Origin of the sequence: Mesorhizobium sp. KR1-2 (assembly GCF_040045035.1) — a bacterium.
Classification (GTDB): Bacteria; Pseudomonadota; Alphaproteobacteria; order Rhizobiales; family Rhizobiaceae; genus Pseudaminobacter.
Genome location: NZ_JBDZDS010000012.1, coordinates 1 through 111,015, shown reverse-complemented (window position 1 = coordinate 111,015; position 111,015 = coordinate 1). Strand labels below are relative to the sequence as shown.

Sequence of the window (111,015 nt, the reverse complement as noted above, 5' to 3'; positions counted from 1 at the left end):
CGTTGAAGGCGATGCGCTTGGTGAACTTCTTGGCCTCGACCGGATCGGCGACGAAGACGGCGCGGGTCTGGGTGAAGAGCTCGTCCATGCCTTCCTTGCCGGCACCCGAGACCGACTGGTAGGTGGAGACGACGACGCGCTTGATCCTGGCCTTGTCGTGCAGCGGCTTCAGCGCCACGACGAGCTGGGCAGTCGAGCAGTTCGGGTTGGCGATGATGTTCTTCTTGGAGAAGCCCGAAATCGCATCCGGGTTCACTTCCGGCACGATCAGCGGCACGTCCTGGTCGTAGCGCCAGGCCGAGGAGTTGTCGATGACGACGCAGCCCTGCTTGCCGATCTTGGGCGACCACTCCTTGGAGATGTTGCCGCCGGCAGACATCAGGCAGATGTCGGTGTCGGAGAAGTCGTAGGTGTCGAGCACCTTCACCTTCAGCGTCTTGTCGCCGTAGGACACTTCGGTGCCGAGCGAACGGCGCGAAGCCAGCGGCACCACCTCATCGGCCGGAAAGCCACGTTCCTCGAGGATATTGAGCATTTCCCGGCCCACATTGCCCGTGGCGCCAGCGATCGCTACCTTGAAACCCATCTCAGATTACTCCTGTCCCTCTCCGCTCGCTTCTTGGAGAAAGCCCGCCGGCCGTTGCGGGCTCTTCACCCCCGGGCCGGACCCGGGAGAGGGTGAGCAGGCCAAGGGAAGTCAGACCGTAGTGGTCGTTTTTTTGGCCGTAGTTTTGGTCGAAAGCAGGGACGCGGCTCTGCGCCCGGCAAGATGGTCATCATCATGGCCGGAGAAGTCGAATGCGAAATGAGCCGAAAAATGGCCGCGCATCGGAGGGTTCCCTGTTCGTCGCCGCTTTTACGCACTTTGCGTAAATAGTCAATCGGCGCTCGCAGCACCATCTGGCGTTGCGCCGGAGTTTCTGATTCACTCGCTGCGTTGGGCCGGGCTGAGGGAAAAATGCACGGAGAAGTACTCTATTACGACGAGACGCAAGGCTTCGGCGTGATCGCCGGGGCTGACGGCAACCGCTATGCCTTCGGCCGCGAGGACCTGCGCCGTGAGATGCCGCTGGCAAAGGGCGACCAGGTCGAGTTCCAGTCGGCCGGCGGCCAGGCGCGCAACATATTCACCGTGCGCCCACAGATTGGCGGCGCCGAGACAGCCAAGCTGCCTGAGCCGGCGCAACGCGCGGGCGCGACGACGGGCGAGGCGCCGCAATCGACCGGCCTGTGGTCCTATTTCTGGCACGGCCTCACCACCAACTACGCCAACTTCCGCGGCCGTGCCCGCCGCAAGGAATATTGGGGCTACTATCTGTTCTCCACGCTCATAGCGCTGGCCCTCGTGGGAATCGGGCTGGCCATCGACGTTGCGTCGGGAAATCTCGGAAACGACAAGGTGGCGCCATTCGCCAGCGTCGGCCTGGTCGTGCTGTATGCGGTGGCGACCTTCATCCCGGCGCTGGCAATGGCCATCCGCCGCCAGCACGACATCGGCATTTCGGGCTGGTTCTACCTGCTCGTCTTCGTGCCCTATATCGGCAGCATCATCCTGATCGTCTTCGGGCTCATTCCCACGCAGATGCACGAAAACAAATGGGGGCCGATACCCGCAGGCCTCACCTGACGGCGGTCCGCAAACGAACAGGCCCGGCTTTCACCCGAAAGCCGGGCCTTTGTCCGAAAATGGAAGCGCGTCCGGGCCACACGAAGGTGGCCCGGCGGCTTCAAGTCAAATCAAGCCGCGAGCGACAGGAATTTTGCGACGATGGCATCGCCCATGGCGGCGGTGCCGACCTCGGTCTTGCCTTCCGACATGATGTCCTTGGTGCGCAGGCCGTCGTCCAGCACGGCGGCGATCGCCGCCTCGAGGCGGTCTGCCTCAGCCACCATGTTGAAGGAATAGCGCAGGCACATGGCGAACGACGCGATCATGGCGATCGGGTTGGCGATGCCCTTGCCGGCGATGTCGGGCGCCGAGCCGTGCACCGGCTCATAGAGCGCCTTGCGCTTGCCGGTCGTGGCATCCGGCGCGCCGAGCGAGGCCGAGGGCAGCATGCCGAGCGAGCCGGTGAGCATGGCGGCCACGTCCGACAGCATGTCGCCGAACAGATTGTCGGTGAGGATGACGTCGAACTGCTTGGGCCAGCGCACCAGCTGCATGCCGCCGGCGTCGGCCAGCATGTGCTCGAGCTGGACGTCGGCATATTTGGCCTTGTGGGTCTGGGTGACCACTTCCTTCCACAGTACGCCCGACTTCATCACATTGTGCTTTTCCATCGAGGTGACCTTGTTGCCGCGCGTGCGCGCCAGCTCGAAGGCCACACCGGTGATGCGCTCGATCTCGTAGGTGTCGTAGACCTGCGTGTCGATGCCGCGCTTCTGGCCGTTGCCGAGATCGATGATCTCCTTGGGCTCGCCGAAATAGACGCCGCCGGTCAGCTCGCGCAGGATGAGGATGTCGAGACCCTCGACCACCTCGGGCTTGAGAGACGAGGACGAAGCGAGCGCCGGGTAGCAGATCGCCGGGCGCAGGTTGGCGAACAGCTGCATGTCCTTGCGCAGGCGCAGCAGGCCGGCCTCGGGGCGCACTTCGTAGGGCACGTCAGCCCACTTCGGGCCGCCGACGGCGCCGAACAGAACCGCATCGGCGGCCATCGCCTTTTCCATGTCGGCGTCGGAGATCGACTGGCCATGCGCGTCGTAGGCCGAGCCGCCGACGAGGCCTTCCTCGGTCTCGAAGCCGCTGCCGAACTTGTCGTTCATCACCGAGATCAGCTTGCGGACCTCGTTCATCGCCTCGGGACCAATGCCGTCGCCCGGCAGGAGAAGAAGCTTGCGCGTTGCCATCAGAGAAAACCTTTCGGAAAGCCGTGAACCGCGGCCTTGCTAAACGCCAACCGCCCGGCGCGCAAGACGGAAAGGCTTGGTGCAGGGAGGGAAGTGTTTTCGGGTGCTTGCCGGCACTGCAAGGAGGAGGTGCCGATGTTCAAGTCCATATTCGGCGGCTCGGTTTCGGGAGGGCTGGATTGGGTGGTCTCTGCGCATAGTCGGCAGAAAAAAGCCCGGCTATCGGGGCCGGGCTCTTGTTCAGCATTGATGGAATCAGTACCGCGTTGCGACGGAACACCAAGGTTCCTGTCATTTAATTTCCCACGTCGTGTTGTGGGGAATGTCCATCGCGGTATAGCCGCCCGGACCAGCCAGCGCAGGCATTGCTATGCAAGCAAAGGGCTCGGTTCCAGTGATGCCCGCGTACTTTCCGGTACCGCCCGTGATGATATGGGTGCCGCAACTCATTTCGGGCTGCGATTTGTCGACGTCACGAGTGTCGAAGGTAGAGAATATCTTGTCTCCATCCTTGTCGGCCAGCACACAAGCGCCATCGATGTACTTCTTTTCGCCCGAGGCGACGCTCACGGCCGTGCAGTGTGCCGCCATCTTATCGAGCATTGCCTCCCCCTTCATGTTTTGGGTGGTCCCGACCGCCTCCAATGCAGTGGCTGTGCCGAGCCCGGGGATGTCGATGCTCGTCAAAGGTCGGAAGATGAAATGCGTCACGTAGGGGGTAGTCCCCTTCTTTTCGATCGAGGCGGCAAGGGCGACCCCCGGCGCCAAGGACAGCAGTAGCGCGGAGAGAAGGGCCGCTTTGACAGGAGACATCGCTGCGACAGAAGTCGCGACTATGGGTTTCATCGGTTCCTCCATGGTAGCGGCGGAACAGGCCCATGGTCTACACCGCCGCAGATGGGAGACGACCTGCTTGCGTTTCAAACGTGTGTGGTTTTGCCGAGCGCCAGTTCCCCGATCAAGTTCAAGCGTGCGGTCGAAAACCAACCCGATGGACTTCGACAGTGCCTGGGGACGAGACCGCATCTTCGATGGCCGATGCCTGGACTCTTCCAAACTCATGCCGCAGCCGACGCATGAGCAACTGCCTCTGGAGCCAAGATACCAGAATTTTCCGTGGCGAGCCACGGAACGCGGTTCACTTTTCGACGGAGCCGGCTTCCCTCCGGATGCCAACTGTTCCGGTCGGGTGCAACGGGGTTGAGTTTGCCACCCTTATGCACGGATCGACATCACCCCCGCTTCAGCGCCGTCACCTCGATCTCGATCTTCATCTCCGGCTTGTTGAGCTGGCAGACGATCATGGTCGCGGCCGGGCGGATCTCGCCGAATGCTTCGCCGAGGATCGGGAACACAATGTCGGCAAAACTCTGGTCGGTGATGTAGTAATGCGCGCGCACCACGTCGGCGAGCGCGAAGCCGCCCTCCTCCAGCGCCTTGGCGATGGTGGCGAGACAGTTGCGGGTCTGGTCTTCCACGCTGTCGGGCATGGTCATGGTAGCGTAGTCATAGCCGGTGGTGCCCGAGACAAAGCACCAGTCGCCCTGCACCACCGCGCGCGAATAGCCGGCGGTCTTCTCGAAGGGCGATCCGGTCGAAATCAATTTGCGCATGAAAAGAGGCTCCCGGTCTATTCGCTGAAGGATTTTGTCATCGCCGCGCGGATCTCCGCCGGCCAGGCATCGAGCGGCGGCCAGGCGTCGGGGGTGGCGCCGCCGTTTTCCTGCGCGAAATAGACGGTCCTGGCCTTGGGGTCGACGGCCACGAAGCCGTTGCCCTCGCCGCAGGCATGCGGGATGCAGCCGCTTCCATAGAGGACCCCGGAAGCCGTGGTTTCCAGCCCCCCGGAAACCGAGAGCGCCAGAACCACGTCGAAAAACTTGTCGCCCAGCATCTTGCGGGCGGCGGCGTAGAAATCGCCATTGGCGAAGAGATCGAACGGGTGGGCGATCTTGGCCGGGTCGAGATCACCCCAGTGCGTGCCGGGCTGCGGCACATAGCTCATCTGCCCGGCCACGCGCAGGCCGTCCTCGGGCGACCAGCTCTGCACGTCGGCGGTGGCGCCGGGGCGCAGATAGGGCACGAAAAAGATGTTGTCGTCGGTGACGGCGGCCGGCGGCGCGCCGCACTCCTCGCCCACCGTCGTGGTCTTGAGCCCGCTGCCCTCCGGCTTCCAGACGATGACGGTGGCCGGGCCGCAGGCATTGCCGCCATCGCCCACCGCAAACAGCGCCACCTTGGTGCCCTGCAGGTCGATCGTGCGGTCGTAGAGCACGACGTAGTTGCGTGCGAGCTCCTTGCCGTTGAAGGCAAGAATCTTGTCGAGGTCCGGGGTTTCGGTGATGGTCAGCTTGCCGCCGGCGAAGGGGATCGAGGTCGGCGGATCTTCCTGCGCCAAGGCGGGCGCGTTCGCGGCGAGGGCAAGTCCGGCAGCGAGAAGCGGGGCGATCCAGTTCATGGCAACTCCGAATCAGGAGTTTCGAAGGGCCGGAAAATGAGCCTCCGGCGGCGAATCTGCCTCGACCATGCCACAGGGCCGCAGGCGCTGCCAGTTTTCATCTCGACCGGCATTTTTGTCCTGTGCCGATTGCCGGCTGGGCGCCGCCCGCATGCAAAAGGGCCGCACGAGGCGGCCCTTTGCGAATGTCCCGATCCGAAGCGGTGACGCCCCAGATGCCGCAGCTTACGCCCAGGGGCGGGTCTCGGCGTATTTCTTCTCAAAGCTGTCGATCGACGGGGCCTTTTCCATGGTCAGGCCGATGTCGTCGAGGCCGTTGAGCAGGCAGTGGCGCTTGAAGTCGTCGAGGTCGAACTTGACCACGCCACCATCGGGGCCGTGGATTTCCTTGCCCTCGAGGTCGATGGAGATGGTGGCATTGGCGCCGCGCGAGGCGTCGTCCATCAGCTTGTCGAGGTCTTCATGGCTGACCGTGATCGGCAGGATGCCGTTCTTGAAGCAGTTGTTGTAGAAGATGTCGGCAAACGAGGTCGAGATCACGCAGCGGATGCCGAAGTCGAGCAGCGCCCACGGTGCATGCTCGCGGCTGGAGCCGCAGCCGAAATTGTCGCCAGCGACCAGGATCTGCGCGTTGCGGTAGGCCGGCTTGTTGAGCACGAAATCGGCGTTTTCCGAGCCGTCCTCGTTGTAGCGCATCTCGGCGAAAAGCCCCGTACCGAGCCCGGTGCGCTTGATCGTCTTCAGGTAGTCCTTGGGGATGATCATGTCGGTGTCGACATTGACGATCGGCAAGGGAGCGGCGACGCCGGTGAGCTTGGTGAATTTTTCCATGGCTTTTTCTCGCCCGTTTCTGGTTCCGGGAAATTCGTTCGATCCCGCTTTACACAAAGGAGGCGGGGAATCAAAGAGGCCGCCTCGACGCGGCCTTCAAATCACGTTGAGCTCGCGGAACGGCCGGCCCTCGGCGATGCGGGCGTAGGAAAAGGCCGAGCAGTCGATGCTGCGATAGCCGCCATGGACCAGAAGCTCGGCCAGCGCCTTGCCCACCGCCGGCGCCTGCTGCAGGCCGTGGCCGGAAAAGCCGTTGGCGAAGATGAAGTTTTCGACCTCCGGATGCGGCCCGATGACCGCGTTCTGGTCGAGCGTGTTGTAGTCGTAGTGCCCGGCCCAGGCGCGGGTCGCCTTGATCGCCTCGAAGGCGGGCACGCGGGTGGCCAGAACCGGCCAGATTTTTTCCTCGAACAGCGACCAATCGGGATCGAAATCCTTTGCGTCGGCCGGGCCTTCGCCCTCCTCGCTCTCGGCCCCACCGGTGATGTAGACGCTGCCTTCCGGGCGCACATAGACGCCGCTGGGGTCGACCATCAGCGGCATGTCGGCGAACTTGTCATGCGCCTCGAAGACGAAGACGGTGCGCTTGCGCGGCTCGACCGGCAGCTTGAGCCCGGCCATGGCCGCGACCTTGCCGGCCGACGGACCTGCGGCGTCGAATATGGTGCCGGCTTCCAGTCGCTCGCCATTTTCGAGCGTGACGGCGGTGACACGATTGCCCGCGCGTTCGATGCCCGCGACGGCATGGGTGATGAAATCGACGTTCTTTTCGCGCAGCGCCTTGCGGAACAGCATCAGCATGGCATGCGCGTCGAACCAGCCCTCGCCGGAGCGGCCATAGGCGCCGGCAGTGATGCCCTCGGTGGAGATCCAGCTGAAGCGCTTCTGCAGCGCGGCCGCATCCTCCAGCACGATGTCGGCGCCCTCGGCCATCTGCGCGGCATGGTTCTGCTCGAGGATCGGCAGGCCGCCCTCGCCGGCCAGGATGAGATAACCGCCCTCGCGGAAGCCGATGTCGGCGCCGGCGCCGAACTCATGCTCCAGCCGGCGGAACAGCCCCAACGTGAACTGCGACAGACGGATGTTTTCCGGAATCGAGAACTGCTGGCGAATGGAGGCGCAGGACAGCGTGGTGGACGAGTAGGTGAATTGCGGGTCGCGCTCGATCAGCGCGATGGAGCCCAAAAATCCCTCCTCGCGCAGGTAATAGGCAATCGAGCTGCCGACGATCGCCCCGCCGATGATGATGACGTCGTAACGCGCCATATGCATTTTCCCCAATGCTTAGGTTGTTTGGTCGTGCCTTATCAGGGTTTTGCGCGCCAGTCTTGCAAGAGCCAGCATTGCCGGGCAAGAAAGGCCAATGATGCAAGCCCCCCGTCTGCGCCGCTCGGTGCTCTATGTGCCCGCCTCAAACGACAAGGCACTGGCAAAACTCGCCTCGCTGTCCTGCGATGCGGTGGTCATCGACCTTGAGGACGCTGTGGCCCCTAGCGAAAAGGCTGCAGCCCGCGAAAAATTGGCAAAAATCCTCGGCAACCGCCCGGCCGGCGTGCGAGAGATGGTGGTGCGCATCAACGCGCTGTCGAGCGAATGGGGCGCCGACGACATGGCCGCGGCGGTCGCCTGCCGGCCCGACGGCATATTGCTGCCCAAGGTGGAGACGCCGCGCGACGTACTGGAAGCCGGAGACCGGCTGGACAAGGCCGGCGCGCCCGAAACCCTGCGACTGTGGTCGATGGTCGAGACGCCGCGTGGGCTCATGAACCTCGGCGCGATCGCCGAGCTTGCCCGCGACGCCGCCTCGCGCCTGTCCTGCCTGGTGGCGGGTACCAACGACCTGGCGGCCATGACCGGCGTGCTGGCCACGCCCGAGCGACGCTATCTGAGGCCCTGGCTGATGCAGATGGTGCTGGCCGCGCGCGCCGGCGGGCTCGACATACTCGACGGCGTCAGCAACGATTTCCGTGACCTCGACGCCTTTGCGGCGGAATGCGGGGAGGGCGCCGCCATGGGCTTCGACGGCAAGACGCTGATCCACCCTGCCCAGATCGCGCCGGCGGAGGCCGCCTTCTCGCCTTCGCCAGCCGCGCTGGCCGAAGCGGAGCGGATCGTGGCCGCGTTCAAGCTGCCCGAAAACGCCGGCAAGGGCGCGATCGGCCTCGACGGCCGCATGGTCGAGCTACTGCATTGCGCGCAGGCCGAAACGCTGCTTGCCAAAGCGGCGATGATTGCCAAGTAAGCTGAAAAGGCGTGGAATGGGGCATCGTTCGGGAAACCGCTTCGAAGAACGATGCGAAAACAGGATATTATGGCCTCGGGCCGATTGCATGCCCGCTGCCGAAACGACGTTCAAGGCAACAACGCCATGACGGGGAATGACAGATGAAACTCTACCGTTTTCTCACCGGCCCGGACGACGCGAGCTTCTGCCACAAGGTGACAGCGGCCCTGAACAAGGGCTGGCACCTGTTCGGCTCGCCCACCTATGCCTATGACGCCGAAACCAAGGTCATGAAATGCGGCCAGGCGGTGGTGAAGGACGTCGAGGGCCAGGAATACGACCCCGGCATGAAGCTCGGCGATTTTTGAGGCGGCGCGGCCGCCGGCCCTCGTCTTGAGCGCCCCATGAGGCGGGCTCGCCTGCCTCATGTGCGGAATTCGTTTGGCAGCCGACGGCTCAATGCTGGTCGGCCGCCTCCTCGATGCGCTCCATGTCGTCGTCGCTGAGGCCGAAATGGTGGCCGATCTCATGGATCAGGACATGGGTGACGATGTCGCCCAGCGTCTCCTCGTTTTCGGCCCAGTAGTCGAGGATGGCGCGGCGATAGAGCGTGACGCGGTTCGGCCCCTCGCCCGTCTGCGGGTTCCAGCGCTCGGCAATGCCGCGGCCCTCGAACAGGCCGAGCAGATCGAAAGGCGTTTCGAGCGCCAGATCGTCCATGATTTCGTCGGTCGGGAATTCGGCGATCTGGATGATGACCTCGCCGGTCAGCCGGCGAAACTCCTCCGGCAGATGCGCATAGGCTTCCAGCGCCATGAACTCCATCTCCTCCATCGAGGGCGAAAGCTGGTCATGCCAGGCGCGATTCTTGTAAATACGGGCCATTCTGTTTCCTTTTGACCGCATATAGCCTTTTGACGGTCGGCTTTCGAGGCCTTTGCGCCGGGCGGGGAAAATTACCGCGGACAAGCGCTTTGCCAGGCATTCCGAAGGGGGAGGGATAAATCCCCAATACGAAATGCTTGACTCTCTCGGGGCGCTCTGGAATCAATAAGAACATAACGGGAACAAATATCGGAAAGCACACCGTCATGGCGACGTCCGCCGTGGCGCGGGCAACTGTTTCTGCCTTGCGCCGCAAAATCGCACAGATCGAAGGCACGCTGCCGGAACGCCTGGCGGCGCCCGCCGAGGCACGGCCGGAGGCGCTGGTGTTGCGGCGCCACGGCGTCGCGGCGGTGGAGCCGTGCTTCGCGACCGGCGCGCAGGCTTTCGATACAGCCCTCGGCGGCGGCCTGCCGCTGGCCGCCCTGACCGAAATCCATGGCGCAGAGACTCGCGACGCCGGAGCCGCGAGCGGTTTTGCCCTGGCGCTGGCCGGGCTTTTGCTGGCGCGGACGGCACGAAGGGCGCCGCTGCTCTGGATCGGCACCGCCGAAATCTTCCGCGAGGCCGGCATGCCCTATGCGCCGGGCCTGCGCGCCCGCTTCGGCATCGAACCGCAGGAACTGCTCGTGGCCGAGGCGCCCAGGCTGCCGGATGTTCTGTGGATTGCCGAAGAGGCCGCCAATCTGAAGGGGTTTTCGGCCGTCATCCTCGAAATCCGCGGCAACCCGCAAAAGCTCGACCTCACCGCCACGCGCCGCCTGCACCGGCGCGCGCTGGGCGCGGGGCGGCCGGTCTTTCTGCTGCGGCAGGCGGCCTTGCCCGAGCCGACCGCCGCCCCGGTGCGGCTCGTCGTCTCGCCAGCAACCGCCGCGCCGCGCCACACCCTTGCCGGGCCGCTGGCCGGCTCGATCGGCCCGCCGGGCTTTGCCGTCCGCATCGACAAAAGCCGCCTTGCCCTGCCCGGACAGTTCACCCTGGAGTGGAACGCCGATGAACGCTCATTCGCCGAAAGACAGCAGCCGGCCCTCGGGCCAGCGGATTCTGGCGCTGTGGTTTCCCTATCTCGGCACCGAGCGCATCCTGCGCCAGCGCCTGGGGCGGTCGTGGCGCTCGCAGCTGACGGCGGCGCGGCCGCCGCTGGTCATCAGCCACCGCGAAAAGAACACCCAGCGCATCGCCGCCCTCGACGAGCAGGCTGAGCGGCTGCGGCTGAAGCCGGGCATGGGCATTGCCGATGCGCGTGCCATGCATCCCGGCATCGAGATCGTCGAAGCCGACCCGGCCGCCGACCGCCGGCTGCTGGAAAGCCTGGCCGACTGGTGCGACCGCTACACCCCGCTGGTGGCGCTGGACGGGTCCGACGGCCTGTTCCTCGACATCACCGGCTGCGCCCATCTTTTCGGAGGCGAACGGGCGCTGCTCGACGACCTCCTGGCGCGGTTCTTCCATCAGGGGTTCGACGTACGGGCAGGGCTGGCCTCCACGCCGGGCGCCGCGTGGGCGGCGGCGCGCTTCCGCAGCCCCGATATCGTCGAGCCCGGGGACGAGGAAAAGATGCTCGAGCCCCTGCCGCTGGCAGCACTTCGGCTCGAGCCGGCAACGATCGCAGGGCTCGAAAGCGTGGGCCTGCGCAATGCCGGCGCCATATTGCGCAGCCCCCGCGCGCCACTGGCGCGCCGTTTCGGCGCGGCCCTCATGGCCCGCATCGACCAGGCGCTGGGGCGCATCGAGGAGGCGATCTCGCCGCGCCTGCCTGTCGCACCGCTGTCGGTGGAACGGCACCTGGCCGAACCGGTTGGGCTCATGGAAGACATCGAGCGGCTGGTGCTTCTGCTGGCCACGAGCCTGAAGGCGGATCTGGAGCGGCGCGGCGAGGGCGCGCGCGCCCTGCAGCTCCTGCTGTTTCGGGTCGACGGCATGGTCAGCCGCGTCAGTGTCGGCACCTCGCGGCCGCTGCGTGCGCCGGAGCTGGTCGCAAGGCTGTTCCATGAGCGGCTGACGGCGCTCGAGGACACGCTCGACGCCGGCTATGGCTTCGACCTCGTCCGGCTCTCGGTGCTGGCGGCCGCCCCCTTCGACATGGTGCAGGCCGACCTTGCCGGCGAGGTGGCCGGCAATGACGAGGACCTCGCCCTCTTCGCCGACCGCGTCGACGCCCGGCTCGGCTCCGGGACGGTGCAAAAATCCGTTCTTGTCGCAAGCCACATCCCGGAACAAGCGGTCGCCGCGCTGCCCTTCGCCGCCGCCGTCGGCGCCGCGATGCCGGCTAGGGCCGTACCGGCTCCCCAGCCGTCCGCAATGCCGGAGCGCCCGATCCGGCTGTTTTCCAATCCCGAGCCGGTCGAGGTCATGGCCGCCGAAATTCCGGAGGGCCCGCCCGCGCGCTTCCGCTGGCGGCGCGTTCTCTACGATGTGGTGCGCGCCGAAGGGCCCGAGCGCATCGCGCCGGAATGGTGGCGGGAAGGGGCGGACACGCCGACGCGCGACTATTTCCGCGTCCAGGATGCAGCCGGCCGCCGCTACTGGCTGTTCCGGCAGGGTTTTTATGGTGAAGACAAAGCCGGGCCGCGCTGGTTCATGCAGGGGCTGTTTGCATGAAAGAAGAACCATTCCCCTACGCGCCCATCGCTTCACCAGGCTATGTCGAGTTCGGCGTGCAGTCGAATTTTTCCTTCCTGCGCGGCGCATCGCGACCGGAGGAGCTGGTGGTGGCCGCCTGCCTTCTGGGCCATGCCGGCATGGGTCTTGCCGACCGCAACACGGTGGCCGGCGTGGTGCGTGCCTGGAGCCAGTCCAAATGCATCAGGTTGTCGAAAGATGCCGAGCCCGTGCGGCTTGCCTACCATCCCGGTTGCCGGCTGGTCTTCGGCGACGGCACGCCCGACGTTCTCGCCTATCCGCAAACCCGCGAGGGCTGGGGGCATCTGTGCCGCATGCTCACCGAAGCCAATCTGCGGCCCGAAACCGAAAAGGGCGCCACGCTTCTGAGGCGCGAAGACCTTTTCGAATGGGGCGATCTCATGTCGCTTGCCGTGCTGCCGGACTTTTCGGAGGCAGCGAGCGCGGACCAGCTTGCCCTTGTGCGCCAGCTGAAGGACCGGTTCGGTAGGAACCTCTGGCTCGCCGTCGCGCCCGCCTATCTCGGCAACGACCGCTTCCGCATCGCGCAGGCCGCCGCGATGGCCCATTCTGCGGGCGTGCCACTAATGGCAACCAACGACGTGCTCTACCATTCGGTCGACCGGCGCCCGCTGCAGGACGTGGTGACGGCGATCCGGCTGAACAGACCGGTCACCGAGGCGGGCTTCGAGCTAGCCGCCAATGCCGAACGCCACATGAAGCATCCTGTCGAAATGGCGCGGCTTTTCCGCGCCTATCCGCAGGCGCTGACCGAGACGCTTCGCTTTGCCGAAAGCCTCGAGTTTTCGCTAAACGAATTGAAGCACAACTATCCCGAGGAAACGACGGAAGAAGGCGTCAACCCTCAGGACGAATTGGAAAGGCTGACATGGGAGGGCGCCGCAAACCGATATCCGGAAGGCGTTCCGGAAAAGGTGAGGGGCCTCATCCGGCATGAGCTCGCAATCGTCGCCGGCAAAAAATACGCCCGCTATTTCCTCACCGTCCACGACATCGTCCGCTACGCCCGCTCGGAAGAGTGCAACGTGCTCTGCCAGGGGCGCGGCTCGGCGGCCAATTCGGTCATCTGCTATTGCCTGGGCATCACCGAGGTCGACCCCGACCGCGCGGAAGTCCTATTCGAGCGCTTCGTGTCCACAGAGCGTGACGAGCCGCCGGACATCGACGTGGATTTCGAGCACGAGCAACGCGACAAGATCATCGCCTACATCTATCGCAAATACAGCGAGAAACGCACCGCGCTCGCTGCCGCCGTTGTCAGCTACAGGGGGCGTTCGGCCCTCCGCGAAGTCGCCAAGGCGATGGGGCTTTCGGACGACGTGCGCGGCGCGCTGTCGGGCTCGATCTGGGGCTGGTCGTCCAGCACGTTGAGCGAGAAGGAAGCCCAGGCCGGCGGCCTCGACAAATCGGACCCTGCCGCGAAACATGTGATCGCCCGCTCCAACGAGATCCTCGGCTTTCCGCGCCACCTGTCACAGCATGTCGGCGGCTTCGTCATCACCCGGGACCGTCTCGACGAGATCGTGCCGATCATGAAAACGGCGATGGACGAGCGCAAGATGGTCGAGTGGGACAAGGACGATCTCGACGCCGTCGGCATCCTCAAGGTCGATATCCTCGCGCTCGGCATGTTGTCCTGCCTCAAACGCGCGCTTGATCTGCTGGAGGATCATTATCGCGTCCGCGACGATTATGGCCGGCGGCTGACGCTGGCGACGATTCCGGCGGAGGAAAAACCTGTCTACGACATGATCTGCCGAGCCGACACGCTCGGCGTTTTCCAGATCGAATCACGCGCCCAGATGTCGATGCTGCCGCGTCTGAGGCCGAGAAAATTCTACGACCTCGTCATCGAGGTGGCGATCGTGCGCCCCGGCCCGATCCAGGGCGACATGGTGCATCCCTATCTGCGCCGGCGCATGGGCAAGGAAAAGGTGGAATATCATCGCCCGGAGCTGGAAAAGATTCTCGGACGCACGCTCGGTGTGCCGCTGTTTCAGGAACAGGCGATGGCCATCGCCATCGAGGCCGGCGGCTTCTCGCCAGGCGAGGCCGACCAGCTGCGCCGGGCCATGGCCACGTTCCGGCGCAACGGTACGATCGGCAATTATCGCGACCGCATGATCCAAGGCATGGTCGAGAGGGGCTATCCGAAGGATTTCGCCGAACGTTGTTTCAAGCAGATCGAAGGTTTCGGCGAATACGGCTTTCCCGAAAGCCACGCCGCCTCCTTCGCGCTGCTGGTCTACGCCTCCTGCTGGTTCAAGACCTTCTATCCGGACGTCTTCTGCGCCGCGATCCTGAATTCGCAGCCCATGGGGTTTTACCGGCCCGCCCAGCTGGTGCGCGATGCGCAGGACCATGGCGTGGAAGTCAGGCCCATCGCCATCAACGCCTCGGACTGGGACTGCACGCTGGAGCAAGCCCCCTTCGATCCCAAGCGGATCATAGCCCGGCACGCCGAGATGCGCGGCGTGATCCAGACTGCGCGCGCGGTGCGGCTCGGCTTTCGCCAGATCAAGGGCTTGAGCGAAGACGATATGCGCGCCTTCGTCGCCGCGCGGGGGGAGGGCTACGATTCGGTGCGCGACGTGTGGCTGCGCTCGGGCCTGCGCGTCGATGCGCTGGAACGGCTGGCCGGGGCCGATGCCTTCCGCTCGCTGGGGCTCGACCGGCGCGAGGCGCTATGGGCGGTGCGTGCGCTGGGCAGCAGGGCGGTCGAGCGCCTGCCGCTGTTCGACCGTCCGGAAATCCGCTTGGCGGACATGGAGCCCAAGACCGAACTGCCGCAGATGCCGATGGGCGAGCACGTCGTTCACGACTATCGCTCGCTCGGCCTTTCGCTGAAGGCGCATCCCGTCTCCTTCCTGCGCGAAAGGCTGGACCGCGCCGGCATCACGCCGAACTGGCTGCTGCCCAAGGTTCCGGATGGACGGCGCGTTTCGGTCGCCGGTCTGGTGCTGGTGCGGCAGCGGCCCGGAAATGGCAAAGCCATCTTCCTTACCCTCGAGGATGAAAAGGCCATTGCGAATGTCATCATCTGGACAAGGGTGTTCGACCGGTTCCGTCCGGTCATCATGGGCTCGCGCTTCATCCGCGTCAGCGGCAAGCTGCAGTCGGAATCGGATGTCATCCACATCGTGGCCGACAGGATCGAGGACCTGTCGGCCTGGCTGGGCGAGCTTTCGGAAGAAGCCCGGGCAGGAGCAGACTCCGGCCATGCCGCAAACGCCGGGAACGACAGCCCGAAAACACGCGCCGCCGAGCGCTCGGGCACAAGAGCCCCGCCAGTCAGCTACGATCGCGAGAGCCTGGCCGGTAAAGTCCGCAGCGTCATGCCCAAGGGCCGGAATTTTCAGTAGCCTGTTTGCTGACGTGCTCGAAGCGGGCGCCGGTTTCCGGTCGGAGCCGGACCATTTCGCGATCAGAGTGGTAGCATTTCGAATGGTGCGGCTCGTCTACCTCCGCGGTGCGGAAGGTGTCCTGGCCTTGTCGTCAATGTCGATCGTCCGTGCCTCGGAAGGCAGCATCACCGGGATGCCGTCGCGGACGGGATAGGCGAGCTTGGCCACCCGCGACACCAGCTCCTGGCGCGACTCGTCCCAGACCAGCGGTCCCTTGGTCAGCGGGCAGGCGAGCAGTTCCAGAAGCTTTCTGTCGACCGGGGGGCTTTCCTGTGTCATCGCTGTCGCACCATGCTCCAAAACTACTGTAGGCCGGGCCCGAATTCATCGTTTTCACGGGCAATCACCATCTCGGTGATGGCAATCAGCGTGTCGGCCCGCGTCTTCAGGTCGGGGGCCTCCAGCAAGGCCTGCTTCTCCGCCGCGCCATAGGGCGCCATCATCGACAGCGCATTGACCAGGAGGGCGTTTTCGGCGCGGCTGACGCCGTCCCAATCGGCCTCCAGATCGTTGGCTTCGAGATAGGCGCGAAAGGCCCTGAGCAGGGCCAGCCGATTGACCTCGCTGCCGGTCGGGTCCTCCGACAGATCCGCCGCGAAGGGCATGATGCGGCATTGGCGGAACGGGGTCTTCACGCCAAGCTCCTGAACGACGCGGAAACGGCAGACGCCCTGCAGCGAAATGAGGTAGCGGCCATCGCCGGTCTCGGCGAAAGAGGTTATGCGCCCGATACAGCCGATCTCGCAGATTTCCGGCTCGCCGTCTTCGCGCAAGCCTCCGTCGAGCGCCGGCTGGACCATGCCGATCAGACGGGGTCCCCCGATGACTTCGTCGACCAGTTGCAGGTAGCGGGGCTCGAAGATGTTGAGCGGCATGCGCCCCCCCGGAAGAAGAAGCGCGGCGGCCAGCGGAAACACCGGAATCGTTACCGGAATATCCTTCGCGAACCGATAATGCGCGTTGCCCGCCTGCAATTTCTCCTCCGCTCCGTCCCCGCTATTCATCTGGTGCGCCGCGCGGCCGGCGCAAGGGATAACCTCCTCGCGTCTTCTCGGTTCTATCAGGAAAACAGCAGCGACGACAGCTTGCGCCGGCTGGCCAGCGTCACCTCGTCGGCCATGCCCCAAGCCTCGAAGAACTGCAGAAGCTGGGTGCGGGCGGCGCTGTCGTTCCAGGCGCGATCCGCCTTGATGATGGCGAGCAGATTGTCGGCGGCCTCGACGCGCATGCCGAGCGCGTTCTGGATCATGGCGAGATCGAAGCGCGCCCGATGATCGTTCGGGTTTGCAGCCAGTCGCGCTTCCAGCTCGGCCGGATTGCCGAGCGCGGCAGCCTGCGCGGCCAGCGCCAGCTTGGCGCGGACAGCGGCAAGCGCGGGCGCATCCGCCTTGTCGGCGGGGGCGCGTGCCAGGACCTCCTCGGCGGCAGCGGTATCGCCCGATTCGAAGAGCAACTCGGCAAGGCCTGCCAGCGCATCGATATTGTCGGGAGCCTGCTGCAGGACAGCGCCGAAGATGTCGGCCGCCGTCTGCAGGTCGCCGGCGGCGCGCGCTTCGGCCGCGGCGGCCAGCGCCTCCGATATCTGCGGTCCCGCGCCCTTGCCGGCGACGCGATCGATGAACTCGCGGATCTGGCTTTCGGGAACGGCTCCCATGATGCCGTCCACGGGCTGGCCGTTCTTGAAGGCGATGACCGCGGGGATCGACTGGATGCCGAGCTGGCCGGCCACGGCGGGGTGGTCGTCAATGTTCATCTTGACCAGCTTGACCTTGCCGCCAGCCGCCATGACCACTTTTTCCAGCACCGGGGCAAGCTGCTTGCAGGGGCCGCACCAGGGCGCCCAGAAGTCGACCAGCACCGGCTGCCGGCGCGATTCCTGGATCACGTCCGCCGCAAAGCTCGCGGTGGTCGCATCCTTCACCGTGAAGGGTTCGGCACCGGCCGCTGCCGCCGATTCGGCCGGCTTTCCGCCGCCATAGGTCACGTTGGTGGCGTAGTGGTTGCCACCGCCGAATGAGTTGTCGTGGTTGCTCATCTCTGCCCTTTCGCCCGCATCGCGGCGCTTTGCTTCACGCTAGTCGCCGAATGCATCGGCAAAGCGGAGTTTCGTCTTCCATGTGGCGATCACGCCGCGACTTTCAAGACAAGCGGATCATGCCCTGTCTCCTTCACAAACCTCAAGAGGTCGCTGCTGGAGATGGAGGTTGTGGCCTCGTTGCTCAGCGGATGCGCGTTGACGATGTCGTTTTCCATGAGGCCGCTGTCGAGCACCAGCTTCACCCGGCGCCCGGTGTCGTTGATCAGGCCGAACACGGTGACGGAGCCGGGCACCACGCCCAGCAGTTCCATCAGCGCCTCCGGCTTGCCGAAGGAAACGCGACTCGCCGCCCCGATCAGATGGTGAATCTGCTTGAGGTCGACCTCGGCCTCCTCGTCCACCGTGACGAGGAAGAAATTGTCCTTCTTGTCCTTCAAGAACAGGTTCTTGGTGTGGCCGCCGATGATTTCGCCGCGCAGCGCCTGCGAATCGGCAACCGTGAAGAGCGGGGGGTGCGATTTCGTGGTGACCGAAATCCCCAGTGAGTCGAGAAATGCGAAAAGCTCGTCGGGTGTCTTGGGCATCAAGGGCTGTTCCTGGCTGTCTCTGAACCGATTCTCGGATGGTTTATGGCCAAAGAATCCGTCGAAACAACCCCCATGCGCCCCACCAAAAAAGAATTTGGCGGCGCAAACGCCTGCGCAGAAAGGCTTTCCGGCCGCCGATGCACGGAAGATGCAAATGTCGCAATTTTCCCTGTTGCAATCGGTCAGCTCTTCGGCCATATAGGCGCGGCTTCCGGCACACAACGGGTCGGGCGAGCGGGTGTAGCTCAGGGGTAGAGCACAACCTTGCCAAGGTTGGGGTCGAGCGTTCGAATCGCTTCACCCGCTCCAGTTTCCTTCAGGAAACAAGCATTTAAATCGGCCGCCTTCGGGCGGCCGTTTTGCTTTTCAGTTCGTGTCGCCACCATGTCGCCACGCCGGGCAAATCCAGCCCGGGTCCGAAAGCATGTGTGCGAATTGCATCCAACTTTTAGAGATCGCACCTTCGGGGTGGCGGCAGGTGGAGTGTGGGACTAAGCTTGGGACATCATCTCCAAGCTTCCCCGTTGCGGACGGATATTCCGCGCCATGGCCCGGTCGAGGGAATTCCGTCGCTGGCTTAATGCGTTGCCATATCGATAATCGAGATATTGAACTAGTCTCGCTGACCGATCGTGGTCATCAGGATTTTTCCAGCCCGGCCCTTGCACGAGAGGGGGGCGGACGGCAAACGCAAGGAGCACGTCATGTCAGATTCCAAGATTTCCCGGCGCGGCGTTCTGGCCGGCTCGGCCTTCCTGCTCGCTTCCACCGCGCTGCCGAGCACTCTGTGGGCGCAGGCGCCGAAGCGGGGAGGGCGGTTGATCGTGGCGTCGGATTCGGAGCCGCGCAACCTTAACCCGGCGATCGTCGCTTCCAACGGCGTGTTCTTCATCGCCAGCAAGGTCATCGAGCCGCTGGCCGAGGCCTCCTTTGACGGCAAGGACGGGCTGGAGCCGCGCCTAGCGCTTAGCTGGGAGGGCTCGGAAGACGGACGCAGCGTGACCTTCAAGCTGCGCGAAAACGTGACCTGGCACGACGGCAAGCCGTTCACCTCTGCCGACGTCGCCTTCTCGGCGCTGCAGGTATGGAAGCCGCTGCAGAATCTCGGCCGCGTCGTGTTCAAGGATCTCGAGGCGGTCGACACGCCTGACGCGCACACCGCCGTGTTCCACTTCTCCAAGCCCACGCCCTTCCAGCTCATCCGCAATGCGCTGCCGGCGCTCACCAGCGTGGTCGCAAAGCACATCTATGAAGGCAGCGACATCGCCGAAAACCCGGCCAACACCGCACTCGTCGGCACCGGGCCGTTCAAGCTCGCCGAACACAAGGCCGGCGAGTATTACCGGCTGGAGCGCAACGACAAATATTGGGGCGAGGGCGAGCCGCATCTCGACGAGATCGTCTACCGCGTGCTGCCCGACCGCGCGGCGGCCGCCGGCGCGCTGGAGGCCGAGGAAATTCACCTTGCCGCCTTCTCGGCCGTGCCGCTGGCCGACCTTGCCCGCATCTCCAAGGTGCCGGGCATCGAGGTGGTGACCAAGGGCTATGAGGGCCTCACCTACCAGCTGGTGGTAGAGATCAACCACCGCCGCAAGGAACTGGCCGACCTCAAGGTGCGCCAGGCCATCGCGCACGCCATCGACAAGGATTTTGTCGTAAAAACCGTCTTCCTCGGCTATGCCGCGCCAGCGACCGGGCCGGTGCCGCAGAACGACAAGCAGTTCTATACCAAGGACGTGCCGGCCTATGAATTCGACCCGGCCAAGGCCAATGCGCTGCTCGACGAGGCCGGCTACAAGCGCGACGCAGACGGCACCCGATTCAAGCTGAAGCTTCTGCCCGCGCCCTATTTCAACGAGACAAAACAGTTCGGCGACTATCTGCGCCAGGCGCTGGCCGCCATCGGCATCGACGCCCAGATCGTCAACAACGACGCGGCCGCGCATCAGAAGGCGGTCTACACCGACCACGACTTCGACCTCGCGGTAGCGCCGCCGGTGTTCCGTGGCGACCCGGCCATCTCCACCACCATCCTCGTGCAGAGCGGCATTCCGGACGGCGTACCCTTCTCCAACCAGGGCGGCTACAAGAACGCCGAGATCGACGCGCTGATCGAAATGGCCTCCGAGACCATCGATGCGGAAGCCCGCACGGCGCTCTATCGCGAGTTCCAGAAGAAGGTGGTGGAAGACCTGCCGCTCATCAACGTGGCCGAGTGGAGCTTTATCACGGTCGCCCGCGACACGGTGAAGAACGTCTCCAACAATCCGCGTTGGGCGGTGTCGAACTGGGCGGACACCTATCTCGAAACATGACATCCTCGGGCAATTCGTTCCCCGAGGATATGTGACGAGACGTGAGACGCGCCTTGCTCCTCCTGCGCCGGCGGCTGATCGGCGCCATTCCGGTGCTGCTGATCGTCGTCGTCGGCACCTTCCTGCTGCTCGAGGCGGCGCCCGGCGACGCCGTAGACGCCTATGTCGGCATGACCGGCGGTGACGCCGGGCTGATTGCCGAACTGCGCCAGACATGGGGCCTAGATCAGCCGGCGCTGGCGCGGCTCGCGGCCTATCTCTGGTCGCTGGCGCATCTCGATCTCGGCTATTCGGTTACCTTCTCGCGGCCGATCCGCGACGTGATCCTGGAGCGACTGCCCAACACGCTGCTGCTGATGGGCAGCGCCACCGCGCTCTCTTTCGGCGCCGGCTCGCTGCTCGGCATCGTTGCCGGCGCGCGGCCGGGCAGTTTTCGCGACCGTTTCTTGTCCATCGGCTCGCTGGCTCTTTACGCCGTGCCGGGCTTCTGGCTCGGGCTGGTGCTAACAGTGCTGTTTTCGGTGCAACTTCGCTGGTTCCCTTCGAGCGGCATCGAAACCATTGCCTCTGGCAAGGCCGGAGTTTCGCGCGCGCTCGACATCGCTCAGCATCTGGTGCTGCCAGTGGCGGCACTCGGCATCATCTATCTGGCGCTCTATCTGCGCGTCATGCGCGCCGGCATGGCCGAGATCTGGCGCATGGATTTTGTACTGGCCGCCCGCGCCAAGGGCATTTCCCGCCGGCGCATCGTCTGGCGCCATGTGGCGCGCAATGCGCTTTTGCCGCTCGTCACCATGCTCGGCCTGCAATCGGCAGCCATGCTGGGCGGCAGCGTGGTCATCGAAAGCGTGTTTTCCATTCCCGGCCTCGGCCGGCTGGCGCAAGAGGCGGTCGGCTCACGCGACACGCCGCTGCTGCTCGGCATCATCCTGGTCAGCGCCGTGCTGGTCATCCTCATCAATCTCGTGGTCGACATGCTCTATGCCGTGCTCGATCCGCGCGTCGGCGCGAGCGAGGAGAGCGCATGAGCTTGTTGCGCCGCTTCCTGCGCACGCCCGAGGCAGTGGCTGGCGCGCTGATCCTTGCAGCACTTGTCGCCATGGCGCTGGCGGCCCCGCTGCTGTTTCCGCGCGATCCGCTGTCGATCGCCGGCCCGGCGCTTTTGCCGCCCTTTCAGGACTGGTCGCTGCCGCTGGGCACTGACCGGCTCGGCCGCGACGTGCTGGCCGAACTCTTTCACGGCGCGCGCACCTCGATTGCCGTCGGGCTGGCGGCGGCGGCGACCTCCATCGCAATCGGCGCCACCATCGGCACGCTGGCCGGCTTTGCCGGCGGCCTGACCGACGAGGTCCTGATGCGCATCACCGACGCCTTCCAGACCGTACCGGGCTTTCTGCTGGCGCTCGCCTTCGTCAGCGTCGTCGGGCCGTCGCTGGCCGTGGTGGTGATCGCCATCGCGCTCGGCGCTTGGACCGGCCCCGCACGCGTCGCCCGCGCCGAGGTGCTGTCGATCCGCGAACGCGACTATGTCGCCAGCGCCCGCGTGATCGGCATGCACCCGCTGGAGATCGCCTTCCGCGAGGTGCTGCCCAATGCGCTGCCGCCGGTGCTGGCGCTTTCTTCCATCATCGTCGCCGCCGCCATCCTCGTCGAAGCAGCACTCTCCTTCCTCGGCCTTGGCGACCCCAATCGCGTGACCTGGGGCGGCATGATCGCCGAGGGCCGCGCCGTACTGCGCTCGGCACCCTTCCTGTCAATCATCCCCGGCATCGCGCTGGTGCTCACCGTGCTCGGCGTCTATCTGGCTGGCGAGGGCTTTGTCGAAGCCTCCGCCGCAAGGAAGCGCCAGTCATGAGCGTTCGTCTCACAGTGGAAAAGCTAGGCGTGAGCTATCGCGGCGATGGTCGGGAAACCGAAGTGCTGAAGGATGTCTCCTTCGAGCTCCGCGCCGGCGAGCGGCTTGCCATCATCGGCGAAAGCGGCTCGGGCAAGAGCACGCTGGCGCTGGCCATTGCCGGCCTGCTGCCGGCCGGCTCGCGCGTCGACGGCAACGTCCGCTGGCCGGAACTCGGGCGTCAGCCAATCAATGGCCGCGACCTCGGCTTCGTCTTCCAGGACCCGTCCTCAAGCCTCAACCCGGTGCTGACCATAGGCGAACAGATCGCTGAAGTGGTGCGCGCGCATCTCGGCATGGCCTGGCGAGAGGCCTATGCACACGCCGAAATGCTGCTTGGCCGCGTGCGTCTGCCCGATCCGGCCTCGGCGCTGAGAGCATTCCCGCACCAGCTTTCCGGCGGCCAGCGCCAGCGCGTGGCGATTGCCGAGGCGATCGCGGCGCGGCCGAGCCTGCTGATCGCCGATGAGGCGACCAGCGCGCTCGACACCATCGTGCAGGCCGATATCGTGAAGCTGATCGAGGAACTGGTGGTCGAGGACGGCGTGTCGCTCATGTTCATCAGCCACGACATCGCACTCGCCAGCCAGATCGCTGACCGCATCGCCGTGTTCCGACATGGCCGGCTGGTCGAGATAGGGGAGGCGGAACAGATCGTCGATGCGCCGCGGGAGGCCTACACCAAGAGCCTGCTCGCCGCGCATATGGGGCTCGACACGCCGTCGCTGCTTTCGCCGGAGGCTGTCGCATGAGCGCACCGCTTCTTACAGCCACCGGCCTGCGCAAACGCTTCGACAGCCGCGGCCGCGCCGTTGACGCGCTGGACGATGTCAGCTTCGAGGTCGCGCCGGGCGAGACGCTGGCGCTTGTCGGCCCCTCGGGCAGCGGCAAGACAACCGCCGCACGCGCCTTGATGCGGCTAACCGAGCTCGACGGCGGCGAAGTCCGCTTCGACAGCGAGGACCTTCTGGCGCTCAAGGGCGCTCGGCTCCGCGCCGTCCGCGCCCGGCTGCAAATGGTGTTCCAAGACCCGCGCGCCGCCTTCAACCCGCGCGCGACCGTCGCGCGGGTGCTGGACGATCCGCTGCGCATCCATGGCATCGTGCCGCGCGCGAGGCGGCCTGAGGCGATCGCGCAGCTTCTGCGGCGGGTCGGCCTGTCGCCCGATCTCGCCACCCGCGCGATCCACGATATTTCCGGCGGCCAGCGCCAGCGCGTTGCGATCGCCCGCGCCATCGCCACGCACCCGCGGCTGATCGTGCTGGACGAGGCGGTGTCGGCGCTCGACGTTTCAGTGCGCGGGCAGATCCTCGAGCTGCTGCTCGACCTTCAACGCTCGCAAGACATCGCCTATCTGTTCATCTCGCACGATCTCGGCGTGGTGCGGGCCATCGCCCATCGCGTCGCCATCATGGACAAAGGCCGGATCGTGGAGACGGGCGGGGCCGCCGGGGTGATCGCCAACCCGCAGTCCTCTACCGGGCAGGCGCTCGTGGCGGCTGCGCCAAAGCTCAGGCATCGGGGCTGACGCGGGCTCTCTAACGTTTGCATTTTGTCAACACTCGCGGCCGTGCTAACCGAAGCCCATGGCACAGAAGAAAGCGCATGAAGTCGATACCTGGCTGTCGCGGCCCGATCCCAGGGCCGTTATCGTCCTGATCTACGGGCCGGACCGCGGGCTGGTGGCCGAACGCGGCCGCGGCTTCGCCGAAAAGACCGGGCTGCCGCTGGACGATCCCTTCACGGTGGTGCGCCTGGAAGGCTCGGAAGTCGAAAAAGAAAGCGGCCGCCTGCTCGACGAGGCACACACCGTGCCGATGTTTTCCACCCGCCGCCTGCTCTGGGTGCGCAACGCCGCCGGCCAGAAGGGACTGGCCGACGACGTAAAGGTCCTATCCAAGGAGGCGCCGCGCGACGCGATCGTGCTAATCGAAGCCGGCGACCTGAAGAAGGGCGCCGCCCTGCGCACGGTGGTGGAAGGCTGCGACTGGGGCATGGCGCTGCCCTGCTATGCCGACGAGGCGCGCAGCATCGACCAGGTGATCGACGAGGAGATGCAGAAGGGCGGCATGTCGCTGACGATGGAAGCACGGCAGGCCCTGAGAAAAAACCTCGGCGGCGACCGGCTTGCCTCGCGCGGCGAGATCCAGAAGCTGGTGCTTTATGCCATGGGCAAAAGCCAGGTCGACCTCGACGACGTGAAGGCGATGATCGGCGACGTGTCCGGCATTTCCTTCGACGATGCCATCGACGCCGTGCTTGAGGGCAAGATCGAGGCCTTCGACACCGTCTTCACCCGCCACACCCAGAGCGGCGCCCAGCCATTCCTGATGCTGGCAGCGGCGATGCGGCAATTCCAGGCGATCCAACTCATGCGCGCTGCGATGGACAACAGCGGCGCGCGTAACGCCGCCGCGATCGTCGGCGCGGCACGGCCGCCCGTCTTCTTCTCCCGCCGCAAGATCGTGGAGGGCGCGGTCGAGCGCTGGACCGGCCCTGCCTTGGCCAAAGCGCTGGCTCGGCTGCAGGATGCAGTTTTGCAAACCCGCCGCCGGCCCGATCTTGCTGCAGCAATCGCCCGGCAGGCCTTGCTCGGCATTGCGGTGGAAAGCGCCAGGCTGCGTCAGCGACGCTGACCAAACCGAGGGTTTCCGACAACGCATCTAGCGTCGGAAACCCGCCAACTCCCAATCCATACCGCCGGACTGGCCCCAAAACGACTTCAGGCGGACGATTGCACGCCCGCCTGAATGAATTACATAAGAATCAATAACTTAGATGGATAACAAAACCTGAATATCAGGCTTTGAGTCGCCGGCACAGCTCGTCGAGCTGCTCGAGCGTCTTGTAGCCGATGCGCAGCTCGCCGCCCTTGGCCTTATGTGCGATGGCAACGCGCATTCCGGTGACATCGGACAGCAGCTTTTCCAGCGCCAGCGTGTCGGCATCCTTTTCCACCGGGGCCGAAACCTTGGCTTCCTGCACCACTTCCGGAGGCAGCTGCGCCAACATTTCGGCCTGGCGCACGGAAAGACCTTCCTCGACGATGCGCTTGGCAAGCCCGACCGGATCGGCCGCGGTGACCAGCGCGCGCGCATGGCCCGCCGACAGCTGTCCATCGACCAGCATGTCGCGGATCACGTCCGGCAGTTTCAAAAGGCGCAGCGTATTGGCCACATGGCTGCGGCTCTTGCCGATCACCTGGCCAAGGTCGGCTTGTGTATAATTGTGGTCATCGATCAGTTGCTGGTAGCCGAGCGCTTCTTCCACCGGATTGAGGTCGGTGCGCTGGACGTTCTCGATGATTGCCAGCTCGAGCGCCGTGCGGTCGTTGACATCCCGGACGATGACCGGGATCTCCGCCAGGCCCGCGCGCTGGGCAGCACGCCAGCGGCGCTCGCCGGCGATGATCTCATAGCGGCCGGCCTCGCCAGGGGCGGGGCGCACAACCACCGGCTGGACGACGCCGTGCTCGCGGATGGACTGCGCGAGATCGGTGAGTTCCGCATCGCCGAAATGACGGCGCGGGTTGCGAGGGTTCGGCGCCACGAACTCGATCGGCACATGTCCGTCCGAGGACACGACGGGCTGCGCGGGAGCCGCCGGCTTGTCGATTTCGCCGATCAGTGCGGCGAGACCACGTCCAAGCCGCTTCTTCGAGATGTCTTCGTTCATGACCTATCCAGACTGTTTCGCAACCGAATCTATGCCGCCTTGAGCTTGCGTTCCTGCCGAATGACTTCGGAGGCAAGCTGTAGGTAGGCCTGGCTGCCAGAGCATTTGAGATCGTAGAGGATGGCGGGCTTGCCGTGCGACGGCGCTTCCGAAACGCGCACATTGCGCGGGATGATGGTCTCGTAGACCTTTTCGCCCATATGGGCGCGCACGTCTTCCACCACCTGATTGGCCAGATTATTGCGGCCGTCATACATGGTCATGACGATGCCCTGGATGACAAGGTCCGGATTGATCGAGCCGCGCACCTGCTCGACCGTCTCCAGAAGCTGGCTGAGACCTTCGAGCGCGAAGAATTCGCACTGCAGTGGCACCAGGACCGAATCCGCGGCCGCCATCGAATTCAGCGTCAACAGGTTGAGGGACGGGGGACAGTCGATCAGCACATAGGAATATTTGCCGACCCGCTCGGAGGACGCGCGTACGGCATTGCGCAGACGCAGGACGCGATCGGGAGCCCCGGCAATCTCCATCTCGACGCCAAGCAGATCGAGCGTCGACGGCACGATTGACAGACCGGGGACCGCCGTGGCCACCGCCGCGTCCTCCAATGTCATGTCGCCGGCCAGAACGTCATAGGACGATACCGACCGGTCACGCCGGTCAATGCCGAGCCCGGTGCTGGCGTTGCCCTGCGGGTCGAGATCGACGATGAGCACCTGCTCGCCGATGGCCGCAAGCGCGGTGGCAAGATTGATGGCTGTCGTGGTCTTGCCCACGCCGCCCTTCTGGTTTGCCACGGTGATGATACGGGGCCTGGTCATCATGATCATGCTTCTGTTGTAATCCTGTTCAACGGAACGCAATTTACACTCGACGCAGACTGGAAATTTCCAGAACAATGCTCTGCGGGTCGATCAAGCTCTTGTGTTCTACCAGCTCGAACGACCACAGTTTAGAGCTTTCTTCCACCTCGGCCCGGTAATCCCGTCCTTTGTGGAACAGGGCCTTCGCGCCAGAGGTCAGCCACGGTGCCGAGAGCTGCAAAAGCAGGGGCAGGGGTGCCAGAGCACGCGCCGTGACCACCTCGACATCGCGAATCACCTGGTAAGTGTCCTCGATTCGCTTGGCATGAATATGGGCAGGCAGCCGGAATTCGCCGCAAACCATCTGCAGGAAGGACGTTTTTTTCCGGTTGCTTTCGACCAGATCGATACTCGCGCCGTCGCGCTCCATAAGCAGGAAGCCGAGCACCAGCCCGGGAAAACCGCCACCGGAGCCGAGATCGACCCACCGTTTGGCATCGGGCGCGAGGCGTGCAAGCTGCGCGCTGTCGAGGATGTGCCGGCGCCAGGTCTCGTCGAGCGTCGACGGCGCGGACAGGTTTATCCGCGCGGCCCATTTGCGAAACAGCGTTTCGAAGGCCTGCAGCCGTTCAAAAGTTTCACGTGAAACAGGCCCGGCCAGGGCACAGAGTTCGTCAAAGGCTGCAGAAGTCACGCCGCACCCTTCCGCTGCTGCGCGCTTTCGCTGTGGCGAACATGCGCCACAATGATCGCCAGCGCCGCCGGCGTCATGCCGTCTATGCGCTGCGCGTCCGCCACCGACCGGGGCCGGCGCTCGCGCAGCTTCTGCTTCAATTCATTGGAAAGGCCCGGAACCGCTTCGAAGCTCAATTCCTGCGGGATCAACCGCTCTTCTTCGCGGCGGATCTGAACCGCGTCGGCGGTCTGGCGATCGAGGTAGACGGCATAGCTGGCCTCGATTTCGAGCGCCTCGGCGGAGCGCGCATCGAGTTCGGCGAACTGCGGCCAGACCTGCGCAAGCCGCTCAAGGGTGACATCGGGGTAGGAGAGGAGGTCGTAGGCCGAGCGTCGCACTCCGTCCATGTTGACCTGGAAGCCGCATCGGCGCGCCTCGTTGGGTGTCACTTCAATCGACTTCGCCATTTCCCGCGCCTGATCCAGCCGCTGGGCGACCTTGCGGAAGCGGGTCGTACGGGCTTCACCAACAATCCCTAGTTCCATCGCCTTCGGAGTCAGACGCTCGTCGGCATTGTCGGCGCGCAGCGAAAGGCGGAATTCGGCGCGCGAGGTGAACATGCGGTAGGGTTCGGTGATGCCACGGCTGGTCAGATCGTCGATCATCACGCCGATATAGGCTTCGGTGCGGCTGAAGATGACGCCGTCGCCGCCGGAGGCTTTTCGCGCAGCATTCAGACCGGCCAACAGCCCTTGTGCACCCGCTTCCTCATAGCCCGTCGTGCCATTGATCTGGCCGGCGAGGAACAGGCCACTGACGCGACGAGTTTCCAGCGTCAGCTCGAGCTCGCGCGGGTCGACGTGGTCGTATTCGATCGCGTAGCCCGGCTGCAGCATCTGCGCCTTCTCGAGACCCGGGATGGTCTTCAACAGATCGAGCTGCACGTCTTCGGGCAGCGAGGTTGATATACCATTGGGATAGACCGTGTCGTCATCCAGCCCTTCCGGCTCCAGAAATATCTGATGGCCCTCACGGTCGCCGAACTTGACGATCTTGTCTTCGATGGACGGACAGTAGCGCGGACCGATGCCTTCGATATTGCCGGAATACATCGCTGAGCGGCCAAGGTTCTGACGTATCAGATCATGGCTCGCCGGCGTGGTGCGGGTGATGCCGCAATCGATCTGCGGGTTGGCGATCGTGTCGGTCATCAGCGAGAAGGGGACCGGCTGTTCGTCCGCCGCCTGCCGATCCAGGGATGCCCAGTCAATGGTGCGGCCGTCGAGACGGGGCGGCGTGCCTGTCTTGAGGCGACCGAGCCTGAAGCCTGCGCGCATCATCGTGGCCGAGAGGCCGATGGAAGCTTGCTCGTTCATACGGCCAGCCGGGAACCGACGTTCGCCGATATGGATCAGACCACGCAGGAAGGTTCCCGTGGTGAGGACCACAGCACCGCAGCCGAGGCGGCGGCCATCGGCCAGGACTGTGGCGGCGACGCGCCCATCCTCGATCTCGAGGTCGAAGACCTCACCCTCGACGACATCCAGGTTGGCTTGCTCCGCAATCGCCGCCTGCATGGCAAGGCGATAGAGCTTGCGATCGGCCTGGGTGCGCGGACCGCGTACGGCCGGGCCCTTCTTGCGATTAAGCAGTCGAAACTGGATGCCGGCGGCATCGGCCACCCGGCCCATCAGGCCGTCCAGCGCATCGATTTCCCGAACGAGGTGTCCCTTGCCCAGACCGCCGATGGCGGGGTTGCAGGACATCACGCCAATGGTGTCGGCACGCAAGCTGACCAGTGCGGTACGGGCACCGGCGCGCGCGGCAGCGCTGGCCGCTTCACAGCCTGCATGACCGCCGCCGACAACGATGACATCGTAGGTGCCGTTCATATATCTCTCCGGAACACGACCTCTCAATGTTGGTGTTCGTTGCCGGAGTCAAGGCAACAATGCGCAATTTTGTTTCACGTGAAACACAGGCGAGGCGCGGGCTGTGTTTCACGTGAGTCATTTATGTGGATGACATGTTTCACGTGAGTCATCGCAGCCGCGCCACGGTGTTTCACGTGAGTCACTTGCCGATACAGAACTGCGAAAAGATCACGTCCAGCAGGTCTTCGGTGTCGACGGCGCCGGAGATCCGGCCCAACCGATCTGAGGCTAGGCGCAGGTTTTCCGAACGAAGCTCAAGCTGCTCCTCGGGAAGGGTGAGGGCGGCTTCCAGATATTCCGTCGTCCGGGATAAAAGATCGATGTGCCGCTGGCGCGACGGCAGTACGTCACCGACGTCGCCAACCGCCGTCACCGCCCGCGTTGTGATCAGGTCGAGCAGCGCATCGACGCCCGCTCCGGTGGTGCTCGACACGAGGCCGTCATATACGCCTGCGTCCGGATTGGAAATCGCCCCATCGGGAAGGTCGGCCTTGGTGCCAATGCGCAGCATGGGGGAGGGGCTATCGATCTCGGGAATGTGGTCCGACGCCGTGAGGTCTTCAAGGTAGAGGATGAGGTCCGCAGCGCGCGCCCGCTCCAGAGCCCGGCCGATGCCGATCGCTTCGACCTTGCCCGGCGCATCGCGAATGCCTGCAGTATCGGTCAGCCGCACTTTCACCCCGTCAAGGTCGAGCACCACTTCCACCAGGTCGCGCGTCGTTCCGGGCTCGTCGGTGACGATCGCCACTTCGCGTCGTGCGAGAGTGTTGAGCAGGCTGGACTTGCCGGCGTTGGGAGCGCCGAGGATGACGACGTCAAAGCCGTCCCTAATGATCTCGGCGCGGTGGAAGCCGCGCACGTGCCGGCGGATCTCCTCGATCATGGCGCGAACATCCGCCCACACCGTCGAGGATACCGAACCGGGAATGTCAGCCTCATCGGCAAAATCCATCTCGGCTTCGATCATGGCGCGGGCGTGGATCAGCCGACGGCGCCAGTCGAGATAGAGCCCACTCTGCCGACCCTCACCGTTCAGCACCGCAAAGCGCCGCTGGGCTTCGGTCTCGGCCGTGACGAGGTCGGCCAGGGATTCGGCTTCGACCAGATCGACCTTGCCATTGAGGAAGGCCCGGCGCGTGAACTCGCCGGGTTCAGCCAGCCGGAAGCCCTCCAGCGCAGTGATCGTTTCGGTAACGGCCTGGACGACTGCACGGCCGCCATGCACATGCAGCTCGGCCGAGTCCTCGCCAGTGAAACTCGCAGGTCCGGGCAAGAACAGGACAATGCCGCTGTCGAGCAGCGCACCATCCGGGGACCGCATCTGCTTGTAGAGCGCCCGACGCGGTGAGGGCACGTTACCGGTGATCGTTTCGAGAGCGAATCGAGTCTGCGGACCTGACATGCGGATGACGGCGATGCCTGATGGCAGGCGCCCGCTCGACAGAGCCACGATGGAATCCTGGAATATCATTTGCTCGCCTTCCCCATGCGCCCTAAGCTTTCGCCTGTCCTTTGTATGAGTGAGTTGCACATCTTGACGCTGCCGGCCGAAAATCTGCTTTCCGACGAGACCAGCCCCTATTTGCGCCAGCACAGCGGCAACCCTGTCCACTGGCGGGCCTGGTCGCGTGATTCCCTGGCCGAGGCCCAGCGGGAACAGAAGCCGATCCTGCTTTCGGTGGGCTACGCCGCCTGCCACTGGTGCCACGTGATGGCGCATGAAAGCTTCGAAAGCGAAGATGTCGCCGCCGTCATGAACCGTCTGTTCGTCAATATCAAGGTCGATCGCGAGGAGCGGCCGGACATCGACCAGATCTACATGGCCGCGTTGACGGCGATGGGAGAGCAGGGCGGTTGGCCGCTCACAATATTCCTGACTCCTGACGCCAAGCCGTTCTGGGGCGGCACGTATTTTCCGAAGGAGGCGCGCTACGGCCGGCCCGGTTTCATCCAGGTGCTCGAGGCAGTCAACAAGGCCTGGCAGGAGAAGAGGGAGAGCCTCTCGGCAAGCGGCGAACAGTTGAAGTCGCACATCGCGGCGCGACTGGCGGCCAGCCATGCGCCGGCGCAGCTCAGCGAGACGCAGCTGACCGCACTCGCCGACGGCGTTTACGGCATGATCGACCACGACGCCGGAGGCTTACGCGGCGCGCCGAAATTCCCAAATGCGCCTTTCATGCAGACGCTTTGGCTCAATTGGCTGAAGAACGGTTCGACCGCGCATCGCGACGCCGTTACCGGAAGTTTTGGACACATGCTGTGCGGCGGCATCTATGATCATGTGGGCGGCGGCCTCGCCCGCTACTCCACCGACGCCGAGTGGCTGGTGCCGCATTTCGAGAAGATGCTCTACGACAATGCGCAGCTTCTGAGGCAGGCCAACTGGGTCTTCGCCGCGACCGGAAACGAATTGTTCCGGATACGAATCGAGGAGACCATCGACTGGCTCCTGCGCGAAATGCGCGTAGAAGGCGGCGGCTTCGCCTCCAGCCTCGATGCCGACAGCGAAGGCGAGGAAGGCCTCTTCTACACCTGGGGCAGGGATGAGATCGAGGCGGCCCTTGGCGGCGACGCGAAGCCGTTCTTCGACAATTTCAGCCTGGCCGCCCCGGCCAATTGGGAAGGCAAGCCGATCATCCACCAGACTTCCGCGCAGGCGCGCCATGAGGTCGAGCATCTCGAAGAAGTCGCGCGGCTGAAGCAGCGCCTGCTCGCCGCGCGCGAACGCCGCATCCGGCCCGGCCGCGACGACAAGGTTCTGGCCGACTGGAACGGGCTGCTCATCACCGCCCTGGCCGAGACCGCCCGCTCGCTGGGTCGGCCCGATTGGATCGCCGCCGGGGAGGCGGCATTTGCCTTTATCGTTGCCCATGCGGACGCGGATGGTCGCCTGCCGCATTCCATTCTGGGCAGCCGCGCACTCTATCCCGCGCTTTCGTCCGACTATGCTGCGATGATCAATGCGGCGATAGCCCTATACGAAGCGACCGGCAAGCAGAGCTATGTCGAGCAAGCGGAGCGGTTCCTGGCCGAGCTCGACCGCTGGTATCTGGACGACAACGGCGTCGGCTATTTCCTGACCGCCTCCGACAGCGCCGACGTGCCGATACGCATCCGCGGCGACGTCGACGAGGCGATCCCCTCGGCAACCAGCCAGATCATAGAGGCAATGGCGAGGCTGGCGAGCGTCACCGGCTCGGTCGCGCTTCAAGAGAAGTCGTGGCGCGTTGCCGAACACGCCGCCGGCAGAGCCAGTCGACAGCAATACGGCCAGGCCGGCATCGTCAACGCCTGCGCTCTGGTGCTGGCGCCGATGAAGCTGGTCATCGTCGACGATCCAGACGCGCCGAGATTCGTTCCGGTGGCGAATCGATGCCCGGATCCCAGGCGAATCGACATTGCGATTCCGTTGGGTGCAACCACCGACCTGCCCAGCCTGCCGGGTGAAAGCTATCCGTCAACGAAACAGGCCGGCGCATATCTCTGCACCGGCCCGCTGTGTCTGCCTGTCATTTCCGATCCGGCGGAGCTGGAACGCGCGCTGCGGCGCTGAGCCTGCCCAAAAAGCCGTCGGCTTTCCGGAACGCACCGTCCCGGACCGCCGTCGAGGCCTGGCTCCGGGCCACCCCGGAGCCATTACCCTGCCGATCAGGTGTTCATCGAATCGAAGAAATCGGCGTTGGTCTTGGTCTGCTTGAGCTTGTCGATGAGGAACTCGATCGCGTCGGTGGTTCCCATCGGCGCCAGGATGCGGCGCAGGACGAAGATCTTCTGCAGATCCTGACGCTGCACCAGCAGGTCTTCCTTTCGGGTGCCGGACTTGAGGATGTCCATGGCCGGGAAGATGCGCTTGTCGGCCACCTTGCGGTCGAGCACGATTTCCGAGTTGCCGGTGCCCTTGAACTCTTCGAAGATCACCTCGTCCATGCGGCTGCCGGTGTCGATCAGCGCGGTGGCGATGATGGTAAGCGAGCCGCCTTCCTCGATGTTGCGCGCCGCGCCGAAGAAGCGCTTGGGGCGCTGCAGGGCGTTGGCGTCGACACCGCCGGTCAGCACCTTGCCGGAGGACGGCACGACGGTGTTGTAGGCGCGGCCGAGGCGCGTGATGGAGTCGAGCAGGATGACCACGTCGCGGCCATGCTCAACCAGGCGCTTGGCCTTCTCGATGACCATTTCGGCGACCTGCACGTGGCGGGCGGCCGGTTCGTCGAAGGTCGAGGACACGACCTCGCCCTTCACCGAGCGCTGCATGTCGGTGACTTCTTCCGGACGCTCGTCGATCAGAAGTACGATCAGATAGCATTCGGGATGGTTGGTGGTGATCGAGTGGGCGATGTTCTGCAAGAGCACCGTCTTACCGGTGCGAGGCGGCGCCACGATCAGGCCGCGCTGGCCCTTGCCGAGCGGTGCCACCAGGTCGATGACGCGCGGGGAGATGTCCTTGGTGGTCGGGTTGTCGACTTCCATCTTGATCCGCTCGTTGGGATAGAGCGGGGTCAGGTTGTCGAAGTGGATCTTGTGACGGATCTTCTCCGGATCGTCGAAATTGATGGTGTTGACCTTGAGAAGGGCGAAATAGCGCTCCCCTTCCTTCGGGCTGCGGATCGGGCCCTCGACCGTGTCGCCGGTCTTCAACGAGAAGCGACGGATCTGCGAGGGCGAGATGTAGATGTCATCTGGGCCGGGCAGGTAGTTGGCGTTGGCCGAGCGCAGGAAGCCGAAGCCGTCCTGGAGCACCTCGACGACGCCGTCGCCGATGATCTCCACGTCTTGGGCGGCCAGCTTCTTCAGGATCGCGAACATCAGTTCCTGCTTGCGCATGACGCTGGCGTTCTCGACCTCCAGCGATTCGGCAAACGCAACGAGATCGGTCGGCTTCTTGTTCTTGAACTCCTGGAGCTTCATTTCCTGCATAGACGGACTCTGAATAGGGGATCGGGGGAAAATATCGACGAATGCGATGGAGCGCCGAGCGCGACCGCTGTGTCAGCAAAGGGAGGCGCGGGCGGGAAGGAAGAACTGTCTTTTATCCGCCCCCGAGACAAAGGGCAAGGCACCTTTTGATACGGATTTAGGACTTCAGAACGGTTTTACAACCACCAGAATGACGATGACGATCATCAGAACGGTCGGGATCTCATTGACGATCCGCCAATGTCGCGCCGGTTTGGCGTTGCGGTCCTCGGCAAAACGGCGGACCGAAGCGGAAAGATAGCCGTGCACGCCCGACATCAGTACCACCAGCGCGATCTTGGCGTGCAGCCAGCCGCCGTGAAAGCCGAATCCCTTCCAGGCGAGCCACAGGCCGAACACCCAGGTGAGGATCATGGCCGGGTTGATGATGCCGCGCAGCAGGCGCCGCTCCATCACCTTGAAGGTTTCCGACTGCACCGAGCCCGGCTGGGCGTCGGCATGGTAGACGAACAGCCGCGGCAGATAGAGCATCCCTGCCATCCAGGAGATCACCGCGATCACATGGATCGCCTTGATCCAGAGATAGAGGTTTTCGGGCGCGAAGTAGAACAGCAGCGCCGTCAGGACGAGAAGGATGCCGATTGCCGCCGCCGCGCGCTGCATGGCCTTGGCGCCGCTCGTCTCAGGCGTGTTCGTCGCGCTCATCGTCCCGTGTAACTCCTCACCTGGCGGATCATCGCCTCGACATGCTCGATCGGCGCATCCGGCGTGATGCCGTGGCCGAGGTTGAATATCAGCGGCCCTGCGCCCAGCGCGTCAAGAATGGCGCCGACGCCTTCACTGAGTGCGCGGCCGCCGGCGACCAGCCGCAGCGGATCGAGATTGCCCTGCACGGCGCCGCCGGCCTGCAATTCGCGCGCCTGCGCCAGCGGAACCGTCCAGTCGAGGCCGAGGCCCGTCACACCCGTCTTGGCACGATAGGTGCTGTAACGGCTGCCAGCGGCGCGCGGAAAGGCGATGACGGGCACGCCGGGGTGAGTTGCATGAACCCGTCGCACGATCTCGGCCACCGGCTTCACGCACAGCGCCTCGAAAGTGGCCTCGTCGAGGATACCCGCCCAGGAATCGAAAATCTGGACGACGTCAGCCCCCGCCTCGATCTGGCGAATGAGATATTGAGCTGAATAGTCCACCAGCACTGCCAGCAGCCGTTCCATCGCCTCCGGGTGCCGGAAGGCGAACAGCCGTGCTGGCGCCTGGTCGGGGGTGCCGTGGCCGGCAATCATATAGGTCGCCAGCGTCCAGGGCGCGCCGCAGAAGCCGATCAGGGTCGTTTCCTGGGGCAGCTCCGCGCGCAGCCGTCTCACCGTCGCATAGACCGGCGCCAGATGCTGGTGGAAATTCGAGCCGTCGAGCCTGTCGATGTCGGCAGCGCTCATCGGTGTCATGAGTGGGCCACGGCCCTCCTCAAAGCGCAGGTCGCGGCCGAGCGCATGGGGGACGACCAGAATGTCGGAGAACAGGATCGACGCGTCGAAGCCGAAGCGCCGGATCGGCTGCAGCGTCACTTCAACGGCAAAATCGGGGTTGTAGCAAAGGTCGAGGAAACTTCCGGCCTTCTTGCGCGTTGCACGATACTCCGGAAGGTAGCGGCCTGCCTGGCGCATCATCCAGAGCGGCGGGGGAAAGACCGGTTCGCCCTTCAGGACATCCAGCATGGCGCGTCTTGCCGTCATGAAGCGTCATCCTCCGGTTCTATTTAAAAATATAATTTCTATGAAAAGAGTCTTCTGATTCTTAGACTCTGTTGGAATCGAGAATTGCCACTTATCCACGCGGCCGCTTCGGCTACCAGAAAGCATATTGTCGCGCTTTCGTCGGTGTGGATTGGACAAGTCTGGGGATTATCCGGATTCAGTACGGGATTACAAGGGCTTGCGGAGTCGCTAATGTGCGACCGATTGGTGACTGCGAAACGGCGGCCCGACTTATCCCCATTTCCATCCCCGGCGCGGATTCAGAACTGACAGCGGGGTGAATTGTGGACAAGTGGCTATCTGATACAGTCGGAACCAACAGGGGGCCGCGAAAGCCCCTCTTATCCACATTTGACCACAGACCCCGGGCGACCCCTGTGAACAAACCGCAAAGCTTCTTCCATCTCCACCTGATTTCGGACGCCACCGGCGAGACGCTGCTGGCCGCGGGGCGCGCGGCTTCCGCGCAATACAAGGACGCTCGGGCGATCGAGCACATCTATCCGCTGATCCGCACCGAGAAGCAGTTGATGAAGGTGTTCGAGGACATCGAGGACGAGCCGGGCATCGTGCTCTATACGGTGGTGGATCAGAACCTCGCCCGCATGATCGACAGCCGCTGCGCCGCCATGGGCCTGCCCTACGTCTCGGTGCTGGAGCCAGTACTTTCGGTGTTCCAGTCCTATCTCGGCACGCCGGCCGGCCGGCGCGTCGGCGCCCAGCACGTGCTCGACGCCGAATATTTTCGGCGCATCGATGCGCTCAACTTCACCATGGAGCATGACGACGGCCAGCTTCCCGGCGACATCGAGGACGCCGACATCGTGCTGATCGGCATATCTCGCACATCCAAGACGCCGACCAGCATCTATCTGGCCAATCGCGGCATCAAGACCGCCAACGTGCCGATCGTGCTCGGCGTGCCGCTGCCGGAGAGCCTGGCCGGCGCCCGCCGGCCGCTCATCGTGGGGCTGATCGCCACCGCCGAACGCATCTCCCAGGTGCGGCAGAACCGGCTTCTGGGCACCACCGCTGGCTTCGACGCGCAGAGTTATATCGACCGCGCGACGATCAACGAGGAACTGGCTTATGCCAGGCAGATTTGCACCCGCCACAACTGGCCGATGATCGACGTCAGCCGCCGTTCCATCGAGGAAACGGCTGCCGCGATCGTTGCCCTGCGCAGCCGGACACGTTAGAGCGAGGCGCCTCTCGCTTGAACCGGCATCATGCTCTAAATTCTTGTTTTGACGCATGATCTTGTCCGGCAAGCGGAACGCCTTCCGGGATCGTGCTCCGGGGCGGGGCAATCGGTCACCAAGAGGAGGATCGCATGGCGGAAAAGATCATACTGGCGTCGGGCAGCCCGTTTCGAAAGGCGCTTCTGGCGAATGCGGGCGTGGACTTCACGGCAGTGCCTGCCGACGTGGACGAGCGGGCGCTTGAGGCGCCGTTGGAAAACAGCGGTGTGACGCCGGAAGAGGTGGCCTTGATCCTGGCCGAAGCCAAGGCGATGCATGTCAGCGAAAAGCACCCCGGCGCGCTGGTGATCGGCTGCGACCAGACTTTGTCGCTGGACGACCGCATCTTCCACAAGCCGGCCGACAAGGAAGGCGCGCGGCGGCATCTGCTCGATCTGTCGGGCCGGACGCATCAGCTCAACAGCGCCGTGGTGCTGGTGCGCGACGGCAAGCTGCTGTGGAGCGCCGTGCCCGTTGCGCAGTTGACCATGCGCAAGCTCGACCCGGGCTTCATCGGCCGGCATCTCGCCAAGGTCGGCGACAAGGCACTGTCGAGCGTCGGCGCCTATCAGGTCGAGGGCGAAGGCATCCAGCTTTTCGAGAAGATCGAAGGCGACTATTTCACCATTGTCGGGCTGCCGTTGCTGCCGCTGCTCGAGGAACTGCGCAAGCTCGGAGCAATCGATGGCTGAGGCGTCAAAGAAGGCCTTCGTCTGCGGCCACCCCATCGCCCATTCGCGCTCGCCGAAGATCCATGGCTTCTGGCTGAAGCACTATGGCATCGAAGGCAGCTACACGGCCATCGACGTCGCGCCCGAAGATTTTTCCGCCTTCTTGAAAAGGCTCGAGGCCGAAGGATTTGCGGGCGGCAACGTCACCATCCCGCACAAGGAGGCCGCGTTTCGCCTCGTCGACCGCCGCGACGCGGCGGCCGAGGCCATCGGCGCGGTCAACACGCTGTGGTACGAGGACGGCCAGTTGTGGGGCGGCAACACCGACGCCTACGGCTTTGCAGCCAATCTCGACGAATATGCGCCGGGCTGGGACAAGACGGACACGGCGCTGGTGCTGGGCGCGGGCGGTGCGGCGCGGGCGATCGTGCACGCGCTGAAGCAACGCAGCATCCGCGACATCCGCATCGTAAACCGCACGGTTGCGCGCGCCGAGGAGCTGGCCGCCAGCTTCGGCGCCGGCGTTTCGGCGCATCCCTTGGCAGCGACCGGCGAGTTCCTGCCTGAGACCGGGCTTCTCATCAACACGACCTCGGTCGGCATGCATGGCAACGAGGAGCTTCCGGTCGATCCGTCGGCGTTGCCCGACCGCGCCGTGGTTACCGACATCGTCTATGTGCCGCTGGAAACGCCGCTGCTGGCGGCGGCCAGGGCGCGCGGGCTGAAGACCGTCGACGGCCTGGGCATGCTGCTGCACCAGGCGGTTCTGGGCTTCGAGCGCTGGTTCGGCGTCAAGCCAGAAGTCACGCGCGAACTGCGCGAAATGATCGTGGCCGACCTGGGTGCCGCCAGATGATCGTGCTCGGGCTGACCGGATCGATAGGCATGGGCAAGTCCACGGCGGCGAAGATGTTCGCCGAGGCCGGTGTGCCGGTGCACGATTCCGACGAGGCCGTGCATCGCCTCTATGCCGGCGCGGCGGCTTCCCTTGTAGAGGCGGCATTTCCGGGCACGGTGCACGATGGGGTGGTCGACCGCACGGCGCTTGCCGGCAAGGTGCTCGGCAACGCCGAAGCGATGAAGAGGCTGGAATCCATCATCCATCCGCTGGTGCGCGCCGACGCCGACGCCTTCCTGGCCCGCCATCGCGCCGCCGGCGCGCAACTGGCGGTGCTCGACATTCCGCTGCTGTTCGAAACTGGCGGCCGCGACCGTGTCGACAAGGTGGTGGTGGTGAGTGCCCCGGCCGATGAGCAGCGCAAACGGGTGCTGCGCCGGCCGGGTATGACCGAGGAAAAGCTCGCCAGCATCCTCGCGCGGCAGGTTCCCGACGCCGAGAAGCGCCGGCAAGCCGATTTCGTCATCAACACCGGACAGGAATTGGACCAAACGAGGCTCGCGGTGCGGCAGGTCGTGGCCGCCCTCGCCGGAGAAAAGGCGTAGGACCGGGTCAAGTCTCTCGATGCCCGTGTCTCGCAGGGTGTCGGGGCGAATATTTTGCTCGGCAGAGCGCGCCGTTCCGGATAACAAGGACTGGTTTCCAGGGGAAACGCCGCAAACCCCCAAAACACGGCGGCGATGTGCGTATGATCCGGCATGCGCCGCTGCAAGGAGTGATTCGTTGCGCGAGATCATTTTCGATACGGAAACGACAGGTCTCGATTCCCGCGAGGACCGCATCATCGAGATCGGCGCGGTCGAGTTGGTCAACCGCTTCACGACTGGCCAGACTTTCCATGTCTTCATCAACCCGCAGGGCAGGCAGGTTCATCCCGAAGCGCTGGCCGTGCATGGCATCAGCAACGAGCGCCTTGCCAACGAGCCGACATTTCCGGAAATCGCCGAAAAATTCCTAGCCTTTATCGAGGGCGCCAAGCTGATCGCCCATAATGCCAGCTTCGACATGGGCTTTATCAACGCCGAGCTGGCGCGTCTCGGCCAGCCGGCCGTCGACGACGAACTGGTAATCGACTCCCTCGTCCTGGCCCGGCGCAAGCACCCGATGGGCCCGAACTCGCTCGACGCGCTGTGCCGGCGCTATGGCATCAACAACAGCCACCGCACCTTCCACGGCGCGCTGCTCGACTCCCAGCTTCTGGCCGAGGTCTATATCGAGCTGATCGGCGGCAAGCAGGCCGCCCTCATCCTTGAGGCAAACACCGAACGTGGATCGGCCGAGACGGCTGCAGGCACGCAAGCCGAGTTTGCGGTTTCACCGCGGCCGGAGCCGCTGGCTTCGCGCCTGAGCGAGACAGAGCGCGCTGCCCATGCGCGGCTGGTGGAGGGTCTCGGCGAGAACGCGATCTGGCGCAAGCTCTACAATCCAGGCGAAAACCAGGAAGCAGCGCTCGGATAATCCGGTTGATCGGGACGATCCCGACCTAATTTTTGCAGGAACCGCAGCCTGACCCGGCTCGAACGAAAAAACCCGGCACGAGGCCGGGTTTCTTGCGAAAGCGATGGCGCCTTGTCTTAGCTGACCTGAACCTTGGCGGCAGCCTGGTCTTCGGCGATCTTCTGCTGGAACATCTGCGCGAAGTCGATCGGGTCGAGCATCAGCGGCGGGAAGCCGCCATTGCGCGTGGCGTCGGCGATGATCTGGCGTGCGAAGGGGAACAGCAGGCGCGGGCACTCGATGAAGAGCAGCGGCAGCATGTGCTCCTGCGGGAAGCCTTCGATCCTGAAGACGCCGCCATAGACCAGCTCGACGTTGAACAGCACGTCCTTGTCGAAAGCTGCCTTGGCCGAGAGCGTCAGGTTGACGTCGAATTCCGTGTCCGACAGCGGATTGGCGTTGACGTTGACATTGATGTTGATGCCAGGGGCCTTGTCGCGGCCGCGCAGCGAATTGGGGGCGCCGGGGCTTTCGAACGACAGGTCCTTCACATACTGCGCGAGCACGTTGAGCGTCGGATTCACGCCTGCGGCATTTCCGTTGCCCACCGGCTGGTTCTCGTTGTTGGCCATGAGCCATGTCCTCTTTAGGTTCAGCCGCCCGGCGGCCCGGATTGGAAACGAGCGTTGGCTAGCATGGCGTTTATGTCAAGACAAGGTTTCGCCTTCGCCTGCCTGCCGCTCCCTCATTCGTCACCGATCCGCCGCCAGGGCGAGTGCGGATTCGGCTCCTTGGAATAGTCGGCTTCGTCGAGATCGATGGTCTTGCCGCGGCCGCGCTGACGGCCGAAACCGCCCATGGAGCTGTAGTCGACCGTGAAGTCTACGCGCCGGCGCAGGAAATTCCAGCCCAGGTCGCGCACCGGGGGCAGGAACAGCAGGATGCCGATGATGTCGGTGAAGAAGCCGGGGATGACCAGCAACAGGCCGGCAAGCAGGATCATCACGCCATGCGCGAGTTCGCGGCTCGGATCGTGGCCGGCCGCCACCTCGTTGCGGATGCGGGCCATGACGCCGAAGCCCTGATGGCGCAGCAGCATTCCCCCGGCGATGCTGGTAGCGACCGTCAGCGCCAGCGTCGGGAAAACGCCGATCTGGCGGCCGACAATGACGAACCCGGCGATCTCGATCAGGGGAAGCAGGAGCAGGAAGAGGGGGATGAAGGAGACGCGCACGGACCCGTCCAGTTTTGGTTACGACAAAATGCCCAGAACCCATGCTGGCACATTATGCGTTAGATAGGTATGCATGCCTATGATTTGAATGAAGGCGGCATGCGTTCTATATGCATTGGATGACGTGCGGAATGCGGCACAACAGACCTTTGCGCTGTTCGATGTGGCCGAAGACACGGGATAGATGGCGAAAGATATGGAATTCTTTGACTTCGGCACATTGTTCTTCCTGATCGCGGCCGTCGTGATCTTTTTCCAGCTGCGCAATGTGCTCGGTCGCCGGACAGGCAATGAGCGTCCGCCCTACGACCCCTATACGGCCAGCCGTACCGGCGACAAGGACGCCGCGGCGAAGTCGGAAAATGTCGTTTCGCTGCCGCGCAAGCGCGTTTCGGCCGACAATGACGAGGTCTATGCGGCAATCGACGCTGTCGCCCAGCCGGACACCGAACTCAACAAGGGCCTGCGCGCGATCAGGGACGCCGATCCGTCCTTCGATCCCAAGGGTTTCGTCGACGGCGCCAAGATGGCCTACGAGATGATCGTCATGGCCTATGCCGACGGCGACCGCAAAACGCTGAAGAACCTGCTGTCGCGCGAGGTCTATGACGGCTTCGTCGCGGCGATCTCGGAACGCGAAGCACGGTCCGAGAAGATCCAGTCCTCCTTCGTCGGCATCGACAAGGCCGACATCACGTCGGCCGAGATGAAGGGCGGCGAGGCCCACGTCACGCTGCGTATCGTGAGCGAGTTGATCTCGGCCACGCGCGACAAGGCCGGCGAGGTGATCGACGGCGATCCCGAGACGGTGGCCGAGGTCAAGGACGTGTGGACCTTCGCCCGCGACACGCGGTCGCGCGATCCCAACTGGAAGCTCGTCGCGACCGAAGAAGAAGAATAATTTCCGGGCGGGGGCCGGGTTGGTGGCGCTGTCGCCTGTTTTTCAGATCGTCTCGTTCGAGGATGTACCCGGCTGGAGCCGGGACGATCATGGCGGCGCCTATGCGGCCTTCCGCCGCTCGGCCTTTCATGTCCTGACCAAGCCTTATCGCACCGGGGCGCTCGGCATCGAGTTTGCCGCCTTTTCCGATGCCTATGCCGATGCGCGGCCTTCCGAGAGCCAGGACGCCAGAGCGTTCTTCGAACGCCATTTCGTGCCGGCGCGCATAGTTCCCGACGACAGGCCCGCCGGTTTCGTCACCGGCTTCTACGAGCCGGAGGTCGAGGCTTCTCCTGTTCGGACCGACCGCTTTTCCGTGCCGCTGCTGGCGCGGCCCGCCGATCTGGTCGATGTTGACGACGCCAGCCGCCCGCCCGGCATGGATTCCTATCTCGCCTTTGCGCGGAGCACGCCCGAAGGCCTCGTCGAATGTTTCGACAGGCAGGCGATCGAGCAGGGGGCACTGGTGGGGCAGGGGCTGGAGATCGCCTGGCTGGCCGATCCGGTCGATGCCTTCTTCGTGCATGTGCAGGGCGCGGCCCGTCTCATCATGACCGACGGATCGCAGCGGCGCGTTACCTATGCGGCGAAATCGGGCCAGCGTTTCACAGGTCCGGGCGGGGTTCTCGCCGAACTGGGCGAAATACCACTGGAAAAGGTCACCATGCAGTCGATCCGCGCCTGGTTCAAAGCCAATCCGCAGCGCGTGAACGAGATCCTGTGGCGCAATCGCTCCTACATCTTCTTCCGCGAGGCGGCTGTCGAGGAGCCGGAACTGGGCCCCATCGCGGCCGCCAAGGTGCCGCTTACGCCCGGGCGTTCCATGGCGGTCGACCGGCTGCTGCACACTTTCGGCACGCCCTTCTTCATCGACGCGCCGACGCTGACCGCTTTCGACGGCGCGCCGTTCCGGCGGCTGATGATCGCGCAGGACACGGGCTCGGCGATCACCGGGCCGGCGCGCGGCGACCTGTTTGCCGGGTCCGGCTTCGCCGCGGGCGAGATCGCCGGAGTGGTCCGCAACCCGGCCGACTTCTTCGCCCTCGTTCCGCGTGCGCTTGCCATTGGAGCGGTGTCGTGAGCGGCTTGCCCGGCAAGCCGCTGAGCGACGAGGACCGCATCTTGTGGAACCTGGTCGCGCGCACGGCGAGGCCCTTGAAGGGCCGCAACGCCGTGGAGGTGCCGCCGGAGCCGGCGATGACCATGGAACAGGCCATGGCCACGGAGAAGCCTGCCGCCAAGCCGGCGCCCGCACCGGCCAAGCCCCGCCAGTCCGTCACCCACTCCTTCGACGCGCCCACGCATGAGAAGCTCGCCAAGGGCCGGCTCCCCATCGAGGGCCGCGTCGACCTGCACGGCCTGACGCAGGAGGAGGCCTATTCGCTGCTCCTGTCCTTCCTCAGCCGGGCCTATGCCGGAGGCGTGCGCTATGTGCTGGTGATCACCGGCAAGGGCTCGTCCTCGGGCGGCGAGGGGGTTCTGCGGCGCGCCGTGCCGGGCTGGTTGGCGACGCCGCCGTTCCGCATTCTGGTCAGCAGCCACGACCACGCCGCCCGCAACCATGGCGGCGCCGGCGCGCTCTATATCAGGCTGCGCCGCCACCCGGCGCCGCGACCGTGACCCCGCTCGGCCAGAAACTGCAGGCGCTGCGGCGCGAGCGGGGTGTCAGCCAGAAGGACATGGCTGCGGCCATCGGCGTCAGCGCGGCCTATCTGTCGGCGCTGGAGCACGGCAAGCGCGGCGCACCGACCTGGGCGTTGATCCAGAAGATCATCGGCTATTTCAACGTGATCTGGGACGATGCGGAGGAGCTGCTGCGACTCGCCCAAAGCTCGCATCCGCGCGTGGTGATCGACACTTCCGAGCTGTCGCCGACGGCGACCGAACTCGCCAACCTACTGGCCGAGAGCATCGGCCGGCTTGATGAGGACGACCTTCGCAGCCTCATAGCGCAGGTGGAAAAGGCACGCCGGCGCTGACCGGGCGGTTTTATCCGGTCCAACTCCCCATGGGAAATTCAAGGAATGGATCGCCGCACCGACCGGGTGTGTGGCGAGGCCAGTTTGCATTCCAGCCAGTCGCGCCGTACGCTTGTTGGGCGTCATACTCTAGGCTCAGGTAGGCACCGCAAGGAATGACCCGGCTCACGGTTGAGATTGACCAAATTCGCGCGCTCGAAGAGGCGCTGCACCGACCAGAGGTTCGGTGCTCGAGAGAGGCGGTCCAGGAGCTTCTTGCGGAAGGGTTTGTGGAGTTCGGAAGTTCAGGGGCGGTGTATCGGCGAGATGAAGTCATCGATCTGCTCGCCCAAGAGCAAGACTGCAGTGATGATAGCGAACTCAGCGCTTTCGACTATTCCTTGACCCCTATCTCAGTCGACGCGGTTCTGCTCACCTACCGCACCAGGCGGAAGGAACGTCAGGGGCGGGAGTGGCATGCTCTGCGGAGCTCCATTTGGAAGCGCACTGGAACTCGATGGCAGATGGTGTTTCATCAAGGCACCTTAACCAAGCCACCTGCTTGACTTAGTTACTCAACGCCCTTTTGCCTCTCCGACATGGGGCTGAACTCCACATCAGAGGAAGGATAGCGCTGTTTTAAAATAGCGCCTGTAGTTCGGCCAGCTTGTCGTTGACCAGCCAGCCGTAATAGTTCTCCTGCGGCAGCCTTTCCTCCAGGCCTTCGCCCTGCCGCTGCTGGTTCTCGGCCTTCAGCGCATGCGCGCGAGCTTCCGGATTGCCGACATTGTAGAGCGTGGCAGTCAGTCCGGGATTGTGGGAGATGTCGAAGCCGGCAATGTCGCGGTAGGCCTCGATGGACGCCCGGATGGTCGCGGCCACGTAAGGGATGGTCAGGTCCGGGTCCATGATCGTTTCATAGATCTGGTTGGGCCGGCCGGCATCGAGCTTGGGCAGGCCGGAGACGCGGTGGACGAGGTCACTCGCCTTGAGCGCGGTCAGCGGGTTGAGCTGGCCGATGCCGAAGGTCTGGCCGGCATAGAGCGGCTGGAAGTAGGTGGCGCTGAAGCGGTTGTCGGGGAAGCTGGTGCCGCCGACCGTCTTGCCCCGGAACTGCTGGTCCCACACCGTCTCACGGCAGGTCCACAGCTCGTTGCTGTCGGTCTTGTCCGCGCAGGCCGAAAACTCCGGCCGCTGCACGAAATCGGTGACGTCCTCGCCATTGTAGCGGAAGCTCAGGCCGCTCAGCAGATAGGAAGCGGCCTTCACGTAATAGGTCTGCAGCCGGTCATAGGCGTCGACATTGTAGGTGTGCTCGCCCACCAGGGCGCCGACGATATGGATGGGGTCGATCTCGTAGGCGGTGGCGGCCTCGCGGATCTTGGCCCGCAGGCCCTCGTCGCTCTTCAGGAGCGCGTAGATCTTGCGATATTTGGCGTCGAAGCTGGTTTTGCCGGCCTTGGTGCGCTTGGACGACGCGCCCGGCACCTCCGGCTGCTCGGCGTTGCGGTTCCCAGGCGGGACGACGGTCTGGGCGGATGCGGGGGGGACGCCGCATGCTAGAGCGAGCACCAAAGCCAGGAGGGAAGATTTTTTCATGCGCGCCGGGACGTTTCTGAAAGCCACAAGGCGCGCAAATTAGGAAAAGCGCCCGAGCGAGTCGAGCGCTTTTCTTGACGGTGCGGCGGTTCGCCCTTCGTACCGCCTGCGGCGGCGTGCTTGCTAGAGGATGAAGCGCGACAGGTCGGTATTGCGCGAAAGGTCGCCGACATGCTTCTCGACATAGGCCGCGTCGATCGTCACGGAGGTGCCGAAACGGTCGGGCGCGTCATAGGAGATTTCGTCGAGCACGCGTTCCATCACCGTCTGCAGCCGGCGCGCGCCGATGTTCTCGACGCTGGCGTTCAGCTCCACCGCGATGCCGGCCAGGGCGTCGATCGCGTCGTCGGAGAATTCCAGCTTGACGCCTTCGGTCTCCATCAGCGCGATGTACTGCTTGATGAGGCTCGCTTCCGTCTCGGTCAGGATGCGCTTGAAGTCGTCCTTGTTCAGCGCCCGCAGCTCGACGCGGATCGGCAGGCGGCCCTGCAGCTCCGGCAAGAGGTCCGAGGGCTTGGCCACGTGGAACGCACCCGAGGCGATGAACAGGATGTGGTCCGTCTTCACCGGCCCGTATTTGGTCGCCACCGTCGTGCCCTCGACCAGCGGCAGCAGGTCGCGCTGAACGCCCTCGCGGGAGACGCCTGCGCCCACGCCGCCTTCGCGCGCCGCGATCTTGTCGATCTCGTCGAGGAAGACGATGCCGTCGTCCTGGGTTGCGGCCAGCGCCCGCTGGACGACCTCGTCCTGGTCGAGCAGCTTGTCGGACTCGTCGTTGATCAAGAGTGCATAGGATTCCTTGACCGTCGTCTTGCGCGTCTTGGTGCGGTTGCCGCCCATCGCCTTCGACAACATGTCGCCGATGTTCATAACGCCGATATTGGCACCGGGCATGCCCGGAATCTCGAAGCCGCCGATCGGGTTGCCGGTGTCGGCAACCTCGATCTCGATCTCCTTGTCGTCGAGCTCGCCGTCGCGCAGCTTCTTGCGGAAGGAGTCGCGGGTGGCCGGGCTGGCGGTCTTGCCGACCAGGGCTTCCAGAACGCGCTCCTCGGCGTTCAGATGGGCACGCGCCTTGACGTCTTCGCGCATCTTCTCCCGCACCAGGCCGATTGCCGCCTCGACCAGATCACGCACGATCTGCTCGACGTCGCGGCCGACATAGCCGACTTCGGTGAACTTGGTGGCCTCGACCTTGATGAAGGGCGCGCCCGCGAGCCTGGCTAGCCGGCGCGAGATCTCGGTCTTACCGACGCCGGTGGGTCCGATCATCAGGATGTTCTTGGGCATCACCTCTTCGCGCATCTGGCCGTCGAGCTGCTGGCGGCGCCAGCGGTTGCGCAGGGCAATCGCCACGGCACGCTTGGCCTCCTTCTGGCCGATGATGTAGCGGTCGAGTTCGGAAACGATTTCGCGGGGGGAAAATGTGCTCATGATCTACTACAACCCACTTTGCCACTGCTTGATGAACTCGAACGGATGCAGCAGCATGATCACGTTGAGTGTCAGATTGTCCCGGATAAGGTAGCCGACGCCGATTTCGAAGACGAGGGCGAGGGCCACGATCACCCATATAGGTAGCCGCGAGGCCATCACAAAGCCCAGCACCATCGCCAGCGTGTCGGACACCGAATTGACGATGCTGTCGCCGAAATAGTCGAACGAAATGGTCTCTTCCCGGTAGCGGTTGATGATGAAATCGCTGTTTTCGAGGATCTCCCAGGCGCCCTCCACGAAGATCGCCAGCGCCAGCCGCAGCCAGATGGACCTGCCGGGCAGCACCAGCCACGCGAACATGTAGAACAGGAAGCCGTGGATGATGTGCGAGAAGGTGTACCAGTCGGCGATGTGCTGCGAATTCTCCGAGCTTTGGACTACGCCGTGCCAGAGCTTCACATATCCGCATTCGCAGATCGGTATGCGCCCCATCAGATAGAGGATCACCGCCTGCGTGGCGATCAGTCCGGCCGCGATGGCCACGCCGGTCGGCCACGAAACCCGCCAATGCGAGGTTTTTTCCCTGACGCCCGAGGCACTCATGCTTCGTCTTCCCCCTCGTCATTGTCGATCGCCATCAGCAGGACCTCGCCTTGCTCGGTCTGCCGGCGCCCGATCGGCTGGAAGCCGACCTTCTCATAGGCTCGGATGGCGGCGGCGTTGGCCGGATGGGGATCGGTGATCACACGTGGCGCGCCTTCCTCGAACAGCATCTCCACGAACGCGCCGATCAGCCCCGTGCCGTGGCCCTTTCCGATCAGCTCCGGCACGCCGATGAACTGGTCGATGCCGAGCGTGCCGGTGGGCTGGTCCTGGTAGGGGTTTTCGTCTTCCAAATGCGGGTCGTAGCTCTGGATGTAGCCGATCGGCTTTCCGTCGAGCTCGACGATGAACGGCTCGACGGAAATGCTGTCAATGTGCCCGCGGATCTCTTCGAGCGCCGACGCCGCGTCTCCCCACCATGCCGCCATGTGCGGCTCGGCGAGCCAGCGGGCGAGGAGGGGCATGTCGTTGCCCGTCAGCGGACGGAAGCTGTACTCGGCCGGCACCTTAGGCGGCATCCAGCGTTTCGACGACGAAGTTGTGGTTGGTGTAGACGCAGATGTCGGCCGCGATCTCCATCGCCTTGCGGGCGATCTCTTCGGCGCTCTTGTCGGTGTCCATCAGCGCGCGTGCGGCGGCCAGCGCATAGTTGCCGCCGGAGCCGATGGCCATCACGCCGTGTTCTGGCTCCAGCACGTCGCCATTGCCGGTCAGCGCCAGCGACACGTTCTTGTCGGCCACCAGCATCATCGCTTCCAGCCGGCGCAGATAGCGGTCGGTGCGCCAGTCCTTGGCGAGCTCGACGCAGGCGCGCAGCAGCTGGTCGGGATATTGCTCGAGCTTGGTTTCGAGGCGTTCGAGCAGGGTGAAGGCGTCGGCCGTGGCGCCGGCAAAGCCCGCGATCACATTGCCCTTGCCGAGGCGGCGGACTTTTCGCGCGTTGCCCTTCATGATGGTCTGGCCGAGGCTCACCTGGCCGTCGCCGGCGATCACCACCTTGCCGCCCTTGCGCACGGTCACGATCGTGGTGGCGTGCATGGTCAATTCTTTGGACATAAATGGCTCCGATTTCGCGCCATCCCTGGAAGGCAATCGGCGCGGTACGAGTAATATCGCGCACATATGTATGTTGAGGCCGGCCGATTGCAAAGGGCGTAGCGCAGGCGCACGTTTGGCGCAGTCGTGCCAACTGGAAATCGCGGAGCCATGCTGTTAGAAGGCTCGCGTTTTCAGATACTACAAGGAACAGCTCGATGAGCGCTCGCTCCGCCGAAGTCAGCCGCAAGACCAAGGAAACCGAAATCGCCGTTTCCATCGATGTCGATGGCGCGGGCCGGTCCGATATATCGACCGGCGTCGGTTTCTTCGATCATATGCTCGACCAGCTGTCGCGGCATTCGCTGATCGACATGAAGGTGCGCGCCAAGGGCGACCTGCACATCGACGACCACCACACGGTGGAGGATACCGGCATCGCGCTCGGCCAGGCGCTGGCCAAGGCGCTGGGCGACCGGCGCGGCATCATGCGCTACAGCTCGATCGACCTCGCCATGGACGAGACGCTGACGCGTGCGGCCATCGACGTGTCAGGCCGGCCGTTCCTGGTGTGGAATGTGGCTTTCTCCGCGCCCAAGATCGGCACCTTCGACACCGAACTGGTGCGCGAGTTCTTCCAGGCCTTCGCGCAGAATGCCGGCATCACCTTGCACGTGACCAATCATTACGGCGCCAACAACCACCACATCGCCGAGACCTGCTTCAAGGCGGTGGCACGCGCGCTGCGCATGGCGCTCGAAACCGATCCGCGCCAGCCGGACGCGGTCCCCTCAACCAAGGGTTCGCTGAAAGGCTGACGCCGATGGCCATGTATGTGGCGATGGAGCCGCCGCTCGGAAGCAAGGCCGCCGCACCGGAGCAGGCCGTTCTGGTGCGTGACGGCTTTGCGCTGCTCGCGTTCCTCGTGCCGCCGTTCTGGCTTTTGTGGCATCGGCTCTGGATCGAGGCCGCGCTGGTGTTTGCAGTCGCGCTGGCATTGACCGCGCTTGCGGAGAGTGCCGGCTATGAGGTGACAAGCTCGTTGCTGTCGGTGCTGCTTTCCATCTATGTCGGCATCGAGGGACCGGCCCTTCGCCTTGCCGCTTTGCGTCGGCGCGGCTGGCGCGAATGGGGCGCAGTCGAGGCCCGTAATGTACGCGACGCTGAAATCCGTTATCTGGCCGAGGTCGGAGCAGCCGGCGAGGACGACGACGTTCCGCCGCTCGCCGACAAGCCGCACCGGCCGCACGCGGCCGCATCCGCCAGGCAGCAGGGCCCGGCGCTCGGTCTGTTTCACTACCCAGGGAAGGCCTGAACATGCGCGTCGCCATCATCGACTACGGCTCGGGCAATCTGCGCTCGGCCACCAAGGCGTTCGAGCGCGCGTCGCGTGAAAGCGGGGTCGGCGCCGAAATCGAGCTGACCGCCGATGCCGAACGGGTCCGCACCGCCGACCGCATCGTGCTGCCGGGCGTGGGCGCCTACGCCGACTGCCGCGCCGGCCTCGATGCCGTGCCGGGCATGGTCGAGGCCATCGAAGAGGTTGCAGTCAGGAACGGCAGGCCGTTCCTCGGCATCTGCGTCGGCATGCAGCTCATGTCCGAGCGCGGTCTTGAGAAGACGATCACGCATGGCCTCGGCTGGATTGCCGGAGACGTCAAGGAAATGCAGCCGGCCGACCCTGCGCTGAAAATCCCGCAGATCGGCTGGAACACGATTCACGTGAAACATTCGCACCCGCTGTTCGAAGGAATCCACACGGGCGAGGGCGGTCTGCACGCCTATTTCGTGCACTCCTATCATCTTGCTGCGACCAATCCGCAGGACGTTTTGGCCGAGGCCGACTATGGCGGCCCGATCACCGCGGCGGTGGCCAAGGACAATGTCGCCGGCACCCAGTTCCATCCCGAAAAGAGCCAGACGCTGGGCCTTGCTCTCATCGCCAACTTCCTGAGGTGGAAGCCATGAGCAGGAAGGGCTACTGGATCGCGATGGTCGATATCACCGACCCGGAGGTCTATCCGCGCTATGTCGCGGCCAATGCGGTGGCCTTCGAGAAATATGGCGCGCGTTTTCTCGCGCGCGGCGGCCGGCATGACGACCCCGAGGGGCCGACCGGCCAGCGCCACGTCATCATCGAGTTCGAAAGCTACGAGCAGGCGCTGGCCTGCTACAATTCACCCGAATATCAGGAAGCGCTGAAGTACCGGCTTGCCGCCTCGACTGCGCATTTTTCCATCGTCGAAGGGGTTTAGCCCAATGATTCTTTTCCCGGCCATCGACCTCAAGGACGGCCAGTGCGTGCGCCTAAAACTCGGCGACATGGAGCAGGCGACCGTCTACAACACCGATCCCGCCGCGCAGGCGCGCGCCTTCGAGGACCAGGGTTTTGACTGGCTGCATGTGGTCGATCTCAACGGCGCCTTTGCCGGTGAGAGCGTCAATGGCGCGGCGGTCGAGGCGATCCTGAAGGCGACGAAGAATCCGCTGCAGCTCGGTGGCGGCATCCGCACGCTCGCCCACATCGAAAGCTGGCTGGAGAAGGGGCTGGCGCGCGTCATCCTCGGCACGGTCGCGGTGCGCGATCCTGAGCTAGTCAAGGAAGCCTGCCGGCTCTTCCCCGGCAAGGTCGCCGTCGGCATCGACGCCAAGGGCGGCAAGGTCGCGGTCGAAGGCTGGGCGGAAGCTTCGAGCCTCGGCGTCATCGAGCTGGCGAAGAAATTCGAGGGCGCGGGCGTCGCGGCCATCATCTACACCGACATCGACCGCGACGGCGTGCTGGCCGGCATCAACTGGAACTCCACCATCAACCTTGCCGAGGCGGTGTCCATCCCGGTCATCGCATCGGGCGGCCTGGCCTCCATCGCCGACATCGTGCGCATGACCATGCCCGATGCGAAGAAGCTTGAGGGCGCCATTTCCGGCCGCGCACTATATGACGGGCGTATCGATCCCGCCGAAGCGCTGGCCATCCTGCGCGGCGAATTGAAGCCCGAACCTGCATTGTTCGAGGACCGTCCATGACCCTCAAAGCCCGCGTAATTCCCTGTCTGGACGTCAAGGACGGCCGCGTCGTCAAGGGCGTCAACTTCGTCGACCTGATCGATGCCGGCGATCCGGTCGAGGCGGCCAAGGCCTATGACGCCGCCGGTGCCGACGAGCTGTGCTTCCTCGACATCACCGCTTCGTCGGACAATCGCGAGACCATTTTCGACGTCGTTGCCCGCACGGCCGAGCAGTGCTTCATGCCGCTGACGGTGGGCGGAGGCGTGCGCCAGGTTACCGATATCCGCAAGCTTCTGCTGGCCGGCGCCGACAAGGTGTCGATCAACACGGCGGCGGTGAAGAACCCGGATTTCATCGCCGAGGCCGCCGACAAGTTCGGCAACCAGTGCATTGTCGTCGCCATCGACGCGAAGAAAGTGTCGGCGCCGGGCGAGGCGGACCGCTGGGAGATATTCACCCATGGCGGCCGCGAAAAGACCGGCATCGACGCGATCGAGTTCGCCCGGAAGGTCGTCGATCTCGGCGCGGGCGAAATCCTGCTCACCTCGATGGACCGCGACGGCACCAAGGCCGGCTACGACATTGCGCTGACCCGCGCAATCGCTGACGCGGTGCGCGCGCCGGTCATCGCCTCGGGCGGCGTCGGTACGCTGGACCATCTGGTCGAAGGCATCCGCGACGGCCATGCCAGCGCGGTTCTGGCCGCCTCGATCTTCCATTTTGGCACCTACACCATTGCGCAGGCCAAGGCCTACATGGCAAAAGCAGGTTTGCCGATGCGGCTCGACAGTGCCGCCTGATTTTTACGCCGAGACGCGAAGTACGCGAATGACCGGTTTTTCCCTGAACGATCTCGAACGCATCGTTTCCGAACGGGCCCGCTCGGGCGATGCCAATTCCTGGACCGCGAAGCTTTATGCGTCCGGCATGGAGCGGGCGGCCAAGAAGCTGGGCGAGGAGGCGGTGGAAACCGTCATCGCCGCGGTCAAGGGCGATGCCAAGGAGCTCGTTTCCGAAAGCGCCGATCTTCTTTATCATTGGCTCGTCGTTCTGGCGGTCGCGGGCGTGTCCTTGTCGGATGTGCTTGATGAGCTCGAACGGCGAACGGCCCAATCTGGCATTGCCGAGAAGGCATCACGCAGCCAGGGCTGATCGTGGACGAGGGGTAAGCGATGGATCAACTCGCTCCGACCGTAAAATACTCTCCCTATCGATTTTTCACGGCGGAGCGGTGGGCGGAATTTCGGGCCGACACGCCGCTGACGCTGACGGAAGACGAAGTCCAGCGGCTGAGTTCGCTCTACGACCCGATCGACCTCGACGAGGTGCGCTGCATTTATCTGTCGCTGTCGCGGCTTTTGTCGGCGCATGTCGAGGCTAGCCAGCTTCTCTATCGCCAGCGCAAGGCCTTCTTCGGCTCCGATGAAGTCGCCAAGACCCCCTACATCATCGGCATGGCCGGCTCGGTGGCGGTGGGCAAGTCGACCACGGCGCGTGTGCTGAAGGAGCTTCTGGCGCGCTGGCCCTCCACCCCCAAGGTCGATCTGGTTACCACCGACGGTTTTCTGCTGCCCAACGAGGTGTTGCGGCGCGAGAACCTGATGGAGCGCAAGGGCTTTCCCGACAGCTACGACGTCGGCGCGCTTTTGCGCTTCCTGTCGGCGATCAAGTCGGGCGAGCCCAATGTGCGCGCACCGCTCTATTCGCACCTGACCTATGACGTGATGCCGGGCGAGTTCGTCACTGTCGACCGGCCCGACATCCTCATCTTCGAGGGGCTCAACGTGCTGCAGCCGCGCGACCTGCCCAAGGACGGCAAGTTCGTGCCCTTCCTGTCGGATTTCTTCGACTTCTCGATCTATATCGACGCCGAGGAAGAGCAGATCCATTCCTGGTACATCAAGCGCTTCATGCGGCTGCGGGAAACGGCCTTCCGCAACCCGGAATCCTTCTTCCACCGCTACTCGCAACTGTCGGAAGACGCCGCCCGCGCCATCGCCGAAGGGCTGTGGAGCAACATCAACCTGAAGAACCTGCGCGAAAACATCCTGCCCACGCGCCCGCGTGCCGATCTCATCCTGCGCAAGGGGCCGGATCACCGCGTCGTGGAAGTGGCTCTGAGAAAGCTGTAGGGCGTTCCTATGCCCGCGTGGGGGCGAAAAGCTCCCGCCGCTCGCGCTGCCGGATCGAAACCAGCATCCAGACCGCCAGGGTGGCAGGCACGAACACGCCGATGCCCAGCCCGCTGTTGTTGAAGACATGGGCAACCAACGCGTAGAACCAGAAGCAGGCGAGGACGATGGCCGGCGCCTTTGGCGCGGTCACGAACAGAAATACCGCTGCTATCGCGACGCAGATCGTGTCGTAGGTGTAGCCATAGGGCGTGGCGAGAATTGCGAGCAGGGCGGTGATCACGACCCTTTCGCGATGTTCCGCCCGGCGCTGGGGCAGCCAAAGCCACACCGCGGCGGCGATAGCGGTCACGGTCGAGATGGCCTGAAGGCCATAGGAGACCCCCAGGCCGAAGCCGCGAGCGCGCGCCAGGAAAAACACGGTCATCGCGTTCGAATGGTAGGGCTGAGGGAAGGGCGCCTCCATGATGGCGGTCATGAGCGCGCGGGTTTCCTTGAAGAAGTGCGGCCATACCTCGAAACCGAACAGCAAGCCCGTGGCAACGGCTAGCACAGTGGCGCTTGCCGCGGCCGCCCAAACGGTCCGCCAGTTACCGCTGGCGACAAGGCAGAACGGAACGAGGAGGCCGAGATGCGGCTTGATGGTCAGCAGGCCGAACAGCACGCCTGCCAGGAGCGGGCGCCTGGGCGCAACCGCAAGGCCGCCGACCAGCAGCGCGGTCGTCAGCGCTCCGTTCTGGCCGAAAACCGCATTCATGAACACGGCGGGGCTGAGGATGATAGCCAGTTCCGCCGCCGGCCCGAGCTTCAGCGGCCTTGTCGCCAGCCACAGGCAGAAAACCGTGCCGAATGTCCAGACGAGATAGGCGGGAAGGATCGGCAGGGCGGCAAGCGGCGCGCCAAGCAGAATGATGCTGGGCGGATAGCTCCATTCCTGATCCGGCAGATCGGGCGAGAACATGCTCCGCAACGCCGCCCGATAGGTTTCGACGTCGAACAGATCGGCGACATGGCCGTCGAGAGCCATGCGCGAGCCGGCCCACAGATTGGTGAAATCCCAGTACGGCAGGCGCTTGGACAGGAGCGAGAAGCCCCGGTCGTCCAGGGTCCAAAGCAGGGAATGGTACCATGTGGCGATAAGGAGGCCAGCGATCAGTACGGACGCCGCAAAGCGGACGTCGAAGCGCTGAAAGAGTTCGGTCCGGGATGGCTGCATGACAGGCCCTCAATCTTGGACCGGTCCTTAATAGGCGAAACGGGTTAAGATCACCTTATGTGCCTTGGCGGCGATGGTTTCGTCACCCGCCGCAGCGTCAGATTGATCCGGCCGCCGTTCTTCAGCAGCGTCGAGGTGGCCGGATAGATGCGATCGACGCCGTGGAAGCACAGCCGGCCTTCGCCGCCGAGGATGACGACATCGCCGCTGTCCAGCCGGATCGAGACCGTCGGCCCGCTGCGGCTCGTTTCGCCGACTCGGAAGAGGCAGCTGTCGCCGAGCGAGACCGAGACCACGGGCGCGTCGAGAGCGGCCTCGTCGCGGTCCTGGTGCAGGCCCATTTTCGCGGCTTCGGTATAGAAATTGACCAGGCAGGCTTCCGGCGGGTGCGGATAGTCCGACACCTCGCGCCAGATTTTTAGCAGCGCCTCGGGGATCGGCGGCCAGGGGAGGCCGGTCCCCGGGTGCGTCGGCTGGTAACGGTAGCCGCGCTCGCGGTCCGTCACCCAGCCGAGCGAGCCGCAATTGGTCATGCGCACGCTCATTTCCTTGCCGGTGCCGGGCATGGTCGGCACGTAGAGCGGAGCTGCCTGCACAACGGCGCGGATATCTTCCACCAGCGCCTCCTGCGCGGCGCGGTCGAGATAGCCCGGAATGTGCCTGGCGCCTTTCGGCAGGACTTGCATGGTCTTTCCGATCCGGTTCCCGAAGGATGATAGGCCGCGATCCTGCGCAACGAAACGAAATCGGCAGGCTTCGCGCCGCTTTTCGCGCAATCGAAAGGCTGCGTGGCAGGAAAGGGCTGTCGCCGCCACCCGAAACCGGCCGTCGTCGAGCCGACGCGGCGGCGATCAGTCGCTTTCAACCTTGCCGCGCAGCTTCTTCACCGTCGAGCGGCCGGCCTTGGTCTTCAGCCGCCGTTCGATCGCGCCCTTGGACGGCTTCGTCTTCTTGCGCGGCTTGGGCGGCGGCTCGGCTGCCTTGGCCACCAGCGCCGTCAGCCTGGCGCGGGCGTCGGCGCGGTTCTGCTCCTGGGTGCGGAAGCGGCCGGCCTCGATGACGATCACGCCGTCCTTGGTCGCCTTCTGCCCGGCGAGCCTGATGGTGCGCTCGCGCACACGCTCGGGCAGGCCGGGCGCGTTCCTGGCGTCGAAGCGCAACTGCACCGCTGTCGCCACCTTGTTGACGTTCTGCCCGCCCGGGCCGGAGGAGCGGATGAAGCTCTCCTCGATGTCGTCCGGGTGGATGACGACGTCGTTGGCGATGATGATCTTCTCGTCCGAATTCATCGCCTACAGATGCCGTGCGGCGCGCAAAAAGAAAAGGCCCGGCGCGTGCCGGGCCTTTCCATGTCCGTCCCTGCCAGTAACTTATTCGGCGGCTTCGCGCACGCGCGGGGCGGCGCCCAGCACGCTGGCGTCGACATGGGATTCGAACTTGGCGAAGTTGTCGATGAACATGCCGACCAGCTTGCTCGCCTGGCGATCATAGGCTTCGCGGTCTGCCCAGGTCGAGCGCGGGTCGAGGATCGCGGCATCGACGCCCGGCACAGCTACCGGCACCGCGAAGCCGAAATTGGCGTCGGTGCGGAACTCGGCGCCGTTCAGCGAGCCGTCAAGCGCGGCCGACAGCAGCGCGCGCGTGGCCTTGATCGGCATGCGCTTGCCGGTGCCATAGGCGCCGCCGGTCCAGCCGGTGTTGACCAGCCAGCAGTCGACGCCGTGCTGGGCGATCAGCTCGCGCAGCAGGTTGCCGTATTCCGACGGATGCCGCGGCATGAAGGGAGCGCCGAAGCAGGTCGAGAAGGTCGCCTCCGGCTCGGTCACGCCCTTTTCCGTGCCGGCCACCTTGGCGGTGTAGCCCGACAGGAAGTGGTACATGGCTTGGGCCGGTGTCAGCTTGGCGATGGGCGGCAGCACGCCGAAGGCGTCGGCCGTCAGCATGATGATGTTCTTGGGATGCGCGGCGCGGCCGGTGGCGCTGGCATTGGGGATGTAGTGCAGCGGATAGGCGCAGCGCGTGTTCTCTGTCAGGCGGCCGTCGTCAAAATCCGGAACGCGGTGTTCGTCGAGGATCACGTTCTCCAGCACGGTGCCGAAGCGCTGCGTGGTGGCGAAGATCTCCGGCTCGGCCTCGGCCGAGAGCCGGATGGTCTTGGCGTAGCATCCGCCCTCGAAGTTAAAGACGCCGTCCGGGCCCCAGCCATGCTCGTCGTCGCCGATCAGCGTGCGCGACGGGTCGGCCGAAAGCGTCGTCTTGCCCGTGCCCGACAGGCCGAAGAAGACCGCGGCGTCGCCGTTCGGACCCTCATTGGCCGAGCAGTGCATCGGCATCACGCCCTTTACCGGCAGCAGGTAATTGAGGGCGGTGAACACCGACTTCTTCATTTCGCCGGCATAGGAGGTGCCGCCGATCAGCACGATCATGCGCGTCAGGTCGACGGCGATCACGGTTTCGGTGCGGCAGCCGTGGCGCGCCGGGTCGGCGCGGAACGACGGCAGGTCGATGATGGTCATCTGCGGCACGAAATCGGCGAGTTCGCCGGCTTCCGGGCGGATCAGCAGGTTGCGGATGAACAGCGAGTGCCAGGCAAATTCGGTGATGACGCGCGTCGGCAGCTTCTGGGTGGCGTCGGCGCCTCCGACCAGGTCCTGCACGAAGAGGTCCTTGTCAGCCGCATGCGCGACGAAATCGGCCAGAAGCACCTCGAAATGCTCGCCCGAAAGCGGCTTGTTGTTGTCCCACCACACATGCGGCTCGGTTGCCGCATCGCGCACCACGAACTTGTCCTTGGCGGAGCGGCCGGTGTGCTGGCCGGTCTCGGCCACCAGCGCGCCATGCGCGGTCAGCTTGGCTTCGCCGCGCCGCACTGCTTCCTCGTAAAGCTCAGCCGCGCCGAGGTTGTAGTGCACCTTGCCCGACGTCTTCAGGCCATTTTTGTCGATGCCGTGAGTGGGATTTCGTTTGCCGATTTCGGTCATTCGGCGTTCTCCAAATACAGGGTTGCTGCCAGTGCCCGGACAGGTCGCCGAACGTCAATCGCCCTCATTATGTAGGACGAAAACGGCCAGAACCAGAAAAGATTAGCGATTTCAAATCATTAATCGATTTAAAGATTTTGAAAATATTTTAAATCGTTTAAAACGCTTTCTGTCGCAGAAGGGTTGCACATCATGGACACAATTCCCTATCTTTGGAGCGGGTGCCTGCCTTGATGGTAACGAGGCGGTGTTGAAGTGCCGGGCAAGATAGAAACGGACAGGCTTCCTGTGACAAGGAGCGGTTTCTGTGCCACATTTTGTACCCAATTTGTCCTGCAATAGCCCTTTCCGCTACAGGACTAGGGACACAAGCCCATGAGGGAGCCGCTTGAAATGGCAACAATCGCGCTTGTCGACGACGACCGCAACATCCTGACCTCAGTCTCGATTGCGCTGGAATCGGAAGGCTATCGCGTCGAAACCTACACCGATGGTGCCTCGGCGCTGGAAGGGCTGGCGGCGCGTCCGCCAAATCTTGCCATCCTCGATATCAAGATGCCGCGGATGGACGGCATGGAGCTCCTGCGCCGGTTGCGCCAGAAGACCGACCTGCCGGTGATCTTCCTGACCTCCAAGGACGACGAGATCGACGAGCTGTTCGGCCTAAAGATGGGCGCCGACGACTTCATCCGCAAACCGTTCTCGCAGCGTCTGCTGGTCGAGCGCGTCAAGGCGGTGCTGCGCCGGGCGAGCGCCCGCGAGGCAGCCGCCAAGGCCCCCAACCAGCAGGCCCGCTCTCTCGAGCGCGGACAGCTGGTCATGGACCAGGAGCGGCACACCTGTACCTGGAAGGGCGAGCCCGTCACTCTCACCGTCACCGAGTTCCTGATCCTGCATTCGCTGGCCCAGCGTCCCGGCGTCGTGAAAAGTCGTGATGCGCTGATGGATTCGGCCTATGATGAGCAGGTATATGTCGATGATCGCACCATCGACAGCCACATCAAGCGTCTGCGCAAGAAGTTCAAGGCGGTCGACCAGGATTTCGAGATGATCGAAACCCTGTACGGGGTCGGCTACCGCTTCCGCGAGGCGTGACTGACGACGGACCCGGCGGCCGACGGGGTCGGCCAGTCCGGGTTCCTGGGATTTTTGCCTCAATGGCCATAGAGAGTGAGCTGAAGAAACCGGTGGCGGCCTCGCGCAGGCCGCGGGGCCCCGTGTCCGCGCTTCTGTCCCGGTTGACGGTGCCCATGCGCCGCTTTCTCGGCCACCATGTCTTCTCCAGCCTGACCCGCCGCATCCTGTTCCTCAACCTCGCGGGGCTCGGGGTTCTGGTCGTCGGCATCCTCTATCTCAACACCTTTCGGGACGGGCTGATCGACGCGCGCGTCGAGAGCCTGATGACGCAGGGCGAGATCATCGCCGGCGCTATCGCGGCTTCCGCCACGGTCGAGACGGACTCGATCAGCATCGATCCGGAAAAGCTGCTGGAGCTACAGGCCGGCGAGGCCCTCGGGCCCGGCTCAGACCAGCTCGACAGCCTCGACTTTCCCATCAATCCGGAGCGCGTGGCGCCGGTTCTGCGCCGCCTGATCTCGCCGACGCGCACGCGCGCGCGCATCTACGACCGTGACGCCAACCTGCTGCTGGACTCCCGTCACCTCTATTCGCGCGGCCAGATCCTGCGCTACGACCTGCCGCCGGTGGCGGAGGAAGACCCCGGCGTGATGGAGCGGGTCGAGAAGTTCGTCTTCGATCTGTTCCGCAACACCGACCTGCCGGTCTACAAGGAGCAGCCCGGCGGCAATGGCGCGGCGTTCCCCGAGGTCATCACCGCGCTGACCGGCAGTCCCTCGACCGTGGTGCGCATCAGCGAGCAAGGCGAGCAGATCGTGTCGGTGGCCGTGCCCATCCAGCGCTTCCGCGCCGTGCTGGGCGTGCTGATGCTGTCGACGGAGGGCGGCGACATCGACAAGATCGTCGCGGCCGAGCGCAAGGCGATCCTGCGCGTCTTCGGCATCGCCGCGCTGGTCACGGCGATCCTGTCCATGCTTCTGGCCTCCACCATCGCCACGCCGCTGCGCCGGCTGTCGGCGGCGGCGGTGCGCGTGCGCCGCAGCATCAAGAACCGCGAGGAGATCCCCGACTTCTCCGACCGCCAGGACGAGATCGGCAATCTTTCGGTCGCGGTCCGCGACATGACCAACTCGCTTTACGCGCGCATCGAGGCGATCGAGAGCTTTGCGGCGGACGTGTCGCACGAGCTGAAGAACCCGCTCACCTCGCTGCGCAGTGCCGTGGAGACCCTGCCGCTTGCTCGCAACGAGACCTCGCGCAACCGGCTCATGGAAATCATCCAGCACGACGTGAAGCGGCTGGACCGGCTGATCACTGACATCTCCGACGCCTCGCGGCTCGACGCTGAGCTCGTGCGCGAGGATTCCGGCAAGGTCGACCTGAAGAAGCTGATCGGCGACCTGGTAGCGGTGTCGCAGGATGCCGGCCGCCACAAGCGCAAGGTCGAGATCGAGTTCAAGGCCGAGAAGCTGCCGCAGGGCGCAAAGGGCTTCTTCACCCTCGGCCACGACCTGCGCATCGGCCAGGTGGTCACCAACCTGATCGAGAACGCACGTTCCTTCGTGCCGGATAACACCGGCCGCATCACGATCACGCTCGAGCGCGCCGGCAAGTTCAACATCGTCAGCGTCGACGACAACGGCCCCGGCATCCGCGCCGACAACATCGACCGGATCTTCGAGCGCTTCTACACTGATCGCCCCTCCGGCGAGGCCTTCGGCCAGAATTCCGGCCTCGGCCTGTCCATCAGCCGCCAGATCGTCGAGGCCCATGGCGGAACCCTCACCGCAGAGAACATTCCGGGCGGCAAGCCGGGCGACATCAAGGGCGCCCGCTTCGTCATGACCTTGCCGGCCGAGGCCTGAACCTCGTGTCCGCGCCCAATCTGCATGGCACCGCGCTCGTCCTCGGCGAGCGCGGTCTTCTGATCATTGGCCCATCCGGCTCCGGCAAGAGCATGCTGGCGCTGGCGCTTCTTGCAAGGTTCCAACAGATGGGCCGCCAGGCCCGTCTCGTCGCCGACGACCAGGTGCTGGTGTCGGCACCGGCCGGCCGGCTGGTCTGCCGAGCGCCGAGCCCCATCCGAGGGCTTGTCGAAGTACATGGGGTGGGGCCGCGGCCGATAGAGGCCGAGCCGGCTGCCGTCATCGATCTTGTGGTGCGACTGGTGCCGGCGGAGAGCCTGCAGCGTCTTCCCGACGACGCTTTCGAGGAGGTGGCCGGCTGCCGGCTGCCGCTGCTGGAAGTTCGCGAGCGCGCCGTGGAGCCGGCCCTGGCCGCCGTCGCCGCACGACTTTCCCTGCCGCCTTTGGGCTGACAAGTGTCGAAACGGCGCGACACTGTGCGGCAAAATGGCATTCGCCAAAGCGTTTTAGGGCTTGTAAACGCCACCCGCCTCGACAAGATAGCGGCCCTCTGCCAGAGCCTATCCGGGCAGTGCGGGCAGAAGGGGACGCGCTCGCAACAGATCATGACGGGAGCCAAAGCAGAATGATCGGACTCGTGCTCGTGACGCACGGTCAACTGGCCGCGGAGTTCCGGAACGCCGTAGAGCACGTCGTCGGACCCCAGGAATATTTCGAAACCATCGCCATCGGTCCCGAGGACGATATGGAGCAGCGCCGGCGCGACATCGTCGAAGCCGTGGCGCGCACCGATACCGGTACCGGCGTGGTGGTGCTGACCGACATGTTTGGCGGAACGCCCTCCAACCTTGCCATCTCGGTGATGGAGGGCGGCCGGGTCGAAGTGATCGCGGGCATGAACCTGCCGATGCTGATCAAGCTCACCAGCGTGCGCAAGAACAACGACATGACCCTTGCGCTCGAGGAAGCGCAGGCCGCCGGCCGCAAATACATCAACGTGGCCAGCCAACTCCTGAGCAGCAAATGAGCGATCTTTCCGCCGAGAACGGCGCCGTCACCCGGGAATTCAGGATCATCAACCAGCGCGGCCTCCACGCCCGCGCTTCCGCCAAGTTCGTGCAGGTGGCGGGCGGCTACGAGGCCAGTGTCGAGGTCGAGAAGGACGGCATCAAGGTCGGCGGCACCTCGATCATGGGGCTGATGATGCTGGCGGCGAGCCCGGGTTGCTGCATCCGCGTCACTGCCGACGGACCCGAGGCGCAGGAAGTCGTCGACGCGCTGGGCGCGCTGATCGCCGATCGCTTCGGCGAGGAAATCTGAGCGACCCTCGCGCTGAAGATATGCACGAATAAAGATTTCTTTATATCCCATTGTCGATTGGGCGGCGATCTGCTAGTCAGCCCCCATAACGGCGCCCCGTCACGGGTCTTCCGGCGAGGGGGTGCGCTTTCGCAAGAATCGCACATCGGAGCACTGGCATGTCTGCTAGCAAGGACCACATCGTCGCCGATATTTCGCTTGCCGGCTGGGGCCGCAAGGAAATCGAGATCGCTGAAACCGAAATGCCGGGCCTGATGGCCTGCCGCGAGGAGTTCGGCGAGAAGCAGCCGCTGAAGGGCGCGCGCATCACCGGCTCGCTGCACATGACCATCCAGACGGCGGTGCTGATCGAGACGCTGAAGGCGCTCGGCGCCGAGCTTCGCTGGGCCTCGTGCAACATCTTCTCCACGCAGGACCACGCTGCCGCGGCGATCGCCGAGGCCGGTATCCCGGTCTTCGCGGTCAAGGGCGAGACCCTGGAGGAGTACTGGGAATACACCGACAAGATTTTCCAGTGGGCCGATGGCGGCACCTCGAACATGATCCTCGACGACGGCGGCGACGCCACCATGTACATCCTGCTCGGCGCCCGCGCCGAGGCCGGCGAGGACGTGCTGTCCAAGCCCGGCAGCGAGGAGGAGGAAATCCTGTTCGCGCAAATCAAGAAGCGCATGGCCGCCACGCCCGGCTTCTTCACCAAGCAGCGCGAGGCGATCCGCGGCGTGACCGAGGAAACCACCACCGGCGTCAACCGTCTCTACCAGCTGCAGAAGAAGGGCCTGCTTCCCTTCCCGGCGATCAACGTCAACGACTCGGTCACCAAGTCGAAGTTCGACAACAAGTACGGCTGCAAGGAATCGCTGGTCGACGGCATCCGCCGCGGCACCGACGTGATGATGGCCGGCAAGGTTGCCGTCGTGTGCGGCTATGGTGACGTCGGCAAGGGCTCGTCGGCTTCGCTCAAGGGTGCCGGCGCGCGCGTCAAGGTCACCGAAGTCGACCCGATCTGCGCCCTGCAGGCCGCCATGGACGGCTTCGAGGTGGTCACGCTCGAGGAAGCTGCCCCCACCGCCGACATCGTCATCACCACGACCGGCAACAAGGACGTCGTCACCCTCGACCACATGCGGGCGATGAAGGACATGGTCATCGTCGGCAACATCGGCCACTTCGACAACGAGATCCAGGTCGCGGCACTTCGCAATCTGAAGTGGACCAACGTCAAGCCGCAGGTCGACATGATCACCTTCCCGGACGGCAAGCGCATGATCCTCTTGTCGGAAGGCCGACTGCTCAATCTGGGCAACGCGACCGGCCATCCGAGCTTCGTGATGTCGGCTTCCTTCACCAACCAGGTGCTGGCCCAGATCGAGTTGTTCACCAAGGGCGGCCAGTACAAGAACGAGGTCTATGTGCTGCCCAAGCACCTCGACGAAAAGGTCGCTCGCCTGCATCTCGACAAGCTCGGCGCCAAGCTGACCGAGCTTTCGGACGAACAGGCCTCCTATATCGGCGTCACGCCGAAGGGCCCGTTCAAGCCCGAGCACTACAGATACTGATTTGAATTAACCAATACACAACATATTGATACCGGGCGATTGACTTTCGCCCGGTTTTCTTTTTGCCGCCACAGCTTCTTCACGTCGATTCGACCAGCGGCTATTGTGTCTGTGATTCGCTACGCTTTGAGCTCCGGGCGGGGAGGGCAGGCTTCAAGGCGGTCTTGCATTCAGGCGGCGGAGAGGAAAGACATGCCGGGGGAAAACCCGCTACGCGCGGGACAGGCCGTCTCCGGCGGCCACAGGGATTCGAACGGGCGCGCTCTCGCGGCAAAGGGGCGGCGGCCTGGCCTGTTGGCGCGGCCTATCGCGTGCGCCCTGCTGGCCGCGACCTCCCTTTTCGGGCTTCTCCGGGCGGACCTGGCGCTGGCCGATGCAGCCGCCGACGTCGCCGGCTCGGCGAACCTTCCGGTCGGTGCGGTCGACGTCATGCAGATGGCCGTTTTCGTCGGTGTGATGGGTGCCGCGCTGCTGTCGGCGATCGTGCTGATCCGCGAGCGGGCCAGGATCTCGTCCGACAATGTCGAGCTGCGCGCCCGCGTCGCTGATCTCAACGCCACGCTGCAGCGCTCCGACTCCCTCCTCAATCTGCGCGACCAGCGCATCGTCGTCTGGGCCAGCGAGAGGCAGAAACCCGAAATCGTCGGCTCTCTGCCGGCCGATGTCGGCGCGCCCGAAGACCGGGCCGCGTTCCTGGCCTTCGGCCGCTGGATGACGCCACGCTCGGCCGCCGCGCTCGACCGCGCCGTAGCTGCCCTGCGCGAAAAGGGCACGCAGTTCGATCTCGCCGTAGAGACGCACACTGCCGCTCCTCTGGAGGTTCAGGGCCGCAAGACGCCGTCGCACACGCTGGTTCGCTTCGTTTCGCAGTCGGAAACGCAGCGGGAGCAGGTCCGCCTCAAGCTGGAGAACCAGCGGCTTGCCGCCGATTGCGACAACATGATCGGCCTGGTCGGCGCGCTGAAGATGCCGTTCTGGCTGCGCAGCGCCGATGGCCGGCTGCGCTGGGTCAATCGCGCCTATGCCGAAGCGGTCGAAGCCGCGACGCCCGAGGCGGTGCTGCGCGAGAGCAAGGAATTCCTCGGCACCTCGGCGCGCGAGGCGATCGCGCAGCAGCATGCCGCGCATCCGGTGTTCGAGCAGACGCTGTCGACGGTGATCGGCGGCGACCGCAAGATGTTTGCCGTCACCGATTTCGCCAGCCAGGAAGGCTCGGCCGGCATCGCCGTCGATATGAGCGGCATCGAGGTCATCCGTGAGGAATATGAGCGCGCGGTGCGCAGCCATGCCGACACGCTCGACCAGCTCAATACGGCCGTGGCGATCTTCGACGAGCACGAAAAGCTGCGCTTCTTCAACCAGGCGTTCCAGAAGCTGTGGGACCTCGAGGTCGCTTTCCTCGACAGCGCGCCCGACAATGCGCTGTTGCTCGACCGGCTGCGCAGCGGGGGCAAGATCGCCGAGCAGCCGGAATGGCGGCGCTGGAAGGAAAACCTGCTGGGCGCCTACCGCGCGGTCGAACCGCAGGAGCATTGGTGGCACCTGCCCGATGGCCGCACCCTGCGCGTCATTGCAAATCCGCAGCCCAAGGGCGGCGTCACCTGGGTGTTCGAGAACCTGACCGAGCGGATCAATCTCGAAAGCCGCTACAACGCCGCCGTGCGCGTGCAGGGCGAAACGCTCGACAACCTCACCGAGGGCGTGGCCGTGTTCGGCCCCGACGGGCGCATCCGCCTGTCCAACCCGGCTTTCTTCAGCCTCTGGGGCCTGTCGCCCGAGCTGGTGCGCGCCAACACCCACATCTCGGTCATCCGCGCCCAGTGCGACACCGTCGCCAAGGACAGTCCGTGGGCGAATTTCGTTGCCGCCGTCACCGGCTTCGACGAAGAGCGCAGGGACGGGCGTGGCCAGACAGAACTGAGCAACGGCACCGTGCTGCGCTACGCCGTCATCCACCTGCCCAACGGCCAGGTGATGATCACCTTTGTCGACGTCACCGACAGCGTCAATGTCGAGCGCGCGCTGAAGGACAAGAACGAGGCGCTGCAGCGGGCCGACCAGCTCAAGAACGACTTCGTCCAACACGTCTCCTATGAGCTGCGCTCGCCGCTGACCAACATCATCGGCTTCACCGAGCTTTTGTCCTTGCCGACCACGGGGGCGCTGACCCAGCGCCAGCGCGAATATCTCGAGCATATCGGCTCGTCGTCGTCGGTCCTCTTGACCATCGTCAACGACATTCTCGACCTCGCAACCGTCGATGCCGGCATCATGGAGCTGGAGCTGGCCGAGGTGCGCATCGACCAGACCATCGCCGCCGCAGCCGAGCTGGTGGCCGACCGGCTGGACGAGCACCGCATTCGCCTTACGATCGATGCCGCGCAGGCCCCGAAGAGTTTTCATGGCGACGAGACGCGCATCCGCCAGATCCTCTACAACCTGCTCAGCAACGCCGCCAACTACGCGCCCGAGGGCAGCACCGTCGCGCTCACCTGCCGGCAGACGGCGCAGGGCGTGGAGTTCGCCGTCCATGACGACGGCCCCGGCATGCCGCCGGAAATCCTCGACACGGTGTTCCGCCGCTTCGAGCCGCGCGTCAATGGCGGGCGGCGGCGCGGTGCGGGCCTCGGCCTGTCGGTGGTGAAGAGCTTTGTCGAGCTGCATGGCGGCTCGGTGCGCATCGAGACCGGCCGGGATCGCGGCACCACCGTGATCTGCCTGTTCCCCAACACGCCGACCGGCGTTCGCCAGGCGGCGGAGTAGCGGTGGCCGACTTCATCGTCGAACGCTTCCTGCCCGACGAGCGGGCGACGCTGCGGCTGGGCGAGGACCTGGCGCTTGCCCTGCGCCGCGGCGACGTGCTGGCGCTGCATGGCGATCTCGGCACCGGCAAGACCACGCTGGCGCGCAGCCTGATCCGCGCGCTTGCCGGCGATCCCGAGCTCGAAGTGCCGAGCCCGACCTTTACGCTCGTGCAGGTCTATGAGGGCCGCCTGCCAATCCAGCATTTCGACCTCTACCGCTTGTCGTCCGAGGAAGAGCTCGACGAGCTCGGCTTCGACGATGCGCTGGAGCAGGGTGCGGCGCTGGTCGAATGGCCGGAAAAGGCCGGCCACCGCATGCCGCGAGCCGCCATTCGCATCGAGCTGAGCGAAGAGGGCGCCGGACGGATGGCGCGCATCGTGGCGCCGGATGCGGCCGCGGGCGCCCGCATCGCGCGTTCCTTCGCCATCCGCGATTTTCTAAAACGTTCCGGCTGGGGCGAGGCGTCGCGTTCCTATTTTACCGGCGACGCTTCGGCCCGCGCCTACGAGATCGTCACGCTCGAAGGCTACGAGCCGCGCGTTCTGATGAACTCGCCCGAACTGGTGCTGGGCCCGCCCGTCCGCGACGGCAAGGCCTACGCCGAGATCGCCCACACGGCGCGCACCGTCGCCGCTTTCGTCGCGCTCGACCGCGCGCTGCACGAGGGCGGCGTCAGCGTGCCGGAGATCTATGCACAGGATCTCGAAAACGGTCTTTTGCTCATCGAGCATCTCGGTTCGGAGAATTTTCTGGTCGACGGTAGGCCCGTCGCCGAGCGCTATGTGGCCGCCGCCGAGCTTCTTGCCATGATGCATGGCAAGGCCTGGCCGGATCGCATCGAGATCGCGCCGGGCGTCGTGCACACCGTGCCGCCCTTCGACCGCGACGCCATGCTGATCGAGGTCGAGCTGCTGCTCGACTGGTATGTGCCGGCAGCGACGGGCAAGCCGGCCGACCCGGCGCTACGCGACGAGTTCCGCCGGCTTTGGAATGCGCTGATCGACCGGCTGCAGCATGCCGAAAAGGGCTTGATGATGCGCGATTTCCACTCGCCCAACATCATCTGGCGTGCCGAGCGCGAGGGCTTCGACCGGCTCGGCGTGATCGATTTTCAGGACGCACTGATCGGCCCATCGGCCTACGACGTCGCCTCGCTCGCCATGGATGCGCGCGTGACCGTGCCCGAAGAGATCGAAGCGGCCACGGTGAATGCCTATGTCGCCGCCAGGCAGGCCGCCGGCGGCTTTGACGCGAAAAGCTTTGCCGAGGCCTATGCCATTATGTCGGCACAACGAAATTCCAAGATACTCGGCATCTTCGTGCGGCTCGACCGTCGCGATGGCAAGCCCGACTATCTGAAGCACCTGCCGCGCATCCGCGACTATCTGCGCCGCGCGCTTGCCCATCCCGCCCTTGCCGAGCTGCGCGATTTCTATCAGGTTCACGGCTTCACTGGGGACGTAAAGCTTTGACAGACCGCATGCCGAAAACCGCCATGGTTCTTGCCGCAGGATTGGGCAAGCGCATGCGGCCGCTCACCGATACCATGCCAAAACCCTTGGTGCGCGTGGCCGGCAAGACGCTGCTGGACTGGGGGCTGGATAGCCTGGCCGAGGCCGGCGTGGCGAAGGCGGTGGTGAACGTTCATCATTTCCCGGAACAGATCGTTGCCCATGTGGCGGGCCGTCAGAAGCCGGCCGTCGTCGTTTCCGATGAAAGCACCGGCCTGCTCGATTCCGCGGGCGGTGTCGTCAAGGCGCTGCCGGAACTCGGCGCCGATCCGTTCCTGTTGCTCAACGCCGATACGTTCTGGATCGACCGCGACGAGCCCAACCTCAAGCGGCTGGCCCTTGCCTGGGACGCGTCGAGGATGGATATTCTGCTCATGTTGGCGGATTTCTCCTCGGCGACCGGCCACAGCGGCGGCACCGATTTCCTGCTTGGCCCCGACGGCACGCTCAAGCGCGCGGCGGGCGACCCGTCCGGCCTGATCTATGCCGGCGCGGCAATCATGCACCCGCGCATCTTTGCCGGCGCCGAGGCCACGCCGCAGTCGCTCAACCTCTATTTCGACCGCGCCATCGCCGCCGGCCGCCTCTACGGCATGAAGATGGAAGGCCGCTGGATCACCGTCGGCACGCCTGATGCCATCGCGCCCGCGGAAGCGGTGGTGGCCGGCGCCATGGCGCAGGACGCATGAGCGGCCGGCCCGCGCCCCGCCTTTTCTCCATTCCGCCCGGTGCCGCCTTCTTGCCGACGCTGGCTGAAAGCCTGCTCGACGGCAGTCTGATCCCCGACTTCCGCTTCGACGGCGAGCCGCTGGCGCTGGCCGACGTCACCATCTATGTGCCGACGCGCCGCGCCGCGCGCGAGTTGCGCAGCGTGTTGGTGGAGAAGGCGAGGGGTGGCTCCGCCATCCTGCCCACCATCCGGCCGCTCGGCGAATTCGACGAGGACGAGGCCCTTTTCGCGCCCGAGGGGACAGGCGAAATCGACCTTGCGCCGCCGATCGCGGCCATCGACCGCCTGCTTTTGCTTGCACCGTTGGTGCGCAGCTGGAAACGCCGGCTGCCGGCCCATGTCGCGAGCCTGTTCGAAGAGGAAATCGTCGTTCCAGCCTCGGCGGCCGATGCAGTGTGGCTGGCGCGCGACCTGGCCGGGCTGATGGACGAGATCGAGACCGAGGGCTCCGACTGGGCGCGGCTGCATGATCTGGTTTCCGGCGACCTCGCCAATTGGTGGCAGGTGACGCTCGATTTCCTCGAAATCGTCATGACTGCCTGGCCGAACCTTCTGGCCGAGCTCGACCGCTCCAATCCGGCCGCGCATCGCAACGCGCTGATCCGGCTGGAGGCGGAGCGGCTGCGCCAGCGGCCGCCGCAGGGACCTGTCATCGCCGCCGGCTCCACCGGCTCCATTCCCGCCACTGCCGAGCTTTTGTCGGCCATTGCGCGGCTGCCGCGCGGAGCAGTGGTGCTGCCTGGCCTCGACCGGGGCATGGACGAGCGCTCCTGGTCGGTCGTCTCGGCCGACGTTCAGCCCGCCGCCGTGCTCGGCCATCCGCAATACGGTCTTGCCAAGCTGCTGAAAAAAATCGGCATTTTGCGCGCAGACGTCGAGGAGATCGGCGCGGTCGCACCGGCACAGGCGCTCCGCGATGCGCTGGTCGCGCAGGCCTTGCTGCCTGCCGAAACCACCGATGCCTGGGCCGGCCAGAGGGCAGGCGTTTCCGAGACGGACGTTGAAAGCGCCTTCGCCGGTGTGACGCTGCTGGAAGCGGCGAGCGAGCGCGACGAGGCGGTGGCGATTGCGCTTGCCCTGCGCCAGGCGATTGCCCACCCCGGTCACAAGGCGGCCCTTGTCACCGGCGATCGCAACCTTGCCCGGCGTGTGTCGGCCGAGCTGCTGCGCTTCGGCATCCAGGCCAATGATTCCGGCGGCACGCCGCTGGCCAACACGCCGCCCGGCGCTCTCCTGCGCATCATGCTGCAGGCCGCGTTCCGGCCGGGCGATCCGGTCTCGGTGCTGTCGCTGCTAAAACATCCGCTGCTCTCGCTCGGCTTGGGACGCGGCGCGGTGCGCCACGCCGCCGAAACCATCGAGCTCGTGGCGCTGCGCGGCGGCACCGGCAGGCCGGACGTCGCCCATCTGGGCGCCCTGTTCGAAGAGCGTCTTGCGGGGCTGGCCGGCGAGGGACGAAAACCGTTCTGGGAAACGCGGCTCAGCGAACGGCGGCTGACCGACGCGCGCGCCGTGCTTGCCCGCCTCGACGAGGCGCTGGCCCCGCTGGTCGCCTTCCGGGGCGAAGGCGAGGTCGAGCTTTCGGCCATCATTCGCGCGACAGTCACGGTGCTCGAAGCACTTGGCCGCAGCGCCGATGGCAGCCTGACCGAACTTTACGGTGGCGAGGCCGGCGAAAAGCTGGCCGACCTGCTGCGCGGGCTGGTGGCCGCCTCGGCGCCCTTCTCCTTCGCGGCCGACGAATGGCCCGACGTTGCCGAAGCTTTGGTCGCGCCGGAGGTCGTCAAGCCGGCGCATGGCGGCGATGGCCGCGTCTCGATCTGGGGCGCGCTGGAAGCGCGCCTACTGAGCGTCGACACGCTCATCGTCGGCGGGCTGAACGAGGGTGTCTGGCCGCGCAAGGCGCAGGCCGACCGCTTCATGTCGCGCCTGATGAAGACCGGCATCGAGCTCGAGCCGCCGGAGCGGCGCATCGGCCAGTCGGCACATGATTTCCAGATGGCGCTCGGCACGCCGCAAGTGATCCTGACGCGCTCGGCGCGTTCGGGCGATGCGCCGGCCGTGCCCTCGCGCTGGTTGCAACGCATCCTCACCTTCGCCGGGCCCGCTACGGCGGTGGCCATGCGCGCTCGCGGCGAGGAACTGCTTGGCTGGGCGCGCGCGCTGGATGCCGGCCCGCAAATCCCCTTTGCCGAACGCCCGCAGCCGAAACCGCCGGCCGACGCCCGACCGCGCCATTTCTCGGTCACCGAGATCGAGACGCTGCGCCGCGACCCCTATGCGGTCTATGCCAAACGCATCCTCAAGCTGATGAAGCTGGAAGAGCTGGTGCGCGATCCGGGTGCGGCCGAGCGCGGCACGCTGTTCCACGACATCATGCAGCGTTTTACGACCTCCGGCATCGATCCGAGGGCGGACACCGCGCTCGACGTGCTGCTCGAGGCGGGCCGCACCGCCTTCGACGAGGCCAATCTGCCGGAAGACGTGCGCGCCGTGTGGTGGCCGCGCTTCGAGAAGCTGGCCGAAAACATCATCGTCTGGGAGCGCAGCCGCGCCCTCGGCACAAAGGCCCGCCACCCGGAAGCGCGCGCCGAAAAGACGCCGGTCGGCGCTTCGGGCGTGACGCTGTCCGGCTATGCCGACCGCGTCGACCTGCTTGCTGCCGGCATGGCCGACATCATCGACTACAAGACCGGCTCTTCGCCCTCCAAGGCGCAGGCGCATACGCTGCTTGCTCCGCAGCTGGCGCTGGAAGGCGCGCTTTTGAAGCGTGGCGCGTTCCACGACCTCGGATCGTTGCAGCCGGCGGACCTCGCCTTCGTGCGTTTCAAGCCCAATGGCGAGGTGTTTGAGGAATCGATCCTCGACTACAACCGCAAGCCCCGCCCGGCGGGCGATCTGGCGGAGGAAGCCTGGCAACGGCTGGAGGTTTTGCTGCAGCATTATAACCGCGTCGATACCGGCTACCTGTCGCGCGCGCTGCCGTTCCGCGAGGGCGAGACCGACGGAGACTACGACCATCTCGCTCGCGTGCTGGAATGGTCGGCCGGTGGCGACAATGCGGGCGAATCCGGGGGCGACGAATGAGGAAGATCTTCTCCGTTCCCGCCGAGACCGTCGAGCGGCAGGCCAAGGCGGCTAACCCGCGAAACTCCGTCTGGGTGTCGGCCAATGCCGGCTCGGGCAAGACGCATGTGCTATCGCAGCGCGTCATCCGGCTTTTGCTCGAAGGCACGGACCCATCAAAGATCCTTTGCCTCACCTATACGCGCGCGGCCGCCGCCAACATGTCCAACCGCGTCTTCGGCAATCTGTCGAAATGGACCATGCTGGACGACGAGGCCCTGCGCGCCGAGATCGAGAAGCTGGAGGGCCGCGCTCCAAACGCCGAAAAGCTACGCCGCGCGCGCCGGCTGTTTGCCGAAGCGCTGGAAACGCCGGGCGGCCTGAAAATCCAGACCATTCACGCCTTCTGCGAATCCGTGCTGCACCAGTTCCCGCTGGAGGCCAACATCGCCGCCCACTTCCAGATGCTCGACCCGCTGATGGAAGAGACGCTGTTTGCCACCGCCCGCCGCGAGATGGTGACGGGCGCGGTGGCCGCCGATCATCCCGAGCTAGCCGAAGCCTTCGCCATGGTGCTGGAGCGCGGCGGCGAGGCGGGGCTTGATGCGCTGCTTAGCGAAATCGTCGCCAAGCGCGACGGCTTGCGCGCCTTCATCGATGCCATCGGCCACGATCCCGACTATCCGGCGCTCTTCGAGGAATTCGGCTTTTCGCCGGATGACACGGCCGAGGGCATTGCCGACTCCATTTGGCCGCTGCCCGGTTTCCCCGCCGATGTCTTTGCCGAATTCGCACTGGCCGCGGAGGCCGTCGATGCGCGCCGCGCGCTCGACAGCATCATTCCCGACGCCGCGCGCGCCTTCGAGGAGCGCGACCCGATCGCGCGGCTGAAGCTGCTGGCCAAGGGCTTTTTGAAGTCCGACGGCGATCCCTACGACCCGGTAAAAACCTTCAAGAAGGCGCTGCACGACCGCATGCCGGACCTGGCCGAGCGCTATTCGGCGGCTGCCGCGGCGATCATCGCCACGTCCGACCGGCTGGCCATGTTCCGCATGCTGGAAGGCACGCGCGCAGCACTCACCATCGCCGACTGGCTGATTGGCCGCTACGAGCGACTGAAGACCGGGCGCGGCTTCCTCGACTTCAACGACCTCATCACCCGCACCGTGCGCCTGCTCGCCAGGCAGGACGCCGGCCCCTGGGTCCAATACAAGCTCGACAAGGGCATCGACCACATCCTGCTCGACGAGGCGCAGGACACCAGCCCCGACCAGTGGGAGGTGGTGAAGCGCCTGGCCGAAGAGTTTTTCGCGGGCCACAGCGCGCGCGACAATGTCCACCGCACAGTCTTTGCCGTGGGCGACGAAAAGCAGTCGATCTATTCGTTCCAGGGCGCGGCGCCGGAATCCTTCGCCCGCACCGGCCATGAATTCTCGCAGCGTGTGCGCGCCGCCAACGGCAATTTCGAGCCGGTCAAGCTGACGCTCTCCTTCCGCTCCACCGACGACGTGCTGCAGGCCGTAGACACGGTTTTTTCGAGCGAGGAGACGCGGCGCGGCATCACGCTCGACCCCGGCCCGGTGCAGCACAACGCCATCCGCGCCGGTGCGCCCGGCTATGTCGAGGTCTGGCCGTCCATCGGCGCCGATGTGGCCGAGGAGCCGGACGACTGGACGCAGGCCATCGACCACGCCCACGCGCCGGCCGTGCGCGTGGCTGAAAACGTCGCCGCCACCATCCAGAACTGGATCCGCTCGGGCGAGATCATCGAGGGCAGCGGCAAGCTTCTGTCGGCCGGCGATGTCATCGTGCTGGTGCGCAAGCGCGACCGTTTTGTCCATGCGCTGGCGCGCAGCCTGAAGAACCGAGGCATCGCGGTGGCAGGCGCCGACCGCCTCAGCCTGCCGGGACACATCGCGGTGAAGGACCTGATGGCGCTGGGCCGCTTCCTCATCCAGCCCGAGGACGATCTTTCCCTTGCCGCGATCCTGAAGAGCCCGATTTTCCGGCTGAGCGAGGATGCGCTGTTCGACCTCGCTTATGGGCGCCCCGCCGGCGTCTCGCTCTACACCTCGCTGCGCCGCAAGGCTGAAAGCGCGCCCGAACTCGCCGCAGTGACGAAACGGCTGGACGACTGGGCGACCGAAGCCGCCTACAAGCCGGTGTTCGAATTCTATTCTGGTCTTCTCGGCCGCGATGGCGTGCGCAAGGCGATGGTTTCGCGGCTAGGGCAGGATGCCGGCGACATCCTCGACGAATTTTTGTCCTTCTGTCTTGCCGAGGAACGAACCGGGCTTCCTGGACTGGAGTCGTTCCTTGCGACGCTGGAAAGCGCCGGGCCCGAGATCAAGCGCGAGATGGACCAGACGCGCGACGAGGTGCGCATCATGACCGCGCACGCCTCCAAGGGCCTCGAGGCGCCGGTGGTCTTCCTGGTCGATGGCGGCGCCACGCCCTTCAGCGACCAGCACCTGCCGCGCCTGATGCCCTTCGAGGCCAAAGGCGAGGAGCTGCGCCGGATAAAAGGCTATCTCTGGCGCTCGGGCAGCGACGTGAAAAATCTCTATTCGCAGGCGATGTCGGACACGCTGAAGGAACGCGCCGACGACGAATATCGTCGCCTGCTCTATGTCGGCATGACGCGGGCCGAGGATCGGCTGGTCGTCTGCGGCTATCACGGCAAGCGCGCCCCGAACCCGGCCACCTGGCATGCGCTGGTCAGCAAGGCGCTGATCGCGTCGGGCAAATGTGAGGAACGCGGGCATCCCGTCGAGCCGGACACGACCGTGCACCGTTTCCGCGTGACGCCGCTGCCGGCGGTGCAACTAATGGCCGGGCCGCCGGTGGCGAAGGAAGCGGAGCAACTGGCGACAATCCCGCCGGAATTGTTGGAGCCTCTCAAGGCTGTGGAGGTTCTGCCACGGCCGTTGTCGCCTTCCGGGGCTTCCGCACTCATCGAGGAAACGACCGAGCCTGTAGTTTCCACGCGCTCGCCGGTGCTCGATCCGGAGATCGAGCCGGGCTTTGCCATCGCGCGCGGCCTTGTGCTGCACAAGTTGTTGCAGATGCTGCCCGGCATGGCCGAGCAAGACCGGCGGCCGCCGGCCCTGCGCTATCTCGCGCGCGCCGGTGCGGCATGGAAGGAAGAGGAACGGCAGGCCCTGCTTTCCTCCGTCGAGGCGATCCTGGCCTCGGAAGAGTTTGCGCCGCTGTTCGCGCCCGGCTCGCGCGCCGAAGTCGCGATCATGGGCAGCGTGATGGTCAAGGGCAAGGAGCGCACGGTTTCGGGCAAGATCGACCGGCTGGCCGTGACGGCCGACGAAGTGCTGATCGTCGACTATAAGACCAATCGGCCTGCGCCGACCTCGTTCGAGCAGGTGCCGCTCGCCTATGTCACGCAGCTTGCGCTTTATCGCGCGCTGCTGAAATCGCTTTATCCGGGCCGGCGCGTGTCGGCTGCCCTTCTGTTCACCGAGATTCCGGGTCTCATCCGGATTCCCGAGGTGGCGATGGACGATGCCCTTGCTCGACTCAACGCGTCGTGACACAAACTGTGCTTGAAGGCCCGCAGGGCTAGCACCATATGTAGCGCGACTTTTACACCCGAAAGGATTTCATCATGGCCACCGTCAAGGTCGACAATAGCAATTTCAAGTCCGCTGTGCTGGACGCCGAGGGTCCGGTTGTGGTGGACTTCTGGGCCGAATGGTGCGGCCCCTGCAAGATGATCGGGCCGTCGCTGGAAGAGATCTCCAACGAGCTCGCCGGCAAGGTGACGATCACCAAGCTCAACATCGACGAGAACCCGGAGCTGGCCGCGCAGTATGGCGTGCGCTCCATCCCGACCCTGATGATCTTCAAGGGCGGCGAAGTGGCCGACATCAAGGTCGGCGCCGCGCCCAAGACCGCCCTGTCGAGCTGGATCGGCAACGCCGCCTGATCCTACCGAGATATGCAAAAAGCCCGGCCCCGCGCCGGGCTTTTTCTTTGGCGCGTCGGTTTTCATGCCGCTGGCTCTCATAAGCGGGCCGCTCCTGCGTTCTCATGGAGCATGCGTGAAAGGGAGCAAAAAATGTCAACGCCCGCCAAGCCCACTGTCTTCATCGACAATGACCGCGTCGTCGTCACCGAATGGCGCTTTGCGCCGGGCGCCAGCACCGGCTGGCACCGCCACGGGCACGACTATGTCGTCGTGCCGCTGATGGACGGCAAGGTGAGGCTCGTGACGAAGGACGGCGAATCCTTCGCCGAAATGAAGAAGGGCGTGCCCTATTACCGCTCCGAGGGCGTCGAGCACGATGTCATCAACGCCAATGACGGCGAATATGCCTTCATCGAGATCGAGCTAAAGTAAGCGCCTCACACCGGCGGCGTGCCGTTCTCGGCCAGCACGGCGCCGGCGAGATAGAGCGAGCCGCTGATCAGGATGCGCGGCGCCGGCTCGGAAGCGTCCCAGGTGTCGCGCAGCAGCATCAGCGCATTGGCCACCGAGCTGACCGGCTCCGCCGAAAGCCCGGCTTCGCCGGCGCGGATGGCGAGTTCGGAATTCGGCACGCTGGCGTCGCTGAAGGCCACCGGCACCGTGTAGACATGGCGCGCGATGCCCTTGAAGGCGCGGAAATAGCCGGTCTGGTCCTTGGTGTTGATCATGCCGCAGATCAGGAACAGCGGCCGCGCGGATTTCTCTTCCTGCTCGGTCAGCGCCTCAGCCACCACCAGGCCGGCGCCGGGGTTGTGGCCGCCGTCGAGCCAGATCTCGGCGCCGGCCGGCGCGAGATCCACCAGCTTGCCTTGCGGCAGGCGCTGCATGCGCCCGGGCCAGCTCACCGTGGTCATCGCCCGGTCGGCTGCGTGGTCGTCGAGCCGGAACCCGGCGGCCCGCACGGCAGCGATCGCCGCAGCCGCGTTGGCGTATTGGTGACGACCGGGCAGACGCGGCGGCGACAGGTCCATCAGGCCGGTCTGGTCCTGATAGATCATGCGGCCGTGCTCTTGCGATGCAATGAAATCCTGGCCGTAGACGGCGAGCGGGCAGCCGAGCCGTTCGGCAGTCTCGATCAGCACCTCGCGTGCGGCGTCGCTCTCCTGCGCGCCGACGATCACCGGGCATCCACGCTTGATGATACCGGCCTTCTCGGCCGCGATCAGCTCGACCCGGTCGCCGAGATAGGCCTCGTGGTCGAGCGACACCGGCATGATCACCGAAACCGCGGGCTTCTTGATCACGTTGGTGGCGTCGAACCGGCCGCCTAGCCCCACCTCTATCACCGCGACGTCGGCCGGATGCTCCGAAAACAGCAGGAAGGTGACGGCGGTGAGGATCTCGAAGACGGTGATGGTCTCGCCGCGATTGGCGTCGGCCACCCGGCCGATCGCGTCGGCCAGCACGTCGTCGGCGACGAATTTGCCGCCGCCTTCCGCGCCGAGCCTGTAGCGCTCATGCCAGTTGACCAGATGCGGCGAGGTATGGACGTGGACGCGGAGGCCGGCCGCCTCCAGCAGCGCGCGCGAGAAGGCGGCAGTCGAGCCCTTGCCATTGGTGCCGGCGATGTGGATCACCGGCGGCAGCCTGTCCTGCGGATTGCCGAGGCGTTCGAGCAGCCGCGAAATCCGGTCCAGCGAAAGGTCGAAGCCTTTCGGGTGCAGCGTCATCAGATGCTCGATCTGGCGGTCGGCAAGCAGCGTGGACATCAAAAGCTCCTCCCCCGGAGCAAAGGATCTGGAGACAGCGTGGAGCGCCTGTCGCCCGCGTCAGGCACGCGGCTGCGCTTCGGCCGATACCGCCGTCGGCGGCACTTCCGGCTCGCCCGCTTCGACGCGCTCCGGCATCTTCATCAGGATCTTCAGCAGCCGCGCGACGGTCGACTTGAGCTCGAGACGCGAGACCACCATGTCGACCATGCCGTGCTCCATCAGATATTCGGAGCGCTGGAAGCCGTCGGGCAGCTTCTCGCGGATCGTCTGCTCGATGACGCGCGGGCCGGCGAAGCCGATCAGCGCGCCTGGCTCGGCGATGTGCACGTCGCCCAGCATGGCGTAGGAGGCGGTCACGCCGCCGGTGGTCGGATTGGTCAGCACCACGATATAAGGCAGGCCGGCTTCCTTCAGCCGATCCACGGCCACCGTCGTGCGCGGAAGCTGCATCAGGGACAAAATGCCCTCCTGCATTCGCGCGCCGCCCGAAGCGGCGAACAGGATCAGCGGCCGGCGCTTCTCTACCGCCGTCTCGAAGGCCTTGATGATGGCGTCGCCGGCGGCCATGCCGAGCGAGCCGCCCATGAAGGCGAAGTCCTGGACGGTGACCACCACAGGCAAGCCCTCGATCGTGCCGAGCGCGTTGAGGATCGCGTCCTCCATGCCGGTCTTGGCCTTGGCGTCCTTCAGACGATCAACATAGCGCTTCTCGTCACGGAATTTCAGCGGGTCCACCGCGACCTTCGGGTTTTCGAGGGTCTCGTATTGGCCGCCATCGAAGAAGAACTTCAGCCGCTCGCGCGCCGCGATCTTCATGTGGTGGCCGGAGGAGGGGATGACGTACTGGTTGTCTTCCAGGTCCTTGTGGAAGACCATCTCGCCGCTCTCCGGATCCTTGATCCAGAGGTTTTCGGGCATGTCGCGCCGGCCCAGCATCGAGTTGATTTTCGGGCGGACGAAGTTGGTGATCCAGTTCATGGCATCCGTTCCAGTGATGTCAAAGACATGGGGATATTATTGGGCGACAGCAAGGCGTGCCGAACGCACGCCGCTGGCCAGATCGGCAACCAGCGCCGAAACGGCCTCGACCGCGGCTGTGCCGCCGGCGGCCTTCGCCACTTCATTGACGATCGCCGTGCCGACGACGACGCCATCGGCCGCGGCGCCGATCAAGCGGGCCTGCTCGGCAGTCTTGACGCCGAAGCCGACGCAGATCGGCAGGTCGGTGTGGCCCTTGATGCGGGTGACGGCGGCGGCGACCTTGTCGGTGTCGGCGAGTGCTGCGCCAGTGATGCCGGTCATCGACACGTAATAGACGAAGCCGGAGGTATTCTGCAGCACCTTGGGCAGGCGGTGGTCGTCGGTGGTCGGCGTCGCAAGGCGGATGAAGTTGATGCCCGCCTTCAGCGCCGGCACGCACAGTTCCTCGTCCATTTCCGGCGGCAGGTCCACCACGATCAGCCCGTCGATGCCGGCTTCGATCGCATCGGCGAGGAAACGGTCGACGCCATAGATGTAGATCGGGTTGTAGTAGCCCATCAGCACGATCGGCGTGTCGTTGTCGCCCGAAGCACGGAAGTCGCGCGCCATCTGCAGCGTCTTCCTCAGCGTCTGGCCGCCCTTCAGCGAGCGCAGGCCCGCGGCCTGGATCGCCGGGCCGTCGGCCATCGGGTCGGAAAACGGCATGCCGAGTTCGATCACGTCGGCGCCGGCCTTGGGCAGCGCCTTCATGATCGACAAGGAGGTTTCGTAATCGGGGTCGCCGCCCATGAAATAGGTGACGAGTGCCGGGCGGCCTTCGGCCTTGAGTCTGTCGAAGCGGCGGGCGATGCGGTTGCTCATCGTCAGATCTCCATGCCCAGCATATTGGCCACCGTGTGGACGTCCTTGTCGCCGCGGCCGGAAAGGTTGACGATCACGATCTGGTCCTTGCCCATGGTCGGCGCGATCTTCATCGCATGCGCAATGGCATGGGCCGATTCCAGCGCCGGGATGATGCCCTCGACGCGCGTGGTGACCTGGAAGGCCTCCAGCGCCTCGTCGTCGAGGATCGGCACGTAGTCGACGCGACCGGTGTCGCGCAGCCAGCTGTGCTCGGGCCCGACGCCCGGATAGTCGAGGCCGGCCGAGATCGAGTGGCCGTCGAGGATCTGTCCGTCATCGTTCTGGAGCAGGTAGGTGCGGTTGCCGTGCAGCACGCCGGGGCTGCCGGCGCTCATTGAGGCGCAGTGCTCGATGCCCTCGAGGCCGCGCCCGCCGGCTTCGACGCCGATGATCTTCACGTTGCGGTCGTCAAGGAAGGGATGGAACAGGCCGATCGCGTTCGAGCCGCCGCCGACGGCGGCGATGATGACGTCGGGCAAGCGGCCCTCTTGCTCCAGCATCTGGGCGCGCGCCTCGGTGCCGATCACCGACTGGAAGTCGCGCACCAGCTCGGGATAGGGATGCGGGCCGGCGGCGGTGCCGATCAGGTAATAGGTGTCCTCGACATTGGTCACCCAGTCGCGCAGCGCCTCGTTCATGGCGTCCTTCAGCGTGCCGTGGCCGGAGTTGACTGGGCGTACTTCGGCGCCCAGCAGCTTCATCCGGAAGACGTTGGGCTTCTGCCGCTCCACGTCGGTGGCACCCATATAGACGATGCAGGGATAGCCGAAGCGCGCGGCGACCGTGGCGGAGGCTACACCGTGCTGGCCCGCGCCGGTCTCGGCGATGATGCGCTTCTTGCCCATGCGCTTGGCGAGCAGGATCTGGCCCAGGCAGTTGTTGATCTTGTGGCTGCCGGTGTGGTTCAGGTCCTCGCGCTTGAAGTAGATCTTCGCGCCGCCGAGATGTTTTGTGAGGCCTTCGGCATAGTAGAGCTTGGACGGGCGGCCGGCGTAGAAGGTGGAAAGCGCGTTGAGCTCCTCGCGGAAGGCGGGGTCGTTCTTGGCCGCATTCCAGTGCTGCTCCAGGTCGAGGATCAGCGGCATCAACGTTTCGGCAACGAAACGGCCGCCGAAAATGCCGAACATGCCCTGTTCGTCGGGACCGGTGCGGAAGGAATTGGGCTCTGCCGGCTGAGTCACGGCCGATCTCCTAAGTCTTTGTTCGAGCGTGCCTTTGCCGGAACCTGTTCCGCCGCGGGACTTGCCCTGGATGGGGTCAGGCGGCGCGGTTGTCGGTTGCCGCCCGCACGGCCCGGAAGAAATTCTCGATCAGCGCCACGTCCTTGACGCCCGGCGCGCTTTCCACACCCGACGAGATGTCGATGGCGGGCGGATTGGCAAGCCTGATGGCGTCGCCGACATTCGCGGCGTTGAGACCACCCGAAAGCATGTAATCGAGTTCAGCGTCAAGGCCTGCCAGCAACCGCCAGTCGAAGGACACGCCATTGCCGCCCGGAAGCTCCGAGCCGGCCGGCGGCTTGGCGTCGAACAGGAAGCGGTCGGCAAGGCCGTGATAGGGCGCGATTGCTGCCAGGTCCGTGGCCTCGCGGATGGCGAAAGCCTTTATCACCGGCAGGCCGTAGCGCTGCTTCACCGCCGTCACGCGTTCAGGCGTTTCCTTGCCGTGCAGTTGCAGCATCTCGGGCGCCATCGCGGCGACGATCTCGTCGAGCATCGCGTCGTCGGCGTCCACCGTGACGGCCACTGCCTTGGCGCGGCCAAGTGCGGCCTGGCGCAACTGGGCGGCCTGCTGTGGGGTCACATGACGCGGGCTCTTGAAAAAGAAGATGAAGCCGATATGGCTGGCGCCGCCGGCCAGCACCGCCGCAACCGCTTCCGGCGTCTTCAGGCCGCAGATTTTAATGTCGAGTGCCATGTCGGGGGAGTGCCACGAAATGGTGGCGGAGTCGAGGAAAAGCGTGCGCCGATCGGCGGATAAGCCGAAAGTGTCCCCTTATTCGAACACGATCGCCTGCAGGGCGGTGCCGTTGCGCTTCAGCCAGGCCTTGCAGCGCTCGGTGTCAGGGCAAAGCTCCTCGCAGAGCTGCCAGAAGCGCGGTCCGTGGTTCATCTCGCGCAGGTGCGCCACCTCGTGGGCGACGAGGTAGTTTATCACCTGCGGCGGCGCCATCATGATGCGCCAGGAGAATGACAGCGACCCATCCGACGTGCACGATCCCCAGCGGCTCGACGTGTCGCGAAAACGGATCGCCTTGGCGCGCCGGCCGACCGTCGTGCAGTGTTTTTCCACCAGCGCCTCGATGTCGCGCTTGGCCTCGCGCTTGAGGAAGTCGGCGACGCGGCGCGGCAGGTGCTGCGCCTCGCCATGGACGGTCAGGGTCGGTTCGCCGGCATTGGCGCCTATCCTGGCTGTGCCGCGCTTATCCGGCTCATGCACGATCGTGTGCGGCACGCCGCGGATCGGCACCTTGATGCCGGGGCGCACCTGCGGCCGGTCCGGCACCTTGGCCAGCCGCTGCTCCAGCCAGCCCTGATGCCGGTTGAGGAAACGGTCGACCTCGCCGCGCGCCAGGCCCGGCGGCACCGTGATGCGCAGACCCCGCCCGCCGGCATCTATGCGCAGCGTCAACCGCGTGGCGCGATCGTTCTCGACGATGCGCAGCGGCAGGGTGCGGCCCGAAACCGTGTGCTCGCGCTGCTGCACCGGCTTGGGCCCGCGGCTCTGCAATGTTTTCAGGAAACCGAGCGGCATGCGTGAAGAATAAGTGATTCGGCTGCGAACATGACCCTGTCTGCCGGAAATCCCACGGCTTTGCGCGGGATCGGCTCCGGTAGATGGAAAACAAAGCGAAGAAAACGGCGCCGCTGGGGCGACGCCGTCGAAAGTTGCGGGCGGGAGGTTTAGGCTTCGTCGGCCAGGCCGGACGTTGGCTTGCCGCGCCTGGTCGTGGTCGGCGCGGTCGATTTGTTGCGCTTGGCCATGAAGCGATCGAACTCTTCCTGGTCCTTCGCGCGGCGCAGTTCACGCATGTAGTCGTCGAACTCGGTCAGGGTCTCGTCGAGCTTGCGGCGCTCCTCGGCAAGGCGCTCGAGTTCCTTCTCGCGCCATTCGTCGAAGGCGACATTGCCGGTGCGTGAGCTCGCGCCATAGGCAGCCTTGCGGCAACCGGCGAAAATGCCGTCCGTCGCCCGGTTGACGTCGCGCTTGAAGCCGTCAAGCCGGTCGCCCCAGATGACATAGGCAAGCATGGCCAGGCCCAGCGGCCAGAACACCATGAAGCCGATCACCATCAGCGCGATGGTCGCCGGCGTCCAGGCCGGGCGGATCAATGCTGTCGTGTTCATGTTTTCCGGTTCCTTCGTTCGAGGCAGCCATGCCGGCTGCTCCAGATCGAAATGGGAACGGAAAAACGCCCGTTCAAGATGGTTTTGGCGAAAACCGGACAGGCGTCCGTCAGGCCGTGCGTTTTTTGAGGACCCTGAGGACGTCCAGCCCCAGGACCATCAGTCCGGCCACCAGTCCCCAGAAGGCGGCGCCGATGCCGAATATGGTCAGGCCCGAGGCCGTCACGGCGAAGGCGGTTGTGGCCGCCATGCGCTCGTGCTCGTCCTTCAGCGCAATCGTCAGCGCGTTTGCCAGCGGCGCCATCAGCGCCAGGCCCGCCACCAGCACGATCAGGCTTTGCGGCAGCACGGCAAAGACCGCCACCAGCGAGGCGCCGAAAAGCGCGAAGACCAGATAGGCCAGCGTATAGAACGGCCCGGTCTTCCAGCGCTCGGCCGGGTCGGGGTGGGCGTCAGGCCCGGTGCAGATCGCCGCCGAGATCGCCGCCAGGTTGGTGGTCAGCGCGCCGAAGGGGGCGGAGAGCAGCGAGAACAGGCCGGTCACCGAGATCAGCGGTCCAGGTTCGGGGTGGTAGCCGGCGGCGCGCAGCACGGCGAGGCCGGACAGGTTCTGCGAGGCCATGGTGACGAGGTAGAGCGGCACCGCAAGGCCGATGACGGCGGCGGTGGAGAAGGTCGGGGCGATCAGCGTCAGCGTCGACAGTTCCGGCGCCGGAAGCCCGCCGACGCGTCCGGTCAGGAAGGCCAGCGCGCCGCCGCCCACAAGCACCGCCAGCACCGACAGCGCCGGGTTGAACAGGCGGATCACGAAGAAGGCTGCGACCAGCGGCAGGATCAGCACCGGGTCGACAGGAACGGCCTTGGCCGCATTGATGGCGAAGGTCACGACGATGCCGGCCAGCATGCCCGACGCCACCGAGGCCGGGATCTTGGCGATCAGCCGGGTCAGCGGCTTGAACATGCCAGTGACGATGAGGAGCAGCGCCGCCACAATGAAGGCGCCCACTGCCTCGCTCATCGTGAAGCCCGAGCTTGCAGCCACGAGTGCTGCCCCCGGCGTCGACCAGGCGGTGATGACCGGCATTTTGGTGCGCCAGCTCAGCCAGGCGGTTTCCAGCGCCATGGCGAGACAAATCGCCGTCACCCAGCTGGCGGTTTCGGCCCGGCTCGCGCCGACCGCGTCGGCCGCGGCGATGATGACGGCCAGGGTGCCGCCGAAGCCGACGATCGCAGCAACGAATGCAGAGACGGGAACCGAAAGACGCATCGCCTACCTCGCTTGGGTGCTGATGGCTTCGACGGCGCGGATGAGCATGTCGAGGTCCTGCGGTCGCGACAGGCGGTGGTCGCCGTCGGGGATGAGCGAGAGCGTCACGTCATCGGCGGGCAGCAGGCCGACCAGCTTGAGCGCATGGGTGTGAGGCACATCCGGGTCGGCCAGCCCCTGCAGCACATGCACCGGGCAATGCGTGTCGATTGGGCCGTCCATCACCCGGTTCAGCCGCCCGTCCTCGATCAGGGCGCGGGTGTAGGCGTAGCTTTCCGTGGAATATTCAGACGGCACCTCGAACAGGCCCTTTTCGGCGAGGTCGCGCTTCTGCGCCTCGCTGAGTTGGGGCTCGACAAGCTCGCTGGTGAAATCCGGCGCCGGCGCCAGGAGGACTAGACCCGCCACTTGCTCGCCTTCGCCGGCCTTGCGCAATTCCTGCACCATGCGCAGCGCGATCCAGGCGCCCATCGAGGAGCCGACCAGGATCTGCGGCCCTTCGGTGAAGCGGCGGAAGACGACGAGGCTTTGGCCGAGCCATTTCGAGATCGTGCCGTCTAGAAAATCGCCGCCGGACTCGCCGTGGCCGGAATAGTCGTGCCGCAGATAGGCGCGGCCGTTGCGCTGCGCCCAGTCGTTCAGGGCCTCGGCCTTGGTGCCGCGCATGTCGGAACGGAAGCCCCCGAGCCAGACCACGCCGGGCTGCTCGCCGGCAGAGCGGCGCACCGCGATCACGGTGCCGTCGATGTCGAGGAAGTCCGGTGGGGTGTCGGTCATGTCGTGTTCCTGTCGGTGAAGTTCTTTTGACACAGGTCGAATCAGGCGGAAAGTGCCATGCCGCCGGCGAAGTGATGGCGGGCGCTTCATGGATTCAGGTGATTTATTCTATTCCCTGTGCTATTGACTCGCCCCGCGTCGTACCAACATAGGCGCAATACAAGCAATGAACGTCAACGGTTCGAGGAGATAACGACCATTCGCAGACCTTTCAAAGCAGCTGCGCCCACCAAGGATGGGCCGCGCTCCAATCGCGATATCCGTGTACCCCGCGTCCAGCTCATCGATGTAGATGGCAGCAATCGCGGCGAAGTTTCAATCAACGAAGCTCTGTTGGCCGCCGAAGAAGCAGGCCTCGACCTCGTTGAGATCTCTCCCAACGCACAGCCGCCGGTCGTAAAGATTCTCGACCTCGGCAAGTTGAAATACGCAAACCAGAAGAAGGCGGCCGAAGCCCGCAAGCATCAGAAGACCATCGAGATCAAGGAGATCAAGATGCGTCCCAACATCGACACCCATGACTACGAGGTGAAGATGAAGGCGGTGCGGCGCTTCTTCGAGGAAGGCGACAAGGTCAAGCTGACGCTGCGTTTCCGTGGCCGCGAAATGGCGCATATGGAGCTCGGCATGCAGCTTCTGAACCGCGTCCGCGAAGAGGTCGCGACCATCGCCAAGGTCGAGGCGGAGCCGAAGCTCGAAGGCCGCCAGATGATGATGGTGCTCTCGCCGCGCTGAGGCGCGCGAGCCAACAATGATGGCGCGCCGGCAGATGCGGCGCGTCGTCCAGGATCGGTCCGCAAGGGGTGCGGTCCTCGCAAATTGCGAGCTGCGCCCTTTTCCGTTTTTCAAGGTAACCATGTCCCCCAACGATCTGAGCCGCTTCCAGCACCGCCGGCGTGTGGCCCTCGCAATCCTCATCGCGGCTGTTCTGGTGGCGCTGCTGTTCGTCCAGTCGGCGCTCCCGGCGAGCGGGAACCATCACGGATATATCGAGGCGATAGGCTTCGGTCTCATCTTCGTGGCGATCCTCGGCCGGACCTGGTGCACGCTTTATATCGGCGGCCGCAAGAGTGCGGAGATCGTCAGCGAGGGGCCGTATTCGGTGACGCGCAACCCGCTCTATGTCTTCAGCACGATCGGCGCGGCCGGCGTCGGCGCGCTGTCGGGCAGCGTCACCATCGCGGCGGCGTTCGCGGTGCTGACCTGGGCATCGTTCCACTACGTCACGCTGGTGGAGGAGGATTATCTCAAGAGGACCTTCGGCGAGCCCTATCTGCGCTATCTCGGCCAGGTGCCCCGCTTTTTCCCGAATCTTCGCCTCTTCAGGGATAGCGAGATGCTCACCGTGAGGCCGAAGAACATCTACAACACCTTCGCCGACGGCTTGGTCTTCCTGGCGGCCTATCCCTTCTTCGAAGTGGTCGAATATCTGCAGCATTCCGGCGTCGTGCCGGTTCTGCTCCGGGTCTACTGATACGGTTTGCGCCCGCGATTCAGCGGTTGCGCTTTGACTACGCCGCCGCTATAAGGCCGCGTCCAGAACCGTCCGGCAGGGCATGCCGTGGCGGTTCCTGTTGCTTTTCGGGCTTTGGTCGGCCCGAAGCGAAAAAAGCGCAATTCAGCGCAGCAGAAAGGAAAGCAAAATGCCCAAGATGAAGACCAAATCGGCCGCCAAGAAGCGGTTCAAGATCACTGCGACCGGGAAGGTCCTGTCGGCTGCTGCCGGCAAGCGCCACGGCATGATCAAGCGCACCAACAAGTTCATTCGCGATGCCCGCGGCACCATGGTTCTCGCCGAGCCGGATGCCAAGAAGGTCATCAAGAATTTTCTGCCGAACGGCCTCTGAGCCCGGCCACGCGTTTTAAGGAGATCATGACATGGCACGCGTAAAGAGAGGCGTTACCGCCCACGCCAAGCACAAGAAGGTCCTGAAAGCCGCCAAGGGCTTCTACGGCCGTCGCAAGAACACCATCCGCATCGCCAAGCAGGCGGTCGAGAAGTCGCTGCAGTACGCCTATCGCGACCGCAAGAACCGGAAGCGCAATTTCCGCGCCCTCTGGGTCCAGCGCATCAACGCCGCTGTGCGCGAGCACGGCCTGACCTATGGCCGCTTCATCGACGGTCTCAACAAGGCCGGCATCGAGATCGATCGCAAGGTTCTGTCCGACATGGCCATCCATGAGCCGCAGGCGTTCGCCGCGCTCGTCGGCAAGGCCAAGGTCGCTCTGGAGTACCTGAAGAACACCACGCCGAACGCTTTTGAAAGCGCAGTCGCTTAAAGACCAGCGCTTCCCAAGCTTTCGATATTCAGATTTGGGAAACCCGCGCTGGCAGGGCTGGCGCGGGTTTTTCTTATGACCGAAAGTCAACCGAATATGGGATGGTCAACAAAAGTTGACCATCCGCCAATGCGAACAGGTTCCGTCATGAACGCAAGCAACCACGATCTAGGATTGCTCGAAGCCTCTCTCCTCGCTGAAATCGCCGCGGCCTCCGACGAGCAGGCCATCGAGGCCGTGCGTGTGGCGGCTCTGGGCAAGAAGGGCTCGATCTCCGAAAAGCTGAAGACGCTCGGCGCGATGAGCCCGGAAGAGCGCCAGACCATGGGGCCCGTCATCAACGGCCTGAAGAACCGCGTTACCGAGGCGCTGACCGCCCGTAAGAGCGAGCTGAAGGACGCCGCGATCGCCGCGCGCCTTGCCGCCGAGAAGGTCGACGTCACGCTGCCCGTTCGCCAGTCGCCGGCCGAGCGCGGCCGCATTCATCCCATCAGCCAGGTCATCGACGAGATCGCCGCGATCTTCGGCGACCTCGGCTTCTCGATCGCCGAAGGCCCGGACGTCGAGACCGACTACTACAACTTCACCGCGCTGAATTTCCCGGAAGGCCATCCGGCGCGCGAGATGCACGACACCTTCTTCTTCAATCCGGATGAGAAGGGCGAGCGCAAGGTGCTGCGCACGCACACCTCGCCGGTGCAGATCCGCACCATGGAGACGCAGAAGCCGCCGATCCGCATCGTCATCCCCGGCAAGACCTACCGCCAGGATTCGGACGCCACCCACTCGCCGATGTTCCATCAGGTCGAGGGACTGGTCATCGACAAGACGGCGAATGTCGCCAACATGAAGTGGGTGCTGGAGGAGTTCTGCAAGGCGTTCTTCGAGGTGCCGTCGGTAAAGATGCGCTTCCGTCCGAGCTTCTTTCCGTTCACGGAACCGAGCCTGGAAGTCGACATCCAGTGCGACCGCTCGCGGCCGGGCGAAGTGCGCTTCGGCGAGGGCAACGACTGGATGGAGATCCTCGGCTGCGGCATGGTGCACCCGAATGTGCTGCGCGCCGGCGGGCTCGACCCCGACGAATACCAAGGCTTTGCCTGGGGCATGGGCATCGACCGCATCGCCATGCTGAAATACGGCATGCCGGACCTGCGCGCCTTCTTCGACGCCGATGTGCGCTGGCTTGCCCATTACGGATTCCGTCCGCTCGACATGCCGACTTTGTTCGGCGGACTGAGCAACTGATCGAGCGGCAAGGGATAGAAAAATGAAGTTCACACTCTCCTGGCTGAAGGACCATCTCGAGACCGACGCGACGCTCGAAGAGATCGTCGAGCGTCTGACCTCGATCGGCCTCGAAGTCGAAGCCGTCGACGACAAGGCGGCGCTAAAGCCCTTCGTCATCGCCAAGGTGCTGACGGCCGCGCGCCACCCCGACGCCGACAAGCTGCAGGTGCTCTCGGTCGACACCGGCGCGGGTGCGCCCATCCAGGTCGTCTGCGGTGCGCCGAATGCACGCGCCGGCCTGATCGGCGCCTTCGCGGCCCCCGGCACCTATGTGCCCGGCATCGATGTCACCTTGTCGATCGGCAAGATCCGCGGCGTCGAGAGCCACGGCATGATGTGCTCCGAGCGCGAACTTGAGCTGTCGGATGAGCACAACGGTATCATCGAGCTGCCTGAGGATGCGCCGGTCGGCACGTCCTATGCGGCCTACGCCAAGCTCGACGATCCGCTGATCGAGATCAACCTGACGCCGAACCGGCCCGACGCGACCTCGGTCTATGGCATTGCCCGCGATCTCGCTGCTTCCGGCCTTGGCAAGCTGAAGGACGGCGCGGTGGCCGCCGTTGCCGGCAAGGGCGAGACGCCGGTGAAGCTAACCATCGAGGCGCCGGAACTCTGCCCTGGCTTCGCGCTTCGCCTCGTTCGCGGCGTGAAGAACGGCCCGTCGCCCAAGTGGATGCAGCAGCGGCTTATCGCTATCGGCCTGCGCCCCATCAACGCGCTGGTCGACATCACCAACTACATGACCTTCGACCGCGGCCGGCCGCTGCATGTGTTCGACGCCAAGAAGGTCGCCGGCAATCTGACCGTGCGCCGCGCCAGGGATGGTGAGAAGGTGCTGGCGCTCGACGGCCGCGAATATGAGCTGACGTCCGAGATGTGCGTGATCGCCGATGCCGAAGGCGTCGAGTCGATCGCCGGCATCATGGGCGGCGAGCATTCGGGCTGCGACGAGAACACCACCGACGTGCTGATCGAGTCCGCTCTGTGGGCGCCGCTCAACGTCGCCCGCACCGGCCGTCATCTCGGCATCATCACGGATGCGCGCTACCGCTTCGAGCGCGGCGTGGATCCCGAATTCATGGTCCCCGGTCTGGAGCTTGCCACCCGCATGGTGCTCGACCTCTGCGGCGGCGAGCCGACGGAGGCTGAGGTCGTCGGCTATGCCAGCCACAAGCCGAAGATCGTGTCTTTCCCCCTGTCCGAGGTGAAGCGCCTGACCGGCATCGAGGTTCCCAAGGACGAAAGCCTGTCGATCCTCACCCGGCTCGGCTTCAAGCCGCTCGGCAATGGCGATGTGGTCGATGTCGAGGTGCCGTCCTGGCGTCCGGATGTCGACGGCAAGGCCGACCTGGTGGAAGAGGTCATGCGCATCCATGGCGTCGACGAGATCGCGCCGCAGCCGCTCGGCAGCCACGATGCGGTCAACGGCAAGATCCTCACCACGCTGCAGATCCGCAGCCGTTCGACCCGGCGCGCGCTTGCCGTGCGCGGCATGATGGAGGCCGTCACCTGGTCGTTCATCTCGGCCAAGCAGGCCGAGTTGTTCGGCGGCGGCAAGCCGGAGCTGAAGCTCGCCAACCCCATTGCGGCAGACATGTCCGACATGCGCCCCTCGCTGCTGCCGGGCCTGCTGACGGCCGCGCAGCGCAATGCCGATCGCGGGCTTGGCGATGTCGCGCTGTTCGAGGTTTCGGGCACCTATGAGGGCGACACGCCCGAGGCCCAGCGTCGCGTTGCCGCCGGCGTTCGCCGCGGCACCGCCAAGCTGGACGGCGCTGGCCGCAGCTGGGCGGGCAATGCCGGTTCGGTCGGCGTGTTCGACGCCAAGGCCGACGCGCTTGCGGCACTTGAGGCCGCCGGTGCTCCCGTGGACAGGCTGCAGATCGAGGCGGGTGCGCCCTCGTGGTACCATCCGGGCCGCTCGGGTGTGATAAAACTCGGGCCCAAGACCGTGCTCGGCACTTTTGGCGAGTTCCACCCGAGGACGCTGGAAGCGCTCGACGTTTCCGGCCCGGTGGCCGGCTTCGAAGTGTTCATCGACGCCATCCCCGAGCCGAAGGCCAAGCCCACCCGCACCAAGCCGAAGCTCGAGCTTTCGGCCTTCCAGGCGGTAAAGCGCGATTTCGCCTTCGTGGTCGACAAGTCGGTGGAGGCCGGTACGCTGACGCGTGCGGCGGCCGGCGCCGACAAGAAGCTGATCACCGGCGTTTCGGTCTTCGACGTGTTCGAGGGCGCTTCGCTCGGCGAGGGCAAGAAGTCGATCGCCATCGAGGTTTCGATCCAGCCAGTCGAGCGCACGCTCACCGACGAGGATTTCGAAGCCCTGGCCGGCAAGATCGTCGAGAACGTCAAGAAGCAGACCGGCGGCGTCCTGCGCAGCTAAAACCGCCCCGCCCTAGCGATTGGTCTGCGCCATGGCGGCTTCGCCATAGCGCGCCCCGGCAATCTGGTCCGGCGTGATCAGGTTGCCGATTTCGGCAAGTTCGGCCGAGGCCAGCACGATGCCGGCGGCGGCGACGTTCTGCTCCAGATTGCCGACCTTGCGCGAGCCGGGGATCGGCACGATGAAATCGCCCTGTGCGAGCACCCATGCCAGCGCCAGTTGCGCCGCGCTGACGCCCTTGCCGGCGGCAAGCTTTTCCAGCCGGGCCACCGCCGCCAAATTCCTTTCGATGTTCTCGGCCTCGAAGCGCGGCAGGCCGCGGCGGAAGTCGCTTTCGCCAAGCTGGTCCGCCGACTTTATCGCTCCCGCCAGAAAGCCGCGCCCCAGCGGGCTGAACGGCACGAAGCCGACGCCGAACTCCCGGCACACCGCCAGCATCCCCGCTTCGGGATCGCGGGCCCAAAGCGAATACTCGCTCTGCACGGCGGCGATGGGATGCACGGCGTGCGCCTTGCGCAGCGTGGCGACGCTGACCTCCGACAGGCCGATCGCCCGCACCTTGCCCTCGCGCACCAGCTCGGCCATCTCGCCCACCGTCTCCTCGATCGGCACGTCGGGATCGACGCGGTGCTGATAGAAGAGGTCGATCACCTCGATGCCGAGCCGTTTCAATGACCCCTCCGCGACCGCGCGCGCATGGCCGGGCTTGCTGTTGAGGCCGGGCATCTGCTTGGGTCCCTCCGGCGTCTCGACCACGTTGAAGCCGAACTTGGTGGCGATGTTCACCTTGTCCCGCAGCGGCCGCAGCCCCTTGCCGACGAGGATTTCATTGTTGAAGGGGCCATAGACCTCCGCCGTATCAAAGAAATTCACCCCGAGTTCGACGGCCCGGTGAAGCGTCCTGATCGCCTCGCCCTCGTCCTGACCGCCATAACCATAGCCATGGCTCATCGACATGCAGCCGAGCCCCACGGGAAAGACGGTGAGTTCGGTTCCAAGCTTGCGTGCGTTCATATGGCCATTTCCTTGTCGTAGCGTGCCGGCTGGCGAACGCCCGGTGACGAGGGTGCGCCTGCCACGACCTTGGCACAACCGGCCTTTTCGGGCAAACCTTGGTGTCGTCACGATCTGGAGGGGATGGCACGATGTTTCGCTGGGGTGTTCTTTCGACGGCCAAGATCGCGCGCGACCAGGTTCTGCCGGCGATCGCAGATGCCGACAACGGCGTGGTCGCGGCCATTGCCAGTCGCGATGCGGGCAAGGCCCGTGCGCTCGCCGACCGTTTCGGCGCGCCGCATGCCTTCGGCTCCTACGAGGAGCTTCTGGCTTCCGATGCGGTGGACGGCGTTTATATTCCGCTGCCCACCTCGCAGCATGTCGAATGGGCGGCGAAAGCGGCCGAGGCGGGAAAGCATGTTCTGGTGGAAAAGCCGCTGGCGCTGAAGGCCGAGGACATCGCCCCGCTGATCGAAATCCGCGACCGGAAAAAGGTGCTGATCAGCGAAGCCTTCATGGTGTCCTACCACCCGCAGTGGATCAAGGTGCGCGAGCTGATCGCCGACGGCGCCATTGGCCGGCTGCGTCATGTCCAGGGCGCCTTCAGCTATTTCAACGTCGACCCCGGCAACATGCGCAACCAGCTTTCGCTGGGCGGCGGCGCGCTGCCCGACATCGGCGTCTATCCGACGGTGACGACGCGGCTGGTCACGGCCAGGGAGCCTTTGCGCATCCAAGCAACCATCGAGCGCGACAAGACCTTCGGCACCGACATCTATTCCTCGGTCAAGGCCGATTTCGGCGATTTCGATCTGAGTTTCTATTGCTCCACCCAGATGGCGCTGCGCCAGTTCATGGTCTTTCACGGCGAGATGGGCTTCATCGAGGTGCATGCCCCCTTCAACGCCGGTGACTATGACCACCACCGCGTCGAGCTTCACAATCAGAAGCGCATGGAGGCGACCGTGTTCCGCTTCCCCGGCACGCGCCAATACCGGCTGCAGGTCGAGGCTTTCGCCCGTGCCGCGCAAGGCAGCGGCGAGCCGGTGTTTTCGCTGGAGGATTCGATCCTGAACCAGAGGGTCATCGACGCGATCTTCCGCGCCGGCGAACGCGACGGCTGGGAACCGGTCTGATCACCAATAGACGCCGCCGCGCAGGATCCGGATGCGCGGGCCATCCCGCGGCGGGTTGAGCGGCGCCGCGCAGGCCGGGGCGTCGTTCGCTGTCTCTACCGCGAACAGGGCCGGAAAACTGCCCGGTCCGCCGAAATAACGGCCGCTCGAAGGCTTGATATGCGGAACGCTCGGGGCTCGCATCCGGGGCGGCGCACCGTCGAAGGGGATGAAAGGCACATCGCTGGTGGCATTGGTCGCCTTCAGCGCCATCAGCCGGGCGATGCGGTCCTCGGTTCTGGGGTGCGAACGCAGCACCGAAGGGTCGGGGATGCGCCCGCTCGGGAAGAAGAGGTTCTCCCAGCGCCGGCCTTGCGCCGTTTCGAGCTTTGTCAGCGCCGAGGCCAGCCCGTCGGGGTCGCCGGTCAGCATGGTGGCCCCCAGATCCGCGTCGAACTCGCGGGTGCGCGACAACGCCATCTGCAGGAGCCCGCCGATAGTGGGGGCGGCAAGCAGAACGAGCACGCCGAGCCAGGGTATCGGGTGGCCCGCGCCGCCGAAGAACCCGCCGATGTTGAGGAACAGCGAAAACAGCCCGACCGTCGACATCACCGAGGTGAAGCGCGATACCATGTCGGCAAAGGCCATCACCTTCACGTCCTCATTGGCGATATGGCTCATCTCGTGGGCCAGCACGCCGGCAAGCTCGCGCGCCGACAGGTTGCGTGCCAGGGCCTCGGTGATCGCAATGGCCGAATCCTCGCGCTGCCCGACCGCGAAGGCGTTCATCATCCGCGAAGGGATGACGTGCAGCCTCGGGACGCGCGGCAGGCCCGCACGGCGCGACAATTCGGCGACGATGCGCAGGCCCGTCGGAAATGTCTCGGGCGACACGGGTTTGGCCTTGTACATGGCAAGCACCATCTGCGGGCTGACCCGGCGGATCGCCGCCATGGAGACCACGCCGAAGATGAGTGCGAAGATCATGCCCGACGGCCCTCCGAAGGCCCAGGCGGTGATCGCCAGCAGGAACAGCGCGGCGGCTCCCAGCATCCAGGTGTGCAGCATATTGGCCATGCGCTTGCGGCGCTGCGCGAACAGATCGATCGTATAATCGCGGTTCATATGGAAAATATGGTGCGGCCTGCGGATTTGCCCAATGCTTTGCAAGCCGCTTCGTCGGCGCTTGCGCAGTCTGATACCTGTTCTTATATACGCCCATGATCGCCGGAACCGCCGCAGTCGCAGGCTGTCGGGCGAAATTTCTTGTGAACCAAGGGGCTGCCGTCGGAACGCCTGATGGGTCCTGGCAGCTTGCTAAGTGGAGAGAACGAAATGGCAAAAGTAATTGGTATCGACCTCGGAACGACGAATTCCTGCGTCGCCGTCATGGATGGCAAGGACGCCAAGGTCATTGAAAACGCGGAAGGCGCGCGCACGACCCCTTCCATTGTCGCCTTCACCGACAGCGACGAGCGACTCGTCGGCCAGCCGGCCAAGCGCCAGGCGGTGACGAATCCCGAAAACACCATTTTTGCGGTCAAGCGCCTGATCGGCCGCCGCTATGACGACCCGATCACCGAGAAGGACAAGAAGCTTGTCCCGTACCACATCGTGCGCGGCGACAATGGCGACGCCTGGGTCGAAGGCGGCGGCAAGAAGTGGTCGCCTTCGCAGATTTCGGCGATGATCCTGCAGAAGATGAAGGAAACGGCGGAAGCCTATCTCGGCGAGAAGGTCGAGAAGGCGGTCATCACCGTTCCGGCCTATTTCAACGATGCCCAGCGCCAGGCCACCAAAGACGCCGGCCGCATCGCCGGTCTCGAGGTGCTGCGCATCATCAACGAGCCGACCGCTGCCGCGCTGGCCTACGGCCTCGACAAGCGCGAGGGCAAGACCATCGCCGTCTATGACCTTGGCGGCGGCACCTTCGATATTTCCGTGCTGGAAATCGGCGACGGCGTATTCGAGGTGAAGTCGACCAATGGCGACACCTTCCTCGGCGGCGAGGACTTCGACATGCGCCTGGTCGAATATCTGGCCGACGAGTTCAAGAAGGAGCAGGGCATCGACCTGCGCGGCGACAAGCTGGCCCTCCAGCGCCTCAAGGAGGCTGCGGAAAAGGCCAAGATCGAGCTGTCCTCGGCCTCGCAGACGGAAATCAACCTGCCCTTCATCACGGCCGATCAGACCGGCCCCAAGCACCTGACCATGAAGCTCACGCGGGCCAAGTTCGAGAGCCTCGTGGAGGATCTCGTGCAGCGCACCATCGAGCCCTGCAAGGCCGCCCTCAAGGATGCCGGCCTGAAGGCCGCCGAGATCGACGAGGTGGTCCTGGTCGGCGGCATGACCCGCATGCCGAAGGTGCAGGAAGTCGTGAAGCAGTTCTTCGGCAAGGAGCCGCACAAGGGCGTCAACCCGGATGAGGTCGTCGCCATCGGCGCGGCCATCCAGGCCGGCGTTCTGCAGGGCGACGTCAAGGACGTGCTGCTGCTCGACGTGACCCCGCTGTCGCTGGGCATCGAGACGCTGGGCGGCGTGTTCACGCGCCTCATCGAGCGCAACACCACGATCCCGACCAAGAAGAGCCAGACCTTCTCGACCGCCGAGGATTCGCAGTCCGCCGTGACCATCCGCGTCTTCCAGGGCGAGCGCGAAATGGCAGCCGACAACAAGATGCTCGGCCAGTTCGACCTGGTCGGCATCCCGCCGGCGCCGCGCGGCGTGCCGCAGATCGAGGTCACCTTCGACATCGACGCCAACGGCATCGTCAACGTCTCGGCCAAGGACAAGGGCACCGGCAAGGAGCACCAGATCCGCATCCAGGCTTCGGGCGGCCTCAGCGACACCGACATCGAGAAGATGGTCAAGGACGCCGAGGCCAATGCCGAGGCCGACAAGAAGCGCCGCGCGCTGGTCGAGGCCCGCAACCAGGCCGAGGCCCTGGCGCATTCGTCGGAGAAGTCGCTCAAGGACTACGGCGACAAGGTTTCGGAGGCCGACCGCACCGCGATTTCGGACGCGATCGCCGCTCTGAAGACGGCCGCCGAAGGCGACGACGTCGAGGCTATCAACGCCAAGAGCCAGGCGCTTGCCGAAGTGTCGATGAAGCTCGGCCAGGCCATGTACGAGGCTTCGCAGAAGGAAGCGGCCGAGTCTGACGCCGCCGCCGATGCGGCCAAGGACGGCGCCGATGTCGTCGACGCTGATTTCGAGGAAATCAACGAAGACGACGACAAGAAGAAGTCCGCCTGATGGGCGCGACCCAAGTCTGACAAAGGGGCCCGGCGCGGTTTCGCCGGGCCTTTTTGCAACTGAACCGAAAAATCCACGCTGCGAAGCACTGTAACTCTGGTATCGGCGCGCAAGGCTTACTAAATCGGAATCTCAGCGCCGAAGATGACGGACGAAACGATGCATCAAGACATTGACCATCCGGGTCGCGGAAGAAGATGAAAGCGGATTTCTACGAAACGCTGGGCGTCGACAGGGGCGCGGACGAGAAGGAGCTGAAGAGCGCCTTTCGCAAGCTGGCGATGCAGTTCCACCCCGATCGCAATCCGGGTGATGATGCCTGCGAGCACAAGTTCAAGGAAATCAACGAGGCCTATGAGTGCCTGAAGGACCCGCAGAAGCGCGCGGCCTATGATCGTTTCGGCCACGCCGCCTTCGAGAACGGCGGCATGGGCGGCGGAAACGGATTCGCGAACGGCTTCGGCGCTGGCGGTTTCTCCGACATCTTCGAAGACATCTTCGGCGAGATGATGGGCGGCGGCCGCCGTCGCTCCTCTGGCGGTCGCGAGCGCGGCGCCGATCTGCGCTACAACATGGAAATCACGCTCGAGGAGGCCTTTTCGGGCAAGACCGCGCAGATCCACGTGCCGGCCTCCGTCTCGTGCACCGAATGCTCCGGCTCGGGCGCCAAGCCCGGCACGCAGCCGGTCACCTGCTCCATGTGTTCCGGCTCCGGCCGCGTGCGCGCGAGCCAGGGCTTCTTCTCCATCGAGCGCACCTGTCCGCAGTGCCAGGGCCGCGGCACCATGATCAAGGATCCGTGCGGCAAGTGCGCCGGCCAGGGCCGTGTCACCGAGGAGCGCTCGCTGTCGGTCAACATTCCTGCCGGCATCGAGGACGGCACGCGCATCAGGCTTGCCAATGAGGGCGAGGCTGGCCTGCGCGGCGGCCCTCCGGGCGACCTCTACATCTTCCTGTCGGTCAAGCCGCACGAGTTCTTCCAGCGCGACGGCGCCGACCTCTACTGCAAGGTGCCGATCTCGATGACCACCGCCGCCCTCGGCGGGTCCTTCGAGGTGGCGACGCTCGACGGCACGCAGACGCGGGTGAAGGTGCCGGAAGGCACCCAGAACGGCCGCCAGTTCCGCCTCAAGGGCAAGGGCATGCCGGTGCTGCGCCAGTCCACCGTGGGCGATCTCTACATCCAGACGGTGGTCGAGACGCCGCAGAGCCTCACCAAGCGCCAGCGCGAGCTCCTTGAGGAGTTCGAGCAGCTGTCGTCGAAGGAGAACAGCCCGCAGTCGAGCGGATTTTTCGCGCGCATGAAGGATTTCTTCGAATCCTTCGGAGAATGATGAAACACGCGCTGTTGGTTTCGTGACGAGGGACCCTATTTTGCCTTGCGTCGGCAATGTCGCTGACGCTACGTAAGGCGCTGCGGGGGCGAATCGCAGGAGACGACGCCGATGGCAAGTGGTTCTAGTTTGCGCAAATCGCTCGCAATCAAGTTCGACGACGAGTTGCGCTTCTTCAAGGGATGGATGGACAGGCCGAAGGCTGTCGGCGCCATTATCCCGACGAGTTCCATTACGGCCCGGCGCATGGCTTCTGTGGTCAATTCGGCCTCAGGCCTGCCGGTTCTCGAGCTGGGGCCGGGTACCGGCGTCGTTACCCGCGCCATCCTGGCGCGGGGCGTGGCTCCGGAAAAGCTTTACGCCGTGGAATATTCCCGGGAGTTCGTGGAGCATATGTGCCACGCCTTTCCGGGCGTGAACGTCATCCAGGGCGATGCCTTCAACCTCGATCGCACGCTTGGCGAGCATGCAGGCCTGAAATTCGACTGCGCCATTTCCGCGGTGCCGCTGCTCAACTTCCCGACCAGCAAGCGGGTGGAATACATCAACGGTCTGCTCGACCGCTTGCCCGTTGGCCGGCCGGTCATCCAGATCACCTACGGGCCGCTTTCGCCGGTGCCCGCGCGCCGCGGCGAATATACGGTCGAGCATTTCGACTTCGTCATCCGCAATATCCCGCCGGCCCAGCTCTGGGTCTACCGGCGCGTGGGCAGGGCCTAGGTCGAGGCGGGCGGTTGATTCGGTCACCGGTTCGCCTATACCCGGGAGCGAACAGGAGATGCCGATGACCGCCCGAATCCTCGTCTTTGCCGGATCGATCCGCACAGGTGCCTTTAGCGGCAAGACCGCCGACGCCGCCGAGCGCGAGCTAGCGCTGCAAGGCGCCGAAGTCACCCGCATCTCGCTGGCCGACTATCCGCTGCCGATCATGGATCAGGACCTGGAAAAGGAAAAAGGCATCCCCGAGAACGTCTTCAAGCTAGGGCATCAGATCGCGGCGCATGACGGCTTCCTCATCGCCAGCCCCGAATACAATTCCTCGATCCCGCCGCTGCTCAAGAACGCCATCGATTGGGTCAGCCGCATCCACAAGGAGGGCGGCAAGCCCTTCCACCCTTATGCCGGCAAGGTGGCGGCGCTTTGCTCCTCCTCCGACGGCGGTTTCGGCGGCGCGCGCGGGCTCTATCACCTGCGCTCGGTGCTGATGAACTGCCAGGTCGAAATCATAACGCCGCAATGCTCGGTGTCGCGCGCCAGTGAGGCATTCGACGAATACGGGCAGTTCAGGGACGAGCAACTGCGCAAAAGAATGGAACTCGTCGCCCGCACCTTGATAGAGCGCGCAAGCCTGCTCTCGACGCGGGTGGAGGTCTGATCATGGCGGTGAATATGCGCGATCGCCTGATCGTCGGCCTCGACGTGCCCACGGTGAAGGAAGCGGAGACCGTGGTGCGCGAGCTCGACGGTGTCGCCTCCTTCTACAAGATCGGCTACCAGCTAGCCTTCGCCGGGGGGCTCGATTTCGCCCGCGAGCTGGCGAGCGGGGGCACCAAGGTGTTCCTCGACATGAAGCTGCTCGACATCGACAACACGGTCGCCAAGGGCGTGGAGAACATCGTCAAGATGGGCGTTTCCATGCTGACGCTGCACGCCTATCCCAAGGCGATGCGCGCGGCGGTCGAGGCCGCCAAGGGAAGCGATCTCTGCCTGCTCGCCGTCACGGTGCTGACTTCCATGGATGCGCAGGACATGATCGACGCTGGCTATGAATACGACCCGCACACGCTGGTGCTGCGCCGGGCCGAACAGGCGCTTGCCGCCGGCATGGGCGGCATCGTCTGCTCGGCGGCCGAGGCGGGCGCGGTGCGCAAGATCGTCGGTCCGGAGCTTGCGGTGGTGACGCCCGGCATCCGCCCCGCCGGCGCCGAGCGCGGCGACCAGAAGCGGGTGGTGACGCCGGCCGACGCCATGCGCAACGGCTCCAGCCACCTCGTCGTGGCCAGGCCCATCGTCGGCGCGGTTGACAGGCGGGCTGCCGCGCAGGCTATTCTCGCCGAGATGGCGGCCGCCTGACCCGCATCCGGCACGAAGCCCGGAGCGGGTGGCCCGCAAACATTGCCCGGAGTGGAGGAAAAGGCTGATGGCGAAGGGATACTGGATCGCTCGTGTCGATGTGCGCGACCCGGAGGGATACAAGGGCTACGTGGCCACGGCCAAGCCGGCATTCGAGCGCTTCGGGGCCAATTTCCTCGCCCGCGGCGGCTCTCATGAGGTGGTCGAGGGCCCGGGCCGCGCCCGCAACGTGGTGATCGAGTTTCCTTCGCTGCAGGCCGCCCGCGACTGCTACAATTCGGCCGAATACCAGGCCGCCAAGGCCATCCGCCAGAAAATCGCCGACGGCGAGATCGTGCTGGTCGAAGGCGCCTGACGCGCCGATCGTTCAGGGCGCCGGTCGCGAACCGGCGCCGAAACCGGGCCCATGCGGGACGGCGCGGCCGCTTTCTACGAATCGGCGCGTTCCCGACACCTTTTTTTCAATGTTTCGCACCAAAATAGACGCATATTTTGGGCAGTGAGAGATATTGCGCTGCAGCAATTCTCGGTTAATTCTGCTGCACGGCGATACGGGCTTTCGACCGGCTCTGTTCTGCGGCCGGATAAGGTTTTCGATGTTCTATCAATTCTATGAAATGAATCACGCCGCGCTGCAGCCGGCTCGGGCCTATGCCGACGCGGTGAAGCTGTTCTGCTCGAACCCGCTCAATCCGTTGTCCTCCACGCCATGGGGGCGCTCCATCGCCGCCGCGGCCGAGTTGTTCGAGCGCACCACGCGCCGCTACGGCAAGCCGGCGTTCGGGCTGCCGCAGACGACGGTCGACGGCAATCTCGTGGCGGTGGAGGAGAAGGTCGTGTGGTCGCGACCCTTCTGCAACCTTCTGCATTTCGGGCGGGATCTTCCCGCCGGCCGCCGCCCGGACCCGAAGCTTCTGATCGTGGCGCCGATGTCGGGGCACTACGCCACCCTGCTGCGCGGCACGGTGGAGGCGATGCTGCCGCATGCCGAGGTCTACATCACCGACTGGACCGATGCGCGCATGGTGCCGGTTTCGGAAGGCAAGTTCGATCTCGACGACTATGTCGACTACGTCATCGACATGCTGCATGCGCTGGGGCCGGATACGCATGTCGTGGCCGTCTGTCAGCCATCGGTACCGGTGCTGGCGGCCGTGGCGGTCATGGAAGCGCGCGGCGATCGCTTCGCGCCGTCGAGCATGACCCTGATGGGCGGTCCTATCGACACCAGGCGCAACCCCACCGCGGTCAACCTGCTGGCCGAGGAGAAGGGCATCGACTGGTTCCGCGACCATGTCATCATGCAGGTTCCGTGGCCCGCGCCCGGTTTTTCGCGCGATGTCTATCCGGGCTTCCTGCAGCTTTCCGGCTTCATGGGCATGAACCTCGACCGGCATCTCATCGCCCACAAGGACTTCTTCATGCATCTGGTGAAGAACGACGGCGACGGGGCCGACAAGCACCGCGACTTCTACGACGAATATCTGGCGGTGATGGACCTGACGGCCGAGTTCTATCTGCAGACCGTGGACACTGTCTTCGTGCGCCATCTGCTGCCCAAGGGCCAGATGCGGCACCGCGACATGCTGGTCGATCCGGGCGTCATTCGCAATGTGGCGCTGCTGACGGTCGAGGGCGAGAAGGACGACATTTCCGGTCTCGGCCAGACCGAGGCCGCGCACGATCTGTGCGTCAGCATTCCGCAAAGCATGCGCCAGCACTATGTGCAGCCGTCGGTGGGACACTATGGCGTGTTCAACGGCTCGCGCTTCCGTGCCGAGATCGCGCCGCGCATCGTCGATTTCATCGCCCGCCACGGGCGCCAGAGCCGCGCGCGCCCGCAGCCGCGACTAGTGCGGACGAGCAAGGCCTAGGCATGATCCCGAAAAGTTGCAGACTTTTCGGACAAGATCATGCTCCAGAAACAAAAGCTTGGAGCGAGTGAGCGCGGAAAAGCCATCTCGCTCGACGCCACGATTGCCCGGCCGGTGCCGCAAGGTAAGGCGTCGGCGGCACCTGTTGCAGAATCGTCGCGTTCCGTTGCCGGCGTTAACCATCCCCGTAAACTGTCATCGGCAATAATTGACATCGCTCGCACCCCGCTCTTAACGTTTTGTTAACAATCATGAGTAGGCGGGGCCGGGGGTATGAACTCCTTTCCGAAAGCGTTGCGCACGCTTGGGCGTGCAGCTTTTCTGTGCGGACTGATGGCCGGCGCCCCCGCCTTGGCGGCTGCGCCCATGGCCACCGGCGGCCTGACCTCGCAGCCCATCGGTCATTACGATTTCTGCCAGGCAAACCCGGACGAATGCAGCATCCGGCCGCAGGACCAGGCCCCGGTGCGCATGTCCGGCGCACTGTGGAAACTGCTCGTCTCGGTCAATGTCGGCGTCAACCAGGCCGTCAAGCCGATGAGCGACCTCGAGAACTACGGCAAGGAAGAGTTCTGGGCCTATCCCGACAACGGCTTCGGCGACTGTGAGGACTATGTGCTCGAAAAGCGCCGCGCGCTGATGCGCAAGGGCATTTCGCTGGCCGATCTGCTGATCACGGTGGTGCGCAAGCCGGACGGCGAGGGCCACGCCGTGCTGACCGTCCGCACCGACAGGGGCGACTTCATCCTCGACAACCTGACCGACGCCGTGCGGCCGTGGGACGAGACCGGCTATCGCTTCCTGAAGCGGCAGGCGAGTAACCACACCGGCCACTGGGTGATTATCCGCGAAGGCCAGGCCCCGCTGGTCGGTGCTGTGAAGTAACCGGCCGGACGGCTGGGGGTGTCTTTAACACCCGCAGGCAGTCATTCACCGACGGGCCTCTTTTGCTTGGACCGGCGCTAGAGGCAGAATTTCTGCTTGATCAGTTCAGCGCATTCCAGAGGCGAGGCGGCGCTTGTATCGACCTCGAGGTCGTAAACCATGTCCCTATGGACGCGATCGAATTGCCATCGCGCCAGTCCGATGAGGCGGTCCTCGCGCTCCCGTTCCCGGGCCTCCAGGACTTCAAGCGGGGCGAAAACGCCGACGATGAAAAATTCGAAGCGAGAGAGAAGATTCTCATATTCCCGTCTTGCCTCGCCCAGCAGAACATCATCCACGATCAGATCGTTTCCCTGTTCCGCCATGGCGGCGATGGCGTGTCGCATTCCACGCAGCGCGCGCTCGCCGACAGGTCCGGTCTTTATGACGACCAACTGCTTCCCGTCTTCCACTACGGTTTCGTAGGCAAAGCCTTCAGGATGCTCCTGATAGGCCTCGGGAAGCATTTCCATGAAGGTATCCATCTGCACGTGCAGAAAGGGCTCTGCCGTCATGGCCTGGAGCGCCTTCGCGATGGAGGTCTTGCCCGCACTGCCAACTCCATTGAGGAGAACTATCCGGGCAGACCTGTTCACGCGCGTCTCCACAAACAACCGATACCGCAGACCTCTAGCCTAGGCGGCCGCCACCAGCACGATACGTAGCGGCCGCTCCGTCCCGGTCCTGAACGCCCCCAGAGGCGGTGGGTAACCGTCGGCATCCTCACTCCGCTTGTCCCTACGCCGCCTGGGCAATCCTCTCGCCCGCCACCCGATAGGAAATCGCTTCCGCAAGATGGATGCGGCCGACGGTGTCGCTGCCGTCGAGATCGGCGAGCGTGCGCGCGACCTTCAGCACCCGGTGATAGGCGCGCGCCGAGAAGCCGAGCTTTTCGCTGGCGTCGCGCAGCAGCGACAGGCCGGCGGCGTCGGGCGCGGCGATTTCCTCGATGAGCGCGGTGGCGCAGTGCGCATTGGTCTGCCCGGTCATGACGCCTTTGCGTGCGAAGCGCTCCTGCTGGATCGAGCGCGCCATGGCCACCCGCGCCGCCACGGCAGCGCTCGTCTCAGCCGCGCCCGGCCGGATCAGGTCGCTGGCCGAAACCGCCGGCACCTCGATGCGCAGGTCGATGCGGTCGAGCAGCGGCCCCGAAATGCGCGCCTGGTAGTCGGCCTGGCAGCGGACCCCGCGCGCGCAGCGATAGCCGGGCTCGCCGGCCATGCCGCACCGGCACGGGTTCATCGCCGCCACCAGCTGGATGCGGGCGGGATAGGCGACGCGGTGGTTGGCGCGCGCGATCACGCATTCGCCGGTCTCGATCGGCTGGCGCAGCGAATCCAGCACCTGTGGCGTGAATTCGGGCAATTCGTCGAGGAACAGCACGCCGTTGTGGGCGAGCGAGACTTCGCCGGGCTTTACCCGCAAGCCGCCGCCGACCATGGCCGCCATGGAGGCCGAATGATGCGGCGCGCGGAACGGCCGCCGGTCGGTCAGCTTGCCGCCCGCCAGCTCGCCGGCGATCGAGGCGATCATCGACACCTCCAGCAGCTCCTTCGGTGCCAGCGGCGGCAGGACGGAGGGCAGGCGCTGCGCCAGCATGGATTTGCCCGAGCCGGGCGGCCCGACCATCAGTATGGTATGTCACATTAATTTCATGACTCTGGCGGAGCCTGTCGGGAAGGTCAAACAGACTGCTTGTCGGAGGTGATCGGCCCCGCGTCCGGCTGCCGCCGTCGTATAGAGGCGATCCTTCCCCGTAGCTATCCTTCGCCGCAGCCCAGTCCTTTCTCGGCATCATCGGCCGGCATCCTGGGATTTCGGGCTCTTCGTTCGGGATAGGGCGCCAAGCCGTTCGACAGGCAGAGGATCGAATACAGCTCATCGGCATCTTGAGACGACCCAGCATGTTCCTTGGCGAACCAGGTCAAGTCTGCGGCGATGGCAGAGCTGGGTTTGCAGCTCCAGCCTTGACGGGCCCTGAATGCTTCTGAACTCCTCCGACGTTAAAGCCATGCCTGCCCTCTTCCATGCAATGGCGCCGATTTTGATGTTCCGGAGCAATATCCCACGATAGGTGGTGGACGATACCGTTTGCTCGGCAGGACCGACCGCGCGTTTAGCCCCGTTGCGCCGATTTTCCCGTGACCTGATACACATGGCGGGGCAAAAGCAGCGCTCTACGGGCATCGCAAACGCGCAATATTATTGCGTGACCACCAAATCCCTCTCGAATCCGGGTATTTTGCAAGGCCGCCTCATCGGAGGCAGTCGGCCCCGTGTCGCGCTTTGGGGCATAAACCGACAGTCCTTCGGCTGCCTTGTCGACCGAGCTCGGCATCGCGAATTTGCTCAGGTGACGGCATGGTTTGGTTCGAAGTCCAGACACGCCGATTGCCTACGCCTCACACGCTGCTTTTCGCTTCTGGATCGCGCGACGGGAAGATCGTCGCCCGATCGTTTCGCTTGCGGAATCATTGTACCTGGACGTTGACGCTCGCCTGACCTGCCCACAGCATTAAAGATGCCCATCATCGGTCCAGCAAGACCTCGGGCGTTTTTGTAACGAGAGGTATCCAGAGTGCATAGTGCCGCTGCCATCGTCAAACGCCGAAAGGCCCCGCGCGCGTGACCGCGCGGCTGGATAGCAATCCAGCCAAATCTCGCGAACCCTCTCGCCTAAATGCAATTGTTGACATCGCGGACGCACGCGAAGACCGGGCGCGCCGCTACGACGCCTCGAACGGCATGGCGACGTTCCTGTCCCGCTATGGAGAAGCGCAGGAACTCGCCCAGAGAGCAGCCGAGGCAGAAACTCGAAAAGCGTGCCGCAAAAGGACCGTTCCCAATTCCACACCCGGTCCGCTGTTCGAGACCAGAGCCGAGCGCCTCCGGCGCGAAGACGGCGAAGATCAGGTCCGGCATTTTGCTGAAGTTCATGCCTATGAACGTGCCGCTGTGAAGGAACGCCTGAGGAACGGGTTCCGGCATCATTTCCCGATGGAAGTCGGCGGACGTCATCGTGAACCCTTCACGGAAGCTGGACTGCGCTCCGAGACGCTCAAATCGGTTGCAGGCCGCTATTTCGTGTCGTGCGTGCCGAGGCGCGGGCGGCTACGGGGTTCCATGGACAAGGCCACGCTGGCCATCCAAGCGCGCTCGAAACTCCTGTCGCTCGACTACCCGTGGATCGAAGCGAACAAGCAGATGCTGAGTGTCATCCGGATCGATTGCGACCGGATATTTGCCAGCCCCGAACACTGTCTTGCCGAGCTTCGTGAGCTTGTCGGGCATAAAATGAGGTCCACAACGACGAGAAAGAGACCGCGTCCTTTCTCCGTCAAAACATACTCGCGATATGCGGAGCCGTCCGACGCGGGCGCAGTTTCCAGAATGCCTCTTTCGGTCAGGTCGCGCAGACGGGTTGGCCGTACGTGTGTTCGTTGGGAGCGGCTTTCAGCGCCGCTGCTTTGCTCATACTGGCGGCAACATCCAGGATTGGACAGCGATGGACGAGTTCCGCGTAAGGTCGCGCATAGCACCGACGCTCGCTTCGGCCCTTTTCAGCAACCGGATTTTCTTACCCAATGGCGTCACGGGGCGGAAATCCCAGGCGACTTGGATGATGAAGAACTCTGTCTTCCTATTACGAGGGCGATAATCAGGAAGGCGGTAGCCAACACAAGGGGCGACGCGGGCGATATAGAGTCAGTCATCCAGAAGGCACTGCTCGGCCATTCCAACACGGCGACAACATTCCAGTACCTTAGCGAAGGTGCAGTAAGAGCGCTCCTGAATAATCAAATCAGGGATTTCTTAAATGCCTGGGAAGGAGTTGCGGTCGTCGGCATTGAGAGCGCGGCTCGCGAGCTCGGAGTGCCAGATGCAGAACTGTTTCGGCGCGCGCAGCTCGGACTGGAAAACGGGCTAGAGTTCGCGGCTGTTAAGGTTGCATGCAGCGAAATGACTAAAGACGACGGCCGCAGTTTTGGCTTGCTCGATGCGGCGAAGAGTTTTTCTCCGTCGGAAAAAAACATGGTGTCGCTCGATCTAGCTCGCCGGGCCTTGCGAAGGCAGTTCGACACAATGGCGAATCTAAACCCTTCCCGGTTCATGCGCGTCTGGATGCCATGGATGGCGATTGTTGAAGGATATTGCGAACGATTGGAAACCAGCCGGTTTCGGCTCCGATTCAGAGATTGCTGCAAAGATGTGCAGAGGCGGCTTGAAGCAGGAGAGCTAGGGTTGCCAGTGCTTTGGTGAACATTCTGCACAAGTCCGATGCCGTCACGCTCTCTCTCCACGATGAGATCATGGATGGGCTAACTAAGCCGGCCTACTTGGTAGAAGGGGAGTTGCGCGATAGCGCGTGGGTTATCAGAACTGCCGACCCCACAACCCACATCAATGCGAAGGTCACATTCAATTTTGATCAAGTGGTCAGCCCTTGGCCAAATGTCCGTTCGCTTCTCGATCCAGAGTTCGAGTCGGACCTCATTACGCTTAAGCTGATGATATATTATTCACTCCGCCCCAAACCTCTTGGCTGGAATAAATCGGCAGTCGCGGCCAAGGACACTTTCAGAAGACACCTGGCGTTCATACGCTGGCGGATAGACCGGGGTGTCAGGTCAAACGCCGATTTGTCCTCGGCTTGGTTCAATGAGTTCCACACGTCCATGCAAGCGGGGGCTAGAAAAGGTCTTCTGCAGTTGGTCCCACGCGTGCAGAAGGTCATCGAGGCTATACAAGTCGGACAACTCGTCCTTGAAAAAAATCAACGCGGGGACGTCGCTGGAGAGAAATTCGTTCGCCTCGGCGCGACGAAGAGCTGCAGACGACCAAGATTGATTGCATCGAGAATGACAGTGCTTCAAACAGTTGGCTTAACTGTCTGATTGTCAAAAATCTAGATCGAGTGGACCGCGTCCCTGTTCCGAAATCAGTGGTGCGAGCGGTTTCTGTTGTTAAGCGGATTCGCGCACTGGGTCAAAAACCCGGAGACTTTCTTTACGCCTTTGCGTGTCCGGTACGGAACACGCCGGTCAAGTTCGATCTCGGCGCAAATCTTGATATGGTGAGGGACTATCTAGGAGTTCCGCTAATGAGCGACGGAAGCTCGTGGCATTTCACTCCTCACCAATTTAGAAAATTTTTCGGCGTTACTTACCACTGGCGCTGGGCGTTTCCCAATTTGACGGCTCTGACGTTTCAATATCGCCATTTCAATCCCGATACGACGCGACGCTACATCGAGATGAAGGCTGCCGAAGCTCTTCGTATGCAAGATGAGAAGTTAGCCAAGGCGTCCAGGGCGCGCGACATCGAACGAAGGGCAGACCTCGACGGCAGCCAAAAAACCTTTGTTTCCTGGGTCATAAGCGAGACGCTCTTGGGACACAAACTGGGCGGTTCGCTCGGCCGTCGAATAATGCAACAGATCGAAGAGCTTAAACAGATGTTTCTTCCGGAAATACAGGTAACCCAAGATGCAGCGATTGGGGGCTTTGGCGAGATTCTGGAGATTCTAACGGAAAAGACGGTTCTTCGACCGCATCCAGAGGGCCATAGTCTCTGCGGATGCGGAGCGGGTTCGGAAGACACCTCAATATCGAAATGTCTTGATTTGAAGCTCAGATTGACGGGCGCTCCGACTTCCGGAGCCTCTGGCCCCGATTTCGAGTTCGCCGACGATGAGGGCTGCTTGGCCTGTCCCCTTCGGGCCTCCCTCGCGTCGATGGCACCTTACTGGGAAAATGCGATCAGGGACGTGGAGAAAGCCCTAGTCGGGGCTTCAGATGAGATGGCGTACGCAATCCAACAGCGGAAATCGTTGATCGAAAACTACGCATAGGGAGATTCAGAATGACACTTGCCCAACACCTTCTTGATTTGAAGCTCAGACTGACGGGCGCTCCGACTTCCGGGGCCTCTGGCCCCAATTTCGCGTTCGTGGACGATAAAGGCTGCTTGGTCTGCCCTCATCAGGCTTCTGGGCGGGAATATTTCCTTGCTTCAGCTCGTATTCTCCCGACGTGACCACCGATTCTGCCAGGGTTAAGCTGGTCCTGTGAGTGAGTATCTTCATGTCGGTGAAGGCCTGCCCCAGATAGTGGGGCGGGCCTTTTTTTCTCACTGGCGCTTGTCCAAAATTTGCCGCCTTCGCTGTCTCCGGCCATTACGCTGTTCAAAATGACGCTTTGGCTAAGTCGAATGCGCGCCGTCAGGCTTTTCCCTCGAACTGCCCTCCTCAAATCGGGCTTCACCCAAGAGAAGCATGGTGGAACTCCTGAATTGATCTGCGCAGTTCAATAATGAACTCTTGCATGCTGCGAGAGTAATTCTCGTTTCCGGGGGGGGGCAAAATTTTGCATCTACTCACCAAAGAAAGGGACCAGCCATGAAAAAGCTCCTCCTCGCCTCAGTAACTCTTCTCGCCATTGCCGGCTTCGCCGCTGACGGTGCCATTGCCGGCAACAAAGATCATGGCAGCCAAACTGGCGGCTCGAACAACGGCAACGGCAACGGCAACGGCAACACCGGTTCTAACAACGGTAACAACAACGGTAACAACAATACCGGTTCGAATAACGGAAATACCAACGGCAATAACAATACCGGCTCCAACAACGGGAACGGAAACGGAACCCATAACTCCGGCTCGAACAACGGAAATGGAAATGGGAACAACAACTCCGGCTCCAATAACGGCGGCGGCAACGGCAACAACAACTCAGGCTCGAACAATGGCAACAACAATGGCAACGGGAACACGATCCCGGTTACCGGCGGCGGAGGCCATCATCACCACAAGTCCCACAAATCAACTTGGTAAGGCATGATCCGCGTTAATGCCTAAGCCATCGCACTCAGGAACGAGTCGGCCCGTCGCTTATTGAAGCGACGGGTTTTACTCTACCCGCGTTTCGGAAAGGGATGCGCCATGCCACATCATCCTTCGTCAGAGCACCATCACAATGCTGCGGCACACCACGCGGCGGCAGCTCACCATCATCGCAGCGCCGCGCATGAGCATGAACAGGGCCGACACGAGGAAGCGCGCCAACACTCCCAGGCAGCACACGAGCATAGCGAGCAGGCTCACCGGCACACGAGTGAAGCCCACAAGCAGTCTAGCAAATAGCACACGGGTCAAGCCCGCTCCGGTTCGCCGGGGCTGGCTTCTTTTCATTAGGGCCGATGCTCCCTTCGTACCGGTACGGGGCCAGTCCGCGTCGACTGCCAGTTCTGGCGTTCCCAAAGGTGATGATCCAGTGCTCTCGTCAATTCGGCTTCGTCGGTCATTCCGTCTTGAAACTGGTTCATGAGATAGCGAGCAGCCTCACGGTCGACTCCAGGCTCGCTCTTTGACGAACCGAAGCCAGCTTTGGCAAGCACGCGCTGGATCATCGCGAGATCGTGCGAAGTAAGGTATTGATGACTGGTGGGCATGGGCTCCTCCGTCGGGCACACTTGGTCCCCCGAGTTCGGCATTGCCGTCCGTTGCCGACAAAGCCAGCATGCACCTGGAGACGAGCGGGGTCCAGAGCGTCACTCCATACCCTGCACGAAGGCGGCCGGTCGCCCGTGGTGGGCTTTCATTCCGTATGGAACCTCGGCTGGAGCGCCCCGTGTGGTGGCCGACACGCCTTGCGATGACCACGGCGACAAGACGCTGAGCCCCAGTCCCGACCCGAGCAACATCAGGATCAGCGTGGTAGCGCCGGCCGCGAGTGCGCCCGCAATGATTGGACCCCATGGGACAGCGGACGCCGAGGATTCGCTTGCACCCGAGACCGGCGTGATGACTTCACCGGAGGAAACACTAGGCGACATCCTCGCCTCCTATCGTACGAACAACAGGATGAGGATGATGATCGGGATTGGAATGCCGAGAAGCCAGAGAAGAATGGCGCGACCCATGATGAGCCTCCTCCAATGCCAAGGGCCCAGCGGCCCGTTGGAGATTAACTTCAACAAGCAACAAAGGGTCCTGTGCCAGAGCCCCACAGATCAGCAGGGAAGGGCTGACAGCCATCATCGCAGCGCCGCGCATGAGCATGAGTAAGGACGTTATGAGGAGGCGTGGCAACATTCCATAGCCGCCCATGAGCACAGCGAGCAGGCTCACCGGTAGAAGCACGCCTGGGTTCGCCGGGAAGGGCGTTGCGTGGAGATGGATTTGCCGGACTGTTGATTTCCGCCAGGAACTGACCCGGGATTTCCGCCGAGAATTGACCCGCCTTTCAGGTATGTTTCGGTTCGGTGGTGGTGGTCAAGGTCCTGCTTTTCTCCTTCGTGGTTTTGGTCTCA

General features: G+C 64.4%; 109 protein-coding genes, 1 tRNA gene and 3 pseudogenes (1 of these 113 only partly in view). 64 read left to right on the top strand and 49 right to left on the bottom strand.

All coding sequences use genetic code 11. The features are described 5' to 3' along the window. A protein-coding gene (locus ABLE85_RS21265; RefSeq protein WP_348794709.1) for an aspartate-semialdehyde dehydrogenase crosses the window boundary here: on the bottom strand, positions 1-586 show its 5' portion. Its footprint begins 449 nt before the window's first position; 586 of the gene's 1,035 nt are visible here — the first part of the coding sequence; its start codon is at positions 584-586; its stop codon lies beyond the left edge, outside the window. Positions 587-958: 372 nt separating this feature from the next. Between ABLE85_RS21265 and ABLE85_RS21260 the strand changes: the two genes are divergently transcribed. Beyond that, positions 959-1,627 carry a DUF805 domain-containing protein gene (locus ABLE85_RS21260; RefSeq protein WP_348794708.1) on the top strand — a complete coding sequence of 223 codons (669 nt, stop codon included), beginning with the start codon at positions 959-961 and terminating at the stop codon, positions 1,625-1,627. Positions 1,628-1,737: 110 nt separating this feature from the next. Here ABLE85_RS21260 and leuB read toward each other — a convergent pair whose 3' ends face one another. The 6 genes from leuB to ABLE85_RS21230 form a co-directional block, all read right to left on the bottom strand. Further along, positions 1,738-2,850, bottom strand: coding sequence for a 3-isopropylmalate dehydrogenase (leuB, locus tag ABLE85_RS21255; RefSeq protein WP_348794707.1), 1,113 nt, complete (start codon positions 2,848-2,850; stop codon positions 1,738-1,740). Between the two features lie 291 nt (positions 2,851-3,141). After that, positions 3,142-3,696 carry a hypothetical protein gene (locus ABLE85_RS21250; protein ID WP_348794706.1) on the bottom strand — a complete coding sequence of 185 codons (555 nt, stop codon included), beginning with the start codon at positions 3,694-3,696 and terminating at the stop codon, positions 3,142-3,144. A gap of 386 nt (positions 3,697-4,082) precedes the next feature. Further along, positions 4,083-4,463: a RidA family protein gene (locus tag ABLE85_RS21245; protein WP_348794705.1), complete on the bottom strand. Its 381-nt coding sequence runs from the start codon at positions 4,461-4,463 to the stop codon at positions 4,083-4,085. Between the two features lie 17 nt (positions 4,464-4,480). Next, on the bottom strand, positions 4,481-5,308 hold the full coding sequence (locus tag ABLE85_RS21240) for a hypothetical protein (RefSeq protein ID WP_348794704.1): 828 nt from the start codon (positions 5,306-5,308) through the stop codon (positions 4,481-4,483). A 225-nt stretch (positions 5,309-5,533) separates the two neighbouring features. Further along, positions 5,534-6,139, bottom strand: coding sequence for a 3-isopropylmalate dehydratase small subunit (leuD, locus tag ABLE85_RS21235; protein ID WP_348794703.1), 606 nt, complete (start codon positions 6,137-6,139; stop codon positions 5,534-5,536). A gap of 96 nt (positions 6,140-6,235) precedes the next feature. Next, on the bottom strand, positions 6,236-7,405 hold the full coding sequence (locus ABLE85_RS21230; protein ID WP_348794702.1) for an FAD-binding oxidoreductase: 1,170 nt from the start codon (positions 7,403-7,405) through the stop codon (positions 6,236-6,238). A gap of 97 nt (positions 7,406-7,502) precedes the next feature. Here ABLE85_RS21230 and ABLE85_RS21225 point away from each other — a divergent pair, with 97 nt between their 5' ends. Both ABLE85_RS21225 and ABLE85_RS21220 read left to right on the top strand, forming a co-directional pair. Further along, complete coding sequence (locus ABLE85_RS21225) at positions 7,503-8,381, top strand: CoA ester lyase (RefSeq protein ID WP_348794701.1); 879 nt, start codon at positions 7,503-7,505, stop codon at positions 8,379-8,381. Positions 8,382-8,524: 143 nt separating this feature from the next. Beyond that, positions 8,525-8,731 (top strand): DUF1737 domain-containing protein, encoded by a 207-nt coding sequence (locus tag ABLE85_RS21220; RefSeq protein WP_348794700.1) that lies wholly within the window; start codon positions 8,525-8,527, stop codon positions 8,729-8,731. 88 nt (positions 8,732-8,819) lie between these two features. Here the strand turns inward: ABLE85_RS21220 and ABLE85_RS21215 are convergent, their stop codons facing one another. Continuing rightward, the gene (locus ABLE85_RS21215; RefSeq protein WP_348794699.1) at positions 8,820-9,248 is read right to left on the bottom strand and encodes a metallopeptidase family protein; all 429 of its coding nucleotides are present in this window, start codon (positions 9,246-9,248) and stop codon (positions 8,820-8,822) included. 206 nt (positions 9,249-9,454) lie between these two features. On the opposite strand from ABLE85_RS21215, the gene ABLE85_RS21210 reads away from it, so the two are divergent. The 3 genes from ABLE85_RS21210 to ABLE85_RS21200 are packed head-to-tail and all read left to right on the top strand — an operon-like array spanning position 9,455 to position 15,253. Beyond that, on the top strand, positions 9,455-10,450 hold the full coding sequence (locus ABLE85_RS21210; RefSeq protein WP_348794698.1) for a hypothetical protein: 996 nt from the start codon (positions 9,455-9,457) through the stop codon (positions 10,448-10,450). Further along, a complete protein-coding gene (locus ABLE85_RS21205) occupies positions 10,332-11,849 on the top strand; it encodes a DNA polymerase Y family protein (RefSeq protein WP_348794808.1) in 1,518 nt (505 codons plus the stop codon). The genes ABLE85_RS21210 and ABLE85_RS21205 overlap by 119 nt, the downstream gene beginning before the upstream one ends. After that, positions 11,846-15,253 (top strand): error-prone DNA polymerase, encoded by a 3,408-nt coding sequence (locus ABLE85_RS21200; protein ID WP_348794697.1) that lies wholly within the window; start codon positions 11,846-11,848, stop codon positions 15,251-15,253. The genes ABLE85_RS21205 and ABLE85_RS21200 overlap by 4 nt, the downstream gene beginning before the upstream one ends. 96 nt (positions 15,254-15,349) lie before the next feature. On the opposite strand, the gene ABLE85_RS21195 is transcribed toward ABLE85_RS21200, so the two are convergent. The 4 genes from ABLE85_RS21195 to ABLE85_RS21180 form a co-directional block, all read right to left on the bottom strand. Then, positions 15,350-15,574, bottom strand: a complete 225-nt coding sequence (locus ABLE85_RS21195; RefSeq protein WP_348794696.1) for a Trm112 family protein — start codon at positions 15,572-15,574, stop codon at positions 15,350-15,352. Between the two features lie 23 nt (positions 15,575-15,597). Then, complete coding sequence (locus ABLE85_RS21190; protein WP_348794807.1) at positions 15,598-16,269, bottom strand: LON peptidase substrate-binding domain-containing protein; 672 nt, start codon at positions 16,267-16,269, stop codon at positions 15,598-15,600. Positions 16,270-16,355: 86 nt separating this feature from the next. Next, positions 16,356-17,330 carry a thioredoxin gene (gene trxA / locus ABLE85_RS21185; RefSeq protein WP_348794695.1) on the bottom strand — a complete coding sequence of 325 codons (975 nt, stop codon included), beginning with the start codon at positions 17,328-17,330 and terminating at the stop codon, positions 16,356-16,358. Positions 17,331-17,419: 89 nt separating this feature from the next. Further along, the gene (locus ABLE85_RS21180; RefSeq protein WP_348794806.1) at positions 17,420-17,917 is read right to left on the bottom strand and encodes a prolyl-tRNA synthetase associated domain-containing protein; all 498 of its coding nucleotides are present in this window, start codon (positions 17,915-17,917) and stop codon (positions 17,420-17,422) included. 237 nt (positions 17,918-18,154) lie between these two features. Here ABLE85_RS21180 and ABLE85_RS21175 point away from each other — a divergent pair. From ABLE85_RS21175 to holA, 7 genes are all read left to right on the top strand, one after another. After that, a tRNA-Gly gene (locus ABLE85_RS21175) sits at positions 18,155-18,229 on the top strand. Positions 18,230-18,624: 395 nt separating this feature from the next. Next, positions 18,625-20,235, top strand: a complete 1,611-nt coding sequence (locus ABLE85_RS21170; RefSeq protein ID WP_348794694.1) for an ABC transporter substrate-binding protein — start codon at positions 18,625-18,627, stop codon at positions 20,233-20,235. 41 nt (positions 20,236-20,276) lie between these two features. Next, entirely contained in the window at positions 20,277-21,263 is a 987-nt protein-coding gene (locus tag ABLE85_RS21165) for an ABC transporter permease (RefSeq protein WP_348794693.1), read from the top strand. Then, complete coding sequence (locus ABLE85_RS21160) at positions 21,260-22,090, top strand: ABC transporter permease (protein WP_348794692.1); 831 nt, start codon at positions 21,260-21,262, stop codon at positions 22,088-22,090. Before ABLE85_RS21165 ends, ABLE85_RS21160 begins: the two co-directional genes overlap by 4 nt. After that, positions 22,087-22,881: an ABC transporter ATP-binding protein gene (locus tag ABLE85_RS21155; protein ID WP_348794691.1), complete on the top strand. Its 795-nt coding sequence runs from the start codon at positions 22,087-22,089 to the stop codon at positions 22,879-22,881. The genes ABLE85_RS21160 and ABLE85_RS21155 overlap by 4 nt, the downstream gene beginning before the upstream one ends. Continuing rightward, positions 22,878-23,657, top strand: coding sequence for an ATP-binding cassette domain-containing protein (locus tag ABLE85_RS21150; protein ID WP_348794690.1), 780 nt, complete (start codon positions 22,878-22,880; stop codon positions 23,655-23,657). The genes ABLE85_RS21155 and ABLE85_RS21150 overlap by 4 nt, the downstream gene beginning before the upstream one ends. A 58-nt stretch (positions 23,658-23,715) precedes the next feature. Then, entirely contained in the window at positions 23,716-24,765 is a 1,050-nt protein-coding gene (holA, locus tag ABLE85_RS21145; protein ID WP_348794689.1) for a DNA polymerase III subunit delta, read from the top strand. A 163-nt stretch (positions 24,766-24,928) separates the two neighbouring features. Here holA and ABLE85_RS21140 read toward each other — a convergent pair whose 3' ends face one another. The 5 genes from ABLE85_RS21140 to mnmE form a co-directional block, all read right to left on the bottom strand. After that, entirely contained in the window at positions 24,929-25,804 is an 876-nt protein-coding gene (locus tag ABLE85_RS21140) for a ParB/RepB/Spo0J family partition protein (protein ID WP_348794688.1), read from the bottom strand. Between the two features lie 29 nt (positions 25,805-25,833). Continuing rightward, positions 25,834-26,631: a ParA family protein gene (locus ABLE85_RS21135; protein WP_348794687.1), complete on the bottom strand. Its 798-nt coding sequence runs from the start codon at positions 26,629-26,631 to the stop codon at positions 25,834-25,836. A gap of 40 nt (positions 26,632-26,671) precedes the next feature. After that, positions 26,672-27,304 carry a 16S rRNA (guanine(527)-N(7))-methyltransferase RsmG gene (gene rsmG, locus ABLE85_RS21130; protein WP_348794686.1) on the bottom strand — a complete coding sequence of 211 codons (633 nt, stop codon included), beginning with the start codon at positions 27,302-27,304 and terminating at the stop codon, positions 26,672-26,674. Continuing rightward, positions 27,301-29,178, bottom strand: a complete 1,878-nt coding sequence (mnmG, locus tag ABLE85_RS21125) for a tRNA uridine-5-carboxymethylaminomethyl(34) synthesis enzyme MnmG (RefSeq protein WP_348794685.1) — start codon at positions 29,176-29,178, stop codon at positions 27,301-27,303. Before mnmG ends, rsmG begins: the two co-directional genes overlap by 4 nt. 181 nt (positions 29,179-29,359) lie before the next feature. Then, on the bottom strand, positions 29,360-30,691 hold the full coding sequence (mnmE, locus tag ABLE85_RS21120) for a tRNA uridine-5-carboxymethylaminomethyl(34) synthesis GTPase MnmE (RefSeq protein WP_348794684.1): 1,332 nt from the start codon (positions 30,689-30,691) through the stop codon (positions 29,360-29,362). Positions 30,692-30,754: 63 nt separating this feature from the next. Between mnmE and ABLE85_RS21115 the strand changes: the two genes are divergently transcribed. Next, entirely contained in the window at positions 30,755-32,773 is a 2,019-nt protein-coding gene (locus ABLE85_RS21115; protein WP_348794683.1) for a thioredoxin domain-containing protein, read from the top strand. Between the two features lie 95 nt (positions 32,774-32,868). On the opposite strand, the gene rho is transcribed toward ABLE85_RS21115, so the two are convergent. The 3 genes from rho to hemE form a co-directional block, all read right to left on the bottom strand. Beyond that, a complete protein-coding gene (rho, locus tag ABLE85_RS21110) occupies positions 32,869-34,134 on the bottom strand; it encodes a transcription termination factor Rho (protein WP_348794682.1) in 1,266 nt (421 codons plus the stop codon). 165 nt (positions 34,135-34,299) lie between these two features. Further along, positions 34,300-34,839, bottom strand: coding sequence for a protoporphyrinogen oxidase HemJ (hemJ, locus tag ABLE85_RS21105; protein ID WP_348794681.1), 540 nt, complete (start codon positions 34,837-34,839; stop codon positions 34,300-34,302). Then, positions 34,836-35,870 carry a uroporphyrinogen decarboxylase gene (gene hemE / locus ABLE85_RS21100; protein WP_348794680.1) on the bottom strand — a complete coding sequence of 345 codons (1,035 nt, stop codon included), beginning with the start codon at positions 35,868-35,870 and terminating at the stop codon, positions 34,836-34,838. The genes hemJ and hemE overlap by 4 nt, the downstream gene beginning before the upstream one ends. Before the next feature lie 398 nt (positions 35,871-36,268). On the opposite strand from hemE, the gene ABLE85_RS21095 reads away from it, so the two are divergent. The 5 genes from ABLE85_RS21095 to dnaQ all read left to right on the top strand — a co-directional run bounded on the left by ABLE85_RS21095 (position 36,269) and on the right by dnaQ (position 40,159). Beyond that, complete coding sequence (locus ABLE85_RS21095) at positions 36,269-37,090, top strand: pyruvate, water dikinase regulatory protein (protein ID WP_348794679.1); 822 nt, start codon at positions 36,269-36,271, stop codon at positions 37,088-37,090. 134 nt (positions 37,091-37,224) lie between these two features. Continuing rightward, positions 37,225-37,824, top strand: coding sequence for a Maf-like protein (locus ABLE85_RS21090; protein ID WP_348794678.1), 600 nt, complete (start codon positions 37,225-37,227; stop codon positions 37,822-37,824). After that, positions 37,817-38,659, top strand: a complete 843-nt coding sequence (locus ABLE85_RS21085) for a shikimate dehydrogenase (RefSeq protein WP_348794677.1) — start codon at positions 37,817-37,819, stop codon at positions 38,657-38,659. Before ABLE85_RS21090 ends, ABLE85_RS21085 begins: the two co-directional genes overlap by 8 nt. Further along, on the top strand, positions 38,656-39,246 hold the full coding sequence (coaE, locus tag ABLE85_RS21080) for a dephospho-CoA kinase (protein WP_348794676.1): 591 nt from the start codon (positions 38,656-38,658) through the stop codon (positions 39,244-39,246). Before ABLE85_RS21085 ends, coaE begins: the two co-directional genes overlap by 4 nt. Before the next feature lie 178 nt (positions 39,247-39,424). Next, positions 39,425-40,159 carry a DNA polymerase III subunit epsilon gene (dnaQ, locus tag ABLE85_RS21075; protein ID WP_348794675.1) on the top strand — a complete coding sequence of 245 codons (735 nt, stop codon included), beginning with the start codon at positions 39,425-39,427 and terminating at the stop codon, positions 40,157-40,159. A 116-nt stretch (positions 40,160-40,275) separates the two neighbouring features. Here dnaQ and secB read toward each other — a convergent pair whose 3' ends face one another. Next, positions 40,276-40,770, bottom strand: a complete 495-nt coding sequence (gene secB / locus ABLE85_RS21070; RefSeq protein ID WP_348794674.1) for a protein-export chaperone SecB — start codon at positions 40,768-40,770, stop codon at positions 40,276-40,278. A gap of 113 nt (positions 40,771-40,883) precedes the next feature. Next, positions 40,884-41,372 (bottom strand): FxsA family protein, encoded by a 489-nt coding sequence (locus ABLE85_RS21065; RefSeq protein WP_348794673.1) that lies wholly within the window; start codon positions 41,370-41,372, stop codon positions 40,884-40,886. Between the two features lie 196 nt (positions 41,373-41,568). Between ABLE85_RS21065 and ABLE85_RS21060 the strand changes: the two genes are divergently transcribed. The 5 genes from ABLE85_RS21060 to ABLE85_RS21040 all read left to right on the top strand — a co-directional run bounded on the left by ABLE85_RS21060 (position 41,569) and on the right by ABLE85_RS21040 (position 44,836). Continuing rightward, positions 41,569-42,273, top strand: a complete 705-nt coding sequence (locus ABLE85_RS21060; protein WP_348794672.1) for a Tim44/TimA family putative adaptor protein — start codon at positions 41,569-41,571, stop codon at positions 42,271-42,273. Between the two features lie 22 nt (positions 42,274-42,295). Continuing rightward, positions 42,296-43,393: a murein transglycosylase A gene (locus tag ABLE85_RS21055; protein ID WP_348794671.1), complete on the top strand. Its 1,098-nt coding sequence runs from the start codon at positions 42,296-42,298 to the stop codon at positions 43,391-43,393. Next, complete coding sequence (locus ABLE85_RS21050; protein WP_348794670.1) at positions 43,390-43,932, top strand: Smr/MutS family protein; 543 nt, start codon at positions 43,390-43,392, stop codon at positions 43,930-43,932. The genes ABLE85_RS21055 and ABLE85_RS21050 overlap by 4 nt, the downstream gene beginning before the upstream one ends. Further along, positions 43,929-44,291 carry a helix-turn-helix transcriptional regulator gene (locus ABLE85_RS21045; RefSeq protein ID WP_348794669.1) on the top strand — a complete coding sequence of 121 codons (363 nt, stop codon included), beginning with the start codon at positions 43,929-43,931 and terminating at the stop codon, positions 44,289-44,291. Before ABLE85_RS21050 ends, ABLE85_RS21045 begins: the two co-directional genes overlap by 4 nt. 155 nt (positions 44,292-44,446) lie before the next feature. Beyond that, positions 44,447-44,836, top strand: a complete 390-nt coding sequence (locus tag ABLE85_RS21040) for a DUF4440 domain-containing protein (protein WP_348794668.1) — start codon at positions 44,447-44,449, stop codon at positions 44,834-44,836. Positions 44,837-44,909: 73 nt separating this feature from the next. Here the strand turns inward: ABLE85_RS21040 and ABLE85_RS21035 are convergent, their stop codons facing one another. The 5 genes from ABLE85_RS21035 to hslV all read right to left on the bottom strand — a co-directional run bounded on the left by ABLE85_RS21035 (position 44,910) and on the right by hslV (position 48,965). Next, a complete protein-coding gene (locus ABLE85_RS21035; protein ID WP_348794667.1) occupies positions 44,910-45,869 on the bottom strand; it encodes a DUF1402 family protein in 960 nt (319 codons plus the stop codon). Positions 45,870-45,992: 123 nt separating this feature from the next. Next, positions 45,993-47,303 (bottom strand): ATP-dependent protease ATPase subunit HslU, encoded by a 1,311-nt coding sequence (gene hslU, locus ABLE85_RS21030; protein ID WP_348794666.1) that lies wholly within the window; start codon positions 47,301-47,303, stop codon positions 45,993-45,995. Between the two features lie 6 nt (positions 47,304-47,309). Then, positions 47,310-47,909 carry a DUF2585 domain-containing protein gene (locus ABLE85_RS21025; RefSeq protein WP_348794665.1) on the bottom strand — a complete coding sequence of 200 codons (600 nt, stop codon included), beginning with the start codon at positions 47,907-47,909 and terminating at the stop codon, positions 47,310-47,312. Next, positions 47,906-48,427, bottom strand: coding sequence for a GNAT family N-acetyltransferase (locus ABLE85_RS21020; RefSeq protein ID WP_348794664.1), 522 nt, complete (start codon positions 48,425-48,427; stop codon positions 47,906-47,908). Before ABLE85_RS21020 ends, ABLE85_RS21025 begins: the two co-directional genes overlap by 4 nt. Beyond that, positions 48,417-48,965 (bottom strand): ATP-dependent protease subunit HslV, encoded by a 549-nt coding sequence (gene hslV / locus ABLE85_RS21015; protein ID WP_348794663.1) that lies wholly within the window; start codon positions 48,963-48,965, stop codon positions 48,417-48,419. Before hslV ends, ABLE85_RS21020 begins: the two co-directional genes overlap by 11 nt. 197 nt (positions 48,966-49,162) lie before the next feature. Between hslV and hisB the strand changes: the two genes are divergently transcribed. Genes hisB through coaA form a run of 8 tightly spaced genes read left to right on the top strand, consistent with a single transcriptional unit; the run spans position 49,163 to position 54,082 of the window. Beyond that, on the top strand, positions 49,163-49,762 hold the full coding sequence (gene hisB / locus ABLE85_RS21010) for an imidazoleglycerol-phosphate dehydratase HisB (protein WP_348794662.1): 600 nt from the start codon (positions 49,163-49,165) through the stop codon (positions 49,760-49,762). Between the two features lie 5 nt (positions 49,763-49,767). Then, positions 49,768-50,259, top strand: a complete 492-nt coding sequence (locus ABLE85_RS21005; protein ID WP_348794661.1) for a DUF2628 domain-containing protein — start codon at positions 49,768-49,770, stop codon at positions 50,257-50,259. Positions 50,260-50,261: 2 nt separating this feature from the next. Beyond that, the gene (gene hisH / locus ABLE85_RS21000) at positions 50,262-50,912 is read left to right on the top strand and encodes an imidazole glycerol phosphate synthase subunit HisH (RefSeq protein WP_348794660.1); all 651 of its coding nucleotides are present in this window, start codon (positions 50,262-50,264) and stop codon (positions 50,910-50,912) included. Further along, positions 50,909-51,199 (top strand): DUF1330 domain-containing protein, encoded by a 291-nt coding sequence (locus ABLE85_RS20995; RefSeq protein ID WP_348794659.1) that lies wholly within the window; start codon positions 50,909-50,911, stop codon positions 51,197-51,199. The genes hisH and ABLE85_RS20995 overlap by 4 nt, the downstream gene beginning before the upstream one ends. 4 nt (positions 51,200-51,203) lie before the next feature. Next, positions 51,204-51,968, top strand: coding sequence for a 1-(5-phosphoribosyl)-5-[(5-phosphoribosylamino)methylideneamino]imidazole-4-carboxamide isomerase (gene hisA, locus ABLE85_RS20990; protein ID WP_348794658.1), 765 nt, complete (start codon positions 51,204-51,206; stop codon positions 51,966-51,968). Then, entirely contained in the window at positions 51,965-52,750 is a 786-nt protein-coding gene (gene hisF, locus ABLE85_RS20985; RefSeq protein ID WP_348794657.1) for an imidazole glycerol phosphate synthase subunit HisF, read from the top strand. Before hisA ends, hisF begins: the two co-directional genes overlap by 4 nt. A gap of 28 nt (positions 52,751-52,778) precedes the next feature. Beyond that, positions 52,779-53,102 carry a phosphoribosyl-ATP diphosphatase gene (locus ABLE85_RS20980; protein ID WP_348794656.1) on the top strand — a complete coding sequence of 108 codons (324 nt, stop codon included), beginning with the start codon at positions 52,779-52,781 and terminating at the stop codon, positions 53,100-53,102. 20 nt (positions 53,103-53,122) lie between these two features. Further along, on the top strand, positions 53,123-54,082 hold the full coding sequence (gene coaA, locus ABLE85_RS20975) for a type I pantothenate kinase (protein WP_348794655.1): 960 nt from the start codon (positions 53,123-53,125) through the stop codon (positions 54,080-54,082). A gap of 7 nt (positions 54,083-54,089) precedes the next feature. Here the strand turns inward: coaA and ABLE85_RS20970 are convergent, their stop codons facing one another. The 4 genes from ABLE85_RS20970 to ABLE85_RS20955 all read right to left on the bottom strand — a co-directional run bounded on the left by ABLE85_RS20970 (position 54,090) and on the right by ABLE85_RS20955 (position 58,279). Next, the gene (locus tag ABLE85_RS20970) at positions 54,090-55,298 is read right to left on the bottom strand and encodes a glycosyltransferase family 87 protein (RefSeq protein ID WP_348794654.1); all 1,209 of its coding nucleotides are present in this window, start codon (positions 55,296-55,298) and stop codon (positions 54,090-54,092) included. 50 nt (positions 55,299-55,348) lie between these two features. Next, a complete protein-coding gene (locus ABLE85_RS20965) occupies positions 55,349-55,984 on the bottom strand; it encodes an alpha-ketoglutarate-dependent dioxygenase AlkB (protein WP_348794653.1) in 636 nt (211 codons plus the stop codon). 165 nt (positions 55,985-56,149) lie between these two features. Continuing rightward, on the bottom strand, positions 56,150-56,587 hold the full coding sequence (arfB, locus tag ABLE85_RS20960; RefSeq protein ID WP_348794652.1) for an alternative ribosome rescue aminoacyl-tRNA hydrolase ArfB: 438 nt from the start codon (positions 56,585-56,587) through the stop codon (positions 56,150-56,152). A gap of 81 nt (positions 56,588-56,668) precedes the next feature. Next, positions 56,669-58,279 (bottom strand): phosphoenolpyruvate carboxykinase, encoded by a 1,611-nt coding sequence (locus ABLE85_RS20955; RefSeq protein WP_348794651.1) that lies wholly within the window; start codon positions 58,277-58,279, stop codon positions 56,669-56,671. Positions 58,280-58,672: 393 nt separating this feature from the next. On the opposite strand from ABLE85_RS20955, the gene ABLE85_RS20950 reads away from it, so the two are divergent. The 13 genes from ABLE85_RS20950 (at position 58,673) to ABLE85_RS20890 (ending at position 76,566) form a co-directional block, all read left to right on the top strand. Next, the gene (locus ABLE85_RS20950) at positions 58,673-59,374 is read left to right on the top strand and encodes a response regulator transcription factor (RefSeq protein ID WP_348794650.1); all 702 of its coding nucleotides are present in this window, start codon (positions 58,673-58,675) and stop codon (positions 59,372-59,374) included. Between the two features lie 62 nt (positions 59,375-59,436). Next, positions 59,437-61,221 (top strand): sensor histidine kinase, encoded by a 1,785-nt coding sequence (locus ABLE85_RS20945; protein ID WP_348794649.1) that lies wholly within the window; start codon positions 59,437-59,439, stop codon positions 61,219-61,221. 5 nt (positions 61,222-61,226) lie between these two features. Then, positions 61,227-61,673, top strand: coding sequence for an HPr kinase/phosphorylase (locus tag ABLE85_RS20940; protein ID WP_348794648.1), 447 nt, complete (start codon positions 61,227-61,229; stop codon positions 61,671-61,673). 173 nt (positions 61,674-61,846) lie between these two features. Continuing rightward, positions 61,847-62,248: a PTS sugar transporter subunit IIA gene (locus tag ABLE85_RS20935; RefSeq protein WP_348794647.1), complete on the top strand. Its 402-nt coding sequence runs from the start codon at positions 61,847-61,849 to the stop codon at positions 62,246-62,248. Then, entirely contained in the window at positions 62,245-62,541 is a 297-nt protein-coding gene (locus ABLE85_RS20930; protein ID WP_348794646.1) for an HPr family phosphocarrier protein, read from the top strand. Before ABLE85_RS20935 ends, ABLE85_RS20930 begins: the two co-directional genes overlap by 4 nt. 158 nt (positions 62,542-62,699) lie before the next feature. Then, on the top strand, positions 62,700-64,100 hold the full coding sequence (gene ahcY, locus ABLE85_RS20925; protein ID WP_348794645.1) for an adenosylhomocysteinase: 1,401 nt from the start codon (positions 62,700-62,702) through the stop codon (positions 64,098-64,100). A 192-nt stretch (positions 64,101-64,292) separates the two neighbouring features. After that, complete coding sequence (locus ABLE85_RS20920) at positions 64,293-66,863, top strand: ATP-binding protein (RefSeq protein WP_348794644.1); 2,571 nt, start codon at positions 64,293-64,295, stop codon at positions 66,861-66,863. Positions 66,864-66,865: 2 nt separating this feature from the next. Then, the gene (tsaE, locus tag ABLE85_RS20915; protein ID WP_348794643.1) at positions 66,866-68,377 is read left to right on the top strand and encodes a tRNA (adenosine(37)-N6)-threonylcarbamoyltransferase complex ATPase subunit type 1 TsaE; all 1,512 of its coding nucleotides are present in this window, start codon (positions 66,866-66,868) and stop codon (positions 68,375-68,377) included. Between the two features lie 8 nt (positions 68,378-68,385). Continuing rightward, complete coding sequence (locus ABLE85_RS20910) at positions 68,386-69,105, top strand: nucleotidyltransferase family protein (protein ID WP_348794642.1); 720 nt, start codon at positions 68,386-68,388, stop codon at positions 69,103-69,105. Further along, a complete protein-coding gene (addB, locus tag ABLE85_RS20905) occupies positions 69,102-72,233 on the top strand; it encodes a double-strand break repair protein AddB (protein ID WP_348794641.1) in 3,132 nt (1,043 codons plus the stop codon). Before ABLE85_RS20910 ends, addB begins: the two co-directional genes overlap by 4 nt. Beyond that, positions 72,230-75,757 (top strand): double-strand break repair helicase AddA, encoded by a 3,528-nt coding sequence (addA, locus tag ABLE85_RS20900; protein ID WP_348794640.1) that lies wholly within the window; start codon positions 72,230-72,232, stop codon positions 75,755-75,757. The genes addB and addA overlap by 4 nt, the downstream gene beginning before the upstream one ends. A 74-nt stretch (positions 75,758-75,831) precedes the next feature. Then, positions 75,832-76,152, top strand: coding sequence for a thioredoxin (trxA, locus tag ABLE85_RS20895; protein WP_348794639.1), 321 nt, complete (start codon positions 75,832-75,834; stop codon positions 76,150-76,152). 132 nt (positions 76,153-76,284) lie between these two features. Then, positions 76,285-76,566 carry a cupin domain-containing protein gene (locus ABLE85_RS20890; RefSeq protein ID WP_348794638.1) on the top strand — a complete coding sequence of 94 codons (282 nt, stop codon included), beginning with the start codon at positions 76,285-76,287 and terminating at the stop codon, positions 76,564-76,566. A gap of 5 nt (positions 76,567-76,571) precedes the next feature. On the opposite strand, the gene ABLE85_RS20885 is transcribed toward ABLE85_RS20890, so the two are convergent. The 9 genes from ABLE85_RS20885 to ABLE85_RS20845 form a co-directional block, all read right to left on the bottom strand. Further along, positions 76,572-77,903, bottom strand: coding sequence for a folylpolyglutamate synthase/dihydrofolate synthase family protein (locus ABLE85_RS20885; RefSeq protein WP_348794637.1), 1,332 nt, complete (start codon positions 77,901-77,903; stop codon positions 76,572-76,574). 60 nt (positions 77,904-77,963) lie between these two features. Further along, positions 77,964-78,884 (bottom strand): acetyl-CoA carboxylase, carboxyltransferase subunit beta, encoded by a 921-nt coding sequence (gene accD, locus ABLE85_RS20880; protein WP_348794636.1) that lies wholly within the window; start codon positions 78,882-78,884, stop codon positions 77,964-77,966. 36 nt (positions 78,885-78,920) lie between these two features. After that, positions 78,921-79,748 (bottom strand): tryptophan synthase subunit alpha, encoded by an 828-nt coding sequence (gene trpA, locus ABLE85_RS20875; RefSeq protein WP_348794635.1) that lies wholly within the window; start codon positions 79,746-79,748, stop codon positions 78,921-78,923. Positions 79,749-79,750: 2 nt separating this feature from the next. After that, positions 79,751-80,971, bottom strand: coding sequence for a tryptophan synthase subunit beta (gene trpB, locus ABLE85_RS20870; RefSeq protein WP_348794634.1), 1,221 nt, complete (start codon positions 80,969-80,971; stop codon positions 79,751-79,753). 76 nt (positions 80,972-81,047) lie between these two features. Next, the gene (locus tag ABLE85_RS20865) at positions 81,048-81,707 is read right to left on the bottom strand and encodes a phosphoribosylanthranilate isomerase (protein WP_348794633.1); all 660 of its coding nucleotides are present in this window, start codon (positions 81,705-81,707) and stop codon (positions 81,048-81,050) included. A gap of 78 nt (positions 81,708-81,785) precedes the next feature. Beyond that, positions 81,786-82,544: a M48 family metallopeptidase gene (locus ABLE85_RS20860; RefSeq protein ID WP_348794632.1), complete on the bottom strand. Its 759-nt coding sequence runs from the start codon at positions 82,542-82,544 to the stop codon at positions 81,786-81,788. A 149-nt stretch (positions 82,545-82,693) separates the two neighbouring features. Continuing rightward, on the bottom strand, positions 82,694-83,137 hold the full coding sequence (locus tag ABLE85_RS20855) for a DUF2852 domain-containing protein (RefSeq protein WP_348794631.1): 444 nt from the start codon (positions 83,135-83,137) through the stop codon (positions 82,694-82,696). 109 nt (positions 83,138-83,246) lie between these two features. Further along, complete coding sequence (locus tag ABLE85_RS20850; protein ID WP_348794630.1) at positions 83,247-84,404, bottom strand: benzoate/H(+) symporter BenE family transporter; 1,158 nt, start codon at positions 84,402-84,404, stop codon at positions 83,247-83,249. Positions 84,405-84,407: 3 nt separating this feature from the next. Next, positions 84,408-85,181, bottom strand: a complete 774-nt coding sequence (locus ABLE85_RS20845) for an alpha/beta hydrolase (protein ID WP_348794629.1) — start codon at positions 85,179-85,181, stop codon at positions 84,408-84,410. 198 nt (positions 85,182-85,379) lie between these two features. Here ABLE85_RS20845 and infC point away from each other — a divergent pair, with 198 nt between their 5' ends. The 6 genes from infC to pheT all read left to right on the top strand — a co-directional run bounded on the left by infC (position 85,380) and on the right by pheT (position 91,134). Continuing rightward, entirely contained in the window at positions 85,380-85,916 is a 537-nt protein-coding gene (gene infC, locus ABLE85_RS20840) for a translation initiation factor IF-3 (protein ID WP_348794805.1), read from the top strand. 121 nt (positions 85,917-86,037) lie between these two features. After that, positions 86,038-86,655 carry an isoprenylcysteine carboxylmethyltransferase family protein gene (locus ABLE85_RS20835; protein ID WP_348794628.1) on the top strand — a complete coding sequence of 206 codons (618 nt, stop codon included), beginning with the start codon at positions 86,038-86,040 and terminating at the stop codon, positions 86,653-86,655. Between the two features lie 169 nt (positions 86,656-86,824). Next, positions 86,825-87,028, top strand: a complete 204-nt coding sequence (rpmI, locus tag ABLE85_RS20830) for a 50S ribosomal protein L35 (protein WP_348778808.1) — start codon at positions 86,825-86,827, stop codon at positions 87,026-87,028. 31 nt (positions 87,029-87,059) lie between these two features. Beyond that, positions 87,060-87,461 carry a 50S ribosomal protein L20 gene (gene rplT / locus ABLE85_RS20825; RefSeq protein ID WP_348794627.1) on the top strand — a complete coding sequence of 134 codons (402 nt, stop codon included), beginning with the start codon at positions 87,060-87,062 and terminating at the stop codon, positions 87,459-87,461. 147 nt (positions 87,462-87,608) lie between these two features. Continuing rightward, a complete protein-coding gene (gene pheS, locus ABLE85_RS20820) occupies positions 87,609-88,706 on the top strand; it encodes a phenylalanine--tRNA ligase subunit alpha (RefSeq protein ID WP_348794626.1) in 1,098 nt (365 codons plus the stop codon). Between the two features lie 22 nt (positions 88,707-88,728). Further along, the gene (gene pheT, locus ABLE85_RS20815) at positions 88,729-91,134 is read left to right on the top strand and encodes a phenylalanine--tRNA ligase subunit beta (RefSeq protein ID WP_348794625.1); all 2,406 of its coding nucleotides are present in this window, start codon (positions 88,729-88,731) and stop codon (positions 91,132-91,134) included. Positions 91,135-91,146: 12 nt separating this feature from the next. On the opposite strand, the gene ABLE85_RS20810 is transcribed toward pheT, so the two are convergent. Further along, complete coding sequence (locus ABLE85_RS20810) at positions 91,147-92,148, bottom strand: aldo/keto reductase (RefSeq protein ID WP_348794624.1); 1,002 nt, start codon at positions 92,146-92,148, stop codon at positions 91,147-91,149. A gap of 131 nt (positions 92,149-92,279) precedes the next feature. Here ABLE85_RS20810 and ABLE85_RS20805 point away from each other — a divergent pair, with 131 nt between their 5' ends. Beyond that, positions 92,280-93,266: a Gfo/Idh/MocA family oxidoreductase gene (locus ABLE85_RS20805; RefSeq protein ID WP_348794623.1), complete on the top strand. Its 987-nt coding sequence runs from the start codon at positions 92,280-92,282 to the stop codon at positions 93,264-93,266. Here the strand turns inward: ABLE85_RS20805 and ABLE85_RS20800 are convergent, their stop codons facing one another. After that, positions 93,267-94,370: a zinc metalloprotease HtpX gene (locus ABLE85_RS20800; RefSeq protein ID WP_348794622.1), complete on the bottom strand. Its 1,104-nt coding sequence runs from the start codon at positions 94,368-94,370 to the stop codon at positions 93,267-93,269. A 210-nt stretch (positions 94,371-94,580) separates the two neighbouring features. On the opposite strand from ABLE85_RS20800, the gene dnaK reads away from it, so the two are divergent. The 8 genes from dnaK to ABLE85_RS20760 all read left to right on the top strand — a co-directional run bounded on the left by dnaK (position 94,581) and on the right by ABLE85_RS20760 (position 102,666). Beyond that, on the top strand, positions 94,581-96,500 hold the full coding sequence (gene dnaK, locus ABLE85_RS20795) for a molecular chaperone DnaK (RefSeq protein WP_348794621.1): 1,920 nt from the start codon (positions 94,581-94,583) through the stop codon (positions 96,498-96,500). Positions 96,501-96,697: 197 nt separating this feature from the next. Further along, complete coding sequence (gene dnaJ / locus ABLE85_RS20790) at positions 96,698-97,834, top strand: molecular chaperone DnaJ (RefSeq protein ID WP_348794620.1); 1,137 nt, start codon at positions 96,698-96,700, stop codon at positions 97,832-97,834. 111 nt (positions 97,835-97,945) lie between these two features. Beyond that, positions 97,946-98,554 (top strand): phospholipid N-methyltransferase PmtA, encoded by a 609-nt coding sequence (pmtA, locus tag ABLE85_RS20785; protein ID WP_348794619.1) that lies wholly within the window; start codon positions 97,946-97,948, stop codon positions 98,552-98,554. 58 nt (positions 98,555-98,612) lie between these two features. After that, complete coding sequence (locus ABLE85_RS20780) at positions 98,613-99,209, top strand: NAD(P)H-dependent oxidoreductase (RefSeq protein WP_348794618.1); 597 nt, start codon at positions 98,613-98,615, stop codon at positions 99,207-99,209. A gap of 2 nt (positions 99,210-99,211) precedes the next feature. After that, a complete protein-coding gene (gene pyrF, locus ABLE85_RS20775) occupies positions 99,212-99,907 on the top strand; it encodes an orotidine-5'-phosphate decarboxylase (protein ID WP_348794617.1) in 696 nt (231 codons plus the stop codon). Between the two features lie 67 nt (positions 99,908-99,974). Next, positions 99,975-100,262 carry a DUF1330 domain-containing protein gene (locus ABLE85_RS20770; protein ID WP_348794616.1) on the top strand — a complete coding sequence of 96 codons (288 nt, stop codon included), beginning with the start codon at positions 99,975-99,977 and terminating at the stop codon, positions 100,260-100,262. Between the two features lie 241 nt (positions 100,263-100,503). Next, a complete protein-coding gene (locus tag ABLE85_RS20765) occupies positions 100,504-101,781 on the top strand; it encodes a polyhydroxyalkanoate depolymerase (protein ID WP_348794615.1) in 1,278 nt (425 codons plus the stop codon). Between the two features lie 333 nt (positions 101,782-102,114). Beyond that, positions 102,115-102,666: a transglutaminase-like cysteine peptidase gene (locus ABLE85_RS20760; RefSeq protein ID WP_348794804.1), complete on the top strand. Its 552-nt coding sequence runs from the start codon at positions 102,115-102,117 to the stop codon at positions 102,664-102,666. Between the two features lie 77 nt (positions 102,667-102,743). On the opposite strand, the gene ABLE85_RS20755 is transcribed toward ABLE85_RS20760, so the two are convergent. From ABLE85_RS20755 to ABLE85_RS20740, 4 genes and pseudogenes are all read right to left on the bottom strand, one after another. Further along, entirely contained in the window at positions 102,744-103,301 is a 558-nt protein-coding gene (locus ABLE85_RS20755; RefSeq protein ID WP_348794614.1) for an AAA family ATPase, read from the bottom strand. A 142-nt stretch (positions 103,302-103,443) separates the two neighbouring features. Beyond that, positions 103,444-104,340 (bottom strand): annotated as a pseudogene (locus ABLE85_RS20750) (ATP-binding protein); the annotation flags it as partial. A 1,041-nt stretch (positions 104,341-105,381) separates the two neighbouring features. Further along, complete coding sequence (locus ABLE85_RS20745; RefSeq protein WP_348794613.1) at positions 105,382-105,723, bottom strand: hypothetical protein; 342 nt, start codon at positions 105,721-105,723, stop codon at positions 105,382-105,384. 284 nt (positions 105,724-106,007) lie between these two features. Continuing rightward, positions 106,008-106,127, bottom strand: a pseudogene (locus tag ABLE85_RS20740) (transcriptional regulator); the annotation flags it as partial. A gap of 193 nt (positions 106,128-106,320) precedes the next feature. On the opposite strand from ABLE85_RS20740, the gene ABLE85_RS20735 reads away from it, so the two are divergent. From ABLE85_RS20735 to ABLE85_RS20720, 4 genes are all read left to right on the top strand, one after another. Continuing rightward, on the top strand, positions 106,321-106,965 hold the full coding sequence (locus ABLE85_RS20735; RefSeq protein ID WP_348794612.1) for a hypothetical protein: 645 nt from the start codon (positions 106,321-106,323) through the stop codon (positions 106,963-106,965). Beyond that, positions 106,959-107,600 carry a hypothetical protein gene (locus ABLE85_RS20730; protein ID WP_348794611.1) on the top strand — a complete coding sequence of 214 codons (642 nt, stop codon included), beginning with the start codon at positions 106,959-106,961 and terminating at the stop codon, positions 107,598-107,600. Before ABLE85_RS20735 ends, ABLE85_RS20730 begins: the two co-directional genes overlap by 7 nt. A 206-nt stretch (positions 107,601-107,806) precedes the next feature. Continuing rightward, positions 107,807-108,556 carry a hypothetical protein gene (locus ABLE85_RS20725; protein WP_348794610.1) on the top strand — a complete coding sequence of 250 codons (750 nt, stop codon included), beginning with the start codon at positions 107,807-107,809 and terminating at the stop codon, positions 108,554-108,556. 546 nt (positions 108,557-109,102) lie between these two features. Next, positions 109,103-109,537 carry a hypothetical protein gene (locus ABLE85_RS20720; RefSeq protein ID WP_348794609.1) on the top strand — a complete coding sequence of 145 codons (435 nt, stop codon included), beginning with the start codon at positions 109,103-109,105 and terminating at the stop codon, positions 109,535-109,537. Positions 109,538-109,663: 126 nt separating this feature from the next. Here ABLE85_RS20720 and ABLE85_RS20715 read toward each other — a convergent pair whose 3' ends face one another. From ABLE85_RS20715 to ABLE85_RS20705, 3 genes and pseudogenes are all read right to left on the bottom strand, one after another. Beyond that, positions 109,664-109,858 (bottom strand): hypothetical protein, encoded by a 195-nt coding sequence (locus ABLE85_RS20715; protein WP_348794608.1) that lies wholly within the window; start codon positions 109,856-109,858, stop codon positions 109,664-109,666. A 35-nt stretch (positions 109,859-109,893) separates the two neighbouring features. Continuing rightward, complete coding sequence (locus ABLE85_RS20710; RefSeq protein ID WP_348794607.1) at positions 109,894-110,154, bottom strand: hypothetical protein; 261 nt, start codon at positions 110,152-110,154, stop codon at positions 109,894-109,896. 198 nt (positions 110,155-110,352) lie between these two features. After that, positions 110,353-110,538, bottom strand: a pseudogene (locus ABLE85_RS20705) (hypothetical protein); the annotation flags it as partial. Positions 110,539-111,015 lie beyond the last annotated feature (477 nt).

What these genes read in the sequence shown, in the direction of transcription:
- ABLE85_RS20780 (WP_348794618.1), top strand. Translation starts at nt 98,613, where the DNA reads ATGCCGATGACCGCCCGAATCCTCGTCTTTGCCGGATCGATCCGCACA.
- ABLE85_RS21085 (WP_348794677.1), top strand. Translation starts at nt 37,817, where the DNA reads ATGGCTGAGGCGTCAAAGAAGGCCTTCGTCTGCGGCCACCCCATCGCC.
- ABLE85_RS20860 (WP_348794632.1), bottom strand. Translation starts at nt 82,544, where the DNA reads ATGCCGCTCGGTTTCCTGAAAACATTGCAGAGCCGCGGGCCCAAGCCG.
- ABLE85_RS20835 (WP_348794628.1), top strand. Translation starts at nt 86,038, where the DNA reads ATGTCCCCCAACGATCTGAGCCGCTTCCAGCACCGCCGGCGTGTGGCC.
- rplT (WP_348794627.1), top strand. Translation starts at nt 87,060, where the DNA reads ATGGCACGCGTAAAGAGAGGCGTTACCGCCCACGCCAAGCACAAGAAG.
- trpA (WP_348794635.1), bottom strand. Translation starts at nt 79,748, where the DNA reads ATGAGCAACCGCATCGCCCGCCGCTTCGACAGACTCAAGGCCGAAGGC.
- ABLE85_RS21170 (WP_348794694.1), top strand. Translation starts at nt 18,625, where the DNA reads ATGTCAGATTCCAAGATTTCCCGGCGCGGCGTTCTGGCCGGCTCGGCC.
- mnmE (WP_348794684.1), bottom strand. Translation starts at nt 30,691, where the DNA reads ATGATATTCCAGGATTCCATCGTGGCTCTGTCGAGCGGGCGCCTGCCA.
- ABLE85_RS21060 (WP_348794672.1), top strand. Translation starts at nt 41,569, where the DNA reads ATGGAATTCTTTGACTTCGGCACATTGTTCTTCCTGATCGCGGCCGTC.
- ABLE85_RS20995 (WP_348794659.1), top strand. Translation starts at nt 50,909, where the DNA reads ATGAGCAGGAAGGGCTACTGGATCGCGATGGTCGATATCACCGACCCG.
- ABLE85_RS20950 (WP_348794650.1), top strand. Translation starts at nt 58,673, where the DNA reads ATGGCAACAATCGCGCTTGTCGACGACGACCGCAACATCCTGACCTCA.
- leuB (WP_348794707.1), bottom strand. Translation starts at nt 2,850, where the DNA reads ATGGCAACGCGCAAGCTTCTTCTCCTGCCGGGCGACGGCATTGGTCCC.
- hemE (WP_348794680.1), bottom strand. Translation starts at nt 35,870, where the DNA reads ATGACGGCAAGACGCGCCATGCTGGATGTCCTGAAGGGCGAACCGGTC.
- ABLE85_RS21240 (WP_348794704.1), bottom strand. Translation starts at nt 5,308, where the DNA reads ATGAACTGGATCGCCCCGCTTCTCGCTGCCGGACTTGCCCTCGCCGCG.
- addB (WP_348794641.1), top strand. Translation starts at nt 69,102, where the DNA reads ATGAGCGGCCGGCCCGCGCCCCGCCTTTTCTCCATTCCGCCCGGTGCC.
- ABLE85_RS20850 (WP_348794630.1), bottom strand. Translation starts at nt 84,404, where the DNA reads ATGCGTCTTTCGGTTCCCGTCTCTGCATTCGTTGCTGCGATCGTCGGC.
- ABLE85_RS20980 (WP_348794656.1), top strand. Translation starts at nt 52,779, where the DNA reads ATGACCGGTTTTTCCCTGAACGATCTCGAACGCATCGTTTCCGAACGG.
- ABLE85_RS20930 (WP_348794646.1), top strand. Translation starts at nt 62,245, where the DNA reads ATGAGCGATCTTTCCGCCGAGAACGGCGCCGTCACCCGGGAATTCAGG.
- ABLE85_RS21180 (WP_348794806.1), bottom strand. Translation starts at nt 17,917, where the DNA reads ATGCCCAAGACACCCGACGAGCTTTTCGCATTTCTCGACTCACTGGGG.
- ABLE85_RS21140 (WP_348794688.1), bottom strand. Translation starts at nt 25,804, where the DNA reads ATGAACGAAGACATCTCGAAGAAGCGGCTTGGACGTGGTCTCGCCGCA.
- ABLE85_RS21020 (WP_348794664.1), bottom strand. Translation starts at nt 48,427, where the DNA reads ATGCCGCCTAAGGTGCCGGCCGAGTACAGCTTCCGTCCGCTGACGGGC.
- ABLE85_RS20770 (WP_348794616.1), top strand. Translation starts at nt 99,975, where the DNA reads ATGGCGAAGGGATACTGGATCGCTCGTGTCGATGTGCGCGACCCGGAG.
- rpmI (WP_348778808.1), top strand. Translation starts at nt 86,825, where the DNA reads ATGCCCAAGATGAAGACCAAATCGGCCGCCAAGAAGCGGTTCAAGATC.
- ABLE85_RS21150 (WP_348794690.1), top strand. Translation starts at nt 22,878, where the DNA reads ATGAGCGCACCGCTTCTTACAGCCACCGGCCTGCGCAAACGCTTCGAC.
- trxA (WP_348794695.1), bottom strand. Translation starts at nt 17,330, where the DNA reads ATGAGCAACCACGACAACTCATTCGGCGGTGGCAACCACTACGCCACC.
- mnmG (WP_348794685.1), bottom strand. Translation starts at nt 29,178, where the DNA reads ATGAACGGCACCTACGATGTCATCGTTGTCGGCGGCGGTCATGCAGGC.
- hisB (WP_348794662.1), top strand. Translation starts at nt 49,163, where the DNA reads ATGAGCGCTCGCTCCGCCGAAGTCAGCCGCAAGACCAAGGAAACCGAA.
- hslV (WP_348794663.1), bottom strand. Translation starts at nt 48,965, where the DNA reads ATGTCCAAAGAATTGACCATGCACGCCACCACGATCGTGACCGTGCGC.
- pheS (WP_348794626.1), top strand. Translation starts at nt 87,609, where the DNA reads ATGAACGCAAGCAACCACGATCTAGGATTGCTCGAAGCCTCTCTCCTC.
- ABLE85_RS21160 (WP_348794692.1), top strand. Translation starts at nt 21,260, where the DNA reads ATGAGCTTGTTGCGCCGCTTCCTGCGCACGCCCGAGGCAGTGGCTGGC.
- ABLE85_RS21090 (WP_348794678.1), top strand. Translation starts at nt 37,225, where the DNA reads ATGGCGGAAAAGATCATACTGGCGTCGGGCAGCCCGTTTCGAAAGGCG.
- ABLE85_RS20855 (WP_348794631.1), bottom strand. Translation starts at nt 83,137, where the DNA reads ATGAACACGACAGCATTGATCCGCCCGGCCTGGACGCCGGCGACCATC.
- ABLE85_RS20945 (WP_348794649.1), top strand. Translation starts at nt 59,437, where the DNA reads ATGGCCATAGAGAGTGAGCTGAAGAAACCGGTGGCGGCCTCGCGCAGG.
- ABLE85_RS20920 (WP_348794644.1), top strand. Translation starts at nt 64,293, where the DNA reads ATGCCGGGGGAAAACCCGCTACGCGCGGGACAGGCCGTCTCCGGCGGC.
- rho (WP_348794682.1), bottom strand. Translation starts at nt 34,134, where the DNA reads ATGCAGGAAATGAAGCTCCAGGAGTTCAAGAACAAGAAGCCGACCGAT.
- ABLE85_RS21035 (WP_348794667.1), bottom strand. Translation starts at nt 45,869, where the DNA reads ATGAAAAAATCTTCCCTCCTGGCTTTGGTGCTCGCTCTAGCATGCGGC.
- ABLE85_RS21040 (WP_348794668.1), top strand. Translation starts at nt 44,447, where the DNA reads ATGACCCGGCTCACGGTTGAGATTGACCAAATTCGCGCGCTCGAAGAG.
- hemJ (WP_348794681.1), bottom strand. Translation starts at nt 34,839, where the DNA reads ATGAGCGCGACGAACACGCCTGAGACGAGCGGCGCCAAGGCCATGCAG.
- ABLE85_RS20710 (WP_348794607.1), bottom strand. Translation starts at nt 110,154, where the DNA reads ATGCCCACCAGTCATCAATACCTTACTTCGCACGATCTCGCGATGATC.
- ABLE85_RS20810 (WP_348794624.1), bottom strand. Translation starts at nt 92,148, where the DNA reads ATGAACGCACGCAAGCTTGGAACCGAACTCACCGTCTTTCCCGTGGGG.
- coaE (WP_348794676.1), top strand. Translation starts at nt 38,656, where the DNA reads ATGATCGTGCTCGGGCTGACCGGATCGATAGGCATGGGCAAGTCCACG.
- ABLE85_RS20800 (WP_348794622.1), bottom strand. Translation starts at nt 94,370, where the DNA reads ATGAACCGCGATTATACGATCGATCTGTTCGCGCAGCGCCGCAAGCGC.
- ABLE85_RS21025 (WP_348794665.1), bottom strand. Translation starts at nt 47,909, where the DNA reads ATGAGTGCCTCGGGCGTCAGGGAAAAAACCTCGCATTGGCGGGTTTCG.
- ABLE85_RS20890 (WP_348794638.1), top strand. Translation starts at nt 76,285, where the DNA reads ATGTCAACGCCCGCCAAGCCCACTGTCTTCATCGACAATGACCGCGTC.
- ABLE85_RS21245 (WP_348794705.1), bottom strand. Translation starts at nt 4,463, where the DNA reads ATGCGCAAATTGATTTCGACCGGATCGCCCTTCGAGAAGACCGCCGGC.
- ABLE85_RS21215 (WP_348794699.1), bottom strand. Translation starts at nt 9,248, where the DNA reads ATGGCCCGTATTTACAAGAATCGCGCCTGGCATGACCAGCTTTCGCCC.
- coaA (WP_348794655.1), top strand. Translation starts at nt 53,123, where the DNA reads ATGGATCAACTCGCTCCGACCGTAAAATACTCTCCCTATCGATTTTTC.
- hisH (WP_348794660.1), top strand. Translation starts at nt 50,262, where the DNA reads ATGCGCGTCGCCATCATCGACTACGGCTCGGGCAATCTGCGCTCGGCC.
- pyrF (WP_348794617.1), top strand. Translation starts at nt 99,212, where the DNA reads ATGGCGGTGAATATGCGCGATCGCCTGATCGTCGGCCTCGACGTGCCC.
- ABLE85_RS21260 (WP_348794708.1), top strand. Translation starts at nt 959, where the DNA reads ATGCACGGAGAAGTACTCTATTACGACGAGACGCAAGGCTTCGGCGTG.
- ABLE85_RS21200 (WP_348794697.1), top strand. Translation starts at nt 11,846, where the DNA reads ATGAAAGAAGAACCATTCCCCTACGCGCCCATCGCTTCACCAGGCTAT.
- trxA (WP_348794639.1), top strand. Translation starts at nt 75,832, where the DNA reads ATGGCCACCGTCAAGGTCGACAATAGCAATTTCAAGTCCGCTGTGCTG.
- dnaJ (WP_348794620.1), top strand. Translation starts at nt 96,698, where the DNA reads ATGAAAGCGGATTTCTACGAAACGCTGGGCGTCGACAGGGGCGCGGAC.
- accD (WP_348794636.1), bottom strand. Translation starts at nt 78,884, where the DNA reads ATGAACTGGATCACCAACTTCGTCCGCCCGAAAATCAACTCGATGCTG.
- ABLE85_RS20720 (WP_348794609.1), top strand. Translation starts at nt 109,103, where the DNA reads ATGAAAAAGCTCCTCCTCGCCTCAGTAACTCTTCTCGCCATTGCCGGC.
- ABLE85_RS20970 (WP_348794654.1), bottom strand. Translation starts at nt 55,298, where the DNA reads ATGCAGCCATCCCGGACCGAACTCTTTCAGCGCTTCGACGTCCGCTTT.
- ABLE85_RS20885 (WP_348794637.1), bottom strand. Translation starts at nt 77,903, where the DNA reads ATGTCCACGCTGCTTGCCGACCGCCAGATCGAGCATCTGATGACGCTG.
- pmtA (WP_348794619.1), top strand. Translation starts at nt 97,946, where the DNA reads ATGGCAAGTGGTTCTAGTTTGCGCAAATCGCTCGCAATCAAGTTCGAC.
- ABLE85_RS21210 (WP_348794698.1), top strand. Translation starts at nt 9,455, where the DNA reads ATGGCGACGTCCGCCGTGGCGCGGGCAACTGTTTCTGCCTTGCGCCGC.
- leuD (WP_348794703.1), bottom strand. Translation starts at nt 6,139, where the DNA reads ATGGAAAAATTCACCAAGCTCACCGGCGTCGCCGCTCCCTTGCCGATC.
- hisA (WP_348794658.1), top strand. Translation starts at nt 51,204, where the DNA reads ATGATTCTTTTCCCGGCCATCGACCTCAAGGACGGCCAGTGCGTGCGC.
- ahcY (WP_348794645.1), top strand. Translation starts at nt 62,700, where the DNA reads ATGTCTGCTAGCAAGGACCACATCGTCGCCGATATTTCGCTTGCCGGC.
- ABLE85_RS21155 (WP_348794691.1), top strand. Translation starts at nt 22,087, where the DNA reads ATGAGCGTTCGTCTCACAGTGGAAAAGCTAGGCGTGAGCTATCGCGGC.
- ABLE85_RS21220 (WP_348794700.1), top strand. Translation starts at nt 8,525, where the DNA reads ATGAAACTCTACCGTTTTCTCACCGGCCCGGACGACGCGAGCTTCTGC.
- ABLE85_RS21195 (WP_348794696.1), bottom strand. Translation starts at nt 15,574, where the DNA reads ATGACACAGGAAAGCCCCCCGGTCGACAGAAAGCTTCTGGAACTGCTC.
- ABLE85_RS20910 (WP_348794642.1), top strand. Translation starts at nt 68,386, where the DNA reads ATGCCGAAAACCGCCATGGTTCTTGCCGCAGGATTGGGCAAGCGCATG.
- ABLE85_RS20955 (WP_348794651.1), bottom strand. Translation starts at nt 58,279, where the DNA reads ATGACCGAAATCGGCAAACGAAATCCCACTCACGGCATCGACAAAAAT.
- ABLE85_RS20805 (WP_348794623.1), top strand. Translation starts at nt 92,280, where the DNA reads ATGTTTCGCTGGGGTGTTCTTTCGACGGCCAAGATCGCGCGCGACCAG.
- ABLE85_RS21250 (WP_348794706.1), bottom strand. Translation starts at nt 3,696, where the DNA reads ATGAAACCCATAGTCGCGACTTCTGTCGCAGCGATGTCTCCTGTCAAA.
- addA (WP_348794640.1), top strand. Translation starts at nt 72,230, where the DNA reads ATGAGGAAGATCTTCTCCGTTCCCGCCGAGACCGTCGAGCGGCAGGCC.
- pheT (WP_348794625.1), top strand. Translation starts at nt 88,729, where the DNA reads ATGAAGTTCACACTCTCCTGGCTGAAGGACCATCTCGAGACCGACGCG.
- ABLE85_RS21230 (WP_348794702.1), bottom strand. Translation starts at nt 7,405, where the DNA reads ATGGCGCGTTACGACGTCATCATCATCGGCGGGGCGATCGTCGGCAGC.
- ABLE85_RS21225 (WP_348794701.1), top strand. Translation starts at nt 7,503, where the DNA reads ATGATGCAAGCCCCCCGTCTGCGCCGCTCGGTGCTCTATGTGCCCGCC.
- holA (WP_348794689.1), top strand. Translation starts at nt 23,716, where the DNA reads ATGGCACAGAAGAAAGCGCATGAAGTCGATACCTGGCTGTCGCGGCCC.
- ABLE85_RS20725 (WP_348794610.1), top strand. Translation starts at nt 107,807, where the DNA reads ATGAGCGACGGAAGCTCGTGGCATTTCACTCCTCACCAATTTAGAAAA.
- ABLE85_RS20965 (WP_348794653.1), bottom strand. Translation starts at nt 55,984, where the DNA reads ATGCAAGTCCTGCCGAAAGGCGCCAGGCACATTCCGGGCTATCTCGAC.
- hslU (WP_348794666.1), bottom strand. Translation starts at nt 47,303, where the DNA reads ATGAGCACATTTTCCCCCCGCGAAATCGTTTCCGAACTCGACCGCTAC.
- ABLE85_RS21005 (WP_348794661.1), top strand. Translation starts at nt 49,768, where the DNA reads ATGGCCATGTATGTGGCGATGGAGCCGCCGCTCGGAAGCAAGGCCGCC.
- ABLE85_RS21135 (WP_348794687.1), bottom strand. Translation starts at nt 26,631, where the DNA reads ATGATGACCAGGCCCCGTATCATCACCGTGGCAAACCAGAAGGGCGGC.
- hisF (WP_348794657.1), top strand. Translation starts at nt 51,965, where the DNA reads ATGACCCTCAAAGCCCGCGTAATTCCCTGTCTGGACGTCAAGGACGGC.
- arfB (WP_348794652.1), bottom strand. Translation starts at nt 56,587, where the DNA reads ATGAATTCGGACGAGAAGATCATCATCGCCAACGACGTCGTCATCCAC.
- ABLE85_RS20760 (WP_348794804.1), top strand. Translation starts at nt 102,115, where the DNA reads ATGGCCGGCGCCCCCGCCTTGGCGGCTGCGCCCATGGCCACCGGCGGC.
- ABLE85_RS20745 (WP_348794613.1), bottom strand. Translation starts at nt 105,723, where the DNA reads ATGACGTCCGCCGACTTCCATCGGGAAATGATGCCGGAACCCGTTCCT.
- ABLE85_RS20765 (WP_348794615.1), top strand. Translation starts at nt 100,504, where the DNA reads ATGTTCTATCAATTCTATGAAATGAATCACGCCGCGCTGCAGCCGGCT.
- ABLE85_RS20845 (WP_348794629.1), bottom strand. Translation starts at nt 85,181, where the DNA reads ATGACCGACACCCCACCGGACTTCCTCGACATCGACGGCACCGTGATC.
- secB (WP_348794674.1), bottom strand. Translation starts at nt 40,770, where the DNA reads ATGGCCAACAACGAGAACCAGCCGGTGGGCAACGGAAATGCCGCAGGC.
- ABLE85_RS20935 (WP_348794647.1), top strand. Translation starts at nt 61,847, where the DNA reads ATGATCGGACTCGTGCTCGTGACGCACGGTCAACTGGCCGCGGAGTTC.
- ABLE85_RS20865 (WP_348794633.1), bottom strand. Translation starts at nt 81,707, where the DNA reads ATGGCACTCGACATTAAAATCTGCGGCCTGAAGACGCCGGAAGCGGTT.
- dnaK (WP_348794621.1), top strand. Translation starts at nt 94,581, where the DNA reads ATGGCAAAAGTAATTGGTATCGACCTCGGAACGACGAATTCCTGCGTC.